Genomic DNA, 115,343 nt, shown 5'->3' on the forward strand with positions numbered 1-115,343 from the left:
TGACGCTGTTCACGGCGCTGGTCGCGGACTGGGAGCTGGAGGTCGCGCCCGAACCGGTCGCGTTCGACGACCTGATCGCGTTGACCGCCGCCGCCCCGTGCGGGTTCCTGAAGCTCACCCCGTCGCACGTGCGGGCGATGACCGCGCTCGGTGGCGTCGACGACGTCGCCCGCCAGGTGATGATCGGCAGCGAGCCGCTGTACCTGACCCCCGAGTTCGACGCGTGGATCAGCGGCAGCCCCAAGTCGGGCTTCGGCAACCACTACGGCATGAGCGAGACCGTCGGCGCGACCTGGTACTGGATCGGCGCGGACCGTACGGTCGGGCGGCGGCTGCCGGTCGGTGCCCCCATCCCCAACGCCGAGGTGCACATCCTCGACGAGCAGGGCCGGCCCGCACCGCCGGGGCAGACCGGCGAGATCTGCCTGGGTGGGGCGGTGATCGGCCGGGGCTACCACGGCCAGCCGGTGCTGACCGCCCAGCGGTGGATCCCGCACCCGGGTGGCGACGGGCGGCGGCTGCTGCGCACCGGGGACCTGGGCCGGCTGGACCCGGACGGGGTGCTGGACGTGCTCGGCCGCGCCGACCGGCAGGTGAAGATCCGGGGCCAGCGCGTCGAACCGCCCGCCGTCGAGGACGCGCTGCGCCGCTGCCCCGGCGTCGCCGAGGCGGTGGTGATCGCCGAACCCGACGGCCACGACCTGCACCTGGTCGCCTACCTGCGGTCTGAGGAGGGGCCCCGGCCGACCGAGGCGCAGCTACGCGCCCACGCCGCCGGTCTGCTGCCGGAGGCCTCCGTCCCGAGCCGGTTCCTGTACGTGGCGCAGTACCCGCTCACCCCGAACGGCAAGGTCGACACCCGTCGGCTGCCCACCACGCCGACGGTACGACCCGCGCTGAGCACCACGTACGTCCCGCCCTCGGGTGAGCTGGAGACGGCGGTGGCCGGGGTGGTCGGCGCGGTGCTTCGGGTGGACCGGCTCGGTGTCGACGACGACTTCTTCGAACTCGGCGGCGACTCCATGCAGGTGGTCGAGGTCGTCACCCGGCTGGACGAGGAGCTGGGTCTGCCGGTGGGCATCGCCGACCTGTTCGACAGGCGCACGGTGCGCGCCCTGGCCGCCGGGATGCCCGACCACCAACTGCCGACCCCCGTGGCCACGGCGACGCCCGCCGGGGAACAGCCGGGCCGGTCCCCGCACGCGGACACCGGCCAGCCGGCGGTCGGGGACGCGGCGGTCCAGGCCCGGTTCTCCGGGGGGTCCACCGGTTCCGCGCCGCTGACCTGGGGACAGCTGGCCATGTACCGGCCGATGCAGTGGTTCGGCGAGGCCAGCCGGGACTTCAACATCCGGCGGGTGCTGCGGCTGACCGCCCCGGTCACCATCGAGCGGGTCACCACGGCCTGGTCGGCGCTGGCGCTGCGGCACCAGGTGCTGCGGACCCTGATGACCGAGGACGCCGACGGGCCCCGCCAGCACCTGCTCGCCGACGGGTCGTACGCGCCACTGGTGCGGGACACCACCGCCGCCGACCTGCCGGAGGCGGCGGACGCCGCCGCCGCCGACCTGGCCGGCACCGCGTTCCGGCTGGACCGGGACTGGCCGGTCCGGTGGGCGCTGCTGCGCGTCGACGGGCTGGTCGAGGCGGTGGCCGTGGCCGCCTCGCACGTGTCGCTGGACGGCTGGTCGCTGGAGCTGCTGTTGGCGGAACTGCGCACCCTGATCGAGGGCGAACGGACCCTGCCCGCGCCGGGCTGGCAGCCGCTGGATCAGGCCGGCTACGAGGCGTCGCCGGCCGGGCAGCGCCGGGCCGCCCGGTCCCTGGCGTACTGGCGGGAGCGGCTGCCCCTGGTGCCGCAGCGGATCTTCGACGGGCCGGAGCAGGACGCCGGCCCGCTGCCGGTCGTCACCTGGCGGATGGAGTCCACCGCCGTGGCGGCGGCGGCCGGCGCGCTGGCCGAGCGGACGGGTGCGTCGTCGTCCACCGTGGTGCTGACCGCCGCGCTGCTGGTCCAGGCGGCGTTGACCGGCCGGGACCGGGCCGTGGTGAAGCTGATCGCCGGCAACCGGAACACCCCCCGCCAGCGGCAACTGGCCACCGGTATAGCCCAGAACGCGCTGCTGGTCTTCGAGATCGGCGACGGTGACGTCGACGACGCCGTGCGGCGCTGCTACCGCGACTCGACGGAGTCCTACTTCCACGCCACCTATCCGCCGGACGCCCTGGACGAGCTGATCGCGGCCGAGGGCGCGCAGGCCGACCTGTCGGTGTACTTCAACGACGCCCGCCTGGGTCGCGACTTCGACGTGCCGGCGGGGCCGCCCGACCGGGCCACGCTGACCGCCCTGGCGGCGCAGACCACCGTGCGGCAGGTCGCCGCCGTGGCCCGGCACGACATGACCTTCTTCCTGGCCATGCCCTACCTGGCAGGTGGCTGCGCGCTGCAGTTGCTGGCCGACACCCGGCGGGTGCCCGGCTCGGTCTGCGAGCGGGTGCTGCGGGGCGTCGAGACGCTGCTGTGCGAGGCCGCGCTGCGTCCGGTGGCCCTGCGGGACGTCGCCGCGCTGCTCGAACTCGGCCGCACCCGCCCCTCCGACCACCGGGAGTCCCGATGACCGATCCCTATCCGCTGCTGCGCCGGCTGGCCGCCACAGGCGACGACGCGCTCACCACCGTCGCGCTGCCGCCCGACGACCGCTACCAGGTCGTCACCACCACCGTCGACGAGGTGACCGCCCGGATCGTGGCCACCCTGCGGGACGGGTTCGCCGGTCGCAGCCCGGACGACTTTCCGCTGCTGGTGCTCGGCTGGGGACGCTGCCGGGTCGGCTCGACCGCCGTGACCAACCTGTTCGGCATGGCGCGGGCGGCGGCCTACTACCAGCCGGTCAAGACCATCGGCCGGTTCGTGCTCACCGGTGGCGAGGGTTCGCCGTGGAAGCTGCCCGACGGCGAGCCGGTGTTGTTCGCCAAGGAGATGGCCGGGCCGTACGTGCCGTTCGAGGCGCTGTTCAACCCGGCCCGCTGCCTCGTCGAGGCCGGCTGGCCGGTCGACCGGCTGCGCCTGCTGGTGCTGGACCGGCAGCCGCGCGCCTCGCTCGACTCGTGGATGGCCAAGTGGGAGGGCAAGATCGGGCGGGAGCGGGTGGTGGAGAACTTCGTGCTCAGCACGCTCAACTACGCGCGGATGCGGGCCTGGGCCGCCGCCGAGGGGCTGGCGGTGACGCACTTCCCGTACGAGTGCAGTCGCGCCCCGCAGGAGACGGTGTCCCGGTTGTTCGACCGCCTCGGCATCGGTCACCTGTACCGGCCGGAGATGCTCACCGGTTGGGGTGCGGCCGGTGACCTCAACTCCGACCAGTCAAAGATCCACAACCCGGTGGAGCCGGAGCCCTACGTCGTACCCGGTCTGCACGGCAACGCCGACGAGTACCGCTTCCGGGCCCGGTCGGTGACGGTGCTGACCGACGCGGAGCTGGCCGTGGCCGACAGCGCCGAGGTGGTGGAGTCGTACGAGGTCTCGGTGCGGTCCTGTGCGCAGGAGCTGGACCTGCCCGCGCCCCTGCGGGACGAGATCTTCGGCTGACCGTGATGACCGCCTCCCCCTCCGGCGTCGGGCCGTGGCGTGCGGCCGTCGCCGCCCGGCTGCGCATCGCCCGGCAGTGGCCCGCCGCCGGAGCCGGTTGGAGTGCCGTCGCGCTGGCGCTCAGCGTGACCCGGGGGGTGCTGCCGGTCGTCTTCGCGATCGCCGTCAGCACCACCGTCGGCCGGATCGGCCCGGTGCTGCACGGCACCGCCGGGGCGGCCGGGGTGTGGTGGCCGCTTGCGGTCGCCGGAGCGGCGCTGATCGTGGCGCAGTTGGCGGAGGCGGCGCAGAAGGCCGTCGCCGAGCAGCTCAGCCGCCGCGTCGACGGGCACATGTACCGGCGGCTCATCCAGGCGTCGCTGTCGACCCGGGAGATCACCCCGCTGGAGGACCCGGCGGTGCTGGACGAGCTGGGCGAGGCCGGGCACGAGCTGCGGTTCGCGTTCCGCACCCCGGGTGCCGCGTACGCCGGGTTGATCGCCCTCGTCGGGCCGTACACCCAGGTCGCCGGGTTCACGGTGGTGGTGGCGGTGGTGCTGGGGCCGTGGGCGGCGGCGGTCATGCTGGCGGTGGTGCTGCTGTTCCGGCACGGCCAGCGTGGCGGGTTGCGGCGTTACGCCCGGGTCATCCGCGACGTGGCGGCCCTGCGCCGGGAGAGCCGCTACCTGCGGGGGCTGGCGATGGGCCCGGCCGCCGCCAAGGAGCTGCGGGTCTTCGGGCTCACCGGCTGGCTGACCGAGCGCTACCGGCAGGTCTACCGCCGGGCCCTGGCTCCCGTCTGGGCCGAGCGCCGCCGGATCTACCTGCGGCCCTACCTGGCGTACACGGCGGTGGGGCTGGTCGGCGTGGCGGCGGTGCTGGCGCTGGCCGGGGTGCGTGCCGCCGACGGGGCGTACGACCTGGCCGCGCTGGCGCTGGTGTTGCAGGCGGTGCTGGCCCTGATCCGGCTGGGCGAGTTCTACCCGGACTCCGACACCCAGACCCAGTACGGCATGAACGCCGAGACCGCCATCACCGCGTTCGAGCAGGCCATGGCCCGCTACCCGGAACCCGCCGACCGGGGCCGTGCCGGGCCGCCCGCCACCGCCGCCCCGGCCATCGACTTCGCTGGGGTGCGCTTCGGCTATCCGGGTGCGGCCACTCCGGTGGTCGACGGTCTGGATCTGCACATCCCCGCCGGACGCTGCACCGCCCTGGTCGGGGTGAACGGCGCGGGCAAGACGACCCTGGTGAAACTGCTGGCCCGGCTCTACTCGCCGGACGCCGGTGCGGTGCGCGCCGACGGCGTCGACCTCGCCGACCTGCCGGCCCGGGACTGGCAGCGGCGGATCGCCGTGGTGTTCCAGGACTTCGTCCGCTACGAGCTGTCGGTGGCGGCCAACATCGGGTTCGGCGCGGTGGAGCATCTCGACGACCGGGCCGGGATCCGCCGTGCGGCGGAGGCGGCCGGGCTGCTCGACACCCTCGACGCGCTGCCGGACGGCCTGGACACGCTGCTGTCGCGCGCGTACGACGGCGGGGTCGACCTGTCCGGCGGGCAGTGGCAGCGCATCGCCATCGCCCGTGCCCTGTTCGCGCTCTACCACGGGAGCACGGTGCTGGTGTTGGACGAGCCCACGGCGGCGCTGGACGTGCGGGCCGAGGCCGAGTTCTTCGCCCGGTTCGCCGAGCTGACCCGGGGCCGCACGACGGTGCTCATCTCGCACCGGCTGTCCAGCGTCCGGCTGGCCGACCGGATCGTCCTGCTCGACGGGGGGCGGGTCGTCGAGCAGGGCAGCCACGACGAGCTGATGGCGGCGGGCGGCCGGTACGCGGCGATGTTCACCCTCCAGGCGGAGCGGTTCGCCGAGGACGACGCGGACCGGGACACCGGCGGGGCCGACCGGGAGACCGACGAGGGCGCCGGTCCGCTGGCGCAGCGGGTGGGCTGAGCGATGCTGCGGGCGATCACCGGGCTGCTGCGGCTGTCGTGGCGGCAGGACCGGCGCAAGATGGCCGTGGCGCTGGCGTTGATGGCGGGCAACGCGGTGGCGGTGCCGGCGAGCGCGGTGGCGCTCAAGCACCTCACGAACGCGGCGGCGGCCGGCCGGGCCGGGGCGGCGGCCTGGGCGGGGCTGGCCGTCGCGGTGGCCGCGATCGCGGCGCTGACCTGCGCGCACTTCGCCCACATCGGGTACTTCGAGGTGTCCGAGCTCAACGTGCTCAGCACCGACGAGCAGCTCATCGAGATCAGCAACGGCACCCCGTACCTCGACCACCACGAGCGGCCGGAGCACGCCGACCGGATGGCGTTGGCCCAGGACGAGCTGCAACGCATCGGCGAGGGCCTCCAGGCGCTGCTGACCGGCGGGTCGCTGGCGGTCGGCCTGCTGCTGACCACCGTGCTGCTCACCCTGACCCATCCGGCGCTGGTGCTGCTGCCGCTGCTGGCCGCGCTGCCGGTGCTGGCCGGTCGCCGGGCGCAGGCCGCCGCCGACCGGGCCCGCGCGGACAGCGTCGTCGACACCCGGCAGGCCCGGCACCTGTTCGAGCTGACCACCACCGCGGCCTCGGCCAAGGAGCTGCGCCTGTTGGGCCTGGAGGGGCATCTCCAGCAGCGCTACGCCACGCACTGGCAGCGCGCCACCGCCCGGCTGTGGCGCGGCGAGCTGACCGCCGGGCTGTGGCGGGCCGCCGGGCAGGCCGTGTTCGCCCTCGGCTACGTCGCCGCCCTGGTCCTGGTCGTCCGCGACGCCGTACGCGGCCGGGCGGACGTCGGCGACGTGGTGTTGGCGATCATGCTCGCCTCGCAGCTCAACCATCAGGTCGCCGCCGCCGTGACGATCACCCAGCAGTTGGCGCGCAGCGGCCGGTCCCTGCAACGCCTGGACGAGGTGCGTGAGCTGGTGCCGCAGCCGGTCACCCCGCCCGACGCGCCCGCCACGCCGCTGCTCCCGCCCGCGCGCCTGCTGGAGGGCATCCGGCTGCGGCAGGTCACCTTCAGCTACCCGGGCGCGGCGGAACCGGTGCTGCGCGACGTCGACCTGCTGCTGCCCGCCGGCAGCACGGTGGCGGTGGTGGGCGAGAACGGCGCGGGCAAGACCACGCTGGTCAAGCTGCTCAACCGGTTCTACGAGCCCGACCGGGGGGCGATCCTGGTCGACGGGGTCGACCTGCGGCACCTCGACCTGGCCGCCTGGCGGGCGCGGACCACCGCCGCGTTCCAGGACTACGCGCGGCCGGAGCTGACCGCCCGGCTGGCGGTCGGCATCGGGGACCTGCCCCGGGCCACCGACGACGACGCGGTCCGCACCGGCCTGGCCCGCGCGCACAGCGAGGTCGCCGACAAGCTGCCGTACGGGCTGGACACCCGGCTGGGGCGCAGTCACGCCGACGGCGGGGTGGACGCCTCCGGCGGGCAGTGGCAGCAGTTGGCGCTCGGCCGGGCGATGATGCGCGACGCCCCGCTGCTGATGGTGCTGGACGAGCCGGCGTCGGCGCTGGACGCCGAGGCCGAGCACCGGTTGTTCGCCAGGTACGCCGACGGGGCGGCCCGGGTCGCCGCCGACAGCGGCGGGGTGACGGTGTTCGTGTCGCACCGCTTCTCGACGGTCCGCACCGCCGACCTGATCATCGTGATCGGTGAGGGCGGGGTACGCGAGGTGGGCACCCACGACGAGCTGATCCGCCTCGACGGCGTGTACGCCACCCTCTACGGCACCCAGGCCGCCGCCTACCGCTGAGTTCGGGGCCGCACGGTCGAGCCGGACCGCCGCTGCTGCCCGACCGGAACGGGGGCGGTCCGTCGGTGGACGACCAACCCCGCCAGCTGCACGAAGATCGACCGTCGGGCCACCGCGTCGCCCCTGTCGTCCAGTTGGTAGACGTCGAGCCAGCACCAGCCGTCGTAGGTGATCCAGTCCAACACCCGGATGACCCGGCACCGGACGGGCTTGACGAACTGCACACTGGCAGCCCGGCCCACCTGGACCAGGTCACCCCGCGCGGAGTGTGGCCATCGCAGGTCCTCAGCTGCCCGGTCACGACTCACGCCCCGCCCAGATAGAGGGCGAGGGACCCCGGAGGGCCGTCGCAACACCGTTGCGCCAACCCCATGAGCGGCTGGCCAACCAGCGACAGGAAGGGTGGTCCCGCTTGGCGATCATGGAGTTGTGGTGCCGATTTTGGGGGTTTTACGGGCGTTTTGTTACCCACCACAACTCCATGATCGGCGAGGCAGCGCTGGTTGACGAACAGCGTGGATCGCCACGAACCGGCCCAGCCCCGCCGACGAGGACTGACCCCGCCGGGGCCACCACACGCCGACACCGGGCGACCGGGGTCGGGCGGGGTCGGGGAGGATGGCGGGGTGACGGTGGATGCGGTGGTGTTCGACCTGGACGGCGTGATCGTGGACTCGGAGCCGGTCTGGGAGGAGGTGCGCCGGGCGTACGTGGCGGCGCGGGGCGGCACCTGGCAGCCCGACACCCAGCGGCGGCTGATGGGGATGAGCACCGGTGAGTGGGCCGAGTACCTCAGCGGTGAGCTGGGCGTCGACCGCAGCGCCGAGCAGGTCGCCGTGGACGTCGTCGAGGAGATGGCCCGGCGGTACGCGGTGCGCGTACCGCTGATCGACGACGCCGACCTGGTGGTGCGCCGGTTGGCCGCGCGGTGGCCGCTGGGGTTGGCCAGTTCCTCGCCGACCCGGCTGATCGCGGCGGCACTGGCCGCCGCGGACCTCACCGCCGAGTTCCGGGTGACCCTGTCGACCGAGCGGACCGCCCGGGGCAAGCCCGCGCCCGACGTGTACCTGGCCGTCGCCGAACGGCTCGGGGTCGACCCGGCCCGGTGTGCCGCCGTGGAGGACTCCTCCAACGGGGTCCGCTCGGCCGCCGCCGCCGGGATGCGGGTGATCGCGGTGCCGCACGGGTCGTACCCGCTGGACCCGGACGCGGCGGAGCTGGCCGCGACGGTGCTCTCCTCGGTGCACGACCTCACCCCGGAGGTGGTGGACCGGCTCGACTGAAACCGCCCCCGTGACCCGGCCGGGCCGCCTAGCGTCGGGACCATGAGAGCTGTGGTGTACCAGGGGCCGCACGAGGTGGCGGTCAACGACGTCGAGGACCCGCGCATCGAGCACCCGGACGACGTCGTCGTGCAGATCACCACGACCGCGATCTGCGGCTCGGACCTGCACATGTACGAGGGGCGCACGCTCGCCGAACCGGGCATCGTCTTCGGCCACGAGAACATGGGCACGGTGGTCGAGGCCGGCACCGGGGTACGCGGGATCAGGGTCGGCGACCGGGTGTCGATGCCGTTCAACGTGGCGTGCGGGTTCTGCCGCAACTGCCGGGAACAGAAGACCGGCTTCTGCCTCACCGTCAACCCCGGCTTCGCCGGTGGCGCGTACGGCTACGTGGCGATGGGGCCGTACCGGGGTGGGCAGGCGGAGTACCTGCGGGTACCGTTCGCCGACTTCAACTGCCTGAAGCTGCCGCCCGGCACCGAGCACGAGAACGACTACGCGATGCTCGCCGACATCTTCCCCACCGGCTACCACGGGGTGGCGATGACCGGGCTACGGCCGGGCGAGAACATCACCGTGATGGGTGGTGGGCCGGTGGGGCTGATGGCCGCGTACTCGGCGGTCCTGATGGGTGCCGCCGAGGTGTTCCTGGTGGACAAGGTGCCGGACCGGCTGCGGCTGGCCGAGTCGATCGGGGTGACCCCGATCGACTTCTCGGCCGGGGACCCGGTCGCCCAGATCTTCGACCGGACCGACGGGGTGGGCACCGACCACGGGGTGGACGCGGTCGGCTACCAGGCCACCGGGGAGGGCGGTGTGGAGCATCCGGCCTCGGTGTTGAACAGCCTGGTCGAGGTGGTCCGGGCGACCGGCGCGATCGGCGTGGTCGGCCTCTATCTGGCCAACGACCCGGGTGCGCCGGACGAGCACTCCGGCAAGGGTGAGCTGCTGTTCAAGATGGGCAAGCTCTTCGAGAAGGGCCTGCGGATGGGGACCGGGCAGGCCAACGTGAAGACCTACAACGAGTACCTACGGAACCTGATCATGGCGGGGCGGGCCACGCCGAGTTTCGTGGTGAGCAAGGAGTTGCCGCTGGACGCGGCACCGGACGCGTACCAGCGTTTCGACCGCCGCGAGGCGGGCTACTCGAAGGTGGTGCTCAAACCGGCGGCCTGAGGAGACGGCATGCAGACGATCGTGTACGAACGCACCGGTGACCCGTCGGTGCTCCGGCTGGTCGACCGGCCGGTGCCGGAGCCGGGCCCGGGGGAGGTGCTGGTCCGGCTGGCGGTGGCCGGGGTGAACCCGACCGACTGGAAGAGCCGCCGGCAGCAGCCGCTGCCGGTCGGCTGGCAGACCCCGGGGCAGGACGGGGCGGGCGTGGTGGAGGCGGTCGGCGCGGGGGTCGACCAGGGCCTGGCCGGGGAACGGGTGTGGGTCTGGGAGGCGGCCTGGCAGCGCCCGTGGGGTACGGCCGCCGAGTACACGGTGGTGCCGGTCCGGCAGGTGGTGCCGCTCGGGGACGCCTCCTTCGAGCTGGGTGCCTGCCTGGGCATCCCGTTCCTCACCGCGCACCGCTGCCTGACCGTCGGGGAGTACATGCCGGACACCCTGCACGCGGGGGCGCTCAGTGACCACGTGGTGCTGGTGCAGGGCGGGGCGGGCGCGGTGGGCAACGCGGCGATCCAGTTGGCCCGCTGGGCCGACGCCTGCGTCATCGCGACGGTGAGCAGCCCGGAGAAGGCGCAGCTCGCGGCGGCGGCCGGAGCCTCCTTCGTGATCAATTACCGGGAGCAGAACGTGGTCGACGAGGTCCGCAAGGTCTCGCCCGACGGGGTGCACACGATCGTCGAGGTCTCCGCCGCCCGCAACGCCGCCGTCGACGTACAGGTGCTGCGGGCCGGCGGGGCGGTCTGCGTCTACGCCGACGACGGTGGTGGCGAGGTGACCCTGCCGATCCGGCCGTTGATGGCCCCGAACGCCCGCTGGCAGTTCGTGCTGGTCTACACCGCGCCGAAGGCGGCCAAGGCGCAGGCGGTGACCGACGTGGCGGCGGCGGTCGCCCAGGGGGCGGTACGGGTGGGCGGTGAGGCCGGCCTGCCGTTGCACCGTTTCCCGTTGGCGCAGGCCGCCGACGCGCACCGGGCGGTGGAGGACGCGGTGGTGGGGAAGGTGCTGCTGGACACCGCCGGGCAGTAGTTCCGAGGACATTTCGCAATCACCCGGACAGACGCGAGTAATTCTCGCAACAATGGCATGGCGGGTCACCCCGCAAGGAAGGGCGGCCCCGGCGCGGTGCGAACGCCGGGGCCGCCCCTGGGGAGGGATGTTTCAGGAGTGACGTCCCTACCCCATCGGCGACGAGTCGCCGAAAAGTGTTACGGCCCCGCCAGCTCCCGTACCTCCAGATCGCCGGCGGCGTACCGCGAACGCACCACCTTCTTGTCGAACTTGCCCACGCTGGTCCTGGGCACCGCGTCGATGACCGCCCACCGTTCCGGCAGCTGCCAGTGTGCCACCGAACCGGCGAGGAACGCACGGAGCTGCTCCACACTGGTCGACGCGCCCTCGCGGACCACCACGGTGGCCAGTGGACGCTCACCCCACCGCTGGTCGGGCACCCCCACCACGCAGGCCTCCTGCACGTCCGGGTGGGCCATCAGCGCGTTCTCCAGCTCCACCGAGGAGATCCACTCCCCACCGGACTTGATCACGTCCTTGGCCCGGTCGGTGAGGGTGAGGAACCCGTCCGGCGAGAGCATGCCCACGTCACCCGTACGCAGCCAGCCGTCGTGGAACTTCTCCGGGTCGGGGGCGTCGTCACCGAAGTACCGGGCGGTCACCCACGGGCCGCGTACCTCCAGCTCGCCCACGGACGTCCCGTCGGCGGGCAACGGCTCACCCAGCGGGCCGACGATCCGGGCCGCCACCCCGGCCGGAATCCGGCCCTGCGTGTAGCGGAACCGCCAGGCGTCCTCCCCGGTCACCTCGGCCGGGGCCCGGGACACCGACCCCAACGGGGACGTCTCGGTCATCCCCCAGGCGTGGATCACCTCGATGCCGTGCCGCTCGGAGAACGCGCGCATCAGCGTGGGCGGGCACGCCGAACCGCCGACGATCACCTCCTTCAGCGACGAGGTGTCCACGTCGTGGGTATCCAGGTAGGCCAGCAGGTCGTTCCAGATGGTCGGCACCGCACCGGCCAGGGTGGGCCGCTCGGCGGCGATCATCTCGGCGATCGGCGCGGCCTGGAGGAACCGGTCCGGCATGATCAGCGACGCGCCGGAGAGGAACGCCGCGTACGGCAACCCCCAGGACATCGCGTGGAACATCGGCACGATGGCCAGCTCCCGGTGGCCCGGCCCGAGCCCGAACCCCTCCGGCAGGCACACCTGCAACGAGTGCAGATAGATCGACCGGTGCGAGTACGCGACCCCCTTGGGGTTCCCGATGGTGCCGGAGGTGTAGCAGAGCGCGGCGGCGTCCCGCTCGTCGACCTCCGGCCAGTCGTAGTGCTCGGGCCGGCCGGCCAGCAGGTCGTCCCAGTGGTGGAAGGTGACCCGGTCACCGGCGACCGCCCGCAGCGGCTCGGGGTCACCCCCGCCGACCACCACCACGTGCCGCACCGTGGTCAGCTCGCCGAGCACCCGGGCCAGTAGCGGGATCAACGTCGAGTCGACGAGTACCACCCGGTCCTGCGCGTGGTTGGCGATGTAGGCGACCTGGCCGGGGAAGAGCCTGATGTTCAGGGTGTGCAGCACCGCGCCCATGCTCGGCACAGCGAAGTACGCCACCAGGTGCTCGGTGTTGTTCCACATGAAGGTGGCAACGCGCTCGTCGCCGGTAACCCCGCACTCGTCGCGCAACGCGTGGGCCAGCCGGGCCGCCGCCCGCCCCACCTCGGCGTACGATATCCGGCGCGGCTCGGCCCCCGTCCAGGTGACCACCTCGGCCGTGCCGTGCACGGTGGCACCGTATTCGAGGATCCGGGCGACCTGAAGCGGGGCGTCCATCATCGTGCTACGCATGGGTGACAAGCTAGTGTCGCCGGTCACACGTTGGGAACCCCCGGAACGTCCGACCGTTACCGAGATGCTGCGTAGATTGTCCGGGTGAGTATCTCCTGGGCCGACTCGTACGTGGGACAGCTACGCGCCCTGGCCGGTGACCGGACGCTGATGTTCGTCGGCGCCCGGGCCGTGGTGCGCGACGACGCCGGGCGGGTGCTGTTGATCCGCCGGTCGGACAACGGCCAGTGGGCGCTGCCGGCGGGCGCAATGGAACTCGGCGAGTCGATCGCCGACTGCGCGGTGCGTGAGGTCCGCGAGGAGACCGGATTACGCGCCCTGCGGGTCAGCGCCTTCGCCCTCTACACCGGCCCGGACCGCACCCACACCAACATGTACGGCCACACCTACCAGATCTTCACCACCGCGTTCCGGGTTGACGACTGGGACGGCGAGCTGGCCCGGGTCACCGACGAGACGACCGACGCCGCCTTCCTGCACCCGCACGAGTTCCCCGCCCCGCTCTCCCTGTCGGTCCCGGAAACCCTCGCCGACCTCGACGTCTTCACCCAGACCAACCGCCTGATCCTCAAGTAACCCCCTCCCGCCCACCCCCGCTCTCCTCCCGCCGCCCGCCCACCCCGCCGGCCCCGGCCCGCCCGCCCCGCCCGGCCCGTCCGTCCCGCCGCCTTCCCGGTGATCAAGAGGTTTGCGTCAGTTGATCAAGAGGTTTACGTCAACACATCCGCGATTCTTGACGTAAACCTCTTGATCACCGGGGCGAGGCGGGCGGGGCGCGGCGGGGCGGGGCGCGGGCAGGGCGCGGCGCGGACGGGGCAGGCGGGGTCGGGTCAGAGCATGGTTTGGGATTTGGCGTTGAGGTCGGCGGCGGCTTCCTCCTTGGACTCCCTGGTCAGGGGCTTGCCGCCGGGGGCGGGGGCGGTGCCGCCGAGCGGGTCGGTGCCACCGGTCGCGCCCTGCGGGCCGGCACCCCGGAGCTGGTCGTTCGGCAGGGCCAGGGTGACCAGCACGGCGAGCAGCGCGATCAGGCCGGTGGTCAGGAACACCAGGTGCAGCGACTCGACGAAGGACGCCTGGATGGCCGCCCGGACCGGACCGGGCAGGGCGAGGATCGTCGCCGGCTCGTTGATCGAGATGTTCGTGCCGCTGCCCGCCACCGCCGCCCGCTGCTCGGGCGGGAGCTGGGCGATCGCCCTGGGCAGCCGGTCGGCGAGCCCGCTGGCGAGCCGGGTGGAGAGCACCGCGCCCAGGATGGCCACCCCGAACGAGCCGCCCAGCGACCGGAAGAACGTCGCCGAGGAGGTCGCCGCGCCCAGGTTCCGGACGTCCACCGCGTTCTGCACGCCGAGGATGAGCGACTGCATGCACAGGCCCAGCCCGACGCCGATCACCACCATGTAGCCGAACGCCGCCCAGAGCGAGCTGTCCACCTGGAGCCTGGTGAACAGCAGCATGCCGACGACCAGCACCACCGAACCGGCCACCGGGAACCACTTGTACCTGCCGATCCGGCTCATCGCCCGGCCGGTCACGATCGAGGTGACGATGATGCCGGCCATCATCGGCAGCATCAGCAGACCGCTGCGGGTGGGCGAGGCGCCCTTGACGATCTGCAGGTAGAGCGGGATGAAGATGATCGACCCGAACATCACCAGACCGAGCACGAAGCCGGCCGAGTTGGCCAGCGCGAACGTCGCCGAGCGGAACAACCCCAGCGGCAGGATCGGCTCGGCGACCCGGGCCTCCTGGAGCACGAACGCGACCCCGAGCACCGCGCCCGCCACGAACAGCCCGATGATCGTCGCCGAGCCCCAGGCGTACGAGTTGCCGCCCCAGCTCAACGCCAGCAGCAGCGCGCTCACCCCCGCGACCAGCAGCGCCGCGCCCAGCCAGTCCACGGTGTGCTCCCGCCGCTCGAACGGGATCAGCCGCAGCACGTGGTAGCAGACCACGATCGCCAGCAGCGCCAACGGCACGTTCAGATAGAAGATCCACCGCCAGTTGGTCTCGGCGAAGTAGCCGCCGACCAGCGGCCCGGCCACCGAGGAGACGCCGAAGACCGCCCCGAACAGCCCCTGGTAGCGGCCACGGTCCCGGGGCGACACCACGTCGGAGATGATGGTGAACGCCAGCGTCATCAGGCCACCCGCGCCGATGCCCTGCACACCCCGGGTGACGATCAGCTGGGTCATGTCCTGCGACAGCCCGGCCAGCAGCGAGCCGAGCAGGAACGTGCCGATCGAGAAGAGGAAGACGGGGCGGCGGCCGTACAGGTCGGCCATCTTGCCGTAGAGCGGGGTGGAGGCGGTCGAGGCGAGCAGGTAGGCGGTCACCACCCACGAGTAGTGGTCGATCCCGCCCAGCTCGCCGACGATGGTGGGCAACGCCGTACCGACGATGGTCTGGTCCAGCGCGGCCAGCAGCATGCCGGTCATCAGGCCGAACATCAACAGGCGGAGCTGGCGGGCCTGGAGCACCGGCTGGCCGTGGGTCTGGGCGGTCATCCCGCCTTCTTTCCCGCTCCCCCGCGAACATGCCTGCGGGCCGGGGAAACCTGCCCCGGACCCACCGACGGGCACGCGGGCGGACCCCGCGTGCCCATCGCGGGACGGCTCAGTCGCCGGCGGCGAACCGGTCGACGATCGCGGCGCAGAACGCCGGCAGGTCGTCGGGCTTGCGGCTGCTGACCAGGTTGCCGTCGGTCACCACCTGTTCGTCGACCCAGGTCGCGCCGGCATTGGTCAGGTCGGTACGCAGGCTCGGCCAGCTGGTGATCCGGCGGCCCGCCACCACGCCCGCCTCGACCAGCGTCCACGGGCCGTGGCAGATCACCCCGACCGGCTTCCCGGCGGTGAAGAACGCCTGCACGAACCGGACCGCGTCCGGGTCGGTGCGCAGGAAGTCCGGGTTGGCCACCCCGCCGGGCAGCACCAGCGCGTCGTAGCCGTCGGCGTCCGCGTCGGCCGCCGTCACCGCCACGTCGTACGTCTTGGCCTGGTCGAGGTGGTTGAAGGCCTGGATGGTGCCGGGCTTGAGCGACACCAGCTCGGCGGTCGCACCCGCCTTCTCGACCGCCTCGCGCGGCTGCACGTACTCGACCTCCTCCACGCCGTCGGTGGCGAGGAACGCGATCCGCTTGCCCTGCAATGTCGTGGCTGCCATGTCGGTTTTCCCCTCTCCGGATACCTCTGGTCGGTTCCCGGGGCTCGGGGCCCGAAACGTGACCCCGGTCGCCGGCCAGGGCGGTGGGTTTGGCCTGGTCGGGGCGGGGGACCCCGGTGGGCATGGCAGGAGCAGCAGCGGAACAGCGCCGGCTCGCCACCGTCGTGGAGAGCTGGCGGGAACGCGCCGTCCTCGTCGTCGGCGACGCCATGCTCGACGAGTGGCGCTTCGCCGAGTCGGAGCGGCTGTGCCGGGAGGCCCCCGCGCCGATCCTCACCCTGCGCCGACGGATCACCGCCGCCGGCGGGGCCGCGAACACGGCGGTCAACATCGCCACCCTCGGCGGGCGGGCTCTGCTCGTCGCCCCGGTCGGCGCGGACGTGGCCGGCGACGAACTGCACGACTGCCTGGACCGGGCCGGCGTGTGGGACCGTACGGTCAGCGAACCGCACCGGCCGACGCCGGTGAAACGCCGGATGCTCGCCGGCAACCAGATCCTGCTCCGGGAGGACTCCGGTGACCCGGACGACCCGCTCGACGACGACGGCGTCGGCCGGCTGCTCACCGCCCTGAGCTGCGCCACCGAGGAGCTGCGGGCGGTGGCCGGCGGGGTCGCGCCCACGCTGGTGGTCTGCGACTACGGTCTCGGCGCGCTGCCCGCCCCGGTCCGCGCCTGGCTGGTCGCCCACCGGCACCGGTACGCCACCGTCGCCCTGGACGCCCACGACCTCGCCGACTGGCGGGGGCTGAACCCGACGGTGGTCACCCCCAGCTTCGCCGAGGCGACCCGGCTGCTGGCCCGCGCTGCCGCCGGCTTCGGCGCGCCGCCCGCCCCGACCCGTACCGGCGGCACCGGCCTGCACCTGGACCACCCGCCCAACGATCCGGCCGACGGGCCGTCGGAGCTGGTCGTGGGCACCGCCCCCGGCGGGGTCGGCCGGGCCACCGGCCCGACCGGGGAGCCGACCCCGGGTGAGGGGCGGGTCGCGATGACCGGGGACGGGTTGAGCGTGACCGGGGCCGGGGTGACCGTCAACGCCACCGTCGGCGAGGGGGTCGACCGGGCCGGGCTGGCCCAGGCGCGATTGGCCGAGCTGCGGGCGCACACCGGCGCGGACGTGGTCGCGGTGACCCTGGACACCGAGGGTGCCATCGTCGGCGGCCCGGACGGCGCACCCCGGCGCAGCCACAGCACACCCGTCCCGGCCAGTCACGCCGTCGGCGCGGGCGACGCCTACCTGGCGGCGATGACCCTCGCGCTGGCCGCCGAGGCGTCGCTGCCCACCGCCGCCCAGTTGGCCCAGCTCGCCGCGACCATCACCGTCTCGGACACCGGTACCTGCGTGTGCCGCCGGGAGGACCTGCTCGACGCGCTCGGCGGCGCACCCGACGGCACCGCCCACCCGACGCTGGTCGGCACCGGCGAACTGGACGCGATCGTCGCCGACCACCGACGGGCCGGCCGGTCGGTGGTGTTCACCAACGGCTGCTTCGACGTGCTGCACCCCGGCCACGTGCGCTACCTGGAGCAGGCCCGTGCGCTCGGCGACCTGCTGGTGGTGGCGGTCAACTCCGACTCCAGCGTCCGCCGGCTCAAGGGTGCCGACCGGCCGGTCAACCCGGTGGAGGACCGGATCGCCCTGCTCGCCGCGTTGTCCTGCGTGGACCACGTGGTGGTCTTCGAGGAGGACTCGCCGGCCGACCTGATCGAGGCGGTCCGCCCCGACGTGTACGTCAAGGGCGGCGACTATCCGCCGGAGATGGTCCCCGAGGCACCCCTGGTCCGCCGGCTCGGCGGTCAGGTACGCACCCTCGGCTACGTGCCGGACCGGTCCACCTCGGCGATCATCGACCGGATCCGCGCCCAGGCCGCCAGCAGCCTGGGCACCGCCACCGACCCGCCGACCGGTCCGGTACGACCCGCCGACGCGCCGGCCGACCGGGTACGACCCGCCGCCGGTACGTCTGCGGCACCCGGCCCGGAATCCACAGCGGTCGCCCCGACCCCGACCGCCGGACACCTGGGCAGGTCCACGTGAGCCGACCGCTCGACCTCGGCTCGGCCGGGGGGTTCCGCCGACCCCGTCGGCTCGACGTGCTGATCCCGACCCGCAACCGGCCCGCCGAACTGGCGGTCACCCTGGCCGGGCTGGCCGCCCAGGTCGAGGTCCCCGACTTCGGGGTGGTGGTCAGCGACCAGTCCGACCACGACCCGGCGTACGCGCACCCGGCGGCGGCCACCATGGTGCGGGCGTTGCGCCACCGGGGGCACCCGGTGCTGCTGACCCGTCGGCTGCCCCGGCGCGGGCTGGCCGAACACCGGGCGTACCTGCTGGACCGGTCGGTGGCCCGGTACGTGCTCTGCCTCGACGACGACGTCTGGCTCGAACCGGGCACCCTGGACCGGCTGGTCACCGCGATCGGGGAGCTGGGCTGCGGGTTCGTCGGCAACGCGGTGCACGGCCTGTCGTACGCCGACGACGTCCGCCCCGAGACGCACCGGCACTACGAGGAGTGGGCCGGGCCGGTGGTGCCGGAACGGGTCCGCCCCGACACCCCGCAGTGGCAGCGGGCCGCCATCCATCCGGCCGCGAACCTGCTGCACGTCCAGCAGAAGCTGGGCCTGCCGGCGGGGGCGTGGCGGGCGTACAAGGTCTCCTGGATCGGCGGTTGTGTGCTCTACGACCGGGCGGCACTGGTCGACGCGGGCGGCTTCGAGTTCTGGCGGCGGGTGCCGGCGAACCACCAGGGCGAGGACGTCGCCGCCCAGCTCGCGGTGCTGGCCCGGCACGGCGGCGCGGGTGTGCTGCCCAGCGGCGCCTACCACCTGGAGTCACCGACCACAGTGACCGAACGCGACGTCGAGGCATGGGAGGTCGTCGCCGCCGACTCCCCCCAGCCGGCCTGAGCCTTGCCGGCACCGGCCGGCGACCCGCCAGGGTCGTCCCGGCCCGGGGCCCGGTCGACCGGCGGCACCGCCCGGCCCCAGGCCCGGCGACCGGCGGCGCTGCCCTGCCCTCGGCCCGTCGACCGGCCGCACCGCCCGACCGGACCGTCAGCCGGCGGCGCTGCCCGGGTCGGGGCGGAGCAGGTCGGCGGCGGCTTCGAGCACCTCGGCCACCGGCACGTCGGCGACGAACGAGTCCCGGTGCGGGCAGTTGCCGTCGCCGGGCCGGTGCGGATAGATGCCCGGGGTGCAGTCGACCCCGCAGACCGGGCAGCGCGTCGTCCAGGCGGCGATCGGGCGGTGCCGGGCGCGCAACGGCGTCGCCCCGTTGATCATGTTGCCGACCCAGTAGACGCCCACCGTCGGGGTACCGACCGCGCCGGCCAGGTGCAACGGGCCGGTGTCGTTGGAGACCACCAGCGCGCAGCCCGCGTACGCGCCGACCAGCCCGCCGAGGCTGAGCGTGCCGACCTGGGGACGGACCGGCACCCCGGCCGCCGCGACCACCTCGTCCACCACCGCCCGCTCGGCGGGGGTGCCGGTGACCAGCACCTCGTACCCGTCGTCGTGCAGCACCCGGGCCACCTCGGCGAACCGCCGCGCGGGCCAGCGCCGCCGGGTGTCGCTCGCCCCGGGGTGCAGTGCCACCCGGGGCCGGTCCGGCTCGCCCAGCACCGCCCGTGCCTGCGCCCGGTCCGCGTCGGTCACCGCGAGCTTCGGTACGACGGTGACCGCGTCCGCCCCGACCAGGCCCACCACCTCCAGGTAGCGGATCACCTCGGGCTGGTAGTAGACGTAGCGCAGCCAGCGGTCCAGCGGCGGGGCGTCCTCGGCGCGCAGCCCGGCGGTGACCCGGGCCCCCAACCGGCTCATCACCGGATTCGAGTTGGCCCCGCCACCGTGCACCTGCAACGCCAGGTCGTAGCCCTCCCGGGCGGCCTCGGCCAGGAAGTCGTCGAGCGAACCGGGCGGCTCGTCGGGGCCTGGCTCACGGATGCCGGGGGCCGACGGAACGACCAGCACCCGGTCGACCGGGCCGGGTCGGTCCCGCCAGAACTCCGCGTGCCACGGCGCACCGAACAACACGATCTCCGCCGTCGGGTACGCGGCCCGCAGCGAGTCCAGGGCGGGCAGCAGGAAGACGAGGTCGCCGAGCGCGTTGGCCCGCAGCACGGCGATCCGGGCCACGTCGGGCACCCGCTCGCCCAGCGGGCCACCCAGGGTCGGGCTGTCCACCGGGGCCCTACGGCCGGTCGAGCGGGTCGACGGTGGTGTGCGGGTGGTGTAGTTCCCGGTCCGCCGCCGGGTCCACGCCGGTGGGCGTACCGCTGCGGGTGGGGCCGGGCGGGTAGCCGGCGCGGCCGACGGTGATGGTGCGCGGCGTGGGTCGCGCCGCCCGGGGCAGGTGCACCCGGAGCAGACCGTGGTCCATCACCGCGTCGATGGCGTCGGGGTCGACCCGGGACGGCAGGTCCACCCGGTACTCGAAGCCCCGGGTCTCCACCCCTCCGGGAATGCCCTGGTCGGCGTTGACCTCGGCCTCCGACCGGGCCCGGACGCAGAGTTCCCGGTCGTCGAGTTCGACGGCGACCTCCTCCGGTGCCACCCCGGGCAGCCGGACGACCACCTGCCAGCCGTCGGCGACCTCGGTCAGCTCGACGTCGGGCGACGCGCCCCGGCCGCCGACCAGCCGGCTCAGCTCGGCGCGCAGCGCCTGGAGTTCACCGGTCGGGTCCCCGCCCGGCTGAGGGCTGCCCCGGCCCGGCTGCTCGCTCACCGCACCTCCCCCACCGGTCGACTGGCCGCGGCGGGCCGCAGCGAGCTGGGGGCGTCCAGGCCGGCGTCGGAGTCGACACCCACCCCCAGCCGGTCGACCAGTTCCCCGCCGAGCCAGGCGCTGACACCGAGGATGGCCAGGCCGACCACCTCGATGGCGATCAGCGCGCCGCCGGCCGACCGTGACCCGGCGTTCAACCGGACCGCCCAGACGGCGGCGAAGAGCAGGATCACCGCGACGTTCGCCGCCGCGTGGGTGAGCGCCACCCGCTTGGCCCGGGTGCCGGCCGGGATGGCCAGCAGGTCGAACGCGCCGGCCACCGCGGCCAGCAGACCACCGACCAGGCCGACGGTGAGGTTCCAGTACGCGACCTCGGCGAGGAAGTCGGGCCCGCCGACCGTGTCCACGACGTCGAAGAGGGTGCCGGTGACCAGCAACGCGACCGGGAACATCACCAGCATCGGGTGCACCGGGTGCCCGAGCACCTTCAGTCGGCTCTCCATCGCGGTCCTCCACTGCGTCGTCGGGGCGGGGTGCGCCGGTACCCGCCGGGGGGACAAACCGGGCTCGCCACGCCCGCCTAGGCTGACGTACGGCGGCCGGTGCTCCACCGCCCGCCACCGGGACCAACGGACGGGGGAGGCGGACGTGACGGCGGAGATCACCTCACACGAGGAGCTACGCGCGCTGCTGGGGGCACCGATGCCCCGGGCGGCGGCCAAGGAACGCACGGTGCTGCACGAACGGGACCGGCAGTGGCTGGCCGCGTCGCCGTTCTGCCTGGTCGCCACGGCCGGCGCGGACGGCAGCTGCGACGTCTCCCCCAAGGGCGATCCGGCCGGCTTCGCGCTGGTGCTCGACGAGCGGACGATCGCCATCCCGGAGCGGCCCGGCAACCGGCGGGCCGACGGCTACCGCAACATCCTCGACAACCCGCACGTCGGGCTGATCTTCCTGATCCCCGGCCGGACGGACACCCTGCGGATCAACGGGCGGGCGAAGCTGGTCCGCGACGCGCCCTACTTCGACGACATGCTGGTCCAGGGGCACCGGCCGGTGCTCGCCGTCGAGGTGGCCGTCGAGCAGATCTTCTACCACTGCGCGAAGGCGTTCCTCCGTTCCGAGCTGTGGCAGCCGGAGACCTGGCAGCCGGACGCGCTGCCGTCCCGGGCCCGGCTGGTCAAGGAGGTGGAGACGCCGTCCGAGAGCCTGGCCGACCTGGAGCGCTACTACGGCCCGGCGTACGCGGAGAAGCTCTACCGGGGGTGACGGCGTCCCCCGGGCCGGCGGTGAGCCGGTGCCGCCGGGCCGGATCCCCGGCCCCGGTTCAGCGCTGCCAGGGCGGCGGGACCCGGACCGAGGCCATGCCCGCCGCCGTCGCCGCCGCGACCCCCAGGTCGGTGTCCTCAAACACCAGGCACTGCTCCGGCGGTACGTCGAGCAGCCGCGCCGCCATCAGGTAGCACTCCGGGTCCGGCTTGGCCCGCGTGTAGTCCTCCGCACACACCAGCACGTCGAACCGGTCGAGCAGGTCGAGCGCGGACAGCGAGGCGGTCACCGACTCCCGGGTGCTGCCGGAGACCACGGCGAACGGCACCCGCCGGTGTGCCCGTTCGATGTGCGCCAGCACCCCGGGAACGGCGGTGAGCTGCGGCAGGAAGCTCTGGTAGGCGTCCTCCCGGCGACGGGCCACCACCTCGACGGGCATGGTCAGCCCGTGCCGCTCGTTGAGGTCGACGACGATGTCGGCCACCGGCCGGCCACCCCAGGCGTAGAACAGGTCCTCCGGCAGGTCGCAGCCCCACTCGTCGAGCGCCGCCCGCCAGGCCAGGTGGTGCACGGGCATGGAGTCGACGATGGTGCCGTCGCAGTCGAACAGGTAGGCCCGGAAGTCGCCGGGCGGCAGGGGCAGCACGGGCCCAGGATAGTCACGGCGGGACCCGCCCCCTCGCCCGCGCCGGCTCCCGCCGGGCGGCGTGCTGGCCGGTCAGCGGTCCGGGTCGGTGCGGGTCAGGTCGCGCAGCGCGTCCTGCGGGGCGGCGCGGCGCAGATAGTCGCGGCGCATCCGGCGACGGTCACGCCGGCACCGGCCGCACGACCAGGGCAGCGGCCACCACCGGCCGCAGAAGGCACATCTCATCGAGGGGTCCCATCCTCGTATGCGTACGGTAGCCGACTGTTGACCTTAGCCGTACCGGACAACGGGCATCGACCGGTGCCGTTGCGGCGGTGGCGCCGCGTCCCGTCCCGGCGGCCGGTGGCGGTGGTGGCGTGTCCCGTCCCCGGTGCTCAGCGGCCGAGAAGGTCGTCGATCTCGTCGTCGAACAGCAGTGCCGGATCGAACCCCATGCCGGCGAAGTGGCCGGCGAGTTCGAGCGACAGGACGCCGTGCACCCGCGTCCAGAAGGCCAGCGCCTCCCTTAGCGTCGCGGCCGGCACGGTCGGGTCCGTGACCCAGCCGCGATGGTCGTCGAGGTGGGTCTCGATCCGTCGCCCCGAGGGCGGGACGTCGCGGCTGCGGTAGGCGTCGACGATGGTCGCCATGATCTCGGTCGAGATCGCGGTGGTGTCGTCGGGGGCGTGGTAGCCGGGCACGGGCGTACCCCAGATCAGCAGGTAGCGCTGCGGATCGTCGAGGGCCCAGGCGCGGACGGTGTTCGCCAGCCCGGCGACGTCCGCCCCGGCGTCGGCGGCGGCCCGGAGCGCGTCGGCGAGGCTTCGGTACGCGTCGCGGATCAGAGCGGTGATCAGCTCGTCCCGACTGGCGAAGTACCGGTAGAGCGCCGGGCCGCTCATGCCCAGCTGCTCGGCGATCGCCTTGAGCGACAGCGCCGACACCCCGGTCGTGGCGAGCTGTTCCCAGGCCCGCTGCTTGATCTCCGCCCGCACCTGGGCGCGGTACCGCTCACGCGGACCGGTCACGTCGGCACTCATGGACCACCCCTCCACCGCTGCTCTCACGTTAGTTACAGGCTATCACCATCGCTATTGACCGAAGCTCACGTTGGTTATAGCCTGTAACCACAGCGACACCAGGTCGCAGAAGTGAGATAGGTGGAGACAAATGGCAACGACCGCGAACCAGCCGGTGATCACCTGCGACGGACAGGGCGTCGACCCGGCGGCCCGGATCCGGTACCGCACCGAGACGCTCGTCGACGCGTCGCTGCACACCGTCTGGCACCTACAGACCGACGTCGGAAAATGGCCCTCCTGGCAGGTGCCGGTCACCTCCGTCACCCGCCTCGACGACGGCGAACTGCGCGCGGGGTCGGCGTTCCGGTGGACCACGCCCGTCCCGGAAACCCCGATGACCCCGGCCACGACGCTGACCATCACCTCGACCGTGACGCACCTGACGCCCTACCGGTGCGTCCGCTGGGCCGGCCCGGGAGTCGGCGACGGCCTGCACATCGACAACGGCGTTCACGTCTGGACCTTCACCGAGGTCACCGGCGGGGTGCTGGTCCGCACCGAGGAGACCTGGACCGGCGCCCAGGTGGAGGCCGACGTGGCGACCTCCACCGCCTACCTCGGCTACGGGCTGGAGGCGTGGCTGGCCGACCTCAAGGCCGCCGCCGAACGCACCGACCCGGCCGCCCGCCCCTGAACCCCGGCGGGGACCACCCGCCGCCCTCGTACCGGAAGGAACCGCCATGCCCCCCGCACCGACGACACCCACGCCCCCGGGCGTGCTGCCCCGCTCGCGGCCCCTCGTCAGCAGCGCCTGGGCAGCTGCCGCCCTCGTCGCCGGCCAGTTCGCCATGGTGGCCGTCGTCCCGGTGGCGATCACGCTGGTCACCGTGTTCCGCCACGATGCTCTGCGCCCGCTGCGGTGGTGGGCCGGCGCGCTCGGCGCGGCCTACGGGGCGGGACTGGCGCTCTGGGCGATCGGCCCAGACCGCGCCCCCAGCCTGTCGAAGAACCTCCACCCGGCGCACGAGGTCGTCATCGTCGTCCTCGGCATCGCCCTCGCAGTCGCCTACCACGCGCTACGCGGGCGCCCCGGCACCCGGTGACCGGGGCGGGCGGAGTCGCGCCCGCAACGACGGGGAAAGGCCGTCCCGGGGTGGCTCGTCAGGGGTCACAAACAGGAAAGCCCAGGTCGGTTGACCTGGGCTTTCTCACCGAGCCGCCTGACGGAATCGAACCGTCGACCTACGCATTACGAGTGCGTCGCTCTAGCCGACTGAGCTAAGGCGGCAACGACCGCCAAGTGTACGGCACGACCCCCGGCGGGACCGAGGGGGTTCCCCGCCGGCGGACCGGACATCAAGGGACATCCGTGTCGGGCGGGACGGCTAGGCTGCCCGGGTGAGCGACGACCCCGCCACCCCCGAGCGCCCCGCCACCTCCGGACGTCCCGCCGACCCGATCGGCCCCGTAACGGACCCGGACGCCGAGCACGCCCCCGGTGAGCGGGCCGTCCGCAGGCCACGCGGCACCGATCCGGTGGAGCTGGGTTTCACGCCCCGCAAACCGGTCCCCTGGCTCGCGCCGTTCCTGCTGATCAGCACCGGCATCCGTACCCTGCTGGCGATGCTGTTCGGGGCGTACCTGGACAAGCGGGAGTTGCAGAACGCACTCGACGCCAGGATCGGCACGCAGGTCGGCCCGGACGGGGGTCTCTGGCTCGACTACGTGGCCGACCTGGGCGACGGCTTCGACGCCACGTACTCGGTGGCGTACCTGCTGGCCCAGCCGGAGCTGACCGTGGACGGGCACCGGCTGCCCCGGGCACAGACCCTGGTGATGGGCGGCGACCAGGTCTACCCGTCGGCGGCCTACGAGGCGTACGAGGACCGGTGCAAGGGGCCGTACCAGGCGGCGCTGCCGGTGGCCCCGCCGCAGCGGCCGATGCTGTTCGCCGTGCCCGGCAACCATGACTGGTACGACGGGCTGACCGCGTTCCTGCGGCTGTTCGTCCGCTCCCGGGACCGCAACTTCGGCGGCTGGGGCACCGGCCAGTCCCGGTCGTACTTCGCGGTGGAACTGCCGGCCGGGTGGTGGCTGCTCGGCCTGGACGACCAGTCGGGGTCCTACCTGGACGACCCGCAGCTGTCGTACTTCGACGAGGTGGCCCGCCGGCTCGGCCCGGAGTCCCGGGTGATCCTGGCGGTGCCCGCGCCGACCTGGGTGAAGTCCGTCGACCATCCCACCGCGTACGACTCGATCGACTACTTCGTCCGGACGATCATCGCGCCCACCGGGGCGCACGTGCGGCTGCTGGTCTCCGGCGACCTGCACCACTACGCCAGGTACGCCGGCCCGGAACGGCAGTTGATCACCTGTGGCGGGGGCGGGGCGTACCTGTATCCGACGCACACCCTGCCCGAGCGGATCGAGGTGCCGCCGAAGGACACCCTGTCCCGCCGGGCCAGCCGCACCCGCGCGTACGACCTGGTGGCCCGATTCCCGGACGCGGCCCGCTCCCGGCGCTACGGCTGGGGGATCTTCCACCGGCTGCCCCGACGCAACCCGGGTTTCGGGACCCTGCTCGGCACCCTGCACACGCTGCTGATGCTCGCCATGGCCGGGGTCGCGGCCAACCGGACCGGCACCGAGCAGCGGCTGTTCAGCGTCCCGCTGGTGATCATGTTGGGGGTGACGCTGCTCGGCGCGGCCTTCTTCGCCAAGCCGCCCAGCGCCGGCGGGAAACGGCACGTCCGGCACTGGCTGCTCGGCATCGGTCACGGCCTGGCGCACGTGGGGCTCGCGGTCGCCGGCACCTGGGCCTGGCTGCACCTGCCGTTCTACCACTGGCCGTGGCCGCTGCCGGCGGTCGCCGCCGCCGTGGTCTACGGTCCGGTGATCGGGCTGGTCGCCACCCAACTCGTGGCCGGGTACCTGCTGGTCGCGGGGGCATTCGGGGTCAACGTCAACGAACTGTTCGCCGGGCAGGGCATCGAGGACTCGAAGTCGTTCCTGCGGATGCGGATCGACCCGGACGGCACGCTGACCGTCTATCCGATCGCCGTCGACCGGGTCTGCCACGACTGGCAGCTCAACCCCGACCAGTCCCCGACCGCCTCCTGGCTGACCCCCCGCACCCCGCTGACCCCCCGCCTCGCCGAACCCCCGGTAACCCTCACCTGAATTCCCGACCCCACCCGGACCACCCGGACCACCCGCCACCCACCACCCGCCGCCCGCCGCCCGCCGCCCGGCGAAGTTGACCAAGAAGTTCGCGTCACCCGCCGTGCCCACAATGACGCAAACCTCTTGATCAACCCCGGTCGTCGGCGGGGGGCGGCGGCGCAGGCGGGGAGGTCAGGGAGTGGATCATCGATTTGAGGGCGTGGAACGCGGCTGAGCGCTCGGGGCCGGTCATGCCGGAGAGCATTCTGACCTCGACGGAACGGACCGCCGCGCTCGCCCGCTCCAGGCTGCGTCGACCGCTCGGTGTGAGTCGCGTGGGCAGCGCCTTGCCGACGGGTGCCGCCGCCGGCCTGGTCACGTAGCCCTCCCGTTCCAGATTCTGGAGCAGCACGTTCATCGTCTGCCGGGTCACGAACGCGCCCCGCGCGAGTTCGGAGTTCGACATGCCCGGCCGCTGCGCCAGCAGTTCGAGGCAGGCGTAGTGCGTCACGCCCATCCCGAGTGGTCGCAGCACCTCCTCCATGGCCGCCCGCAGGGCGCTCGACGCCTCCTTCAGCAGGTAGCCCAGGGACGTCTCCAGGTCGATGCCGGCATCAACTTGACTCATGTCAGCATTCTGACATAGCTTGCTGATGTCAGGAACCTGACATGACTGAAGGAGTATCGCATGCCCGTCACCGGCCCCGACTTCATCTCGTTCCAGGCGCGCGACCTCGCCGCCTCCCAGGCGTTCTACGAGCGCTACCTCGGCCTCGTCCGCTCGCCGGCCGGGCCACCGCACGCCGTCGTCTTCGCCACCACACCGATCGCGTTCGCCCTGCGCGACGTCGTCCCCGGCACCGATCTCGCCTCCGCCGCCCGGCCCGGCATCGGTGCCGCGATCTGGCTTCACGCCACGGACGTGCAGGCCATCCACGACGCGCTCGTCACCGACGGGCACACCATCGTCTCCGCGCCGGTTGACGGGCCCTTCGGCCGGACGTTCACCTTCGCCGACCCCGACGGCTACCAGGTCACCCTGCACGACCGCGCCTGACGGGCCGTGCCCGACCGGGAAGCGTCGGTCAGCGCGCGGCCCCTCCGGGGCCGGCCGGGTCTCGGCTCTCGTAGGCGCTCCGGGAGCCACAGACGTCCGCGCGGGAGCACATGGAGCGCGAGCCGTCGGCATCCAGGCGGACGGTCACCGCGTCCCTCGGGACGCTGTGGCCGACCACCCGGCCGTCCCCCTCGGGCGTGCTGACGCGGCTGCCGATCGCCGGGGCGGACTCGGTGAACGCGGCGTACAGCGGGTGCTCGTACTTGAGGCAGCACATCAGCCGGCCGCAGGCGCCCGAGATCCGCAGCGGATTCAACGGGAGGTCCTGGTCCTTGGCCATCCGGATGGTCACCGGCTCGAAGTCGTTGAGGAAGGTGGCGCAGCACAGGTCCCGGCCGCAGGAACCGATGCCGCCCTGCACCCGGGCCGAATCCCGGGCGGAGAGCTGCCGCAGCTCCACCCGGCAGTGCAGGGTGGCGCCCAGGTCCCGCACCAGGGAGCGGAAGTCCACCCGGTGCGGGGCGGTGAAATAGACGGTCGTCCGGTCCCCGGCGCCCTCGGTGGCAGCCAGGACATGATCCACCGCCACCACCTTCATCGGCAGGCCGTGCTCCCGGATCAGCCGCTTCGCCGCCACCTTCGCCTCGGCCTTGCGCCGCCGCAGCACCTCGTCGCGGCGCAGGTCGTCGTCGCCGGCCAGCCCGGCCAGCTTCGGGAAACCATCGGTCTCCTCGGCAACCCACTGCGCCGCCCAGACGCACTCCGCCACCTCGGGACCGTCGTCGGTGGGGACGAGCACCCGGTCACCGACCTTCGGGCTGAACTCCCCCGGGTCGAGGTAGTAGAGCCGCCCGTACCGGTTGAAGCTGACCGCGCAGAGCATGCCCATGCCATCAGCCTACGACGGATCGACGGAACCGGTCCGGGTGCGACGGGCGGGCCCCCCGCCGGGTCGGCTCGTCCATCAGCCGATCCGCACCGGGCCGCCGTGGTACGACGGCCCGCCGCTCGGCCGCCAGGTCGACTCGGCGAGGCTGGGCGACCACTGGCGCAGCAGCGTCTCCGCCCCGTCGTAGGCCACCCCGAGCACCGAGAGCACCCGGGTGGCGATCTCGGCCGCCGCAGCCGCCCCGACGGGCCCGGCACCCGCACCGGCGACCATCCGGACCCGGACCGCCTCGGTGGAGCCGAGCACCTCGGCCAGCACCCGGGCCACCGCCAGCCGGCTGCCCTCCACCCAGTCGGCCAGCGCGTCGGCGTAACCGGCGGTGGATTCCAGCCGGCCCACCAGGCTCTCCGGGCCCTCGTCCAGGTGGCGCAGCAGGGCGGTACGGGCTTCGTCGTAGGACGCCCCGGCCGGGCCCGACCAGATGCCCGGATCGGTGAGGGCGGCGCACGCGTCGTCGTACCCCCGCACGAGCCGGCGCACGGCGTGGCCGGCGGTCGCCAGCGGCGCGGGATGCAGGTCGAGGAAGGCGCGCAGGGCCTCGCCGGGCAGCAGTTGCATCCGGCGCAGCAGCGGCCAGACCGGGTGCCCCTCGGGTGCGCCGGCGGCGAGCAGCGTGTCGACCCGGGTGAGCAGGTCCAGGCCCGGTTCGGCGAGCCGGTCCAGCGGATCCATCACGCCTCCCCGGCCAGCCGGCGGCGGGCGGCCTCGTCGGTGGAGGTGTAGCGGTCGGCGGCGCTGCGGACGGCCGACGCGGCGGCGGCCAGCCGGGCGGCGGCGGCACCCGCCTCGCGGGCCCGCCCGTCGGTGGCGGTCGTCCACTGTCGGTGCAGGGCCCGGCCGACCTCGCCGGGACGGCCGGCGGCGTGCGCGCCGAACGCCGGGTGCGGCGGGTCGGTGGCGGTGACCGTGCGGGACAGCGCGGCGAGGGTGGCGCTGGCCTCGTCGAGGCGGTCGGCGAGGGTACGCAGGGGATCCATCTCACGCCCCCGCGAGCGGACGGTAGGCGGTGAACGTCTCGTTGTGCAGCTTCTCCCGGGCCCACTGGGCGGCGTCGGCGGCGGCCGTGACGGCGGCCTGCACCGAGCCGGCCACGTCCCGCGGGTGGCGGTTGTGCAGCGGCCCGAGGAAGCGCACGTCGGTGATCCGCCCACCGGCGGTCACCACCACCTCGACCAGCCCGTCGGGCGAGCGGACGGTCACCTCGACGGTCTCCACCGCCCGGTCGAACTCGGCCTGGAGGGACTCGATCCGGCGGTACCGCCGCACCGCCTCCTCGATCCACGCCTCGTCGATCTCGCCGCGCGGCATCCGATCTCCCCCCAGGTCGACCTCACCCTGCGTGCCACCACGATCACCGCGGCCCACCGGGACCGTACCGCACCCCGTCAACACGTGTCGATGGGCGGCAACCGGGGGTCAGCCGCGCCAGAGGGAGAGCATCATCGCCTCCACGGCGATGCGGGGTTTGACGTTCGCCTCGATCGCGGCCCGACACTCCAGGACCGCCTCCAGCCGGCGCAGCGCCCCCTCCGGGGCCCACTTCTGCCCGCCCGCCTCGGCCAGCGTGGCGGTGTCGGTGTGTACCGGGGCGACCGGCGCGCGCAGCGCCGAGGTGAGCGCGTCCCGGTAGAAACCGGCCAGGTCCACCAGGGCCCGGTCCAGGGCGTCCCGCTGGGCCCGGGTGGCCCGCGACTTCTGCCGCTTCTCCAGGTCCTTCAGCTGGCCGGCGGAGCCCCGCGTCGCGCCCGCCGCGCCCCGGCCGGTGCCGCCCGCACCCAGCGCGGTCTGCAACGCGGCCCGCTCGGCCGCGTCGGACTCCGCGACCGAGGCCGCCGCCTCCGCCTCGGCCGCCTCGATCAGCGCCGACGCCGCGTCCAGCGCGGTGCCCACCCCGGTCAGCCGGCGCGGCACCGCCAGCACCGCGTCCCGGCGCTGACGCGCCTCAGGATCGCGGGCCAGCCGGCGGGCCCGGCCCACGTGCCCCTGCGCGGCGGCGGCCGCCCACTGCGCCACGTCGGGCGCGATGCCGTCCCGCCGGACCAGCACGTCGGCGACCGCCGCCGCCGAGGGCTGCCGCAGCGGTACGACCCGACACCGCGACCGGATCGTCACCGACACGTCCTCCGGGTGGGTGGACGGGGCGCAGAGCAGGAAGACCGTCCGCGGTGGCGGCTCCTCGACCGCCTTGAGCAGCGCGTTGCCGGCGGCCTCGGTGAGCCGGTCGGCGTCCTCGATGATCACCACCTGCCAGCGCCCGCCGGACGGGGTGCTCGCCGCCCGCAGCACCAGGGCGCGCATCTCGCCGACGCCGATGGAGAGCCCCTCGGGGGCCACCAGCCGGACGTCGGCGTGGGTGCCGGTGAGCGTGGTGTGGCAGCCGGGGCAGGTGCCGCAGCCGGTGCCGTGCACGCACTGGAGCGCGGCGGCGAAGGCGCGGGCGGCCACCGAACGGCCGGAACCGGGCGGACCGGTGAAGATCCAGGCGTGGGTCATCCCGGCCCCCGGGTCGACGGCCGGGGCGGTCGACCCGGCGGCGGCATCCTCGTCGGCCTCGGCCAGGGCGGCCAGGTCGTCGTCGTCCGGATCGTCGACGGTGCCGGCGGGTGCCGGAAGGTGGGCGGCGCGCAGCACGGCGGCGGCCGACGCGGCGGCCCGGCGCAGGGTGCCGACCGCGTCGTCCTGGCCGACCAGTTCGGCGAAGACGTCCGGCATCAGGTCCGGTGCTCCATCCCCACCAGCTCCGTGTCGGATAACTCGGGCTGGACCGAGGTGTCGGGCCCGTGTGCCGGGCGCGGGTGCACGATGCCGGCCGGGTCCACCAGGAACTCCTGCACCCGGCGGCCGACCTGGCCGGCGATCTCGTCGACCGGGCGGGCCGCGTCGAGCACCAGGTAACGCTTGGGGTCGTTGGCCGCGAGGTCGAGGAAGGCGTAGCGGACCCGCTCGTGGAAGGCCACGGACTCGGCCTCCAGCCGGTCGGCCCCCTGGTTGCGGGCGGCGGCCCGGGACAGGCCGGTCCGCGGGTCGACGTCGAGCAGCACCACCAGGTCGGGCTTGAGCCCGCCGGTGGCCCAGGAGGAGAGCCAGGAGACCTCGTCGACCGGCAGCGTACGACCGGCGCCCTGGTAGGCCAGGGACGAGTCGACGTACCTGTCGCTGATCACGACCGCGCCCCGGATCAGCGCCGGGCGGACCACGGTGGCGACGTGGTGAGCCCGGTCGGCGGCGTACAGCAGCGCCTCGGCGCGTGGGGAGGGGGCGTCCGCGCCGGAATCCTCAAGCACCAGGGCCCGGATCCGCTCGCCCACCGCTGTGGCACCCGGTTCCCGGGTCACCACCACGTCCCGGCCCTGCTCGCGCAGGCGGGTGGCGAGCTGCTCCAACTGGGTGGACTTGCCGGCCCCCTCGCCGCCCTCGAAGACCACGAAGAGACCGTTGGAGACGAACGGCTCGGCCGGCATCAGCGGCCGGCCGCGCATCGAGCCCCAGAGGTCGGCCAGGACCGGCACGCCCTTCTTGTCGTCCATCTGCCCGAACGCGCTGATCCCGGCGAAGATGCCGGCCAGGCCGGCGGCGAGCAGCAGCAGCCGGGTGGAGGAGACCGAGATGCCGAGGTCGGCGATGGTGAGCTGGCGTGAACCGCCGACCCCGACCAGCAGACTGCTCAGCGCGATCGCCAGGATCAGCACCAGCCGGGTGCCGATCTGCACGACGGCGAAGACCCGGCCGCGTACCTCGTCGGCGACCTCGCCGCCGAGCAGCGTGGTGCCGGCGAGGAAGGCCATGCCGGCACCCGCGCCGACCATGATCGCGCCGAGGATGGCCATCGACAGGTGGATGGCGAACGCCAGCACCAGCACGGAGGCGCTGGCCAGCACGATGCTCATGCCGAACCAGCGGCGGCGGGACATGTCCCGCACGATCATCGGGCCGAGCCCGATGCCGACCGCCAGCCCGATGAAGATCGCGCCGAACAGCATGTAGAACGCGGCGTCGCCGGCACCGAGCGAGGCGGCGAAGAACTTGGCGGTGCCGATCACGATGCCGCCACCGGCGAACGCGCCGAAGATGCCCAGCACCAGGCCCCGGACCAGCGGGGTCTGGCCGATGAACTTCCAGCCCTCGGTGAACTGGCTGAACATGCCCTGCTCGGCGCGTTCGCCCCGTTCCCGGGCCTGGGCCTGGCTGATCTCCTTGATGCCGAAGGCCACCACCAGCGCGGTGGCCAGCCGGGAGAGGGCGTTGAACCAGAGGGCGAGCTGGGCGGGCTCGGCCCAGCTCGGCATCTCGCCGCCGGTGACCCCGCGCACGCTGCGGTCCAGCACCGCCAGGGCGATCGCGGCGGCGACCGGGGTCAGGCCGTACGTGGTGATCAGGGTGAGCTGGTTGGCCGTCTCCAGCCGGGCGCGCGGGATGAGGTTGGGGACCGCGGCCTCCTTGGCCGGGATCCAGAGCAGGGTGATCGACTCGATCAGGAAGGTGGCGACCGCAGCCCAGGTGACCACCACGCCGCCCCGGACGCCCAGCAGCGCGACCAGCGGGATCGAGGCGAACAGCAGGAACCGCAGCAGGTCGCAGATGACCATCGTCCAGCGCCTGTCGAACCGGTCGGCGAGCACGCCGGCCACCGGCCCGAGCACCAGCGCCGGGAGCAGCCGGATCGCGATCACGCCACCGAACACCGCCCCCTGGGCGGTGCTGCCGGAGACCTGCGCGGCGGCGAAGACGGAGGTGGCGAGCAGGCCGAGCCAGTCACCGAAGGAGGCTGCGCCGAGCACGATCCAGAGCCGCCGGAACGGCCGGATGCGTAGTACCGACCGGATCGCCGCAGCTCCGGACCGGTCTGTCTGGGCGGCGGCTCCGGCGGGCCCGGGCGACGACGCGCCGGACGACTCGCCGTTCTGCTGGCTTTCGATGGCCGTACCTCCACGCGCCGGCCCAACACTGGGCAGTCCCGGTGCAACACTCTAGACCCGGTGGGAGCCTCCCCACCGGCGACATTCTCCTGCTCGCCGAGCCTAGGCCGCGGATGCCACCGACCGCAGCCCGGCAGGACGTGAGGGTATTTCGCATTGCCGTCCGGACAGTTAGCGTGCATTCGTGGCCATCGACAGCGACACCCTGCGCGAACGCCTCGACAAGGCGACCGCCCACCTCGACCCGCCCTACGCCGTGGTGGACCTCACCGCCTTCGACGCCAACGCCGCCGCGCTGGCCGCCCGCAGCAGCGGCAAGCCGGTCCGCGCCGCCAGCAAGTCGATCCGGTCCCGCGACCTGCTCGACCGGGCGCTCGGCCAGGCCGGCTGGGCCGGCGTGATGGCGTTCACCCTGACCGAGGCGAACTGGCTGGTCCGCTCCGGCGCGACAGACGACGCGCTGGTGGCGTACCCCACCGCCGACCGGGGCGCGCTCGCCGCCCTGGCCGGTGATCCGCAGCTCGCCGCGGCGGTCACCCTCATGATCGACAGCACCGAGCAGCTCGACCTGATCGACTCGGTGTGCGCCCCGGGTCGCCGGCCCGAGATCCGGGTCTGCCTCGACCTCGACGCCTCCTGGCGACCCCTGCGCGGGCGGGTGCACGTCGGGGTCCGCCGCTCGCCGGTGCACAGCGCCCGGGCGGCCGGCGCGCTCGCCGCCGCCGTCGCCCGCCGGGCCGGCTTCCGGCTGGTCGGCCTGATGTCGTACGAGGCACAGATCGCCGGGCTCGGGGACGCTCCACCCGGACAGGCCGCGCTCAGCGCCGCGATCCGGATCGCCCAGCGCGGGTCGTACCGGGAACTGCTGGCCCGCCGGGGTGCGGCGGTCGCCGCCGTCCGCGAACACGCCGACCTGGAGTTCGTCAACGGCGGCGGCACCGGCAGCGTGGCCGCCACCAGCGCCGACCCCTCGGTCACCGAGGTCACCGCCGGCTCGGGGCTGTACGGCCCGACGCTGTTCGACGCCTACCGCGCCTGGCGGCCGACCCCGGCGGCGTTCTTCGCCTGCTCGGTGGTCCGCCGCCCGACACCGGAGATCGCCACCGTGCTCGGCGGCGGTTGGATCGCCTCCGGACCGGCGGCGACGAGCCGGCTGCCGCGGCCGTGGCTGCCGGCCGGGCTGGAACTCGTCGGTACCGAGGGCGCGGGCGAGGTGCAGACCCCGCTCACCGGTGCCGCCGCAGCCGCCCTGCGGATCGGCGACCGGGTGTGGTTCCGGCACGCCAAGGCCGGCGAACTCTGCGAGCGGGTCAACGACCTGCACCTGGTCGACGGGGACAGCGTGGTCGCCACGGTGCCCACCTACCGGGGCGAGGGCCACGCGTTCCTCTGATTCACCCGGCGACAGGCGCGGGCGCTCCGGGGCGGGCCTGCCGGCCGGCTCCGGGGCGGGCCGGCCGGGTCAGGGTTGGGCGGCGGGTTCGGTCGGGGCCTCGACGTGGCGGTGCAGGTATTCCCTGATCAGCGCCTTGGCCTCGGCGAGGACCCGTTCGTCGCCCTCCTGCTTGCGGCGGAACGCCAGCTTGATCAGGGCGTCGGCGGCCTCGACGGCGATCTCCAGGCAGAACCGCAGGCGCGGCTCGTCGGCCATGCCGAACCGCTCGGTGAGCACCCGGGCCAACTGGTCGGCGATCACCCCGTTGTTGTCCCGCTGCTCGTCGAGCAGGTGCAGGTCGACGACGTCGCCGAAGTGCAGGGTCCGGAAGCCCGGGACCGTCCGGTGCATCGAGATGTACTCGTCGATGCCCGCGTCGACGCCGTCCCACCAGTGGCTCAGGTCGTCGGAGGCGAAGCGTTCGTCGAGCCGCTGGAGGTAGGACTCCATCGTGCGCAGCGTCAGCGCCTGCACTATCGCCCGCTTGTCCGGGAAGAACTGGTAGACCGACCCGATCGCCACCTCGGCCCGCTCGGCGAGCAACGTGGTGGTCAACCCCTCGTACCCCACCTCGTCGACGAGCTCGGCACAGGCGTCCAACATCCGTTGGACGCGCGCGACACTTCGACCCTGCACCGGAACGCGGCGCAGCGGCCCGGTCGTGGCGGCTGGTGTGGACACTCGACGCCACCCCCCTTCGACGGAAGAACATATCCACATGTCACGAGGCCGTGACTACCGGTACAACGAGCGGACCTCGATTGCGGTATTTACCAGGCACAACGTTCCTGATATGAAGTCAGTTCACGTTCATGTCGAGGAGCGCCGATGGCCGGTACCACCACCGCTTGGTCCAACTGGGCGGGCAACCAACGCAGCGTCGCCACCGCCATCCTGCGCCCTACCACCGTCGAGGACACAGCCGAGGCGGTCCTGGACGCGGCAGGCGCGGGTCAGCGGATCAGGGTGGTCGGCAGCGGCCACTCGTTCACCCCGATCGCCCTGGCGGACGGCCGGCGGATGGAATTGTCAGCCCTCGACACCGGTGTCCGGGTCGACCGGGACGCCCGGCTGGTCACCGTGCCTGCCGGGACGACCCTACGGGCGCTCAACGCGCTGCTCGCCGGGCACGGCCTGGCCATGCCCAACCTGGGCGACATCGACGCGCAGACCATCGCCGGAGCGATCTCCACCGGCACCCACGGCACCGGTGCCGCCTACGGCTGCCTGTCCACCTTCGTCGAGGCGCTCACCCTGGTCACCGGCACCGGCGAGGTGCTGCACTGCTCAGCCGAGGAACACCCGGACATCTTCGCCGCCGCCCGGGTCGGCCTGGGGGCGCTCGGCGTGCTCGTCGAGGTCACCCTGCGCTGCGTCGACGCGTTCACGCTGCGCGCACACGAACGCCCCGCCCCGCTCGACGAGGTGCTGGGCGACCTGTCCGGCCTCATCGGCCGGCACGACCACGTCGAGTTCTACTGGTTCCCGTACACCGACCGGGTGCAGCTCAAGACCAACGACCGGGTGCCCGCCGACGACCGGCCGCTGCCCCGCTGGCGCGGCTGGCTGGACGACGAACTCCTCGCCAACACCGTCTTCGCCGGGGCCTGCCGGCTGGGTCGGGCCGTACCGACGCTGGTGCCCACGATCAGCGCGGTCTCCGCCCGCGCGCTCACCGAACGCACCTACACCGGCCGCTCCGACACCGTCTTCTGCACCCCGCGCCGGGTCCGCTTCGTGGAGATGGAGTACGGCATCCCACGCGCCGCCCTCCCGCAGGCGCTGGCGGAACTGCGCCGCCTCGTCGACCGGCTGCCGTTCAAGGTGCTCTTCCCGGTCGAGGTGCGGTTCACCGCCGCCGACGACATCTGGCTGTCCCACGGCTACGGGCGCGACTCCGCCTACCTCGCCGTCCACCAGTACGTCGGCATGCCCTACGAGCCGTACTTCCGGGCCTTCGAGGAGGTGGCTGCCGGGCTGGGCGGCCGACCCCACTGGGGCAAGCTGCACTACCGGGACGCGGCCTCGCTGGCGACCGCGTACCCGAAGTTCGCCGACTTCCAGGACCTGCGGGCCCGCCTCGACCCCGGCCGGGTCCTCACCAACCCCCACCTCGACCACATCCTCGGCCCCTGACCCACCCGCCGCCGGGGTGACGACGACGGTGGGAACGGCGCGGTAGCCTGCCTGCGATGGCCCGAACCTCCACCCACCGCAACGGTCTCCTGGCGTGCTGTGCGGCCCTGTCGCTGTGGCTCGTCGCGTGCGGCGAGCCACCCGACGGGCCCACCGCCGCCCCGCCCGCCCCGGTGGCCCCGGACACGGTGCTGACCGACTTCGTCAGCCGACTCAAGCCGACCGATCCCTACCGCGACCCGGATCCGACGGAACGGCAGACGGCCCGTCGGGCGGTCACCCTGTTGGTGACCGGGGACCACTCGGGGCTGCCGGAGGCGAGCGGGCTGCTGGCCGGGCTGGGCTTCGCCGCGAGCAGGGGCCGGGACCCGCAGACCGGACGCGACTACGCGCTGTTCGTCACCGAGGCCGGCGCGGCACGGCCCTGGGGCCTGATCCTGGTGGACCTCTCCCAGCCGGTACGACTCGCCGTCGAGGTGCCCCACCCCAACTCGGACCTGCACACGGAGGACATCGGGCTACGGCTGTTCCGGGCGACGCCGGGCAGCATCATGCTGGTCGCCGGCGCACACCGCCGGGCCGGCGACGGGCGGGCGGACGCGGCGCACAACTCCCAGGGCCTGTTCCAGCTGGCCAGCGACCGGTTCGCCCGCAACCGGATCAACCAGATCCAACTGCACGGTTTCGCCGAGCAGAGCCTCCCCGGCGCGGAGATGGTGGTCTCCGACGGGCAGAAGCGCTCCACCCCCGCCCTGCGCCGCACGGCCGACGCGCTGGACGCCGCCGGCTTCGTCGCCTGCCGGGCCTGGACCAGCAGGTGCGGCGAGTTGGAGGGCACCACCAACACCCAGGCCGAGGCGGCCCGCAAGCAGGACGCGGTCTTCGTCCATCTGGAGGTCACCTGGACGGTGCGCCGGGTCGAGGACCGCCGGGCGGAACTGGTGGCGGCACTGGTGGCCGCCGACCTTCCCGGTCGCTGACACCGGCCGGCAAGCGGTCCCGACGTCCGACCACGCACCCGCGCGTCGCCGCCCCGGCCGGTGTCAGACCCGGCGCGCGGACAGGAACCGGCCCGACCAGTAGCCCGGCCCGTCCAGCAGCGACTCGCCGCCGAAGTCACCGAACGTCGGACCGTCCGCCTTGACCCGGCTGGAGAAGAACCGGTGGTGGCCGGCGTCGTCGACGCCGAGATAGATGCCGGAGTGTTCGATGCTCGGGCCGGCGTTCGCACCGTGGTTGAAGAAGACCAGGTCGCCCTCCTGGAGCACGCCGTAGTCCCGGGCCGCCCGGCCGGTGTTCGGGATCAGCAACGCGCCCGGGCCGAAGCCGGCCATCGCGTACGCCCGGCGGGGCAGTCCGGCGCCCTTGGTGTTGGTGCCCCGCAACGGGTACTTCATCCGGTAGCCGTAGACCATCCGGATGAAACCCGAGCAGTCCAGGCTGCGGAAGTGGTCCTTGGCCGGCCGCTCGTGCTTGCCGTCCGGGAAGTCCCACTCCACGCCGAGGTAGTCGTAGAAGTCGGAGTTCTCGGCGCGACCGTCCGGGTCGGCTGCCGAGAGCGGGCCGAAGGAGGCGTCGCCGGCGAACTGGCGGCCCTCGGCATCCTTGCGGGCGGGCGCGTCGTCCAGGTAGTCCATCGCGATGGCGAGGGCGTCCGGGCTGTCGTCCCCGACCGCCTTGTCCAGCCAGGGCCGGAACCAGGCCGCCTTCTCCTCACCGGCCTTCCACGGGGTCGGGGCGAGCCGGATCCAGGCGTCGGTGGTCACCGACGACGTGGTGAAGCGGGGCTCGGTGAAGGTCCGTTCCGGGCCGGAGACGCGTACCGTGCGGGCCTTGTCGGTGAACACCGCCAACACCCGCCCGGCCGCGTCGCGGACCTGGGTCCGTGACGGTTTGCCCAGCCGGGCGAAGGTCAGCTCGGCGGACCCGACCGACGCCGCGCCCGGGGCGGCCACGCCGCCCGGCGGGGCGGTCGACGCGGACCGGTCGGGGCGGAGCGCCACGACGACGATCACACCCGCGGCGATCAGGACGACGGCCAGCGTCGCCCAGATCCCGTTCCTGCTCTGTGACACGGGGGATGCCTGCTTCCGTAGTCTCGGCTCAACTCACCGGCACCAGGCCGGCCAGGATGCCACTGAAGATGATCAGATACGAACCCACGGAGACCGCCCCGGTGGCCAGGATCGTCGCCAGCGGTGGTTGACGAACCAACTGGTAGGCGATCAGGCCGGGCGCCACGAAGCCGAGGGTCTGGTGCGAGAACAGCAGTGGGAAGTCCTGCTGGATGATCAGGAAGAGGGTGGTCTGGAGCAGCACGCTGAGCAGCACGATCGCCGCGAACAGCCGCTTGCCGTAGAGGATGACCACCCGCTGCATGAGCCGGGTGAGCCCCCAGGTCACCCCGGTCATCGCGACGATCACCAACACCTGGCGGTACTCCTCGACCAGGGCCAGTGCCAACCAACCCGGCGTGATCATGCCGCCGGGGGAGAGATTGGTGGTGAGGTAGCAGGCCAGCGCGAGCACCAGCCCGACGCCCAGGCAGAGCGTGGACAGCTCGGGCGTCAGCTCTCCGTTGATCATGAGGAACTCCGGTAGACGGACGGCCGCCGATGCGACGACTGCGGATCGGGATCGGGGTGCGTCGGCGCGGTGCCGTCGGCCGGCGACCGGCGGATCCGGCCCCGGTGCGGATCGGGCTCCACCGGGGCCCGCTCCGGGGGCCCGCCCACCGCTCGGCCGCGCCGGGCCGGCGGCTCCTGCTCCGCCGGGCCGAACAGGTCCGGCTGGCCCGGGGACCCGGCGTGGTACCGGTCCAACTGCTCGGGAGCGAGGGCGGCGTACCGGTCCAGCTGCTCGGGGGCGAGCGCGGCGTACCGGTCCGGACGCCCGGGGGCGGGCACGCCGGGGCGCTCCGGCCCGTCGTACGGCCGGGGTCGGGGTGTCGGGGTGCCGGGCCACGCCGCCGGGGGCGCGGCGGGCACGGGCGGGTCGCCGTACGTCGTCGCCTGCCGCCGGGAGCCGCCGGAGGCCGGCCCCGGCCCCGCCGGTACGCCGTTCCGACCGACAGTTGCCCCGCCGACAGGCCGGGCAGGCGGACCAGCCGGCACGGAACGGGCAGGCGGACCCGGCGGCACGGCATGAGCAGGCGGACCCGGCGGCACGGCATGAGCAGGCGGACCCGGCGGCACGGCATGAGCAGGCGGAGCCGGCGGCACGGCACGCACAGCCGGACGCGGGACGGCACGAGCAGGCGGGTCCTGGGATACCGGGCGGTCCAGACGGCCCAGCTGCGCGAGCAGGATCTCGCCCTGACCGTGGATGTTGCCGATCGCCAGCACCGAGGCGAACCCGTCGATGCTGCCGAGCACCCCGTCGAGCAGTTCCCCGGCCCCGATCCGGCCGCCCAGGTCGACCACCCGGTCCTGCCACTTCTCCTCGATCTTGACGCGGGCACTCCGGGTCGGCTCACCGATCAGGATGACCCTGTCCGGGTCGATCCGGGAGACCAGCGCACCCATCTGGCCGTTCCGCTCCACCCGGTCCGGCCGGCAGTTGATCAGCACGTGCAGCGGTCGGGGGATCGAACCCTGTTCCTGCAACTGCTTGATGTTCATGAACGTCGACTCGGGGTCGTTGGCGGCGAAGATGTTCGCGAACCGCAGCGACGTGTCGCCCCGGCGGTACTCCTCGACGCTGAGCACCCCCGGATCGGGGGGCGCCGTCCACATTCCGGTCAGGGCGGCCTGCCGGGACACCCCGAGCAGTTCGGCCACCTTGAGGGCGATGGCCACGTTCTCCTTGAACGTGGTCCAGGTGAAGCCCGCCATCTCGTCGTCGGTGACCGACTCCGGGTCGACCGGGATCAGCTTGCAGGACCGCTTGTCCGCCTCCGCCTGCAGGATGTGCAGCCGGTCGGACTCGGCGGTGACGCAGATCCCGCCCACCGGCATGGACCGGCTCAGCGAACGGGCCACGTCGTCCAGGGTCGGCCCCATCTCGGCGAGATGGTCCTCCCGGACGTTGCAGAGGATGCCGATGGTCGACTGGATCAGCTTGGTCTGGTTCAGCTCCTGTAGCGGTGGCATGACCGCCATGCACTCGATCACCAGCGCGTCCGGGTAGTAGGCGGCGGCCCGGCGGACGATGCCGATCTGCTCCACCACGTTGGCGATACCGAACTTGCGGTAGACCGGTTCCTCGCTGGCGTCCGGGAAGATGAACCGGGCCGCCGTGCCGGTCGTCTTGGCCACCACGACCAACCGGCCACCGCGCAGCGCACCGGCGGTGAGCCGGGTGATCGAACTCTTGCCCCGGATGCCGTTGACGAGCACCCGCTGCGGGATGCGGTGCAGGCTGCGGTGATGGTTGCGCTGCTCGATGATGCCGCCGGCCAGCAGCCCGAGGCACGCGAGGAGGAACACCAGATAGAGGAAGAGCATCTCAGTCACCCCTGCGGGACGACCGGACACCACGGCTACCCGCCTTCCGCCGTGGCGGGATCTTCGTCATGATCGCCGTGGGCATGCCCTCGGTGCCACGTAGTCGCGCCGCACCGCCGAGCCGCTGCTCGCCGTGGACCGCCGCCTGACGACACACCTCCAGGCAGACCGCCACCGCGCCGATGTCGTCGTGCCAGCGCGGTGAGATCACCCGGCTGCTGTCCCCGCCGGCGAGGGTCGCCGCCTCCCGGGACAGGTTGCGCAACGGCCGGAGTTGGAAGAAGTAGTACCAGCTGAACAGCAGCAGACCGATGCCCGCCGCGACGACCGCCACCAGGAGCGCACCCTGACGCATCTCGTTGCCGGGCAGCGCGTAGTCGGTGACCGGGCGCTCGGCCACCACCGTCCACTCCAGGTGCGCCGCCGAACCCTCCAGCGCGACCGGCGCGGCGATCAACAACTCACGGTCACCGTCGACCTCCGCCACCCGGGCGTACGGCCTGCCGCTGAGCGCCTCCGCCGCCGCGGTCCGCACCTGCCCGCTGGAAACCTGCTCGAAGGCGAGGTAGCCGGCCGAATCCAGGATGTCCCGCTGATCCACGTCGACCACCCGCAGTCGCCCGTCGACCCGTTCCAACAGCCGGGTCAGGTAGCGCACGTCGAACTCGGCGACCAGCGACCGCCCGTCCGCCAACTGCGTGTACGCGTAGACGATCGGCAGTCGGCCCTGCACGTCGTGCAGCACCACACCGCCCTCGCCCGGCAACGGACCACCGGGCCGCAGTGGGGCCCGGCCCACGCTGGTGATCACACTGCCGTTCGCCGACGCGAGGTAGCCGCTGCGGAACCTGCGGTTGTCGTCGAGCAGGCGGTCGAGCACCCGGCGCAGCTGGGCGGTGCCGGCGGTACGGTTGTCCGCGCCGATCAGGGCGAGCTTGGTGTAGCCACCGTCCAGGGTGTCGTCGACCGCGCCGGCCACGGCCGCGACCTGGTTCTCCGAGTCCCGCACCACCTGGGCCGGGAGGTCGTCCTCGTGGGGGGCGAGGGTGGCCAGGATCCCGCCTGCGGCCAACAGCACCGCGACGACCGCCGTGACGACGACCAGACCTGCCGGGACACCGCCTGCCGGATCGTCCGGGCCGCGCTGCGCCGGGGTTGTCCGCTGCTGGGCGGCGAGCCTGCCGAACGCCGAGGCGATCCGGTTGACCTGGGCGTTCGCCGTCCTCGGCCACCCCTGCACGGGGTTGCCCGAGGCCACCGCCTTGGCGTGGACGAGGAGCAGCCGCATCGGCCGGACCAGTCCGAACTGGAGGGTGAGCAGCACCGCACCCGCACCCACCAGCAGGGCGAGCGCGGCCAGCAGGGGCTCCCGGGTGACCGCAGCGGCGGTGACCGGGACGTACACCAGGGAGACCACCACGACACCGACCTTGCCGACGGCGTCGGCGGTGGCCACCGGGGCGACCGGCACGGTCGGGTCCCGGTCGGCCGGGCCGGCGGCCGGTACGCCGGTGCGGGTGGCGGTGGGTACGCCTGACGTCGCACCCACCGCCCCGGCGATCAGCGCGTCCAGCGCGGGATCCGCCGGCACGGGCGCCCCCTGGACGAGGGACCGTCCCCCTCCGGGGACGGCGATCAGCACGGCCTGCCTCGCCTTCGGGTCCAGCCGCAGGGTGCGGATGTGCAGGTTCAGCTCGGCGACGAGCAGCCGGCCATCGGACAGCGGCTCGACCAGGAGCAGCCGGGGGTCGTTGCCCTCGACCACCGGCACGGCGATCCGGCCGGTGGCAGCGCCGGGGGGCGGCGTCACCGGTCGACCGACTGCGGCCACAGTGGACTTTCCGCCCGCGTCGAGGATGCCGACGCCCCGCCACTTCGGCTGGTCCGTGGTGAGCGCGGCGAGTTGGGTGGCCGCCCCGGCCGGCCGCGCGTCGTAGGCGGCGGCCGTACGGGTCAACTCCTCCCGGCTACGGGCGACCGAGCTGTCGAGGCCACGGGCGACCGCACCGACAAAGTCCCGCTGCGAATCGGTCACGGCCCGGGGCACGCCGGTCTCGTTGTCGCGGCCCAGGTAGCCGAAGGCGAAGACGGCGAGCAGGGTGAGCAGCAGGGCGGCCACCAGTGCCGGCGTACCGACCCCGGTCAGCAGACGGGGCTGCGGAAGCTGCTTCTCCAGGCTGATCAGACGCCAACGGGCCAGCTCTCCCGGCCCGTCCTCGGGGTGGTGGAGTCCCGCCCGCCCCGGCGGCGGCGGTGGCGGATGGTTCATCCACGCACCCGCAGCAGACAGTCCTCACCCATGAAACCGTTCCTCCCCGTGGACCAGCCGGCGTGCGAGGCTAACAGCGCTCACCGCCCGCCGGATGGCGCGATTCGCCAACTATCGAGCGAATCGGATATTCAACCGTGTGATTTACCCGTTCGGCGTGGCCGAACTACCGGGCGGGCCAAGAACCTCAAGACCATCCGCTGCTCCGCCACGGGCCAACAGGTAGCCCCGGATGCGGGCGGCAGCAGCCCGGTAGACCTCCCGGCGGTGCGCCGGGGTCGTCGGATCCGCCAGCGCGGTGGACAGGTCCACCAACCGGATGTCCGGATTCAGATTGATCCAGGTGGGAATGGCCTCGGCCCGGGTCACCCGCCACTTCCCCTTGGCCGTCTCGGTGAAGGTGAACCGCCCCATCACCCCCTCCCGGTTGGCGGGGATCGGCTCGGCGTGCCGGGCGACCTGGTTGCCCATCCCGTAGACGACCCACTTCTGGCCGATCTTCTCCATCGGCTGCACCACGTGCGCATGGTGACCCAGGATCAGATCGATGTCCGGGGACGCGATCAACACCTTCGACCACTCCTCCTGCCTGGCGTCCGGCAGGTTCTCGTACTCGGTGCCCCAGTGCAGGCTCAGCACCACGATCTCCGCGCCCGCCGTACGCAGCTTGCGTGCCGCCGCGAGGATCCTGGGTGGCTCGATGAGGTTGGCGATCCAGTCCTTGCCCGCCGGCCGTCGCAGCCCGTTGAAGTGCAGGCTGTAGGCCAGGTGCCCGACCCGCACCCCGTTCTTGGTGTAGATCCGTGGGGTGAGCGATTCCTTCTTGGTCCGTGCGCTGCCGGTGTGCCCGATCTTCGCGGCGTCCAACGCGTCCAGGGTGCGGACGACCCCCGCCTCGCCCTGGTCGATGGTGTGGTTGGACGCCGTCGAGCAGGCATCGAAGCCGGTGCCCCGGATCGCGTCCACCACCTGCGGGGGGACGCTGAACTTCGGGAAGCCGACGAACGGCCCGTCCGGCTTGGCCAGCGGGGTCTCCAGGTGGCAGATCGCCAGGTCCGCACCCTCGACCGCCGGGCGGGCGTGCCGGAACAACGGGTTGAAGTCGAGCGCACCGGGACGTCCTGCGCGCTTGGCGTCCCGACCTGCCTGATGGGTCAGCTCGGGGTGCACCAGCACGTCGCCGGCACCCAGGATGGTGAACAGCCGGCGGCCGGAGGAGTCCTGGCGTACGGCCGGGTCGGGCGGGGTGGTCACCGGCCCGACCTCGGCGACCGGCGCACCGACGCCGACGCCCGGCGGGTCAGCCGGCGAATCGCCACGCGTCCCGCTGGTACGCCAGACGATCAGCCCCGCTCCGGCCAGCACCGTGCCGACGAGGGCGACGATGCCCGCCACCTTCAGCGGCCGGCCGCCACCCGCACTCTCCGATTTGGACACCGCGACAGAGTAGGCCATCGCGCACCGAACGTGAGGCCCATTTCAGCGGCTCACTCGCCGTCGGCAGCCACCGTGGCCTTGCGGGGAGCAGCCTTGCGGGCCGGCGTCTTCGTGGCCGCCGTGGCCTTCTTGGTCGCGGTGGCCTTCGCCGTGGTGGCCTTGGTCGCGGTGGCCTTCGCCGTGGTGGCCTTGGCCGCCGCCGTCGTCTTCCTGGCCGCCGCCGTCTTCTTGGCGGGCGCCTTCTTGGCCGGGGCCTTCTTCGCCGCCGCCTTCTTCGGGGCCGGGCCCTTCGCCCGCTTCTCGGCCAGCATCTCCGACGCCTGCTCGATGGTCAGTTCCTCCGGGGTCTGCCCGCGCCGCAGCGACGCGTTGAACTCCCCGTCGGTGACGTACGGCCCGAACCGGCCGTCTTTGATCACCAGTGGCTTCTCGGTCAGCGGGTCGACACCCATCTCGCGCAGCGGGGGCGCGGCGGCCCGACGCTGACGGGTCTTCGGGGCGGCCAGCAGCGCCAGCGCCTCGTCGAGGGTGACGGTGAACATCTTGTCTTCCGAGTCCAGCGAGCGGAACTCGTCACCACGCTTGACGTACGGGCCGTAGCGGCCGTTGTTGGCGACGACCTCCGCGCCATCCGGGGCGACCCCGATCACCCGGGGCAGGCTGAGCAGCTTCAACGCCTCGTCGAGGGTGAGCGAGTCGGGCGTCTGCGTGCGCAGCAGCGACGACTTGCGCTCGCCGCTGGCCACGTACGGGCCGAACCGGCCGGACTTGAGCAGGATCGGTTCCCCGGTGGCCGGGTCGTCGCCGAGCTTGCGTTCGCCGCCCCCGCCGAGGAACAGCTCGTGCACCTTCTCCGGGGTCAGCTCGTCGGGGGCCAGCCCCTCCGGGATCGGCGCCCGGTCGCCCTGGCCGCCGCCCTCCTCACCGTCGGCCTTCGGTGCCGGCTGCTCGCCGGGCAGGGCCCGTTGCAGGTACGGCCCGAACCGGCCGACCCGGACGACGACCTCGCGCCCCTCGTCGTCGGTGTGCAACGGGATCGAGTTGACGCTGCGCGCGTCGATCTCGCTGAGGTTCTCGGTGACCAGCTTCTTCAACCCGCCCGCGTGGGCGATGGCCTGGTCACCGGTGCCGTTGCTGCTGCCGAAGTAGAACGCGGTGAGGAAGTCGACGGCGGCGTGGTCGCCCCCGGCGATCTCGTCCAGCTCGTTCTCCATGCTGGCGGTGAAGTCGTAGTCGATCAGGCGCGGGTAGTGCCGTTCCATCAGCCCGATCACCGCGAACGCCAGGAAGGTCGGGATCATCGCCTGGCCGCGCTTGGTGACGTAGCCCCGGTCCTGGATCGTCTGCATGATCGACGCGTATGTCGAGGGACGCCCGATGCCCAGCTCCTCCAGCGCCTTCACCAGCGACGCCTCGGTGTAGCGCGACGGCGGCTGGGTGTGGTGGCCCTGCGCGGCCAACTCGTCGGCGGTCAACGGCTGGTCCTTGACCAGGGTGGGCAGCCGGCGCTCGGCGTCCTCGGCCTCGGCGTTCTCGTCGTCGCTGGACTCGACATACGCGCGCAGGAAGCCCGGGTCGGTGATGGTCTTGCCGGTGGCGCCGAAGTCGGCCTCCTCCTGGGCGACGGAGACCGCCCGGATACGCACCGAGACACTGGAGCCGACCGCGTCGGTCATCTGCGAGGCGATGGTACGCCGCCAGATCAGCTCGTAGAGCTTGAACTCCTCGCCGGACAGCTCCTTGGCCACGTCGCCCGGGGTGCGGAAGTTGTCCCCCGCCGGGCGGATCGCCTCGTGCGCCTCCTGGGCGTTCTTGACCTTGCCGGTGTAGCGGCGCGGCTCCGGTGGCACGCTGCGCTCGCCGTACAGCTCGACGATCTGCCGGCGGGCCGCCGTGATGGCCGTCTCGGAGAGGTTCACCGAGTCGGTACGCATGTAGGTGATGTAGCCGTTCTCGTAGAGCCGCTGCGCGGTGCGCATCGTCTGCTGCGACGAGAACCGCAGCTTGCGGGCCGCCTCCTGCTGGAGGGTGGAGGTGATGAACGGCGCGTAGGGGCGACGACGGTAGGGCTTCTCCTCGACCCGGGTGACGGTGAACGGCCGCCCGTCGAGCCGGGCCGCCAGCCCACGGGCCCCGCTCTCGTCGAGGTGCACCACGCCCGCGCCGGGCCGCACCCGGCCGGTGGTCGGCTCGAAGTCCTTGCCGGTGGCGACCCGGTCGCCGTTGAGCGCGACCAGTGTGGCGTTGAAGGTGCGCGGGCCCTCGCCCGGCTTCGCCACCGCGAGGGTGGCGAGGATGTCCCAGTACTCCGCGGTGCGGAAGGCCATCCGCTGGCGTTCCCGCTCGACCACGATCCGGGTCGCCACGGACTGCACCCGGCCCGCCGAGAGCCTTGGCATGACCTTCTTCCACAGCACCGGGGATACCTCGTAGCCGTAGAGCCGGTCGAGGATGCGGCGGGCCTCCTGGGCGTCGACCAGGTCCCGGTCGATCTCCCGGGGGTTGGCCACCGCGGCCTGGATGGCCGGCTTGGTGATCTCGTGGAAGACCATCCGCTTGACCGGCACCTTGGGCTTGAGGGTCTCCACCAGGTGCCAGGCGATGGCCTCGCCCTCGCGGTCCTCGTCCGTGGCCAGGAAGATCTCGTCGACCTCCTTGGCCAGCTTCACCAGCTTGCTGATCTGCTGCTTACGGTCGGCCGAGACCACGTAGAGGGCGTGGAAGCCGTTGTCGACGTCCACCCCGAGGCGGGCCCACGGCTCGCCCTTGTACTTGGCCGGCACGTCGGCGGCGTTGCGGGGCAGGTCCCGGACGTGGCCGAAGCTGGCCTCCACGACGTACCCCGGGCCGAGGTAGCCCGAGATCGTCTTGGCCTTCGCCGGTGACTCGACGATGACCAGACGGGTGGTTCCAGCTCTGCTCGGCACGTCTCTCCCCGACCTCGCTCCTGCTCCAGGCCCGTTTCGGGCCGTGTTGCGCCCGCCGGACCACGGTTGGTCCGGATGTCCAACGTAACGCGCCGCCCAGGTTCCGGGTCCCGGGGGCGGCAAACAGCGTCCGCGCGGCGGCACCGCCGACGCCGCACGGCCTCAGTGACCGGACGGCGCCACCGTACACCGTGGGTAGGCCCCGAAGTGGGCCACGGTGACGACGTCGGCCCTCCGACCTGGGCGAATCCCGGTGTTCACGGAGTGAGACGACCAGCATACTGTCCGCGATCCCGTCCATGATCGGACACCCCGCCCCGTCTCGACTGATCGACTCCGCACCCGGTCGCTCCGATACCGCAATGCGGCCCCGTCGAGTCGATCACCACCCGGCCCACGGGTCGCGGCGGGCAGCGGCGGGCCCGGGCGGGACGGTCACGGCCAGAGGCCCGGGCAGGGGGGTCACGGCCAGAGGTCGGCGGGGGCGGCCGGCGGGCGGTCACCGACCAGCTCGGCCAGCCGGGCCAGCCGTCGCCCACCGATCCGGTACGCCGGACCACCCGCCTCCACCTCCACCAGCGCCGCCGGCAGACCCACCACCGCGAGCGCCGCCCGCACCACCGGCCACCACGGCTCGTCCCGCCGGTCGAGGCGCAGCAGCAGCCCGGCGTCGTCGGCCGCCCCGGCGGCGGCCAGCCACAGCCGCAGCCGCCGCCCGTGCAGGTGGAACCGGGGCGGTGGTCGCTTGACCCCACCGGGCAGCCAGGCCGTCGCCAACGGCGCCAACGTGGTCAGGTACGGGGTGCGCACGACATAGCGCTGCTCCCCGGTCGACTCCCAGCCCGCCGCGAGCCCCCGCCGGGCCAACTCGTCGACGAGCACGTGCACCCGCCAGGCCGCGTCCACCCCGACGGACAACCGGGCGGTACGACCCATCCGGTGCACCTCCCCCGGGCCGGCGAGCAGCCCGGCCAGGTCGGCGACGGACGGATCAGCCGCCTCGGTGCCGAACAGCGAGAGCTGACGCCCCGGTTCCCCGGGCGGGTCGGCACGCCTCAGCGACACTCCGGAACCTCGTCGAAGGCCTGTTTGAGCTCTGTCGAGTTGAGTCGCCCGGTGTCCAGCGCGCTCGCGTCGTACTCCTGGTTGAGCGTGTCGACCGCGGCCTGGACGCCGTCGTAGAAGGCGGCGGCCCGGGTGGTGTCCAGGGCGTCGATGGTGTCCCCGGCGCGGCCGTAGGCGTCCCTGATCTTCGCCAGGGAGGTGCGGAACCCCTTCGACACCTCGTCGCCGTGGTCGGTCTCCGGGATGCCGGCGTCGGCGATCCGGCGGCGGGCCGTCTCGCTCGCCTGCTCGGCGCCGCCGAAGAGCCGCACCAGGTTCTCCTTCGCCTGCGCCGGGGTGGTCTGCGCGGTCATCTGCTGGTGGGTGCTGCTGGTGAGCTTGCTGATCTCGGCCCGCCAGGGGGTGAGCGCCTCGCAGACCGACGCCGCCCAGGCCCGGGGGCTGGGCCCGCCACCACACCCGGCCACGACGAGTACGACCGCGACGAGGACCACCGTGAGCTTCCCGGCGTCACCCGCCCGACACGTACGCATGCGTTGCAGCGTACGGCCTCCGGGCGATTGCGCCAGCGGTCAGGTTTCACGGCGCAGCGGGCCCCCGCAGGACCGGGGACCCGCCGCGTCGTGACTCAGGCGTTGGCGGCTTCGACCCGCTTCGGGTCGTTGCCCGTGCCGGTGCCGCCACCGTCCGGGGTGGAGTCCATGGCGACGCCCTTGCGCTTGCTGAACACCACCGCCGCGACCACGATCAGGGTGGCGACCACCGCGACCGTCAGGCGCAGCGGGGTGTTCCGGTCGTCGCCGACGCTCCAGGCCACCACGGCCGGCGCGATCAGCAGCGAGACCAGGTTCATCACCTTGATCAGCGGGTTGATCGCCGGGCCGGCGGTGTCCTTGAACGGGTCGCCGACGGTGTCGCCGATGACCGTCGCCGAGTGCGACTCGGAACCCTTGCCGCCGTAGGAGCCGTCCTCGACGAGCTTCTTGGCGTTGTCCCACGCGCCACCGGAGTTGGACAGGAAGACCGCCATCAGGGTGCCCGCCCCGATCGCCCCGGCCAGGTAGGAGGCCAGCGCGCCGGGGCCGAGGCCGAAGCCGACCGCGATCGGGGCGAGGATGGCCAGCAGGCCGGGGGTCATCAGCTCGCGCTGCGCGTCCCGGGTGCAGATGTCGACGACCTTGCCGTACTCGGGACGCTGGGTGCGGTCCATGATGCCGGGCAGCTCACGGAACTGCCGGCGGACCTCCATCACCACCGCGCCGGCCGAGCGGGACACCGCGTTGATGGCCAGCCCGGAGAAGAGGAAGACCACCGCCGCACCGATGATCAGACCGACCAGGTTGCGCGGGTTGGCGACGTTGAGCGCGTTGAGGATCTCGCTGGCGACGTCCCCGACGCCCGCGTCGGAGTACGCGGTGCTCAGCGTGTCGGTGTACGAGCCGAACAGCGCGGTGGCCGCGAGCACGGCGGTGGCGATCGCGATGCCCTTGGTGATCGCCTTGGTGGTGTTGCCGACCGCGTCGAGCTCGGTGAGGATCCGCGCGCCGTTCTCGTCGATGTCGCCGGACATCTCGGCCACGCCCTGCGCGTTGTCGGAGATCGGGCCGAAGGTGTCCATCGCGACGATCACGCCGACCGTGGTGAGCAGGCCGGTGCCGGCCAGCGCGACCGCGAACAGCGACAGGGTGATGGAGCTGCCGCCGAGCAGGAACGCGCCGAAGACCCCGGCACCGATCAGCAGGGCCGAGTAGACCGCCGACTCCAGGCCGACGCTGATGCCGGCGAGGATGACGGTGGCCGGGCCGGTCTGCGAACTCTTGCCGATGTCCTGCACCGGACGCCTGTTGGTCTCGGTGAAGTAGCCGGTCAGCGCCTGGATGGCGGCGGCCAGCACGATGCCGATGACGACCGCGCCGATGGCGACCACGCGGGGGTTCTGGTCGACGTCGGTGAGCCCGCCCTCCAGCTCGCCGAAGCTGGCCGGCAGGTAGAGGAAGGCGGCGACCGCGACCAGCACCGCGGAGATGACGGCGGAGAGGTAGAAGGCCCGGTTGATGGCGGTCAGGCCGTTGCGGTCGGAGGGGCGCAGCCGGGTGATGAAGACGCCGACGATGGCGATCAGCACCCCGATGGTGGAGATGATCAGCGGGAAGACCAGCCCGTCCTCGCCGAACGCGGCGCGGCCGAGGATCAGCGCGGCGACCAGCGTCACCGCGTACGACTCGAAGAGGTCGGCGGCCATGCCGGCGCAGTCGCCGACGTTGTCGCCCACGTTGTCGGCGATGGTGGCGGCGTTGCGCGGGTCGTCCTCGGGGATACCCTGCTCGACCTTGCCGACGAGGTCGGCCCCGACGTCGGCGGCCTTGGTGAAGATGCCGCCGCCGACCCGCATGAACATGGCGAGCAGGGCGGCACCGAAGCCGAAGCCCTCCAGCACGGTCGGCGCGTCGCCCTTGAACAGCATGACCACGAGCGCCGCGCCGAACAGGCCGAGGCCGACGGTGAGGAAGCCGACCACGCCACCGGTACGGAAGGCGATCTTCATGGCGGCTTCCCGGCCACCGGCCGCCTCCCGGGCGGCGGCGGCGACCCGCAGGTTGGCCCGGGTGGCCAGCCACATCCCGGCCCCGCCGATGAACGCGCTGAACAGGGCGCCGACCACGAAGAACGCGGACCGGCCGATCTTGACCGCCAGTTCGCTGCCGTCGGTGTCGTGCACCGGTAGCAGGAAGAGCAGTACGACGGCGACGACCACGAAGATCGCCAACGTCCTGAACTGCCGGAGCAGATAGGCGGAGGCGCCCTCCTGCACCGCGCCGGAGATCTCCTGCATGTTGGTGGTGCCCTTACCGGCTGCCAGCACGGCCTTGGTCAAGGCGGCGGCGAAGACGAGTGCCACCAGCGCGATGACCGCGGCGATGACGACGTACGTCACGTTCTCTCCGGTGAGGGACAGCGCGCCGCCTTCGGCGGCCAAGGTCCCGGACATCTATGTCCTCCTGTACCGAACACTGTCGCGCCGGCCAGTGGACGTATGACCGACGCCTGGATGCGGTGGCGCACGTGCTCCGACCCGCCGCCACGGAAGATGATCAACATCCATATCCGCTGGCTGCGGGAACGATCACGTACTGACAACCCACAGACTGTAGCCCCGGCCAGTGTTGGAGGTCACACCTGGGGGACGCCGTGTCCGGATGATCTCTGTAACTGTGTTATGAGGAAAAATCTGATATAGGAGGCCATCGACGCCGCGAGGCCGCGACCCACCAAGGGTCACGGCCTCACATACGTACAGTGACGATCAGCGACCGACCGGCCACACCATCCGGACCTCGGTCCCGATCCCCTCGGCCACCGGCCGCACCTGGAGGTCCTCCACGAAACCGGCGAGCAGCGCGAAGCCCACGCCGGTGGTCAGCGCCTCGTCGGTCAACGCCTCGTTGGCCAACTCGTCGGCGTTCAACGCGGCCAGGCCCAACCCCGCCTCGATCGGCGCCCGGTCCACCACCCGCACCGAATACGCTCCGGAGTCGGACATCTCCACCAGCACCGGGTCCGCCAGCCCGTACTGGTGGTGCAGGGCGACCGCCCGGGTGCACGCCTCACCGATGGCCAGCCGTACCTCGTCGAGCAGATCCTCCCGGACCCCGGCCCGACGGGCCACCGCCACACCGACCAGGCGGGCGGTACGCACGTGCACCGGCGCCGGCGAGAAGGAGAGCCGGACCGTCGCCATCACGCGCCGGAGCCGGTGGGGTCGGCGGCGATCGCCGCGTCCACCGTCGGGTGCAGGGGGAAGACCTGGTCCAGGGCGGTGATCCGGAAGATCTTCAGCAGCGGCTCCTTGTCACAGACCAGGGCGAACGAACCCCCGGCCGACCGCAGCCGCTTCAGGGCGCCGACCAGCACCCCCAGGCCGGTGGAGTCGAGGAAGTCCACCCGCCCCAGGTCGACGACCACCCGCCGGGCCCCGCCGTCGATCAACTCCAGGAGCCGTTCGCGCAGTCGGGGTGCGGTGTAGACGTCCACCTCACCGCCGACCTCGAGCACCGTGTGCTCCCCCACGGTGCGGGTCGCCAGCGACAGCTCCATCAGTCCTCCTCCGAGAGCCGTAAACTCTCCTGGGCATCTAACCATCCCCGCCGGACGGCCCGGCGAGGTCACCGGCGGCGGCTCCTCCATACCCACCGGCCCGGTTGTTCAGCACCGAACACCAGTGCGAGAGTGCAGGACGTGAACCCCGCAGCCACCGCGACCGCAGGCCCCGGCACCGGGCGGGGCCCGGCCGAGCTGCTGCACCGGCTACGGACCCGCCATCCGGTCGACCCGGTCACCCACGTCGAGCGGGTACCGGCCCGCGCCGGGCAGCAGGCCCCCTGGCCGCAGTGGGCCCCCGAGGAGCTCCGGGCGGCGTTCGCCCGACGCGGCGTCACCGCCCCCTGGCGGCACCAGGCCCAGGCCGCCGAGCTGGCGTACGCCGGGCAGCACGTCGTCGTGGCCACCGGCACCGCGTCCGGCAAGTCCCTGGCGTACCAGCTCCCGACCCTGGCCGCGTTGCTGGCCGACCCCCGGGCCACGGTGCTCTACCTGGCCCCCACCAAGGCCCTCGCCGCCGACCAGCTGCGCGCCGTCGCCGGCCTCGACCTCGACGGGGTACGCCCCGCCACCTATGACGGGGACACCCCGCGCGCCGAACGGGAGTGGATCCGCCGGCACTCCCGGTTCGTGCTGACCAACCCGGACATGCTGCACCACGGCCTGCTGCCCGGCCACACCCACTGGTCGGGGTTCCTGCGCCGGCTGACGTACGTGGTCGTCGACGAGTGCCACACCTACCGGGGCGTGTTCGGCTCGCACGTGGCGCACGTACTGCGCCGGCTGCGTCGCCGGTGCGCGCAGTTCGGCCGTACCCCCGTGTTCCTGCTCGCGTCGGCGACGTCGGGTGACCCGGCGGCGACCGCCGGGCGGCTCACCGGCCTGCCCGTCACCGCCGTCACCGAGGACACCTCGCCACGCGGCGGGGTCACCTTCGCGCTCTGGGAACCGCCGCTGCTGCCGCCGCCCGCCGACGTCGGGGCCGTCGCCGACGACCTGATCCAGGTCCGCCGGTCGGCGCTGCGGGAGACCGCCGACCTGCTCGCCGACACCGTCGCCGAGGGGGTACGCACGCTCGCCTTCGTCCGGTCCCGGCGCGGCGCGGAGGTGGTCGCCGCGAACGCCCGCCGGGCGCTGGACGAGGCGGTGCCCGGCCTCGGCGAACGGGTGGCCGCCTACCGGGCCGGTTACCTGAAGGAGGAACGCCGGAAACTGGAACGGGCCCTGCTCCACGGCGACCTGCTCGGGCTGGCCTCGACCAACGCGCTGGAACTCGGCGTCGACCTGGTCGGGCTGGACGCGGTGCTGATCTGCGGCTGGCCGGGCACCCGGGCGTCGCTGTGGCAGCAGGCCGGCCGGGCCGGGCGCTCCGGCGACGAGGCGCTCGCCGTGCTGGTGGCCCGGGACGACCCGCTCGACACCTACCTGGTGCACCATCCGGAGGCGCTGTTCGGCCGCCCGGTCGAGGCGACGGTGCTCGACCCGGCCAACCCGTACGTGCTCACCCCGCAGCTCGCCTGCGCCGCCGCCGAGTCCCCGCTCACCCCGGCCGACCTGGAGCTGTTCGGTGACGGGGCGAAGGAGGCCGTCGACGAGCTGGTGCAGGCCGGTGACCTGCGGCAGCGGCCCACCGGGTGGTACTGGCGGCACCGGGAACGCCCCGAGATCGACCTGCGTGGCCAGGGCGGGACGCCGGTCTGCGTGGTGGAGGAGTCCACCGGACGCCTGCTCGGCACCGTCGACGGCGGCTCGGCGCACTTCCTCGTCCACCCGGGGGCGGTCTACCTGCACCAGGGCGTCTCGTACGTGGTCGACGCGCTGGACCTTGACGACGGGTGCGCGCTGGTGCACGCCGAGGAGCCGGACTGGTCCACCCACGCCCGGGACGTCACCTCGCTCTCCGTGGTGTCGGTCCGCTCGTACCGGGACGCCGGCCCGGTCGGGCTCTTCCTCGGCGAGGTGGACGTCACCAGTCAGGTGGTCTCCTACCAGCGTCGCCGGATCGCCTCCGGCGAGGTGATCGACACCCGCCCGCTGGACCTGCCGGCCCGGGAACTGCGCACCGTCGCGGTCTGGTTCACGCTCTCCCCGCAGTCGCTGGCGGCGGCCGGGGTCGAGCCGGCGGACGTGCCGGGGGCGCTGCACGCCGCCGAGCACGCCGCGATCGGGTTGCTGCCGCTGATGGCCACCTGCGACAGGTGGGACATCGGCGGGCTCTCCACCGCCCTGCACCCGGACACCGAGGCACCCACCGTGTTCGTCTACGACGGCCACCCCGGCGGGGCCGGCTTCGCCGAGCGGGCCTACCGGACGGCGGCGGCCTGGCTGGGTGCCACCCGGGACGCCGTCGTCGAGTGCGGCTGCGAGTCGGGCTGCCCGTCCTGCGTCCAGTCCCCGAAGTGCGGCAACGGCAACAACCCGCTGTCCAAGTCGGGCGCGGTCCGGGTCCTCGACGTGGTCCTGGCCAACCTGTCCGCCATCGCCGCCGCGCCCGCCCAGCCGGGCCCGGCCGACCGGTGACGGGGACCCGGCCGGCGGTCGTGCCGTGGGTGGTCGCCATTGACTCCCGGGATCGCGCTTGAGCGCAACGACATCTGGGCATTGATGCATGGGAGCGCTTCCATCGATAATCGGAAGTGCCCTCCCAGCGCCGACCCCGCCGTTCATGCCGACCCGGAGGAGAAGCCGTGGCCGACACCATCGCCGAGACCGTCGACCTGCTCTACACGATCGACCAGGACAATCTCACCCCCGACCAGCTGATCGCGCTGGGTGCCGCCCTGGCCAGCCTGGCCCAGGCGGAACGTCTGGACCAGATCAACGAGCGGCTGCGGGGCATCCACCAGGTGCTCAACACCTGGGCGCTCAAGGCGACCGCCGACGGACGCTGACGGCGGCGACCGACCGGCGACGGCGGGCGTCGACGGGGGTCGGCCGCCGGCCGACGGCGGGCGTCGACGGGGGTCGGCCGCCGGCCGACGGCGGGCGCTGACCGAGTTGGCCGCCGGCCGGCGGCGGGCATCGACAGGGGTGGCCGCCGGGCGCTGACGGGCGCTGGTCGGAGGGTTGTGCGAGACTCCGGCGCACCCTTCGGAGGAGTTCTCATGCAGTTGGACAGTTTGCAGGCACAGCACCAGTTCCACGTCCGGCAGCGGATCCGGATGATGGTCAACCAGTACGAGGTCCGGGCCGTGGCGGCGGACGGCACCGAGGGCGAGTTGCTGGCGTTCGCGCAGCAGAAGCGACTCGCCTTCAAGGAGCAGGTCACCATCTACACCGACGACTCCAAGCAGCACCCGCTGCTCGGGTTCAAGGCCCGGCAGCGGCTCGACCTCGGTGCCACATACGACGTGACCGACCACGCCGGCACACCGATCGGGCTGTTCCGCAAGGACTTCGCCCAGTCGCTGCTCCGCTCGACCTGGCACGTCGAGCAGGCCGGCCTGCCGGCGGTCACCGGCCAGGAGCGCAGCATGCCGGTGGCACTGCTGCGCCGGTTCGTCGACTCGTTGTCCTGGCTGCCGTACCACTTCGACTTCACCGCCGGTGGTCAGCCGGTGTTCTCGGTGATCAAGAAGTGGGGCCTGCGGGACCGCTACGTCGTCGAGGTGCCGCATCCGCAGATCGACAGGCGACTGGTGATCGCCATGGCCATCGGCCTGGACGCGCTCCAGGGCCGCTGAGCCACCCGGTTCGGGGTCGGGCCGGCCCGCCCTGTTCCGGGGTGGGCCGGCCTTGATCCAGGGCGGGCCTGCCTGTTCCAGGCGGTCCCGTCCGGGGCCGGCGCTCCGGCGGGTCAACCCCGGACCGGTCACCGCCGAACCGGTCGGCCCCGAACCGGTCGGCCCCGAACCGGTCGGCCCCGGATCGGTCGGCCCCGGATCGGTCAGCCTCGGACCGGGCCGGCGCGGGCGGTGGCGGTGGCGTGCCGCCGCAGCCCCGGCAGCGGAGTGACCGCCACCTCGACCGTCACCACCACGTCGAGCCCGTCAGCGCGGCAGGTGACCAGCCGGGCGGCATTGGCACGGACGAACCCGTCGGCGGTCGCACAGGCCACGCCGGCACCCTGCCGCGCCGCACCGGCCCCCGCTAGGGCACCGAAGTCGGCAGCGACCCGGGCCTGGTGTCGCGCCAGCCGGGCCGCGCCGATCGCCGCCCCGAACAGCCCGACCAGCACGAAGACCAGACCGACGGCGAGCAACAGCACGGTGGCCCCACCCCGCTCGGCGACGTCACCGCGCCCCTTCCTCCCGGGGCCCGTCACCCCGGCGCGGCGAGTGGCACGCTCGGGCCGGCATCCGCAGCTCACGAGTGTCCTTCCGGCGTGTCCGCCCCGGGTCCACGCGCAGCGGACGCCTCCGGCATTGGTGCGTCCACGGTTGGTGCGTCCGGTTCCGGTACGCCAGGTTGCCGCATGTCTGGCTGTGGTGCCTCCGGTTGCGGTGTGGCCAGTTCCGGTGCGCTTGGCTGCGGTGCGGGTTGCGGCGTGCCCGGCTGTGGTGCGCCCGGTTCGACGGCGGCGACCGTGCCGGCCTCGACGGTGAGTCGGGGCAGCCGGGCACCGAGCGCTCGGACGGGCGCGCGGACCGTCGCGATGACCCGGCCCTCGTCCACTACGATCGACACGACCGCCGCCTCCGGTGCGATCCGGGTGCCCGCACTGGTCCCGTCCTCGCCCCGGGAGGCAGCGAGCGCCGCCTCCCGGGCCGCGTCCAGGCAGGCCGCCTTCGTGGTGACCGCGTCGACGGCGGTGATTCCGGCGAACAGGAGCAGGAGCAGCGCCGGCAGGCCGGTCGCCAGTTCGGCGGTGAACGAGCCCCGATCCCGACCGGCCGGCCGGCGCGGTCTCACTTCAACGCCCGATCGATGACGGCCGTCAGCGCGGACTGCACGTTGCCCGAGGTGAGCACCTTGAGCAGGATGCCGGCGAAGGCGACTGCGGCGAGGGTGCCCACGGCGTACTCGGCGGTGTTCATCCCCGCGTCCCCGCGCAGCCGGGTGAGGAGTTTGCGCATCGCTCGTTCCCTTTCTCGATGTTGGGTCACAGCACGTCGCCGAGGACGGCGACGATCACCGGCACCAGGCCGGCGAGAATGAAGGCCGGTAGGAAACACAGGCCCAGCGGCAACACGATCAGTACGCCGGCCCGCCGGGCGGACGCCTCCGCAGCCGTGGAGCGGTCGGCCCGCAGGTCGTCGGCGACACGGCCGAGGGCACCGGCCAACGCCGCCCCGCTGCGCGACGAACGCAGTGCCGCGGCTACCACCCGGTCCGCCCCGGGCACCGGTGCCAGGTGGGCCCACGCCTCCGACGGCTCGCCGCCGAGCAGCAGCGTCCGCCCGATCCGGGCGAGTCGGGCGGCCAGTGGGCCGTCCACCGCGTCGGCCACCGCGAGCACCGACCGGTCCACCGGTGCGCCGGCCCGCATCGCCGCCGCCAGCAGGTCAGCGGCGAGCGGCAGGTCGGCGGCCTCCCGCAACCGGCGTTCCCGTACCGCAGGCGGGGTGATCCGGCGCAGCAACCGGTCCGCCACCGGGGCGGTCAACGCCCCGCCCAGCGCCCCGGGCCAACCGCCCACCAGCAGCAGGACCGCCACACCCGCCAGGACGGCCCCGAGTCGTGTCCGGTCCGGCCACCAGCCCGGTCGGCTCCGGCCCGCGCGCCGGCCGGTCAGGACGTTCCACCGCCGGCCGGCCCGGTTGCCGCGCACCGCGACCAGCAGCGCGGCCAGGACCAGGCAGCCGGCCGACAACTGCGCCGGGGACATCACCCACCCCCGCCAGGCACGACGCCCAGCCGCTCGGCCCAGAGCAACCCGCCGGCCTGAAGGCCCATCGCGGCGAGGGCACACCCGGCACCGATCGGGGTGTGCAGCAGCACTGCCAGCGGGTCGACGCCGATGCCGTAGCCGAGGGCGATGCCGCCGAGCGGGAGCGCGGCAAGCAGCAGCGCGGTGGCATTGGCCCCGGCCGCCTGGGCGGCGGCACCGGCCAGTCCCCGGTCGAACGCCCGCGCGTCGGCCTCGACGCGTTCCAGGAGTTCGGCCAGGGGCGCTCCGGTCCGGTCGGCGAGCCGGACCGCCGATCGGGTCAGCCGGGCGAGCCGGTCCACTCCGGCCGGGTCGTCGCCCGGTCGCGCTGCGCCGGGTTCCTGGTTCGGCGCGGCGTCAGCGGGGACGGGCAGGCCGGCCCGCAGGTCGGCGGCGAGCGCCCCGAGCCGGTCCAGGTGGCGACGACGTTCCCGGCCGACCTGCCCGGCGAGCCGCCGCCGGTGCACGGCACGCGCCCCGAGCATCCCGTAACCGGCCAGGAGGAGTGCGGCAACCGGTCCGGCGGCGAGGCCACCCGTACCGGCACCGACGAGACCGGCCAACAGCAGGACCCGCCTCGGCGGGCCGGACACCAACCGACGCACCAGCCGGCGACCGGGCGTCGACCGGTGGGGGTCGCCGGGTTCCGGTCCGGGACGTGGCGGTGCGGGGAGCACGCTGCGGCGTCGGCGTCGACTGCTGCGTACCGGCCAGGCGACCGCCAGGGCCGCGCCGGTCAGCAGGACCGCGACCAGCCACAACGGCGACGTCATGCCCGCCCCGTCGCGTCGGGTCGGGGTGCCCGCAACAGAGGCGGCACCGGCACTCCCCGGTCGCGGAGCAGGATCGCGAGACCGGGCCCGGCCGGTCCGACGCCCTGCCCACGTACCCAGGCGGGCACCACCGTCACCAGCCGGTCGGGGCCGTCGGCCAGCAGCAGGCAGATCGACTCCACCAGTCGGCCGTCGGGGCTCCGACGTACCTGGACCAACACCTGGAGCGCGGCGGTGACCTGCGCGTGCAGCGCCGCCCGGGGCAGGCCGCCGAGCAGCCCGAGCGCCTCCAGCCGAGCCGGCACGTCGGCCGGGGTGTTGGCGTGCAGGGTTCCCGCCCCTCCGTCGTGGCCGGTGTTGAGCGCGGCCAGCAGATCGACCACCTCGGCGCCCCGGCACTCGCCGACGACCAGCCGGTCGGGACGCATCCGCAGCGCCTGCCGGACCAGTTCGCTCAGCCCGATCACGCCCGCGCCCTCCACGTTGGCCGTCCGGGCCTGGAGACCGACCACGTGCGGGTGCACCGGGTGCAGTTCGGCGGCGTCCTCGACCAGCACGATGCGTTCCGTCGTCGGCACCAGGCCGAGCATCGTGTTGAGCAGGGTCGTCTTGCCCGAGCCGGTGCCGCCGGTGACCAGGTAGGCCAGACGGGCGGCCACCACCGCGGCGAGCACCGGGGCGACCGACTGCGGCACGGTGCCCTGCTGGACCAGCTCGTCGAGGGTGAACGGCCGGTGCCGGAAGGTGCGCAGCGACAGGTAGGGCCCGTCGGTCGCCACCGGAGGCAGCACGGCGTGCAACCGGGTGCCGTCGGGCAGTCGGGCGTCCGCGCAGGGTGAGCCGTCGTCGAGCCGACGACCGGCGGCGGCGGTGAGCCGTTGGGCGAGCCGGCGTACGTCGTCGACCGTGCCGAGCGGCACCGCCACCTGGTGCAGCCCGGTGCCCCGGTCGACCCAGACCCGCAGCCCGTTCACGAGCACGTCGGTCACCTCGGGATCAGCGAGCAGCGGGGCGAGCGGCCCGGCACCCACCAGGTCGTCGTGCACCCGGTCGGCGATCCGCAGCACGGCGGTGTCACCGAGGACGGCGGCGGACGGTTCGGCGCGTACGGCGGAGACGATCGCCGCCGGGGTGACCGGCGTGGTGGTGTCGGCCATCCGCTGCCGGACCCGGGCAGCGAACTCCTCGGGTCGCCCGGTCACGCCGCACCCGGCACGGGCAGCCCGGTCAGGTCGGTGACCAGTTGCCGGCAGAGCGCGGCCAGCGGTCCCCGGCCGGCGGCGGCCGGTGCCTCACCGCGTTCCAGCCCCCGGCTCAGGGCAGGTTCGGGGCGTAGCGTGCCGGCGAGCGGCAGTCCGAGGGCACGGGCCACCTCGGCCGCGCGCAGCCGGCCCGGGGCGGGCCCCCGGACGATCACCCCCAGTGCGGCGCAGTGCGGAGCCGTCGCCGCGACCACCCGGGCCGCCGCAGCGGTCGCCCGCAGTTCGGCGGGCACCACCACGTACGCCTGGTCGGCGGCCTGGAGGGCCAGTACGGCCGCGTCGTCGAGCTGGCGCGGCAGGTCGACGACGACGAAGTCCCGGCCCCGGCGGGCGGCGTCGAGGGTGGCGGCCATCGCCGGGGCGGGCAGGGCCAGCGGCTCGCCCCGGTCCCAGGAGAGGACGACCAGGTCGCCCCGGTGCGGCAGGGCGCGGACCAGGGCGGGCGCGTCGACCCGGCCGTCGGCGTCGGTGAGCGACGGCCAGCGCAGCCCGTCCAGGTCCTCCCAGCCGAGCACCAGGTCGAGCCCGCCGCCGAGCGGGTCCGCGTCGACCAGGAGGGTGCGCAGGTGGGCGCGGGCGGCGGTGACGGCCAGGCCACCCGCGAGGACGCTCGCCCCGGCCCCTCCCCGACCGCCGAGCACGGCGACCGTCCGGGCCGGTGCCGCCGGTTCGCCGCCGGGCGCGCACGCGGCGAACCGGTCGACCAGCCATGGTTCGGCAGCGGGCAGGGTGGCGACGTGCTCGGCCCCGATCAACTCGGCGATCTCCCAGCTCGGGTCGAGTTCCCCCGACCGTCCGACCAGCACCGTCCGGGGCCGCCTGGGCAACCGGGCCCGCAGGCAGGCTTGGGCCTGGTCACTGCCGATGAGGACCAGGGGCGCGGGAAGCCAGCGGGACCGGGCGGCGGCCGGATCGGCGGCCACCTCCACCTCGGTGCCGCCCGCTGCGGCGAGCCGCAGCAACTCGTCGAGGAGGTCGCCGTCGGAGGTGACCAGCAGCGGCAGTCGTCGGTACGGCGGAAGGGAGGTACGGGGTGGCATCACGGCCTCCAGCGCTCGGGGTTGCTGGGACAGACCCTGCGCCGTCGTGTCCGGTCCGTGCCGTCCGCGCCGCCGCCCCTGTGGACAACGGGACGACCTGTGGACAACCCCCGCCACGGCCGGTGATCTGTTATGCCGCTTCGGTGGTGGGATCACGACCGGGCTGGCCGTCAAGGTCTTCCCGGTCGGCCCTTCGACGCCTCCGTCGACCCGGTAGGGGGCACTGACCAGCAGCGGGGCATCTCCGGCACACCGCACGGAGGGCCGGGACGACCGAACGACGCCGGCCGCAGCGGTGCCGTCCCGATGAAGAACGCGAAAAAACGTCCTGTTCACCCCGCCCGAGTGATTGACGGCATACCACCTCGTACGCAGATAATCGTGACCGCCACCGCGAAGGTGGCATCCGCCGCTCTCGGAAACGGGGCCATGGCCGACTCACCCGACGACACACCCCCCACCCTGCGCATCGGTGGCTGGCTTCCGGCACCCCGGTACCGCCAGACGCTGCCGCCGTACCTCGTCCCCCCGACCGGCCGGCACCTGATCGACATCCCGGCGTCCGGGTCACCGAGCGACCCGCTGCCGTCCCCCGTGCACGCCGTCGAACCCGTCGGCATCGGACGGACGCTGCTGTTGGCCACCGTGGCGTTCGGCCTGGTGACCAGCCTCGTCCTGGCCCTGTCACCGTTGTGGTCCGGACCCAAGCGCGACGGTGCCGCCCTCCCGGCGACACCCTCCTGGATCGCCGATCGCCCGGATCTCGCGGCCGTGGAGAGCCCCACGCCGGTCGCCGACTACTCGCCCGCCCCGGCTTCGATGGCCACCCGCGCCGCGACCCCGGTCGCGCCACCCCCGGCACCGCCCCGCCAGCCCCACCGACCCGCTACGGGTACGACGTCCCGCCCCACCCCAACCACCACGCCGCCCCGGCCGGCGCCGACGACCACCGCGCCCCGCCCCACGCCGAAGCCGCCGACGAACCCGCCCGGACCGGCCGAGTTGACCGCGCTGCCGGGCTGGCAGGAACACTCGCTTCGGTCCAGTTCGAACGGCCCCTCGACGTACGTCGAGTTCATAAACGCCCGCAGTTCACGGGTCGTCGTCTACTGGCTCGACTACCAGGGGCAGCGCCGGCAGTACAAGGTGCTCGACGCCGGCCGGTCCTACCGCCAGCAGACGTACGTGGGGCACCCGTGGGTGGTCACCGACCGGCACGGCCGGGCCCTGGCCTGCTTCCTTCCCGCCCGTACGACGATGCGGGCGGTCGTACGGTAGCTTCCGCATCTTCTGCGGACGGCCATTGAGCAGGGCACTCTTAGTGGACTATCTGTCAGCGACCCGACGGACGAATCGCGGGCCTGTGCTATGACGCCACACGCGGGATGCGTGACAGTCGATCGGCGCAGCGCCGCCACAGCACAGCGGCACCCGGCTGCAACCGGACGCCGCATTCGACTCGACCGTGTGCAACGGGAGCGCTTTTATGGGAAAAGGAAGACCCCCGTCGGGGGAAAGTGACCTGACGTAGCAGCGAGTGTGATCGAGTGCCGTTCCGCGTGGGTCAGACGCACCGGTCGTGTCGTCGAGCATGATCGAGTCGAGCTGCGCGGTACGGCGTTCGCTGACGATCCGCTGACTTTTTGCGCTTTGCGCCGTAGCGCCGAACCGCGTTGCTCAACCGTCACGGGCGCTACCGGTCGCCCGACGCCGCTCTCGGCGAAGTAGCCAGCTCGGCTTCAACCCCCCGGGCCTGCCAATGTGCTCGCACAGCTGGCGTGGACGGTAGCCACCAGGAGTGCCGCGCCCAACAGCCATCCAGAACACCTTGGCCTCGCCCAAATGCCCGCTGCCGGTGTACCAGTGCAGTCCTGGATTCTCCTCACGGAGCGCCCACAGGGCCACCGAAGCAAGGCCCTGACGCTGGTACTTCTCAGCGGTGTATGGCTTGTCGACCCAGGCTGTCTTGCAGTGCGGGCACACGATGTACTCGACGGCAAAGGCAAAATCCCCGTTGAGGGTCGCCTGCCGGCACCGCCAACCGAAGTACCTGCCCGACGTAGTGTCCTGCCAGGGCGTGTCAAGGGTCGGGAGCTGGCCGACAGAGTAGCGTGGGCGCTTGTCGATACGCCCCCGTGTCGCGTGGTATAGGGCATCGCGAAGTGGAGCCCGCCCAGACCATCGACCAACGCCAGTGAGCGCTTGGTCGCAAAGCCGCCGAACGGCTCGTCGAACCTCCTCCGTCACACACGCAACGCTATCGGCAGCGTGACGGGCGCGACAGGTACCGAAGCGTTCCGCCTTCGTCCCGCCGAAAGATCAGTCCGGCGGCCAGTGTGCGATCCCTACGCCGCGCGGGCTCGTGGCCGCGCGGCCCGGCCCGCTCCCGGCCCACCCCTTCGATGCTCATCGGTCTGTCGTTCTGCGGCAGCCCTTGGCTTTACGCTTCCGCGCCAGCCACCGGGAGGCGCCGGAGCGCCAGCGGAGCGACGGACGCGCGCCTAGGGCGTGTCCTGTCGATCTTGTAGCGGTTGGTCGTTGACGATGTGCCGGTGGTACGTCGTGGTGAGCTGACCGATGAGGCGTGGGCGGTGATCGCCCCGCTGCTTCCCGAGCCGGGCGGTGCGCGGGGGCGGTGGCGGGATCATCGCCAGGTCATCAACGGGATCTTGTGGAAGCTGCGTACGGGTGCGCCGTGGCGTGACCTGCCGGAACGCTTCGGGCCGTGGAAGACCTGCCACGAACGGCTGCGCCGGTGGAGCGCTGACGGAACGTGGGATCGGATTCTCGCGGCGGCGCAGGTCCACGACGATGGCACACCGGTGCAGTGGACGATCAGCATCGACTCGTCGATCGTGCGGGCGCACCAGCATGCCGCTGGCGCCCGTAAAAAAGGGGCTCCACGGCAAGTCCGGCGGCACCTGGTACGCAAGATGGCGAGGCCATCGGCCGATCCCGCGGCGGACTGAGCACGAAAATCCACCTGGCTGTCGACGGACGCGGTCGGCCGTTGTCGATCCTGCTCACCCCGGGCCAGGCCGGTGACAACCCGCAGCTGTTGGCGCTGCTGGATGCGATCCGGATCAACGAGCCCGGGCCGGGTCGGCCCCGCAAGCGACCGGAGGTGCTGATCGCGGACAAGGGCTATGCGCATGACTCGACCCGTCGAGCCCTGCGACAACGCGGGATCCGGCACGTCATCCCGGAACGCTCGGACCAGGTCGCCCGCCGGGCCGCCAAGGGCAGCCACGGCGGGCGACCACCGGCCTTCGACAAGGCGATCTACCGCAAGCGCAACGTCGTGGAGCGCTGCTTCAACCGGCTAAAGCAGTGGCGTGACCTGGCCACCCGCTACGCCAAGCGCGCATCCCTCTACCGGTCCGGCCTGGTCCTCATCGCCGCCATCATCTGGCTTCCATGATCGGCAGGACAGGCCCTAGGCGGTGTCGGCGACGCGTGCGGCCCGTTGCGGACTGCCTTGATCGGCCAACAGGCACAGATTCTGATCGGCGCGAGCAGACTCCTGCTGACGATGGGCGGGGCAGCCGAGGACGTACGGCATGGTCAACCGGGCACCTGAGATTCGCGACGGCAATCTGGCCGGGAGCGCTTCCATGGGAAAGGGACGACCCCCGTCGGGGGGAAAGTGACCTGACGTGGCAGCGAGTGCGATCAGGTGCCGTACCGCGTGGTCAGACGTACCGGTCGTGCCGTCGAGCACGATCGAGCGTGGCCGCGTGGTACGGCGTTCGCTGACGATCCGCTGACTGGGAATGACGCGCTGCGGGCGCCCGAGGACGGCCGGAGGCCGCCCGCAGGGCAGTCCGCAAGCGCAGATCACTACTTGGACGGACTGGGTGCCGACTCGTTGATCAGCGCCGGATCGTCACCCCGACGACAATCGACACGAGGATCAGCACGGGAGCGGCATACCCTGCGGCAATCAGAACCCTCTCCCTCACGGGGCGCGGCTCAAGATACTCGTCCGGTCCGAGGACGTTGGGCCACCCGTCGCGGTACTCCACTCGGTGCCCGTCAGGGACCTCTACCTGCACAGTAGGCCGGGTGGTAGCGGAGATGAGGGCGTGGATGCCGTAGATGGGCAGCCACCAGCCGAGCGTGAGCATCGACAGGAGGATGTGCGCGATGTGCCAGGAGCGGCCAAGACTGCCCGCTCTGAGGGTGAGGATCTGCATGGGTCAGTGCCAGACTGTCTTGCAGGGCAGCGGCGAGCGTAGTCGGCTTGGTGCGGTCACCCGGGCAACCTAGCGCCACCGCTGCGGCAGGCCGGGCAAGCGTCGGGTACCCGACGAAAGCGATCGCGCCCCTGCCTTGCTCTCGGCGGACGCGAACAGAAACCGCCTCCGCTTTGCAAAGATCAAGACTCTTTTCGGTTGATGTCGGTCCGTCGTTGGCCTGCTCGCTACGTTGCCCATCGTCGGCCCCGGCCCAGCTCCGTCGACAGGCGTGGCCGTAGGAATTGCTGTACAGACACCCTCTAATCCGTAGCTCCGGGCGATGCGGTGTCCCGCAGCCGTCCCCGACGTCGACCAGCTCCTGGTAGCCGCGTGGCAGCTCTTGCGGGTCGGTCGGTTGCTGTACATCGCTGCGGTACTGCTCGGTTCCGCTCGCGGGTCCGGCCGGCCAGAACCTGCGGCCTTGGGGGTTAGTTCCCGGCCCGGCTTGCAGAGTGGTCGCTATCCTCACAGCCGCACCAGTGGCATCACTCAGAAGAGTTCGATTCAGTGGGCGGCTCGCCTGCAACGAAACGCATCAAAAAAGATTCTCCAGCAGACGGCGTCAGGCGGTACTCAACCTTGCCATCGTCCCGACTGGTCCGGGTCGTCTTGACCTCATGAGCGAAGAATCTCCTCCAGCCAAGTTGAACGGGCTGCTGATTCAACAGCAGGACAAGAGGTTCCACCCCGGTAATTCCAGCGTGGTCACCGTCCTCCAGCTGAGCATCTTGGTCAAATACGAGCGAATACCCACGGTATTGAACGTGCACTTCCTCGCCTCGCAAGATGGCGGCAGCACGGATAATCCGCAGCGCATCCAATCTAGAGAGCTCAGACAACGAGGGCACGGCTACCTGAACAACGGTATGCTGCTGCAACTCCTGCAATGCCTCGACAAGCCGGAGAATTCCGTTCTCTTGTTCTTCACGAGGAGCAGCTATCTCGATGACGCTGTTACCAGGAGGGCCGTATTGGTTAGCCAGTCGAACTCGATTCGGTTCATGCATCGCGTCGACGACCCGCAAGGCCGGCAAGATCGCCGAGGGATGGAGCCCCGACGCGTCCCCTAACTCCAAATCGAACTTGCCGGCTCTCGTTTCAAGATCCACTTGGAATCTGAGCATAAGAAACCCACTGGCGTCGGCGGCTTGCACACTCATCCCCTGCCCTCCAAGCCCATAGGTTGGCTTCTTGAGGAATACTTCAACCTCCGCCAAAACAACATCCGCAGGATCTATTACCTGTAGCCGGATGGGACGAGGTGGGACTGCCAAGTCTTCCACGGTCGGACCCACGGTGAACGTACCCGCATCCAGCTCCCCTCCTAGCCCGCCGGGCGCCGAGATGACGAACCCAGATCCGAGATCAAGCCTAGAGAAATGCGCGCCATATCGATGGAATTCCTCTAAAGCTTTCGCCTCATCGGTCCCAGCGGGAGCACTCAAGACACCCTGGATAGTAATAGGCGAATCCCTCACCGCTTCCGCATACCGCGCATAAACATCAAAGGTTACGAAACATCCCTCTTTACCCTCTGCGTGAGTAAATACCAATCCGGGCTTGTACGACCCGGGGAACTCCGGCAGGGAGGGAGAAACAGAGAAGGCATACCGATAATGCGGGTCGAACTTGTTAAGAGCTTCGTACAATTGGGATAGTCCGCTGCGCACTCCGTCCGCGGTAATTGGAGCAGACGAGCTGGCACGCTCGGCAGCGACAAGCGTTCCAGTTGCGGCTGCTACTTGCCGCACCGTCTCAGCCAGGCGCTCGGCACCATCGCCAAAGTAGTACTCGATCACGTCTGGAAACTCCGCAGCGAGTCCATCCAAGTATGCACGCCCTTTCCAGCCGCAGGCAAAGGGCGCACCTTTCGTCAGTTCCTCGAACCAAACAAGGTTTTCCTTCGTGGGATCGATCGGGACCAGGAGATTCCATTCGGCAATCTTCATGCCAACCTCAGCCGCATACTCCTGGACGCGCTTGAAGGAGTGCTCCACTTTACTTTTTCGGGAAGCCGTCATATTCCCGGTGTAGCCTTTAACTTGAAAGACTGTCCACCCGTCCCCATTTCGGACTCGAATGTCGATTCCGCCATCACCGACCGATGCTCGAACCCGCTCGGCGCTGGGATGACGACGGCACACCGTCACCGCCGCCACAGTCTCGATGAGATCGCCGGACTTCTCGGTCCACACCACAGCCGTCATGAAGTCAGTGTGGTGCATGCCCAAGTGGTCAGCGACCCTGGTTACCGACGGTCTGGACAGCCGCCGACGGGGATACGGCTCAGTGCTCCTAGACGCCTCCAGCGATCGACCGCTGGTAGCAAACCTTCGACTCCGAGGAGCGTCAGCGCCTCACCCCGAGCCCGCCGAAGATGACGAAGGCCCGAGGGCTCCGGACCAGGACAGGACTACCAGCCTCGGCATTGCAAAGATCAAGCCCGCTGTCAGCCAACGTCGGTGACTGCTGCTGACCTGCTCGCCGCGTCGTCCACTGTCGCCCGCAGACCGGGTGCGTCGGCGGGCTTGGCTGTACGGATGGCTGTACCTCATGTTGGACCTCGCCCTCTCTGCGCCCCAGCGACAGCGACAGCGACATAGATCAGCGAGAGTATTTGCAGCTCATCGACTATGTAGAAGTTCTGCTATCGTGGACCCCATGAAAGTCACAGTTGTCGTTGCGACGGTCTTGAGTGTCTTCTTGAGCGATCCCGACCACGAGTGGTACGGGTTAGAGCTCATGCGGGAGACCGATTTGCCGTCCGGGACGCTCTACCCGGTGCTCGCTCGGATGGAGGCCGAGGGGTGGTTGGTCTCGGAGCGTGAGCCTGCGAAGGCCCACGGAGAGGGGAGGCCGCGTCGCCGGTACTACACGTTGACCGAACTCGGACGATCCACGGGGGCCGGTCAGCTCGCCCAGGTGATGCAGCGTCTACAACCTAAGCCCGCATCCGCTCGCTTCAGACCCGCCCTGGCGCCCATAGCTGGCTTGACCGCTGGACGGCTCGCGTGACTGTGGAGGAAGTGCTGTTGACCGGCGGTTCGGCCCTGCTGGTCTTCTTGGGCAGCGTTCTTGTCAGACTCATGGGCAAGGAGGTTGAGAGTCTCCTTGGCGCGTTCCCTGTGTTGCTGCTACGACTTGCCCGCCGTCGAGTACCGCATGGGATCCGCGATGATCTTTACGAGGAGTGGCTCGCGGAACTGGCAGAGGCGCTGCATGGCAAGAGTGAACGTCCCCTGACTCGACTGTGGCTTGGTCTGCGTTTCTCGTCCGGGTTGCTCCGGTCTGCCGGCGAAGTTGGCCGCGCTCTTAACCTGATCCGCAACCGGTCAGACGAGGCGGCGTCGGAGGCTGCGCCCGTTCCTGTTCCTGCTGCTGGTGATCTCTCAGAAATTGATGAGCACCTCGCCCAAGGGGTGTGGAACGCCACACTGATCACGCCGACGACATACCGTGCGGCGCGGGAGATCGGGCAGGCTTTCAGGGACGGTAATCGCGTGGTAATTGACCTGACCAAGATCGAGGAATACCAGGCGCGGAGGCTCGTTGACTTCTCGGCAGGCCTCTGCTTCGCCCAGCGTGGAACGATCGAGCGCGTCACGAATCGGGTTTTCCTCCTCGCCCCTCCGCCTGATCAGCCTGAGCAGCCGCTCTTGAGCGCCTAACGCGCCTTCTGCCATCCCGTCTGCCGCCGACCCACACACCGTGGAGCGGGCCAGGGCCAGGGTGACAAGGTGGAGCGCCCTACCGGACGTACGACCTTGTCACCCTGGCCCTGGCCCGCTCGGCTTGCCTGGGTCGGTGGCTGGCGGGATGGCATCCCACCTCAACCACCCACGACCGGAACCGTTCGGCAACTCCATCTCGGAGTCGTCTGGCCCCCGCCGGAGGCACAGCTCTAACCCGTACCTCTTCCTCACCCCACCACCCCCACACCCACCTCCACCCCTTCCCCACACTGGGCCTGAGCGACCGTGCGGAACCGTTCGGCAACTTCGTCCGCCGCGGTTGGCCTGCCGGATCTCGTGCTGCTTCGGGGTCACCGGCATCCAGGTGGAAGGTGTCCGCCTGGCCCTGGTCGTCCTTCGAGACTCGTCACCGGGTCACTTCACTGACCCAGGTGTGACGCGCGGGGCGGGGCGTGGGGTTCGGGCCGGTTGATTTTCCGCCCCGGCGCCGTAGGCGGCCGGGGCGGCGGCTCCGCAGGAGCCGTTTGCCGCGCCCCGGCCCGCGCCGCGCGGAGCGCGCTTGATCCCTACTGAGATTGTTTCGGCAACGTGGTGTCTAGCGGCGCAGTGCCGTGCTCCGCATAGGTGGGGTTGCTGCCGTTGCGCGCTGCGATCGCTGTACGGAGCCTGCGGGCCAGTCGCGGCGGCCCGTGCCGGTCCAAGTCCTCCGGTGTCACGTAGCGCCACTCGGTGAGTTCTCCGTCGACGAAGCGGATGGCCTGTTCCTGCTTCGTGGTGAGAGGTCCGGCGTCGAAAATGAAGAGGAGCTTGTCTCCTTCGCCCTCGGCGGGTGCCCAGTCGACGACGAGCATGGGGCCGACGGCGATGGTGAGGCCGAGTTCTTCCTCGATCTCCCGTACGCACGCGGTGCGCGGGGACTCGCCGGGTTCGACGTAGCCGCCGGGGATGTCCCAGTGGTCCTTGTAGCTGGGGCGTACGAGGAGCACGCGGCCCTCAGCGTCGAAGAAGAGGGCGCCTGCGGCGACGCGTGGGGTTGCCACGGGTGGCATCTCGTTGGTCGTCACCTGGGCAGCGTAGACGGGGCTGCGGTCAGTCGAGCACCTTGAGTCGCTGGGCCAGTCCGACGAGTTCGGCGGTGGGCTTGCCGCGCTGGCGGCGTATCCAGGTGAGGGCGAGTTGGCGGCTGAGGAAGTGGTGGCGGACCTGTTCGGGTGCCATCTGTTCGGCGTCGAGTAGGGCGGCTTGGGCGTCGTCGAGGCGGTTCCAGGAGCTGTAGGCGCGGGCGACTTCGAGGGCGTGGCGTACCCGGCGTTCCATGGGTAGGCCGGTGGTGTCGACGCGGGGGCCGAGGTCGATGGCGACTTGGAGGTCGCCCAGTTCGGCGGCGGTGGCGACGCGGTGGATGGCGACGTTGGTGGGGCCGAACGCGGTCCACAGGTGGTTGGCGTCGGCTCCGAGCTGGTTCGCGGCGTGGTCGGCGGCGGCGAGGAAGGTGCGGGTGGTGGCGGCGTCGTTGGCGCGGGCGGCGGCCATGGAGCCGGACAGGAACAGGGTGCCGTGGACGGAGAGCAGTTCCGGCGTGGCCTGCGTGAGGTGGGGCTCCAGGTAGCCGGCGGCGTCCTCGGTGAGGCGGACAGCTTCGACGTATCGGCCGGTGGCGTGCAGGGCGTGGCCGACGGAGCGGAACAGGCTGCCGGTGATGAGCGGGTCGCCGGTGGGTCGGACGGCGGCCAAACCTCGGTCGGCGGCGATCCAGGCGAGGTCGCTCTCGCCGAGCTTGGTGAGCTGGGTGGCGGCGAGTTGGTACGTCAGACCGAGGAGTCGGCGGGCGTGGTCCTGGTCGTCGCCGTGGTGGTGGTCGGCGGCGGCCCGGGCGCGGTGGAGCAGGTCGGGCAGGCGGCTGGTGACGTACCCGAAGCGGGAGTCCTGGTAGGCGTCCCAGAGTGCGCCGACGTCCTTCTTGAGTGCGGCGACGCTCGGGGGTTCCTGGTCCGGGCCGTTGGTGAAGGGGCCGAGGGCGCGGTAGTTCATCAGGGCGGCGCGGAGTGCGGGGACGGTGGCGGTGCCGCTGTCGCTGGTCCAGTCGAGCAGGGCGGGTTCGCCGAGCAGGTCACCGAGGGGCACGTCCAGGACTTCGGCGAGGGCCTTGATGACGGAGAGCCGGTCCAGCTCGATGCGGTTGTTCTCGACCTTGCCCAGCCAGTCGGCGGTACGGCCGATGAGTCCGGCCAGGACTTCTTGGGACAGGCCGCGTCGGTAGCGGTACCAGGCGACGCGTTCGCCGATGGTCAGGTTGTTCGTTCTCCCGCGCATCGGTCCACTGTCTCCCCTCAGTCTGCCGTGACCCCGGAAGGATTTTCCGGGTCGGTGGGTGGTTCGTGCCACAACCTGTCTGCATGACGGGGCTGAACGCATCGACCAACTGCCGATCCTGCTCGGACGTGGGCTGGAAGTACACCCTTGCCCGCACCGCCCTCCGGGGCGTGGCGCGGGGGGCTGAGCGGACGCGTTCCCTGGCCCGGCGGTCCTGCCTGGACTGTTCGGGTTCCGGTCGTACGGCGTCGTGCTGAGGCTGGCCCGGGGTGGGTGCTGGTGTGGGGCGGCGGCCCGAACGCCGTCCCGTGAATGGCCCGCCTACCCCGGTGCCTCGCGCCCCGCTGCCGCATCGGCTGGGTGTGCCCGCGCCGGGTGACCTGGTGTTGATCGACCGCCGGGCGTCGGTGCAGTTCATCGGCGACCGGGCGTTGTGGTTGCGGGTGACGTCGGTCGACGACAGACCCACCTATGACGGGTGGGTGTGGCTCACCGGCTACTCGATCAACCGGGCCACCGGAGAGGCGTTGGCACGGCGTGAGGTCTTCGTGCGGATCGCCGGCCTTCAACTTCTGCCACGGACGACAGCGAGCACGCCGCCGCGTAGGAACGCGGGACCGGTCAGGAGGGGACGCGGTGTTTGATGTTCGGGTTCGGCTCGGTGCGGTGTTGGAGATCAGTGCGGCGGAGCGGTTGATGCCGTCGGACGGGCCGGTCACGTTGTGGGTGACCGGGGTCCGGCTGGTGGCCCACCGCCCTCCCCATGACGAGTGGATCTGGGTGGAGGGGCTCAGGCTCGACCGGACCGGTCGGCGGGGCCAACAGGCGCAGATCCTGGTCCGCGCGAGCAGACTCCTGCTGACGATGGGCGGGGCAGCCGAGGACGTACGGCATGGTCAACCGGGCACCTGAGATTCGCGACGGCAATCTGCCCGGGAGCGCTTCCATGGGAAAGGGACGACCCCCGTCGGGGGGAGACGGGGGTCGTCGAATGGTTCGGCTCCGGGGGGGTTGAGCCGAACCGGCCCGGCGGTCACGGGGGGTGCGACCGCCGAGGGTCTCTCAGCTTTCCGGCACATGAATCGTTGTCGTGAGGACAAGTCTGCCCGAGCGGACTGTTCACGTCGAGTGTTGTCGACCCCACTCATTGCGAAATTATGTTCGGAGCGTGTGACTGCGATCACGTTGAGCATTCGTGGCCGGAGTGCTCGCGCAGGTCGAGTGGCGTATGGACCCAGGGTGCCCGCCGACCCCACCGCATCGGACTAGACTTGCGCGCCGTGGGCCGAAGTGCCGCTTTCTTCGATCTGGACAAGACCGTCATCGCCAAGTCGAGCGCCTTGGCATTCGGTCGGCCGTTCTACCGGGACGGGCTGATCACACGACGGGACGTCGTGAAGTCGGCGTACGCGCAGCTGATGTTTCGGCTGGGCGGCACCGACGAGCAGACCATGGCCAGGACCAGGGATTATCTCGCCGCGCTCTGCAAGGGTTGGCGGGTGGAACAGGTCCGTCAGATCGTCGCGGAGACGCTCCACGAGCTGATCAACCCCTACGTGTACGCCGAGGCCGCCGCGCTGATCGAGGAGCACCAGGCGGCCGGCCGGGACGTCGTGCTGGTCTCCGCCTCCGGCGAGGAGATGGTCCGGCCGATCGGCGCACTGCTCGGGGTGACCGACGTGATCGCCACCCGGATGAGCGTGCAGGACGGCCGCTACAGCGGCGAGGTGGAGTTCTACGCGGCCGGTCCGAGCAAGGTCGAGGCGGTCAACGAGCTGGCCGCCGCCCGGGACTACGACCTGGCCGACTCGTACGCCTATTCCGACTCGTACAGTGACCGGCCGTTGCTGGAGTGCGTGGGGCATCCCAGCGTGGTCAATCCGGACCGGGCGCTGCGCCGGCTCGCGGTGGAGAACGCCTGGCCGGTGCTGGAGTTCCGGCATCCGATCCCGCTGGGCCGGCGGCTGCGGGAGCGGCCGGCCGTCCCGGTGGCCGCGGCGGCGCTGGGCGTCGGTGTCGGGGTGGCGATCGGTATCGCCTGGTACGGGCGGCACCGCCGTACCCGCGCCGTACAGGCCGCCTGACGAACCTGGCCACCGGGCGACCTGACCGGCCCCACCTGACCAGCCCCGGTCACCCGGCCGGACAGCCCACCTCACCGTCGAGGCACACCGGCCGGTCCCACCGTCGCCGACCGCACCCGCCGTCGCCGACCGCACCGCCCGCCGGGTCGACCGCCGGGACATCTGCACCGCAGCCGCACCCGAAGTGACGACCGGCACCCACCACGCAGCACTTTCCCTGCCTACCCCCGATTGAGCGATCGCTCAAACACGCCTATGCTCGATTTTGAGCAGATGCTCAAAACTGGGAGGCATGGATGAACGAGCAGGACCGACCGCCCCGACGGACCGCCGCGAACTGGGTGCTCGCCGGCCTGATCTCGGTCTTCGGGCTGCTGGTCTTCATCGCCACCGTGCGCGACGGGCGGGCCGACAGCGCCCTGCTCTTCGTGCTGCTCCCGACGACCCTCGCCGCCGCGCTCGCCCTGCTGCCCGGCCGTACCGCGCACGGCCGGGTCTTCGTGATCACCACGGTCGCCCTGCTGCTGGCGGCGGTCGCGCTGCACGAGGGAGCGATCTGCGTCATCCTCGCCGCCCCACTTGTCTACGCGGTATCCCACGGAACCACCGCCCTGATCCGCGCGCTGCGCGACGCTTCCCGCCCGTACGCCGTCATCGCGGTGCCGTTGCTGCTCCTGCCGGGACTGGAGGGCAGCGGACCGGCACCTCGGATCGCACCCGACCAGTCCGTCCAGGTGGTCCAGGTGGTGGAGCTGCCGGCCGACCAGGTGGCCGCCCGGCTCGCCGCCGGCCCCCGCCCCGTACCGGTGCGCTCGGTGCCGCTGCGGCTGCTCGGCGTGCCCACCCCAGGCCAGGTCAGCGGGGACGGGCTCGACCCGGGTGACAGGTGGATGTTCGGCTACCACGGCAGCGCGCACGGCCCCGGCGGCCACCTGCTCGCCGAGGTGGAGACGGTGGGGGCGCAGCGGGTCGGATTCCGGTTCGTCGAGGACAGCTCGATCACCGCGCGCTGGTTCCGGTGGCGGCACGCCACGCTGAGCTGGCGGGCCGTCGACCAGCGGCACACCGAGGTGCGCATCCGGGTGGACTACACCCGGGGGCTCGACCCCTCCTGGTACTTCGGGCCGATCCAGCAGGTCCTGCTCGGGGCGGGAACGGGACACCTGCTGGACATGATGGCGCTGCGATGATCGCCGCCCGTTACCTCAGCCTGGCGGTGCCGCTGCTGGCCGTGCTCGCCGCCGCCCGGGTCGACCGGAGCCGCGCCGGTCGGGCCGCGGCGCTGCTGGCCTTCCTGGCCGCCGGCATCGGCATCGCCGCCCTCGACGAGCTGGCCCGGCGCACCGGTTGGTACACGTTCGCCCCGGTCCGGGGGAGCTACCGGGGGATGCCTGTCGACCTGTGGATCGGCTGGGCCGTGCTCTGGGGTCCGCTGCCCGTGCTGCTGCGCCGGGCCCTCCCGGTGCCGCTGGCGCTGGGCCTGCTGCTCTGGGTCGACGCGGTGGCCATGCCGGCGCTGCACCCACTGGTCCGGCTCGGCCCGCACTGGCTGGTCGGCGAGTTGGTCGGCCTGCTCGTGGTGGCCCTGCCGGCGCAACTGCTCGGTCGCTGGTGTGCCGACCGGCGGCGCCTGGCGGCACGCGCGCTGCTCCAGGTCGGGGTCTTCGCCGCCCTGCTGCTGTGGTTCGTCCCCGGCCTGGCCTTCGAGGTAGGCGACGGGTCATGGGCGGCGGTCACCGGGCTGCCCCGGCCCGTCCTGCTGCTCCTCGCCCAGGTGGCGCTGGTACTGGCCGCCCCGGCGCTGGCCGCGGTCCGCGAGTTCGTCACCCACGGCGGGGGCACGCCGTACCCGTGGGACCCGCCCGTGCGGCTGGTCACCACCGGGCCGTACGCCTACCTGGCCAACCCGATGCAGGCCGCCGCCGTGGCCCTGCTGCTGCTCACCGCCGCGCTCACCCGCAGCTCCGCGCTGGTGCTGGCGGCGGTGGTGGCGGTCGCCTTCAGCGTGGCGGTGGCCCGCCCGCACGAGGAACACGACCTGGCCGACCGGCACGGCGGGGCGTGGCACGCGTACCGGAGGCAGGTCAGGGACTGGTGGCCGCGTCGGCGGCCCTACCACGCGGGGCCGCCGGCGGTCCTGTTCCTCGACGACGCCTGCGGTCCGTGCGCGGCGACCTGGCGGTTCGTCGCCCGTCGCCGCCCGGTGGGGCTGCTGGTCCGGCCCGCCGCCGACGCCGAGGGGGTGTTGTGGCGGGCGGCGTACGTCGACGGCGACGGCCCGGCGGAACGGGGGGTGGCCGCCGTCGCCCGCGCCCTCGGGCACCTGCACCTCGGCTGGGCGGTGGTCGGCTGGACCCTGCGGCTGCCCGGGGTCGGCTGGCTGGCGCAGCTGGTGACCGATGCGATGATCGCACCACCGCATCCGGCGGGCCCACGAGGAGGACGATGTCCGGCACCAAGCAGCGCCTCCTGGACGGCGCCATCACCGCCATCCGTACGCACGGCATCGCCGGCGTGTCCGCCCGCACCATCGCCGCCGCCGCCGGGGTGAACCAGGCGCTGGTCTTCTACCACTTCGGCACGGTCGACGAGCTGCTGACGGCGGCCTGCCGGGCCAGCACCGCCGACCGGCTCGCGCACTGGTCGGCCCGGCTGGCCGGGGTGGGCTCGCTACGGGAACTGCTCGCCGTCGGGCAGGAGCTGCACGAGCAGGAACGCGAGCTGGGCAACGTCTCCTTCCTGGCCCAGATGCTGGCCGGGGCGCAGACCGACGAGCGGCTCGCCGCGCCCACCGCCGCCGCGCTCCAACTCTGGGTGGACGAGATCGAGTCGGTGCTGCGACGGCTGCTCGCCGGTTCCCCGTTCGCCGAGATCGCCGACGTTCCCGGCCTGGCCCGGGCCGTCTGCGCCGCGTTCGTCGGGCTGGAACTCTATGACGGGGTGGACCGGGCGGGCGTGCAGCGGGCGATGGCGGCGCTCGACCAGCTCGCCGTGCTCATCGAGATCGTCGACGACCTCGGGCCGATCGCCAGGCGGGCGCTGCGTTCCCGGGTGAACCGGGCCACCCGCCGGGACTGACCGCGCACCCGGCACCGGTCGGGGTCGGGTACGCAGACGGCACCGGTCAGGCGGCGGCGATGATCTCGTCGCCGACGACGGTGAGCTGGTCCGCGCCCACCTCGACGGCGCTCAGGTAGTGCCGCAGCCAGGAGCGCAGGCCGTCGGGGGTGCCGGTGGCGAAGGCCCCGGCCGCGCCGACGTACTCGGGTTGCCGTTCCCGGTGACCGACGTCGACGGCGACCAGGCCGCGCGGGTCGAACCCCCGGGACATCAGCACCAGCCGGGCGGCGGCGCGGGCCACCACCCCGGACGGGCCGGCGAAGGGCCGCAGGTTGAGCAGCTCGCCGTGCACCACGGCGGCGAGGAGCAGCGGGGAGACCGTCGTCCCGCCGGCGACCAGCCCGGCCAGCCCGTCGAGCCGGGCGGCCACCACCGGGTCGGTGACCGGCCGCCCCAGCTCCGCCTCGGTGACGACGTCCCGGGCGGCGAGCACGTGCAACCGGGCCAGCGCCTGCCGGGGGGCCTTCGGCCACAGCTCGGTCAACCCGGGCAGTGCCCCGGCCACCCGTAGCGCCCCCTGGAGCACCGGTTCGGTGACGGTGCCGGCGCGGACGGCCTCGCGCTCGTGGTCGTACCCCTCCAGGGCGGCGCTGGCCACCGCGCTGCGCAGGCCGACCTCGGCCGCGACCTGGCCACCGTGGCGGCGCAGCGCGCGGTGCCGCATCGCCTGGTCGACCCGCTCGCGGGCCCGCTCGACGGCGGGGGCGATGTCGGCGAGCGCGAGCAGCGGGGCGAGCGGATCGGTGGTCACCCCGCCACGCTAGCGACCGGGTGACTCCGGGGCGGATGCCACCCGCCGGGCCGGCCTCGGGTCCGATCCTGATCAGGGTGGGAGGGGCGGGCCGTCGAGCGCGCCGGGACGGCCGCTGAGCGCGCCGGCCGGCATCGGGGGTGTCGCGGTCCCGAGCTGCCCGGACTAACCTCGGCCGGGTAGAGACGCAGGTCACCCGACGAAGGAGTCACCGCATGAGCGAGGCCTTGGCCAACCTGCTGAACGAGACGCGCCAGTTCCCGCCGCCGGCCGCACTCGCCGCCCAGGCCAACGTCACCGCCGGCGCGTACGACGAGGCCGGCGCGGACCGGCTCGCCTTCTGGGAGCGGCAGGCCGGCCGGCTGGCCTGGGCCAGGCCGTGGGACGAGGTGCTCGACTGGTCGAACCCGCCGTTCGCGAAGTGGTTCGTCGGCGGCCAGCTCAACGTGGCGTACAACTGCCTGGACCGGCACCTGGAGGCCGGCAACGGCGACCGGGTGGCGATCCACTGGGAGGGCGAGCCGGGTGACACCCGCACCCTCACCTACGCCGACCTGCACCGGCTGACCTGCCAGGCGGCGAACGCGCTGACCGACCTGGGCGTGGTCGCCGGTGACCGGGTGGCGATCTACCTCCCGATGATCCCCGAGGCGGCGGTGGCGATGCTGGCCTGCGCCCGGATCGGCGCGACCCACAGCGTGGTCTTCGGCGGCTTCTCCGCCGACGCGCTGAGCAACCGGATCCAGGACGCGAGCGCCAAGGTGGTGATCACCGCCGACGGCGGCTACCGGCGGGGCAAGCCGTCGGCGCTGAAGCCGACCGTGGACGAGGCGGTGGCGAACTGCCCGTCGATCGAGCACGTGCTGGTGGTCAGGCGCACCGGCGAGGAGGTCGCCTGGTCGGCGAAGGACCACTGGTGGCACGAGACGGTCGAGACGGCGTCGGCGGAACACGTCGCGCAGCCGTTCGACGCCGAGCACCCGCTGTTCATCCTCTACACCAGCGGCACCACGGCCCGCCCGAAGGGCATCCTGCACACCACCGGCGGCTACCTCACCCAGGCCGCGTGGACGGCGCACGCGGTGTTCGACCTGAAGCCTGCGACCGACGTCTACTGGTGCACCGCCGACATCGGCTGGGTCACCGGGCACTCCTACATCGTGTACGGGCCGCTGGCCAACGGCGCGACCCAGGTGATGTACGAGGGCACCCCGGACACCCCGCACAAGGGCCGGTTCTGGGAGATCGTCGACAAGTACAAGGTCAGCATCCTCTACACCGCGCCGACGCTGATCCGCACCATGATGAAGTGGGGCGAGGACATCCCGGCGGGCTTCGACCTGTCGTCGCTGCGCCTGCTGGGCAGCGTCGGCGAGCCGATCAACCCGGAGGCGTGGATGTGGTACCGGCAGCACGTCGGCCGGGACGAACTGCCGATCGTGGACACCTGGTGGCAGACCGAGACCGGCGCGATCATGATCTCCCCGCTGCCCGGGGTGACCGCGGCCAAGCCGGGTTCGGCGATGACCCCGCTGCCCGGCGTCGTCGCCGACGTGGTGGACGACCAGGGCCAGTCGGTGCCCAACGGCGGGGGCGGCTACCTGGTGCTGCGCGAGCCGTGGCCGTCGATGCTGCGCACCATCTGGGGCGACGACAGCCGGTTCATCGAGACGTACTGGTCCCGGTTCGAGGGGATGTACTTCGCCGGTGACGGGGCGAAGAAGGACGACGACGGGCACATCTGGCTGCTCGGCCGGGTCGACGACGTGATGCTGGTGTCCGGGCACAACATCTCCACCACCGAGGTGGAGTCGGCGCTGGTGTCGCACCCGGCGGTGGCCGAGGCGGCGGTGGTCGGCGCGACCGACCCGACCACCGGGCAGGCGATCGTCGCGTTCGCCATCCCGCGCGGCACCGCCGACACCTCGGGCGAGGCGGGTGAGCAGCTCATCGCCGAGCTGCGCAACCACGTGGCGAAGACGCTCGGCCCGATCGCCAAGCCCCGGCAGATCATGCTGGTGCCGGAGCTGCCGAAGACCCGCTCCGGCAAGATCATGCGCCGGTTGCTGCGGGACGTGGCGGAGAACCGGTCGCTGGGTGACGTCACCACGCTCCAGGACTCCTCGGTGATGGAGCTGATCTCCTCCGGGCTCAGCGGCGGGAAGTCCGACGAGGACTGACGACAGCCGTACCCGACGGTGGGTGCCGGTCCGCGAGGGCCGGCACCCACCGTCTTTTTAGGGGTACGAATCGGTCGGTAGGCCGAGCCGACTCGGGCTGAACGGGCAGAGGCACCGTCGCCCCCTTCCGGGTGAGAACCCTTCTCATTTAGGTTCAGCGATATCGACTGGGCTCGACAGAGGTCTCACCGGCGATCCCTTTCCCATGCCCGAGAAACGGAGTGGCATGAACATTCTCCCGTCCACCAGGGCACGTCGACGAATCCTCGTCGCGTTGCCCGCCCTCGCTCTCGTCGCCTCGTCACTGACCGTGACCGGCAGTGCGGCGGCCCAACCTGCCGGGCCGGCCACACCGACCCGGATCGGGGCCGACGAGCACTACCTCAACTACGCCGAGCCGGAGGTGCAGCCGGACACCGCGGGTAAGGAGGTCCGGGGCGCCGACGGGATCCGCACCCCGGCGGCGGACGAGGCCCGCGCGTACGACCGCAAGTTCGCCGGCGGCAACCCGCTGGCCGCCCGGGAACTGGCCCGTAACGAGGCGCGGGCGATCCGGACCGGGCAGAGCCCGCGCGCGTTCAAGAAGGCCAAGAGCACCCAGACGGCCAAGCTGCTCACCCTGCTGGTCGAGTTCAACGACCAGGCCAACGACGACTTCACCGGGGTGATGGTCCCCAAGACGGTGTTCGAGGACCGCACCTGCGTGCCCGGCACCGTCCAGAACGGACCAAAGCACAACAACATCCCCAACCCGGCGACCCTGCCGCACGAGGACAACAACTCGATGTGGGTGCCGGACTTCTCGCCGGCCCACTTCGACAAGATGCTCTACACCAAGCAGGGCATCACCGAGCGGGTCCGTAAGGACCTCAAGGGACCGGACGGCAAGAAGGGCATCGACCTGTCCGGCCGCACCATGCACAACATGTACCTGGAGATGTCCAAGGGCGCGTACACGGTGGACGGGCAGGCCAGCCCGTGGATCACCGTGCCGCACTCGGAGGGCTGGTACGCGGCCTCGCGCTGCTTCCAGGACGAGACCGGCGCCTGGGTCGCCGGCCGGCAGCAGGCGATGAACGGCCACCCGGACAACCCGCAGGGCGCGGGGCGGCTCGCCACCGACGCGATCGACGCGCTGGCCGCGAGCGACCCCGACTTCCCGTGGGCCGACTACGACATCGAGGACCAGGGTGACCGGGACGGCGACGGCAACGTCAACGAGCCGGACGGCGTGATCGACCACCTGGTCCTGGTGCACGCCGGTCAGGGCAAGTCCCGCGGCGGCGGCGACCAGGGTGTGTACGCGGTCTGGGCGCACTCCTCCACGGTCGCCGGCGGCTACACCATCCCCGGCACCAACCTGAAGGTGTCCAACTACATCGTGCAGCCGGAGGACGCCGGGGTCGGGGTCTTCGCCCACGAGTTCGGTCACGACCTGGGCCTGCCGGACCTCTACGACACCTCGGGCAACGCCGACTCGGACGTCGACTTCTGGGACCTGATGGCGTCCGGCTCGCACACCGGTGAGATCTTCCAGGCCCTGCCCACCCACATGGGCATCTGGGACAAGTGGGTGCTGGGCTGGGCCGATCCGCTGACCATCGCCCCTGGCACCCGGAACCGGACGGCGACGCTCGGGCAGACCTCGCGGACCCCGGTGGGCACCCAGGACGGCATCAAGATCGACCTGCCGGACAAGGTGGTCACCCTCGCCCAGCCGCACAGCGGCACCGGGATGTGGTACAGCGGCGCCGACCAGGCCTGGGCCGACGTCAAGCTCAGCCGGCAGGTGGCCGTCCCGGCCGCCGCCGACGCGAAGTTCTGGATGTGGAACAACTACGTCATCGAGGACGACTGGGACTACGGCTTCGTCGAGGTCTCCACCGACGGCGGGGCCACCTGGACCGAGCAGAAGGTCTACGACGAGGCCGGCGCACTGGTCTCCACCAACGACGGTTACGCCGACCCGAACGGCCGCATGGTCGACTTCGGCAACAAGAAGTACGGCCTGACCGGCAGCACCGCCGGTTGGCGGCACGACTGGGTCGACCTGTCGGCGTACGCCGGGACGACCGTGCAGGTGCGGCTGCGGTACGCCACCGACGAGGCGTTCCAGGAGCGGGGCTGGTTCGTCGACGACCTCTCGGTCACCGGCGGCGGGGCCACCACGTTCAGCGACAACGTGGAGAGCGGCACGAACGGCTGGACGCTGACCGGTGGCACCTTCACCGACACCACCGGCGCGGGCTGGCACATCGACCCGGGCACCCAGGTCAAGGCGCAGTACTACCTGGCGGAGTGGCGCAACTTCGACGGCTTCGACATGGGCCTGAAGTACGCCTACGACACCATCTACTCGCACGAGGCGTGGAAGGTCGACCGGATCTCGTACAACGCGCCGGGCATGCTGGTCTGGTACCGGGACACGATGCTGGGCGACGTCAACCACGTCACCGGGCAGATGACCGCGCTGCCCAGCTACGGGGCCAAGGGTGGGTTGCTGATTGTGGACTCGCACTACGACCCGCTGCGGCGTACCGGTGAGGCGGCGGCGAAGGACCCGTCGGTGCTGGACAACCTGCCGAGCCGGCCGCAGTCGGCGAACGCGGCGTTCTCGCTGAACCCGACCTACCCGTTCACCGAGTGCCTGGAGGCGGCAGACGAGCCGTACAGCGCGTACTGCACCAAGTTCCCGCGGCAGCACCCGGTGTCGGGCTTCAGTGACGCCAAGGGCTGGTACCCGGGCATCGAGATGCGCGACGGTTCGCCGTACGCCCGGGACAACGACGCCTCGGTGGTCGTCCCGTCGCGGGGCAACAAGCCGTACACCACCCGGGTGGTGAACCCGGACGGCACGCCGGCCACCGAGTTCTACGGCGTGACGCTGGGCGGTGGGGCGATCGTGCTCGGCACCGGCAACCCCTCGGACTCGAAGGTCCGCAACGGGGTCTCCATCAAGATCGAGTCGGCCGCGCCGGACAACTCCTACGCGGTTGTCCGGATCACTCCGGCGAAGTACTGAAGTCACGCGTCGGGTACGCCCGGCGATGCGGTGGTAAGGGTCAGTAACTGACTGATTCGGTGAACGGTGGGCCGTCGGCGGACATGCCGGCGGCCCACCGTTTCCTGCATCTCGGCAACGGAATCGAAATACGTCACTACGATTCTCGACGGGGCCGTCCGCGCTGCTCATGACCGTTGGTGAACATCCGGTGTGTGACGGTGAAAAGCGTTCCCATCAAAATCTTGCAACAAATCGACGCGCACGTCTTCCCACCCGTCCCGGCAGTGTCTATGTTCACCATGGGTCCCACTAGTGGGACGTCCCATGCCGGCCCGTACCCCCGTTGGGCCGGTTCCCTCACACCGGAGGTACCACGTGCGCAAAGTCGCAGTGGGTCTGCTCGGGCTCTCGCTGACGGCGACAGGTCTGGTGACGGGTACGTCCGCCAGCGCTGCGCCGACGCCGAAGCTCCCGACGGCCGCCCCGTCGATCGCTGAGCCCGCCAACGCGGACCACGATCTGCCCAACCCGCTCGAAACCAAGCGGCGGGCACTGCGCCAGGAGGGCCTCAGCGAGGTCCTTTCCGGCAAGGCGAAGGCGCAGAAGATCAACGGCAGCACGGTCGTCAAGGTGGGCAAGACCCAGGCTGCGGGGCGGAGCAACGCCCGGACGACGGCCTCGGGCGTCGCCCAGACGCAGGACCAGTACGTCGAGCTCGGCCGCGAGCAGACCGACAAGATCTTTGTGATCCTCGCGGAGTTCGGCAACGAGCGGCACCCGAGCTACCCGGACCAGGACACGGCCCCGGCCGTCCCCGGCCCGACCCGGTTCGACGGGCCGCTGCACAACGAGATCCCGGCCCCCAACCGGGCGGTGGACAACTCCACCGTCTGGCAGGCCGACTACAACGCCGACTACTACCGGAAGCTGTACTTCGGCACCGGGCAGGGCGACGAGTCGCTGAAGCAGTACTACGAGGCCCAGTCCTCGGGTCGCTACAGCGTCGACGGCGAGGTCACCGACTGGGTCAAGGTGAAGTACAACGAGGCCCGGTACGGCCGCTCCAACGGCTACCCGTGCGCCTCGAACGTCTGCAACAACACCTGGGCCCTGGTCCGGGACGCCGCCAACCAGTGGGTCGCCGACCAGAAGGCGGCCGGCCGCACCGACGCCCAGATCGCCGCCGACGTCAAGTCGATGGACCAGTGGGACCGGTACGACTTCGACGGTGACGGCGACTTCAACGAGCCGGACGGCTACATCGACCACTTCCAGATCGTCCACTCCGGCGGCGACCAGGCCGACGGTGACCCGATCCAGGGTGAGGACGCCATCTGGAGCCACCGGTGGTACGCCTTCGCCAGCGACCAGGGCAACACCGGCCCGGCGAACTTCCCGGCCGGCGGCACCCAGATCGGCAACACCGGCGTCTGGATCGGCGACTACACGATCCAGCCGGAGAACGGTGGCCGGAGCGTCTTCTACCACGAGTACGGTCACGACCTCGGTCTGCCGGACGACTACAACGTCATCAACAGCGGTGACAACAACAACGAGCACTGGACCCTGATGGCCCAGAGCCGGCTCGGTGCCAAGAACGACGGTGGCATCGGCGAGCGCGGCGGCGACCTCGGCGCGTGGAACAAGCTCCAGCTCGGCTGGCTCGACTACGAGGTCGTGGTGGCCGGTCAGCAGAAGACCCTCAACCTGGGCCCGCAGGAGTACAACTCCGACAAGGCGCAGGGTGCCGTGGTCGTGCTGCCGCAGCGGGAGTACAGCTTCCAGAACGGCAAGCCGTTCGAGGGGACGAAGCAGTTCTTCTCCGGCAACGACGACGACCTGAACACCACGATGACGCGGACGATCGACCTCACCGGGAAGACCAGCGCCGCGCTCACCATGAAGGGTCGTTACGCGATCGAGGCGGACTACGACTACCTCTTCTTCGAGGCCAGCACCGACGGCGGCCAGACCTGGTCCACCCTGCCGGGTACCGCCAACGGCAAGGCCCTCAAGGAGATCTCCCCCGGGCGCTTCGCCCTGGATGGCTCCAGCAACGGCCAGTGGGTCGACGTCAACATCCCGATGAACGCCGCGGCCGGCAAGGTGGTGCAGTTCCGGCTGCGTTACCAGACCGACGGTGGTGTCTCTGAGGGCGGCTTCTACGGTGACGCGATCACCATCACCGCCGACGGGCAGACCGTGCTCACCGACGGTGCGGAGGCCGGTGCCGCCGGTTGGACCCTGAACGGGTTCAGCATCGTGGCCGAGACCTACATCCGCAAGTTCGACAACTACTACATCGCCGGCAACCGGTCGTACGTGTCGTACGACCAGTACCTCAAGACCGGCCCGTACTACTTCGGTTACGCGAACAGCCGCCCGGACTACGTGGACCACTACGCGTACCAGGAGGGTCTGCTGATCTCCTACTGGAACCTCCGGTGGGCCGACAACGACACCTTCGACCACCCGGGCGAGGGTCGGAACATGATCATCGACGCGCACCCGGAGCCGCTGTACAACCTGACCGGTGCCCCGTGGCGGGCCCGCGTCCAGGTGTACGACGCGCCGTTCAGCCTGAAGAAGGCGGACTCGTTCACGCTGCACATCAACAGCGTGCCGCAGTACGTCCGCGGCCAGGCCGCGCAGCCGCTGTTCGACGACACCAAGCAGTACTGGTACCCGGAGCTGCCGAACCACGGCGTCAAGCTCCCGGCCACCGGCACCAAGATCAAGGTTGTGGAGCAGAACGGCACCTCGCTGAAGGTCCGCTTCTCCTGATCCGCTGATCAGCGCACCACCTGCTGTACCCGATGCCCGGGCAGGACTCCTGCCCGGGCATCGGCCCGTCCGGGGCCGGCCGGATGCCGCTGCGCCGCCGCCGTGGCAGGCTGGCTCTGCGCGTACCCGTGGCGGGTGCGCCGGGAGCGGAGGCGACCGTGACCGACGACCGGACCCCGACCACCGACCCGCCGGCCGACCACCGGTCCCCGGCCGACCTGCCGGCACCGCCCGCCGACCCCCGACCGCCCGCCGGCCGCGCGGCGACGCCCGCCGGCCCCCGACCGCCGGCCGGCCGCGCGGCGACGCCCGCCGAACGCGTGGCGACGCCGGGCCCGCCCGCCGACCGGCCGACGGCACCGCTCTCCGCCGACCCGCCGCCCACCCTGCGCCGGCCCACCGCGCCCCCACGACACCCCACCGACCGACGCCGGCCGGACCGGCTCGCCGGAAGGATCACCCGGGGCGGCGACGGCCCGTGCTACGGCCTGGTCACCGACGACGGCCACGAGTACGCGCTGCACGGCCCCGGCCTCGGCACCGTCGCCGCCGGCAGCACCGTCGTGGTCACCGTCGACCCGGCCGTGCCCCCCGCCGCCTGCGGGCCCGGCACCCCGGTCGGCGTCGTCCGGATCAGCGTCGTCCGCTGAGTCCACTCAGCCCGCCGGGACCGGACCGGGTCGCGGGCCGCAGCCCGGTCCGGGTCGGCTGGGCGATCGACAGGCACCGAGGTCCTAGGCTGTGCCCATGACCGAGCAGCGTGGCGGGCCCACCGACGAGTCCTGCGTCCTCACCGAGGGGCCGTGGACGCACCGGTTCGTCGGCGCGAACGGCAGCCGGTTCCACGTCGTCGAGGCGGGCACCGGGCCGATGGTGCTCTTCCTGCACGGCTTCCCCGAGCACTGGTGGGCCTGGCACACGATGCTCCCCGCCATCGCCGACGCCGGCTTCCGGGCCGTCGCGGTGGACCTGCGCGGCTACGGCGCCAGCGACAAACCACCCCGGGGGTACGACGGCTACACCCTCGCCGCCGACGTCGCCGGCCTGATCCGTGCCCTCGGGGAACGCTCGGCCACCGTGGTCGGTGCCGGCTCCGGCGGGCTGATCGGCTGGACAGCCGCCTCGTTCCACCCCACCCTGGTCCGCCGGCTGGTGGTGCTCGGCGCGCCCCACCCGCTGCGGTTGCGCGCGGCCATCTTCGCCGACCCGCGCGGCCAGTTCGCCGCCTCCACCCCGGCGCTGAAGTTCCAGTTCCCCCGGTACGAGCACGTGCTCACCCGCAACGACGCCGCCGAGGTGCAGCAGATGCTGAGCCGTTGGGGCGGCCCCCGCTGGGTCGCCGGCCCCGACTTCGCCGGGTACGCGCAGCGCTGCCGGGAGGCGATGCTCATCCCGCAGGCCGCCTTCTGCGCGCTGGAGGGCTACCGGTGGGCCTTCCGCTCGGTGCTGCGGCTGCACGGCTACCGGTTCGTCCGGCTGATGCAGAAGCCCCTGGTCACCCCCACCCTCCAGCTACACGGGGCGGTCGACGTCGCGTCCCTGCCGCGCACCGCGCAGGGCTCCGGCCGGTACGTCAGCGCCCCCTACGAGTGGCGGCTGCTCGACGGGGTGGGCCACTTCCCCCACGTGGAGGCCGGCGACCTGGTGCTCGGCGAGATCCTGCGCTGGACCAAGTCCTGACCGTCCCGTGCCCACCTCGACGGTCCCCCGTCGGCTGTCCCGTCCGGGCCGTGGCCGGCGGTCAGACCCGCTGTTCGCGCAGGTCGGCGACCTCGGCGGCAGGTGCCCAACCCTGGTAGACGCCGAAGTCGAAGACCTCCAGCCCCATCGCCTGCGCCACCGGCCAGCGACCACCCGTGTACTCGACCCGCAGCCACCCGTCGTGCTCGCCGAGCACGATGAACGGCTGCCCCTGCCAGGTGCAGGTGGTCCGCACGTATGCGAGGTCCTCGACCTCACCGGCCGGCACGACCCGCACGTACCGGCCGGGGCGTACCTCCTCGAAGCCGTCGGCGGGTTCCGGCTGGTAGATGCGTACGTGGTCGCCGTCCGGGCTGACCTGGTACTCGCGCCCCTGCCAGCGGGCCACGTAGCCGTCGCGCATCACTCCTGCCCCACCTGTCGCCAGACCAGCGCGTCGGTGTCCAGGACGGCGATCACCCGTTCGGTGCCCTCCGTGCCGATCCGCCAGAGCTGTGCACCGTGCGGCAGCCGGGCGCTGTCCACCTTGAACTCGGCCACCACGTCGCTGCTCTCCCCGGGGGCGAACCCGTTGCCCCGGAACGGCGCTCGTTCGATCACCCAGCCCTCCATGGCCCGCATCGCCGCCTCGTTCTGCCCGCCGTACGGGATGCGGTAGAGACTCGGCCGGTACGCGGGCCAGCGCAGCACGTAGGTGGCCTCGGCGTCGCGGGCGAACGGCGAGTCCGGGTAGCCCAGCCCCAGGGCGTCGTGCAGTTCCGCCGGGGTGGTCAGGTGGGCCAGTTCGCCGGCCCGGTGCACGAAACCGGAGACCCGGTCGTAGCCGCGTTCCAGGTAGTAGGCGAGTTGGCTCGGGGCGACCGCCTTCTGCATCACCACCGGACGGGACGGGTCGGTGACCGGCGGGGCGTACCGGGTGCGTTCGGCAGGTGCCTCGGCGGCGGCCACCGGTTCCACGTCCGCCTCGTCACCGAGCCCGACCTCGGCCGCCCAGCTGGCCAGGGCCACGATCTGCTCACCGGGCAGCTTGGCCCCGACCGGGGTGCCCGGGTTGACGGCGAACGCCCAGCTCGGGTCCGGCCACCGCCGGATCAACTGTACGAAGCGCACCTCGATCGTCTCGACCGGCAGCACGTCGTGCTCGGCCAGCCGCTCCGGTGAGGTGTAGACCACGACGTACGTCTCACCGTCGGTCGTCCCGGTACGCCACTGGAAACCGGGCTCGCCGGGGCGGCTGCCGGCCACCGAGTCGGGGTTGACCGGAAGCAGCACCCGGGCCAGCAGCAGGGTGGACAGGAAACCGTCGGTGCTGCCGACGCCGACCGCGTCCAGCAGGTTCTCCTCGACCTCGTTGGCCGGCAGGAACGCCTCGTCGACCGGCGGCGCGACATCCGCACCGGCGGTCGACGACGGGCTCCCGGGCGGCGCGCTGCCGAACGGAGCCGGATCGCCGGCCGGGCCCGGTGCCGCCGGGGAGGTCGGCACGGCAGAAGCTGTCGGCACGGCGGTGGCGGTAGGCCCGGCAGGGGCGCTCGGCCCCGCGGTGGCGGCCGGCACGGTAGTGGTCGGCAGCTCGGTGACGGGTGCCGCCGGGGAGGTCTGCGCGGCCCGCTCGGCGGCGGGGGTCCACAGGTCGACCGGGGTGGAACGTGGGTCGGCACGGTCCGCTCCCGGCGCGGTGGCCGTCGGGGCCGTCCCGGCGGCGGTCCGGACCGGGCCACCGGCCGTGGGGGTAGGGGCAGCGTCCCCGGTCGGGGTCGGGGCGGCGGGCGCGCTGTCCGCCGGTACGGCGTCACCCGGCGGAGCGGTCCACGCCTGCGCTCCCCCAGCCGGCCGGGTGACCGGCGCGTCCGCTGCCGGCGCGGGCGGGTGGACGGTCGGCGCGCTGGCCGGCGGGGGTGCCACGTCCGGTGGGGCCGCCGCGACCTCCGGCCGGGCCTTCGAGGCGGCCCGCTCGGCGGCCGGGGTCCACAGGTCATCCGGGGCGGGACGGGGCCGGGCGGCAGGCGGCGGGGCGGCAGGCGACGGGCTGGCGGGCGGCGGGTGGACCGGCCCGGATGCGGGCGGGCGGGCGGGAGCGCCGAACGGACCACCGGTCCCGTTCACGTTGACCGTGTCCCCGGCACCCGGCCCCCCGGCCGGCGGCACCGGGGTCGCCGTGGGCGCGGCTGCCGACGGCGGCACCGGCGGTGGCACGGGGGCGGCGGGGGGAACGAACGGCGCGGCGGCCGGCGGCGGGACGACCGGCGGCGCGGACGCCGCCGGGGGGACGAACAGCGAGCCCTGGGCGGCGGACGGGGCGGGCGCGGGGGCGACCGGGAGGTCGCGGGACTCCAGGATCACACCCTCTATCACGATGGGCATGAACCCCCGGCGGGACACCGGCGGCGCGGAGACCGGCTCGGCGACGGAGGGCGGCACCTCCTCCGCCTCGCCCCGGGCGGGGCCGGCCGGAGCGGTCGGCGCGGCAGGTGGGACGGCGAACGGGTCGGTCGGCGCGGCAGGTGGGACGGCGAACGGGTCGGTCGGCGGGCGGGGCTGGCGTGCCCCGGGCGACCCGTCCGGGGTGGGCTGCCGGCGGGGCAACGCCTGGGTGGCCTCCGCCGCCGGTGGTGGCGTACGGAAGGCCCGGGTCGCCTCGTCCGCCACCGGGCCGACGTGGAAGGCCCGGGTCGGCTCCCCACCCGGCGGCTCCACCCGGAAGGCCCGGGTCGGCTCCTCGGCCAGCGGGTCCGGGGAACGGCCTGCCGGTGACGCCCCGTTGCCGGGGCCGGACCGGGCCGGCGGATCAGTCATCCGGAACGCGCGGGTGGCCTCGTCCTCGCCCGGCTGGTTGGGTGCCGGGCGGCGGCGGGGAAAGGGCTGACCACCCATCCCGGGTCGGGTCGGTGGGGCCGCCCGCTCACCCGAACGCAGCGGATTGTCCCGGGGCGACCGGGTGGCACCCCGGGCACTGGACGGCTCGAAGAACGAGGTACGCCCGTTGGCCGGGCCGGCGGACTCCTCGCCCAGCAGCCGGCGACGGGGAACCGCCGGCCAGCCGCCATTGGTCGCCGCCGGCACGGTGCCGGGCTCGGGGAAGGCGGGGCGGCCCTGCTCGGGCGGGCCGGCGGTGGTGATGCGCGGGCCACCACCGGGCGGGACGACCGGACGCCCCCGCTCATCGGTCAGCGATGCGCCCGTCGCCGGGCGGATACCACCCCCGGCGGGTGGAGCGGTGACGGACGACGCCGGCCGGGGCTGGGACCAGCCGGCGGAGAGGTCGGCGGTCGGCTCGACATCGGCCGGTCCGCCGGGCGCGCCACGGACCGGAGGTTGGTCGGACTCCCGCTGGGACCGCACCACCGGGGCGCGGCCGGGCAGCCGGACGTCCCCCCGGGAGAGCTGCGAGACGAACCAGGCGGGCAGGTAACCCTCGACCGGCAGACCGGGGTTCACCGCCAGCCACCACTCATGGTTGGGCCACTCGACGGCCAGGTCGGCGTAGCGGCTGCGCCGGTAGGGGCCGGCGGAGGACCCGAGGCAGGCGTGCATCGCGGCGGCCGAGGTGAAGGCCAGCACGTGGGTGCGGCCACCGGTCGTCCAGGTGCCCCAGCCCATCGGTGTCGCACCGGCGAGGGCCTGGCCGGAGACCGGGAGGAAAAGCTCCGTACCAGCCAGGATGCGGAAGTAGAGCTCCTGGTCACCGGCGTGCAGCGCGTCCCGCATCGCCGTCTCGGCCTCGGTAGCCGGCTCCCAGTCGGTCACGGCCACCTCTCCTCCCGGATCAGGCCACAGGCGTCGCGTACAACCTACAAGGTGAAAACAAGATCACGATAAGTCGGTCAGCGGCCGGCCTGGGAGCGGACCGGGCGCTAACATCCCGTTGCGGAGTCGACACGATACGGAGGCGGTCGATGACCCGATCCGGCAGCCGACGAGCGTTCGTCACTCTGGCAGCGGCCCTGCTCGCCGCACCCCCGACGGCCGTCGTGGCGTCGGTCACCCCGGCCAGCGCCGCCCCCTCCTGCGTCACGTCGCCCGCGCCGGCCCGACCGGTCGCCGCCACCCCGTGGCCCCAGCGACGGTACGCCCCGCAGCGGCTCGCCCCGCTGGCCACCGGTGCCGGCGTCGTCGTGGCGGTGGTCGACTCCGGTGTCGACAGGCGGCACCCCCAACTGCGGGGGCGGGTGCTCGACGGGGCGGACTTCCTCGACCCGGGCGGCGACGGCACCCGGGACTGCGCCGGCCACGGCACCGGGGTGGCCAGCATCATCGCCGCCGGGGAGGCCAACGGGGTGGCCTTCCGGGGGCTCGCACCCGGTGCCCGCATCCTGCCGGTACGGGTCAGCGAACAGCAGGTCGTCGAGGGTCGGGAGTCGGGGCGTACGGTCAGCGCCGCCGGTTTCGCCCAGGCCGTCCGGTGGGCGGTGGACCACGACGCCGACGTGCTCAACCTCTCCGTCGTCCTGTACGCCGACAACCCGGCCGTTCGCGACGCGGTCGACTACGCGCTGCGGCGGGACGTGGTCGTGGTGGCCGCTGCCGGCAACCTGCACGACGGCGGGGACCCGCTGCCCTATCCGGCGGCGTACGACGGGGTGCTCGGCGTCGGCGCGGTCACCCCGACCGGCGTGCGCGCCCCGTTCTCCCAGGTCGGCCCGTACGTCGACCTGGTCGCGCCGGGCGGCGAGGTGCTGATGGCCGCGCCGGGGCAGGGTCACCAGCGGGCCGAGGGCACCAGTTACGCCGCCCCGTTCGTGGCGGGCACTGCCGCCCTGCTGCGGCAGTACCGGCCGGACCTCGACGCCGCCGGGGTGGCCCGCCGGATCGTCGGCACCACCGATCCGGCACCGGGTGGCCGGGAGGGCGGCTACGGTGCCGGCGTGCTCAACCCGTACCGGGCGGTGGTGGAGACCGGTGGTGCTCCCCGGCCGGCCGCCCGCCCGACGACGGTCCTGCCGACGCCGCAGGCGGACCCGGCGCTGCTGGCGCAGACGCACCGGCGGGCGGCGGCCCGGCAGCGGGCGCTGCTGGTCGCCTCGTCCGTCGGCGGGACGGTGGTGGTGACGGTGCTGTTGGCCGTGGTGCTCCCCCGGGGCGTCCGCCGCCGCTGGCACCCGGCCGGCCCGGCCTGACGGCGACGCCCGACCGTCGACCGGCCGGGCGTCGCCGTCGGAGCACCACCGGCCGCGTCACCATCGGGGAGCCCGCCCGGCGGACCGGGCTTCGCGGCCCGCCGCAGAACCGCCGGGCGGCCGGGTCAGTGGAACAGGCCGGTGTTGCGCTTCTCGGTGTCGAGGTAGTCGGCTGCGGAGTCGTCCACGGCGAGTTTGATGTCCCGCAGCATCGCCTGGAGATCCTGCGACGCGGAGCGCCACCGCGACTGCCGCTGCTCGTACGCCCGGCGGGCCTCGCCGTCCCAGCCGGCGACCAGTGGGGCGGCGTCCCGTTCCAGCTGGCCGAGCTGCGCGTCGAGGGTGTTCAGTGCCTTCTGGATGTCCGCGCCGGCCTGGTGCAGCGCGGCGAAGTTGACGACCAGCACGCCATGGTCCATCGGATCGTTCCTCCCCGGGATGTGGATGTGGCTAGAGCGGCAGTTGGATGCCGCGACTGGTGCCGGCGACCCGGCCGGCGGCCTCGGTGTCCGAGACGTCGTACTGGCGGCCGGCGGTACGCAGGGCCGTGGCGGTTTCCCGCAGGGCCCGTTGCAGCGCGGCCTGGTCCCGCCCCCACTGCTGCTTGACCTGCTCGAAGGAACGCCCACCGGCGCCCCGCCAGGCCTGCTGCAACACCTCCAGCTCGGCCATCAGGCCGGTCAGCATGGCCTGCAACGACTGGTCCACCTGCTCGAACCTGGTGGCGGTGTGGTGCATCACCGCCGCTTCTGCCTGGGTCTGGGACACCCGGACGTCACCTCGTCTCCCCGGTCGGGGCCGACCGTTGGCCGTCCTGTGCGGACGGACCGTCCGTCGGCAGGGGACCGGACGGACCTGGTCGGCGAATCAGTCGCTGACGGTAGTCGCACCGTCGCCGATGTGCTACCCCGTCCACCTCCCCTGTGGACAACGTGCCCCGACCCCGGAACGGCAGGACCCCACCGCACGGACGGGAACACTACGATGGGTCACACTCCCGTCGCGTTCCGGTCCCGGCCGGGCGTTCGCGGCGGGACGCCCGGGGGCAGCCGGGACGACCGACCCGGCGGGCACACGGAGGAGATGTGGTGACGGCGAGCACGACCGACCGCCCGCTCCGGCGGACCGCCGAGGGCCCGCCCCGACCCCGCACCGGCACCGCCGTACACCCCGGTCAGGTCGTCGCCACGCAGGTCGCGCTGGCGCTGCCGGTGGCCGCCTACGGTCGCGGGCCGGTGCCGGCGGTGCTCGCCGCGATCGGTGCGGTGGTGCTGGCCGGTCTCGGCTGGGGGCGCTGGCGCGGGCGGTGGCTGTTCGACTGGTGGGGCACCACCGCCGGGTTCCTCACCCGCCGGCACGGCCTGGCCGCCGACACCGTCCCGGAGGCCCTGCTGGACCTGCTGCTTCCCGATGCCGTACTGGCCGGGGTGGAGTTGACCGACGGGCCGGCGGGGGTGGTCGACGACGCCACCGGGCTGACCGTCCTGCTCGACCTGGGCGATCCGGGCGACCTGCTCGGTGACCGGTCCCACCCGCTGCCGGCACCCGGCACGCTGCTGCCCCCGGCCGGACCGGAGCAACCACCGGTACGGGTGCAGGTGTTGCTGCACGTCGTGCCGGCCCCGGCGGCGGAGGTCGGCGGCGCGGCCGGCACGTCGTACCGCCAGTTGACCGAGGGACGGCTGCCGGGCCAGGAGCGGGCCCTGCTCGCCGTCCGGGTGATGCGGGCGTCCGGCTGGTCCGACGCGGACCTGCGCCGGGCGCTGGCCGGCACGGTGCGTCGGATCGTCCGCCGGGTGGGGCCGCTGCCGGCCCGTCCGCTGGGCGGGCCGGCAGCGCTGCGGGTGCTTGCCGAACTCGCCCACCACGACCCCGGCCGGCCGGTGCGCGAGAGCTGGTCGACGGTGTGCGCCGGCGACCAGCACCAGGCAACCTTCCGGCTGGTCCGTTGGCCGGACGCCCGGGTCGATCCGGGTCGCCGGTTGGTGTCCCGGCTGTTGGCCCTGCCGGCGACCGCCACCACCGTCTCACTCGGTGCCGGTCCGCAGGCCGGCGACACCGCACCACCGACGTGCCTGACGGTACGGTTGGCCGCCGCCACACCGGCCGCACTGCAACACGCTGCCGAGGGGTTGTGCCGGATCGTCGCCGACGCCGGTAGTGAGCTGCACCGGCTCGACGGCGCGCAGTTGCCCGGCCTGGCCGCCACGTTGCCGTTGGCGGTGCCCGGGGTGGTCACGCCGGCTGTCGAGCCGCCGGAGCTGACCCTCGGCGGGGCGGGGCTGATGGTGGGGGCCAACCGGCACGGCGGTGCGGTGACCGTCCGGCTGTTCCGCGCCGAGGGCACCCGGCTGGTGCTGGTCGGCGGGCTGGCGGCGGCTCAGTTGCTGGTGCTGCGGGCGTTGGCGCTCGGGGCCGGGGTACTGGTGCAGACCGGCCGGCCACGGGCCTGGGAGCCGTTCGTCCGCGGGGTCGGCGGGCAGCAGGGCGGGGTGGTGGTGGTCCCCACCGGGCGGGCGGTCGGCGTCACCGGTTCCCCGCTGCGTCCGCTGCTGGTGGTGGCCGACGCGGGTACGGCGGCCGGCGAACCGCCACCCGGGGCGGGATGGGTCTCCACCCTGGTGGTCCGGGACGGGTTGACCCCGGCGGACGTCGACACCCTCGGCCGGGCCGACCTGGCGGTGCTGCAACCCCTCGACCCGTCGGAGGCCGCCCTGGCCGGCACCGCGCTGGGGTTGGGTGGCGCGGCGGAGTGGTTGACCCGCATCCGGGACGACATGGTCGCGGTGGTCAACCGTCGGGCGCTGCGGTGGGCGCTGCTCTCGCCCACCCCGATCGAGTCGCAACTGGTCGGTCGGCCCGGTCGGCGCTGACCGCAGGAGCCACGGTGGTTTCCCTGGCTGGACCGCACGTGACACGATCCCGGCCATGGATTTTCTGAAGGGCCTTCTGATCCGGCTGGGTTCCACGGTGGTCGCCTTCTGGCTGGCGACGCTGCTCATCCCCGGTATCACGCTCGACACCGGCTCGGCCGGCGAGGCGGTCGTCACCCTGGTGCTGGTCTCGGTGATCTTCGGTGTGGTGAACGCGGTGCTCCAGCCGATCATCAAGACCGTCGGCTGCGGCTTCTACCTGCTCACCCTCGGGCTGATCGCCCTGGTCGTCAACGGGCTGCTGTTCCTGCTCACCAGCTGGATCGCCGGCCAGGCGGACCTGCCGTTCCACGTGGACGGGTTCTGGCCCGAGGCGGTGCTGGGCGCGCTCCTGGTCGGCATCGTGACCTGGATCCTCGGGGCGATCCTCGACCGCGACTGACCCGGGGGCCGGCCGCCGCTCCAGCGGGGCGGTGGCCGGCCGATGTCGCCCCGCCAGGCCGGCCACCGGACGGACATTGGCTGGCGGCGCGGCCAGCGGACGGGAATTGGCTGGCGGGACAGCCCTCGGGCGGGGTTAGCGTGGCGGGGTGTTCTCGTTGACCCACCCCGACGGCTGGCAGCTCGACACCGACCCGGAGCGCATCGACCGGGCCACCTTCGGCTGGCTCTGCGACCTCTACGTCGACCCGCAGGCGCGGGGGCGCGGCCTGGGCACCTGGCTGGCCGGCTCGATCCGCGACCACCTCGCCGGGTACGGCGTACGCCGGATCGCGTTGTCGACCGCCGACGCCCACGGGGTGTACGCGAAGCTGGGCTTCACCCCCGCGCCCCCGGACGGGTGGATGGAGTGGGTGAACGAGCGGTGACCCCGCTCACCGGAAAGGAGCCTGATCCGGCCTTACCCCTTACGGTGGGATCGTGACTCCGCTGCGGCTCGGCTACCTCTACGGCTTTGGTGCGTACCTGATCTGGGGTTTCATCCCGATCTACCTGAAGTTGCTCCAGCCGGCCGGGCCGATGGAGATCCTCGCCCACCGGATCATCTGGTCGGTGGTGTTCGTCGCGCTGCTGCTCGCCGCCCTGCGCAACGTCGGCTTCCTGCGGTCGCTGGCCCGCCGCCCCCGGACGCTTGCCGGGATCGTCGTCGCGGCGGCGCTGATCGCGGTGAACTGGGGCACCTACATCTACGGGGTGAACTCCGCCCGGGTGGTGGAGACCGCCCTCGGCTACTTCATCAACCCGCTGGTGTCGGTGCTGCTCGGGGTGCTGGTGCTGCGGGAGCGGCTGCGCCCGGCGCAGTGGGTGGCGCTCGGGGTGGGCGCGGCGGCGGTCGCGGTGCTCACCGTCGACTACGGCCGGCTGCCCTACCTGGCGTTGATCCTGGCGGCCAGCTTCGCCGGCTACGGGTTGGCCAAGAAGCGGCTCGGGCTGCCGGCGGCGGAGGGGCTGTTCGTCGAGTCGGCGGTGCTGGCGCTGCCCGCCCTGGGCTACCTGGGCTGGTTGGCGAGCCGGGGCGGGTCGACGTTCGGCGGGGTCTCGGCCGGGCACACCGCGCTGCTGGTGGCGGCCGGGGCGGTGACGGCCGTCCCGCTGCTGCTGTTCGCGGGCGCGGCCAACCGGCTGCCGCTGACCGCGCTCGGCATGCTCCAGTACGTGGCCCCGGTCCTCCAGCTCGGCTGCGGCGTGCTGATCTTCCACGAGCCGATGCCGCCGGCCCGGCTGGCCGGTTTCGCCCTGGTCTGGCTGGCCCTGGTGATCTTCAGTCTGGACGCGCTGCGCAACGGCCGACGCACCCGGGCCGCCGCCCGCGCCGCCGCGCCGCTACCCGCCACCGCCCACTGAGCCTCCCGGCCGCCGCGCGGCCCCCGGGGCTCAGCGGACGTCGTAGCTGAGCACCAGCGTCCCGTCGGCGCGTAGCAGTTCGAGGCGGACCAGTTCGGCGTCGGTGAACCGGGTCGCCCCGCGCAGGTTCACGTCGTCGCCGGGGGCGGCCAGCCAGGAGGCGATCTGCTCGGTCGCGTCGTCCGGCCCCCGGGCCACCAGCCGGAACGTGTACGCCTTGCCGTAGCCCGCCGTCGCGTCGTACCCGCAGTGCATGGTGACCTCGGTGCCCCACTTGGTGCCGCTCAGCCCGATCTCGGCGTGCACCGCCGGGGTCTTGGCCGCGACCGGCGCCATCGACACCATCCGTACCGCCTGGGTGGTCGGCGCGGGCGTCGGGGCCGGCCGCAGGGCGGACGCCCCGGCGACGCCCAGCACCAGGGCGAACCCGGCGGCGACGAGGGCGGTCACCGCGTACCGGCGGCGGTTGCGGGTCCGCTCGCGGCGGCGGCGGTCCCGGGCGGTGGCGATCAGGTCGGGCACCCGGCTGACCTCGGGCGGTGGCGGGAGGAACTCCTCCAGCGTGGTCGGGTCGAGCCGGCCCAGCAGGCCCGGCAGCACGGCGATCTCGGCCACTGCGTCCCGGCACGCCGCGCACCCGGCCAGGTGCCGCTCGTAGGCGGCCCGGTCGGCGGGGGCGAGCGCACCCAGCACGTACGCGCCGTCGTCGTGTGCGAACTCGCAGCGGGTCATCCGGTCACCCCCATCTCGGCCAGCGCCAACCGTAGTGAACGCAGCGCGTAGTGGGTGCGGGACTTGACCGTTCCCGGTGGCACCCCCAGCCGGGCCGCCGCCTCGGCCACCGAACGGCCCTGGTAGAAGCACTCGACCAGCACCTCCCGGTGGGTGGGGCTGAGCCGGTTCAGCGCCTCGGCGATGGTCCAGGCCTCGACCGCGCGCTCCGCCTCGTCGACCGTCTCGGGTGGCTCGGGCAGGTCGTCGGTGAACACCTCGCCGACCCGGGTCGACCGGCGCCGCCAGGCGTCGATCGCCAGGTTGCGGGCGGTGGTGAAAAGCCACGCGCGGACCGAGCCGCGACGCGGGTCCAGCGCCTCGGGATGCCGCCAGGCCCGCAGCAGGGTCTCCTGCACCAGGTCCTCGGCCCGGGTGCGGTCCCCGTTGACCAGCCGCAGCGCGTGCGCGTAGAGCGCCTCGGCGTGCTCGTCGTGCAGGGCGCGCAGCAGTTGGGCGTCGTGGTCGCTGATGGTGATCCCCTCGCTTCCCGCCCGACAGGTCCGGCGAACGTGTCCGCCGGTTATTACGCGCCGTGACCCCGATCGGTTCAGCGGTGACTGCTGTTCACATCCGGTTCACACCGCGTCCGGTGGCCGCTCACCCCGTCCTGGCAGCGTCCGCCCGGTACGCACGTCGCGCAGGTAAAAACGGCGTGCCACCGACCTGCTTCCAGGAGGCTCCCTTCCATGAGCGACCGTCCCCGGCTGCTCCCGCTGCTCGGCACCACCCGGCACGGCAGCCGCGATGCGATGACCTGCCTGTACCGCTGCGGCAACGCCTGTGACCACCCGGTACCCAACACCTCCGACAACACCTACTTCGGCGACCTGGTCGAGGGGGAGGTGACCCGGCGGGGTGTGGTCCGGGCGGGTGCGGTGGGCGCGCTGGTGCTCGGCTTCGGCGGTGCCGCCGCCGGTGCGCTGGCCGGGGCCGCCCCGGCCGGTGCCGCACCGGCCACCCCGGTGGTGCCGGAGGTGGCCGATCCGACCGCGCCGCAGCGCGGCGTCGGCAGCGGCGCGCTGACCTTCAAGCCGATCCCGCCGAACCAGCTCGACACCCTGGTCGTCCCCAACGGGTACGACCACCACGTGGTCATCCGCTGGGGCGACCCGGTGCTGCCCGGTGCGCCCCGGTTCGACCTGCACGGGCAGACCGCCGCCGCTCAGGCCAAGCAGTTCGGCTACAACAACGACTTCGTCGGGGTGCTGCCGCTGGACCGGCGGGGCAGGCGGGCGCTGCTCGTGGTCAACCACGAGTACACCAACGAGGACCTGATGTTCCCCGGCTTCACCGGCCTGGACAACCTCACCGTCGAGCAGCTGCGCACCGCGATGGCCGCGCACGGCATGTCCGTGGTGGAACTGGAGCGGGTCGACGGCACCGGGCAGTGGCGGCCGGTGGGTCAGGGCCGGCGGCCGTACAACCGGCGGGTCACCGCGCTGGCCACGAAGTTCGAGCTGACCGGCCCGGCCGCCGGCTCGGCGTGGCTGCGGACCGCCGCCGACCCGAAGGGCCGCACGGTGGTCGGCACCCTGAACAACTGCGCCGGTGGGGTCACCCCCTGGGGGACGGTGCTCTCCGGCGAGGAGAACTTCAACCAGTACTTCGTCGGGGCCGACGCCGCGCCCGCCGAGCTGAAGCCGAAGTTCGACAGGTACGGCATCACCACGACCGCCCGCTACCCGAGCGGCAGCCGCAAATGGGAGCGGGCCGACGAGCGGTTCGACCTGGCCAAGAACCCCAACGAGGCGCACCGGTTCGGGTGGATCGTCGAGATCGACCCGTTCGACCCGGAGAGCCGCCCGCGTAAGCACACCGCGCTGGGCCGGTTCAAGCACGAGGGCGCCAACGTGATCGTGGCCCGCGACAAGCGGGTGGTCGCGTACATGGGCGACGACGAGCGCTTCGACTACCTCTACAAGTTCGTCTCCGACAAGAAGTTCATGCCCGGGGACTCCTGGGTGGCCCGCAAGAACAACCTGACCCTGCTGGAGTCGGGCACCCTGTACGTGGCGCAGTTCAACCAGACCAGCGCCGCCGAGATCGACGGCTCGGGCAAGCTACCCGCCGACGGCGCGTTCAACGGCACCGGCCGGTGGATCAGGCTGGTCAGCGGCAACCGCAGTTTCGTCGACGGGATGACCGCCGCCGACGTGCTCACCTTCACCCGGCTCGCCGGGGACAAGGTCGGCGCGACGAAGATGGACCGGCCGGAGGACGTCGAGCCGAGCCTGCTCACCGGCAAGGTGTACGTGGCACTGACCAACAATTCCGACCGGGGCAAGGCGGGCAAGCCGGCAGCCGACGAGATCAACCCGCGCAACCTCAACAAGCACGGGCAGATCCTGGAGCTGGTCGAGGACCGGGGCGACAACACGGCGGAGTCCTTCACCTGGTCGCTGCCGATCGTCGCCGGTGACCCGGCCGACCCGTCGACCTACTTCGCCGGGTACGACAAGACGAAGGTCTCGCCGATCTCCTGCCCGGACAACGTCGCCTTCGACGCCACCGGCAACCTCTGGATCTCGACCGATGGCAACGCGTTGGGCAGCAACGACGGCCTGTTCGCCACCGCCGTCGAGGGGCCGGAGCGGGGGCACCTGAAGCAGTTCCTCACCGTGCCGCTGGGTGCGGAGACCTGCGGGCCGTTCATCACCGGCGACAACCGGTCGGTGTTCGTGGCCGTGCAGCACCCCGGTGAGATCACCGGCGCGTCGGTGGAGAAGCCGGCGTCGACCTGGCCGGACGGCGACTACGCCAAGCCAGGCGTGGTGGTCACCTGGCGGCTCGACGGCGGCCCGATCGGCAGCTGACGCGCGTCCAGGGTCGGCCCCGCCGGGCCGGCCGCGAAGGCCCTCTTCCGCTGCGGTCCGGGAGGGGGCCTTCGCCCGTACGCCGGGCCGGGGCCTCCGCCTGCGCGCCGCCGGACGGGGTCAGAGGTCGGCGGCGATGCCGTCGGCGACCGCACGGGCGGCGGTGAGCAGCTTGGCGCGCACCACCCGGGCGGAGGTCATCATCTCGCTGGCCGGCAGGGCGCAGGCCAGCACCACCCGTCGTTCCATGTCCTTGTCCGGGGTGACCAGGACGGCGGCGCACGCCACCCCCTGCCGGAACTGCCCCAGCTCCAACTGCATGCCCCGCCGGTCACCGGCGGCCAGATCCGCCTCGAACGCCTCGGGACTGGTGAGGGTGGCGGTGGTGAACGGCCGCATGCCGTAGTCGCGCAGGTAGCGCAGGCGCTGCTCGGTGGTGAGGGTGGCCAGCAGCGCCTTGCCCAGGGCGGTGGCGTGCGCACCCTCGTCGAAGCCGGGGACCATGTCCTCCAGGTACGGCGAGCGGGCCCCCTCGGCGACGGCGGTGACCGCCACCTGACCGCCGACGAACCGGCCCAGGTAGTGACTCCACCCGGTGTCGACGGCGGCCCGCCGCAGCGACTCGCCGACCGCCGCCGGGCCCCGGAACGCGGTGACCAGTTCCCGGTACCGGTCGGCGATCTCCAGGCCGACGATGTAGGTGCCGTCCTCCCGCCGGATCACGTAACCCTCGTAGGCCAGGGTGCGCACCAGGTGGTAGGTGGTGGCGACGGTCAGCTCGCACCGCCGGGCGATCTGCTTGACGGTCAGGCCCTTCGGGGCACGACCGACCGACTCGAGCACGCGTAGCGCGCGGGACACACTTCGGATCAGATCCGAAGGTTCCGCCAGGGGGTCACGCACAACCACCTCCGCAGCCGGGGACTTACACCATATGAAAAACCCGGCCGAGACGGAACGCCCGTTCGGGTGGTGGATGCCAGATCAGGCGGTATACGGCGGGTTCCCAGGCGACACGCCGAGCGTTGTCAGGAACACGACTCGCGTAGGTTGGGCCCACGATGACCCACACCGCCCCCAGCCGTACGCCGGCCGTACGCCCCCTGCGGGCCGGCAGCGGGGCGGTCGCCACCACCATCGCCAGCGTCCTGCCGGTCTTCCTGGTCGGCGGGCTCGCCGTGCAGATGGGCGACGATCTGGGCTTCTCCCCCGCCGGGCTGGGGCTGGCCGTATCGGTCTACTTCGGCGTCAGCGCGCTCGCCGCAGTGCCGTCGGGCCGGCTGGTGGAGCGGGTCGGCCCGGCCGTGGTGGCCCGCGCCGCCGTCGGACTCGCCGCCGGCTGCCTGCTCGCCATCGCCGGGCTGGCCCGCTCGTACCCGGTGCTGCTCGGCCTGCTCGCGCTCAGCGCCGCCGCCAACGCGCTCGGTCAACTCGCCAGCAACGCCGCGCTGGCCCGGCACGTGCCCGCCCGGCGGCAGGGCCTGTCGTTCGGGGTGAAGCAGGCCGCCATCCCCGCCTCCACCCTGCTGGCCGGTGCGGCGGTGCCGGCGATCGCCCTCACCGCCGGCTGGCGCTGGGCGTTCGTGGCCGCCGCCGGGGCCGCGTTGGCCGCGCTGCCGGCCGTACCCCCGCAGCCGGCCGGACCGGTACGGGAACGTGCGGCGGAACGCGGCGGCGGGGCCACCACGGCGCTGGTGGTGGTCGGCGTGGCGGCCACCCTCGCGGCGGGGGCCGCCAACGCGCTGGGCACGTTCGTGGTCGACTCGTCGGTGCACCGGGGCCTCGCCCCCGGCCCGGCCGGACTGGTGCTCACCCTGGGCGGCGCGGTCTGCGTGGCGGCCCGGATCGGCGTCGGCTGGCTGGCCGACCGGCGGGACACCGGTCACGTCGCGTTGATCGCCGCGATGCTGGTGGTCGGGGCCGTCGGGTTGGGGCTGCTGGCGGTGGCCGGGGCGGTGCCGCTGACCGTCGGGGTGGTGCTCGGCTTCGGGTTGGGCTGGGCGTGGCCCGGCCTGCTGAACTTCGCGGTGGTCCGGCTGCACCCGCAGGCCCCGGCCGCCGCCACCTCGATCACCCAGACCGGGGTGTACGCCGGCGGCTGCCTCGGCCCGCTCGGGCTCGGTGCGCTCGCCGGGACCGGCGGCTACCCGGTGATGTGGCTGACCGCCGGGGTCGCCATGCTCCTCGCCGCCGTCCTCATGCTCACCGGCAGCCGGTTGCTGCGCCGCTCCGCGACGCCCTGAGCGGGCCGGAGCCGGGTGGCGCGGGGTTCAGCTGGTGCGGTCGGCGATGTAATCGCAGAGCGACTCCAGCGCCTGCCGGGCCGGAATCCGGGGCAGCGGTGTCAACTGGGCGCGGGCGTCCTCGGCGTAGCTGCGGACGGTCTCCCGGGCCCGCTTGAGCGCCGGGGACTCCCGGAGCAGGCCGAGCGCCTCGGCGTGCAGCGCGTCGTCGACCAGCGGGCCGGTGGCCAGGATCTCCCGCAGCCGCACCGACGCCGCGTCGGAGTCGTCACCGGCCAGCGCGTAGAGCACCGGCAGGGTCGGCACCCCCTCCCGCAGGTCGGTGCCAGGTGTCTTGCCCGACTGCACCGACTCGGAGGCGATGTCGAGCAGGTCGTCGGAGAGCTGGAAGGCGACCCCGATGGTCTCGCCGTAGCCGGCCAGGGCCTCGGTGTGTTCCCCGGTCGCCCCGCCGAACATGCCGCCGAACCGGGCCGAGGTGGCGATCAGCGAACCCGTCTTGTCGGCGATCACCCGGAGGTAGTGGTCGACCGGGTCCTGCGTGCGGGGGCCGACGGTCTCGGCGATCTGCCCGTGCACGAGCCGGGCGAAGGTGCGCGCCTGGAGGCGTACCGCCTCGGGGCCGAGGTCGGCAGCGATGTCGGCGGCCCGCGCGAAGAGGTAGTCGCCGACCAGGATGGCCACCGAGTTGGTCCAGCGGGAGTTCGCGCTGGGCGCGCCCCGCCGCACGGCGGCCTCGTCCATCACGTCGTCGTGGTAGAGGGTGGCCAGGTGGGTGAGCTCCATCACCACGGCCGCCGGCACCACCTGCGGGCCCGCCGGGTCGCCGAACTGCGCGCCCAGTGCAACCAGCAACGGCCGGAACCGCTTGCCGCCCGCCTCGACCAGGTGCCGGGCCGCCTCGGTGACGAGCGGGTCGGCGCTGGACACGTTGGCCCGCAACTCCACCTCGACGTCGTCCAGCAGGCCCAGCACGGACGCCTCGACCCGTGGATCGGCCAGGTGCACGCCGAGTGCGCCGACCTGACCCGTGCCCGCCCGGCCCCGACGACCACCGGAGCCGACGGCACCTGAACGCTCCCCCGCCGGATTCACCACGCCATCAACCATGCCACACCCGTTCGACCTGCTCCGGACGGGGGATACGGCCGTGGGGCCGGCACGCCTGCGCGTACCGGCCCCACGGGCGTACCGGACGGATCACCTGACGAATGCCGCCGCGTCCGTCGCCAGATCGAGCAGAGGCGCCGGCAGCACGCCGAGGATCAGGGTGGCGGCCACCCCGATCATCAGCGCGGTGGCGGTCAGGCCGCCCGGCACCGCGACGGTCGGGGTGCTCTCGCCCGGCTCGGAGAGCCACATCATCACCACGACCCGCAGGTACGGGAAGGCCAGCACCATGCTGGTCAGCACACCGGCCACCACCAGCCAGGCGTGCCCGCTCTCCAGAGCCGGGCCGAAGACCGCGAACTTGCTCATGAAGCCGCTGGTCAACGGGATACCGGCGAAGGCCAGCAGGATGAAGGTGAAGACCCCGGCGTAGAACGGCGAACGGCGGCCCAGCCCGGCCCAGCGGGACAGGTGGGTGGCCTCCCCGTCGGCGTCCCGGACCAGGGTCACCACGGCGAACGCGGCGAGCACCGAGAAGCCGTACGCGGCCAGGTAGAACATCGTGCCGGAGACGCCCGCGCCGGTCGGGGCGAGCACCCCGACGAGCAGGTACCCGGCGTTGGCGATCGACGAGTACGCCAGCAGCCGCTTGATGTCGGTCTGGGTGACCGCCAGCACCGCGCCGATCAGCATGGTGAGCACCGCCACCACCCCGAGGACCGGGGTGAAGTCCCAGGCCGCCTGGTCGAACGCCACGTGGAAGACCCGCAGCAGGGCACCGAACGCGGCCACCTTCGTGCAGGCCGCCATGAAGCCGGTGACCGGGGTGGGCGCGCCCTGGTAGACGTCCGGGGTCCAGACGTGGAACGGGGCGGCGGCGGCCTTGAACAGCAGGCCGATGGCGATCAGCGCCATCCCGGCGAACAGCAGCACCTCGCTGGACGGGGACTCCTTCACCGCGGCGTGCACGGTGGCGAAGTCGACGCCTGCGGACCGGCCCGGGATGCCGGCGGTGAAGCCGTACACCAGCGCCACGCCGAACAGGAAGAACGCCGAGGCGTACGCGCCGAGCAGGAAGTACTTCATGGCCGCTTCCTGGCTCAGCAGCCGCCGGCGACGGGCCAACGCGCAGAGCAGGTAGAGCGGCAGGGAGAAGACCTCCAGCGCGATGAACATGGTCAGCAGGTCGTTCGCCGCCACGAAGATCAGCATGCCGCCGATCGCGAAGCTGGTCAGCGGGTAGACCTCGGTCGCCCCGTTGCGTCCCTCGGCCTGCTTCCGGTCGTCGGCCGACTCGGCGGTCACCGCCGCCTGGGCGACGAACGCGCCGCCGCGCTCCACCGACCGCTCGCCGATCAGCAGCAACGCCATCGCGGCGAGCACCAGGATGGTGCCCTGCAGGAACAGGGTGGGGCCGTCCACCGCCAGTGCCCCGCCCGCCGTCACCAGCCGGGCGTCGGCGCTGAGCACCACCATCACCAACGCGGCGAGCACCGCCACCAGGGACAGCGTCAGCTGCACCAGGTGCCGGCGGCGGCGCGGTACGAACGCCTCCACCAGGACACCGAGCAGGGCGACCCCCAGCATGATCAGGATCGGGGCGATCGCCGCGTAGTCGATCGACGGCAACTTGAGTTCGGTCATCGCAGATGCTGCCTTTCGCCCGCGACTGCGGGGCTCACTCGCTGCGCCCGTTCGCTCCTCGCGCTCACTGTGCAGCCTCCTGGACGCTGCCGACCTCGGGGGCGGGATCGGTCTTGCCGACGTCCTGCATGGTCGCCTGGACGGCGGGGTTGATCACATCGGTGACCGGCTTCGGATAGAAGCCGAGCAGCACGATCAGGGCGATCAGCGGAGCGACCACGGCCTTCTCGCGCAGGGTGAGGTCGCGGTGCATCGCCTTGACCTCGGTCAACTCCGGGTTGAGCGTGCCCTGGGTGGTGCGCTGCACCATCCACAGCACGTACGCGGCGGCCAGGATGATGCCCAGCGTGGCGATCACCGCGACCGGCTTGTTGACCGTGAACGTGCCGATCAGCACCAGGAACTCGGAGACGAACGGCGCGGTGCCGGGCAACGCCAGCGAGGCCAGACCGGCGAAGAAGAGCACCCCGGCCAGCAGCGGGACCAGCTTGCCCGCCCCGCCGAAGTCGGAGATCAGCGACGATCCCCGGCGGGCGATGAGCATCCCGACGACCAGGAACAGCAGGCCGGTGGCGAGCCCGTGGTTGAGCATGTAGAGCACCGCGCCGGTGCCCGCCTGGGTGGTGAAGGCGAAGATGCCGACCCCGATGAACCCGAAGTGCGCGATCGAGGTGTACGACACCAGCCGCTTCAGGTCGGACTGGCCGACGGCGAGCAACGCGGCGTAGAGGATGCCGATCAGGCCCAGCGCCAGCGCCCACGGCGCGAACCACTTCGACGCCTCCGGGAACAGCGGCAGGCAGTACCGCAGGATGCCGAACGTGCCGACCTTGTCCAGCACGCCGACCAGCAGCGCGGCGGCACCCGCCGGGGCGGCCCGACCGGCGTCCGGCAGCCAGGTGTGGAACGGGAAGAACGGCGCCTTGATCGCGAAGGCGAGGAAGAAGCCGAGGAACAGCCAGCGCTCGGTGCCGGTGGAGATGTCCACCTGGGTCAGCGCCTGCCAGTCGAAGGTCTTGCCGCCGACCACCCACAGGCCGATCACCGCGGCCAGCATGAACAGCCCGCCGACCAGCGAGTAGAGGAAGAACTTCACCGCCGCGTACTGCCGCTGGTGGCCGCCGTAGCTGCCGATCAGGAAGTACATCGGCACCAGCATGACCTCGAAGAACACATAGAACAGGAAGACGTCGGCGGCGGCGAAGACACCGATCATCGTGGATTCGAGGACGAGCAGCAGGGCGAAGTAGGCAGGCACCGACCGCTTCGAGGCGTCGGCGTCGTGCCAGGAGGCCAGGATCACCAGCGGCACCAGCACCGCGATCAGCATCAGCATGACCAGCGCGATGCCGTCGACCGCGAAGGTGAAGTTGACGTCCCAGGTGGGGATCCACGGGTACGACTCGTGGAACTGGAGCCGGTCACCGTCGGCGGAGAAGGTGACCCACATCACCACCGACAGCGCCAGCACCAGCAGCGACCAGCCGAACGCCACCTGCTTGGCCAGGTCGGGCCGGCGACGCGGCAGGAAGGCCACGACCAGGGCACCGACCAGCGGTGCCACCGTCAGCACCGAGAGGAACGGGAAGTTGGACATTATGCGGCCTTACCTCCGTCGTGGATGCGGGGCCCGCCGGCGGGGGCGGTCGCATTGAGGTCGATCACGCCAGCCACCCCGCCTGCACCGCCAGGAACGCCGCCACCACGAGCAGCGCGCCGGTCAGGATCGAGGTGGCGTACGACCGGACGAAACCGGTCTGCCACCGCCGGAGCCGACCCGAACCGCCCCCGACCCCGGCGGCCAGGCCGTTGACCAGCCCGTCGACGCCCCGGTTGTCGAGGAAGACCAGCGCCCGGGTGAGGAAGATGCCCGGCTTCTCGAAGACCACCTCGTTGAAGGCGTCCGTGTAGAGGTTGCGTCGGGCGGCGGTGACCAGCACCCCGGCCGGCTGCGGCGCGGTGGCCGTGCCGTTGCGGAACAGCGCCCAGGCCAGCCCGGCACCGAGCACCGTCACCACCAGCGACAGCGTGGTCAGCAGCCAGTGCGGCAGGACCGCTGCGTGCTCGGCGTGCTCGCCGCCCAGCCCGGCGGTGGCGGTCAGCCAGTCCGGTACGGAGGTGGCGAGCAGGAAACCGGCACCGACCGAGCCGATCGCCAGCAGGATCAGCGGGATGGTCATCAGCTTCGGCGACTCGTGCGGGTGCTCGATGTCCTCGGTCCACCGCTTCGGGCCGTGGAAGGTCAGCACGAACAACCGGGTCATGTAGAACGCGGTCAGCCCCGCGCCGAGCAGCGCCGCCCCGCCGAACAGCCAGGCCGTCCAGCCCTCCCGCTCGAACGCGGCCACGATGATCGGCTCCTTGGAGAAGAAGCCGGAGAACGGGAACATGCCGATGATGGCGAGCCAGCCCATCATGAAGGTGATCCAGGTGGTCTTCATGTACTTCGACAGCCCGCCGAAGCGGCGGATGTCCACCTGGTCGTGCATGCCGTGCATCACCGAGCCGGCACCGAGGAACATGTTGGCCTTGAAGAAGCCGTGCGCCAGCAGGTGCACGATGGCCAGCGCGTACGCCGCGCCGCCGAGGCCCACGCCGAGGAACATGTAGCCGATCTGGCTGACCGTCGACCAGGCCAGCACCCGCTTGATGTCGTCCTTGGCCGCGCCGATGACGCAGCCCATCAGCAGGGTCAACGCGCCGACGCTGACCACCACGAGCTGGAGCGTCTCGTTGGCCGAGAAGATCGGGTTGGAGCGGGCGATCAGGTAGACGCCGGCGGTGACCATGGTGGCCGCGTGGATCAGCGCCGACACCGGGGTCGGGCCCTCCATCGCGTCCGGCAGCCACGCCTGGAGCGGGAACTGGCCGGACTTGCCGGCCGCACCGAGCAGCAGCAGCAGGCCCAGCACCAGCACCGTGCCGCTGGCCAGCCCGCCCACGGAGGAGAAGACCTCGTCGTACTGGGTGGTGCCGAGGGTGGCGAACAGGATGAAGATGCCGATCGCCAGGCCGGCGTCGCCGACCCGGTTCATCAGGAACGCCTTCTTGCCGGCGGTGGCCGCGCTCGGCCGGCCGTACCAGAAGGAGATCAGCAGGTACGACGCCAGACCGACGCCCTCCCAGCCGAAGTAGAGCATCACGTAGTTGTTGCCGAGCACCAGCAGCAGCATCGCGGCGACGAACAGGTTGAAGTACGCGAAGAACCGTCGCCGGCCCTCGTCGTGCGCCATGTACTCGACCGCGTAGAGGTGGATCAGGAAACCCACCCCGGTGATCAGCAGGACGAAGACCGCGGCCAGCGGGTCGAAGAGCAGACCGAAGTCCACCCGCAGGTTGCCGACCGTGATGAAGTCCCAGAGGCTCAGCTCGACGGACTTGTTCTCCAGCCCGCGCAGCTGGAAGAACGAGGTGAGCCCCAGCACGAACGCGGCACCGATCGCCGCCACGCCCAGCCAGTGCCCCCAGCGGTCGGCCCGCCGGCCGAGCAGCAGCAGGATCGCCGCGCTGGCCAACGGGATCGCCACCAGCAGCCAGACGCTGCTCAGCAGGCCGTCCGCCGCCGCGTAGGTGACGGCGCCGGTCGGCTCTGCCTGGGCGTACGTCAGAATCTCATCCACCGCAGGGCCCCTTTAGTACTTCAGCAGGTTGGCGTCGTCGACGCTCGCGGAGCGTCGGGTCCGGAAGATCGACATGATGATCGCGAGCCCGACCACGACCTCGGCCGCCGCCACCACCATCACGAAGAACGCCATGATCTGTCCGTTGAGGTCACCGTTGATCCGGCTGAAGGTGACCAGCGTCAGGTTGGCCGCGTTGAGCATCAGCTCGACGCACATGAACAGCACGATCGCGTTACGCCGCACCAGCACGCCGACCGCGCCGACGGTGAACAGCACCGCGGCCAGGATCAGGTAGTAGTCGGGGGTCACCGGACCGACCTTTCGTTCGCGACTGCGGGGCTCCGCTTCGCTGCACTCCTCGCGCTCACCGTTCCGTCCCCTTCAGGGTGGTTTCCTCGGCGGTCAGCTCCCGCTGCGGCAGGATCGCCGGGGTGCTGCGGTCGGTCAGCCGACCGTCGGGCAGCCGGGCCGGGGTGGCCACCGAGGAGGAGGTGGCGAAGACGCCCGGACCGGGCTTCGGGCCGGGGTAGTTGCCGGGGCGGAACCGGGCCTTCATCGTGGCGACCTGGTCCATCTTGTCTTCCTTGCGCCGCTCGATGTGCGCCAGCACCATCGCCCCGATCGCCGCCGTGATCAGCAGCGCGGAGGTCAGCTCGAAGGCGAAGACGTACTTGGTGAACAGCAGCCGGGCGATTCCCTGCACGTTGCCCTCCGCGTTGGCCTGCTCCAGACCGACGGCGGTGACCCCGTCCAGCGCCCGGTACAGGCCGGTGCCGACCAGCCCGGCGAAGCCGAGCCCGAGCACCACCGCGGCGACCCGCTGGCCGCGCAGCGTCTCGATCAGCGAGTCGGAGGCGTCCCGACCGACCAGCATCAGCACGAACAGGAACAGCATCATGATCGCGCCGGTGTAGACGATGATCTGCACCATGCCGATGAACGGCCCCGCCTGGAGCACGTAGAACACGCCCAGGCAGAGCATGGTGAGCACCAGGAACAGCGCCGAGTGCACGGCGTTGCGCGCCCAGACCATGCCGATCGCGCCGATCAGCGCCAGCGGGGCGAGGATCCAGAAGGTGACCTCCTCACCCCCGGACACCTGGCCCGCCGCGGCGAGCACCGTGGACGTGTTCATGCTCCGGCTCCCTTGCCCGCCGCCCGCTGAGCCGCCTGCTCGGCACCCGGGAAGGTCACCCCGGGGTGCTCCTCGACCCGGTAGCGGCCGGGCCCCATCGGCGACTGCTCGGCACCGGCCGAGGTGCCCGGGTTGGTCAGCGCGCCGACGTAGTAGTCCTTCTCGCTGTCACCGAGCCGCATCGGGTGCGGCGGCTGCTCCATGCCTTCGAGCAGCGGAGCGAGCAACTGCTCCTTGGTGAAGATCAGGTCCTGCCGGTTGTCCCGGGCCAGCTCGTACTCGTTGCTCATGGTCAGCGAACGGGTCGGGCAGGCCTCGATGCAGAGCCCGCAGAAGATGCACCGGGCGTAGTTGATCTGGTAGACGCTGGCGTACCGCTCGCCCGGCGAGAAGCGCTGCTCGTCGGTGTTGTCGCCACCCTCGACGTAGATCGCGTCCGCCGGGCAGGCCCAGGCGCACAGCTCGCAGCCGATGCACTTCTCCAGGCCGTCCGGGTGCCGGTTGAGGATGTGCCGCCCGTGGTAGCGCGGCGCCGAAACCGGCGGCTTGAACGGGTAGTCGGTGGTGACGACCTTCCTGAACATGTGCGAGAAGGTGACCCCGAAGCCCTTGAACGTTCCGGTGATCGCGCCCACGTCACACCTCCCTGGAGTCCGAGCCGGTGGCGATGTTGGCCGGCTCCCGCTCGGCGACCACGCGCTTGGTGCGCGGGCTCGGTGGTACCTGTAGATCCAGCGGGGGCAGCGGGAAGCTGCCGTACGGCCGGCTGTCGGCCTGTTCCTGCGGGGTCGGCTTCGGGGCCGGCTTGCGGCTCGGCCACAGCAGCGTCGCGAGCAGCAGCACACCCGCACCGATGGCGGTGGCGAGCAGCCGGTCCCGCGACTGCCAGTCCTCGATGGAGCGCAGCCCGGCCAGGACGAGGATCCAGACCAGGTTGATCGGCAGCAGCACCTTCCAGCCGAAGCGCATGAACTGGTCGTAGCGCAGCCGGGGCAGGGTGCCCCGCAGCCAGACGAAGACGAAGACCAGCATCAGCACCTTGCCGAAGAACCAGAGCATCGGCCACCAGCCGGTGTTGGCGTCGGCCCACAGGGTGATCGGCCAGGGGGCCCGCCAGCCGCCGAGGAACAGCGTCGTGGTCACCGCGGACATGGTCACCATGGCTACGTACTCGGAGAGCATGAACAGCGCGAACTTCAGCGAGCTGTACTCGGTCATGAAGCCGGCGACCAGCTCCGACTCCGCCTCGGGCAGGTCGAACGGCGCCCGGTTGGTCTCCCCGACGGTGGCGATGAAGAAGATGATGAAGCTGGGCAGCAGCAGGATCGCGTACCAGCCCGGCGCGGGGATCTCGGTGCCGGCGATGGTGAGCCGGGTGGCGTCCCCCTGGGCGGCGACGATCCCGCTGGTGGACATGGTGCCGGCGGTCATGAACACCGCCACGATGCTCAGCCCCATCGCGACCTCGTACGAGATCATCTGGGCGCTGGAGCGCAGGCCGCCGAGCAGCGGGTACGTCGAGCCGGAGGCCCAACCACCGAGCACGATGCCGTAGACGGCCAGCGACGAGCAGGCCAGCAGCACCAGCACCGCCACCGGCACGTCGGTGACCTGCAACGGGGTCCGGTGGCCGAAGATGCTCACCATCGGGCCGAACGGGATCACCGACAGCGCGGTGACCGCGCAGACCACCGAGATGACCGGGGCGAAGAAGTAGACCACCTTGTCGGCGGCCTTCGGGAGGATGTCCTCCTTGAAGGCCATCTTGAGGCCGTCGGCGAGGGTCTGCAGCAGGCCGAACGGGCCGACCTGGTTGGGGCCGGGCCGGACCTGCATGTAGCCGACGACCCGCCGCTCGAACCAGACGCCGAGCAGGGTGGCGAGCAGACCGAAGACGAAGGCAAAGACGATCTTGATAAGGACCAGCCACCACGGGTCCCTGCCGAAGTCCGCCAGTGTCGGGTCCTGCGCCAGGAGGGTGTTCACTGTGCACCTCCGGAGATCCGGACCACCGTGCCGGACGCGACGCCGAGGCTGCGCCGTACGGTCGAACCGGGCGAGTTGGTCGGCAGCCAGACGACACCGTCGGGCATCTCGGTGATGGCCGCCGGCAGGGTGACCGCACCCCGGTCGGTGCCCACCGTGACCGGGTCACCGTCGGCCACGCCGAGCGTCTCGGCGGTGCCCTTGCCCAGCCGGACCACCGGCGGACGGGCGGTGCCGGCGAGGTGCTCGTCGCCGTCGGTGAGGCTGCCCAGGTCGATCAGCTGGTGCCAGGTCGCCAGCACCGCCTCGCCCGCACCCGGCTGGGGCACGGTCGCCGGGGCCACCGACGGGCTGACCGGCCGGTCCGCCCGGGTCGGCGGCAGCGCGCCCAGCTCCCGGCGGATGCTCGACACGTCGCCGGTGCCGAGCCGGACGTCGAGCTGCGCGGCGATCGCGTCCAACACCCGGGCGTCGGTCATCGCGGTGGTGTGCAGCACCGCCTCGAAGGTGCGCAGCCGGCCCTCCCAGTCGAGGAAGCTGCCGGCCTTCTCGACCACCGGGGCCACCGGCAGCACCACGTCGGCCCGGCGGGCCACCGCCGAGTTGCGCAGCTCCAGGCTGACCAGGAAGGGCACCGCGTCGAGCGCCTGCTCGGCCAGCCTCGGGTCGGCCAGGTCGGCCGGGTCCACCCCGGCCACCACCAGGGCGCCGAGCTGACCGTTCGCGGCGGCGGCCAGGATCTGGTCGGTGTCCCGACCGGCCTGGCTGGGGATCACCCCGGCCGGAATGTCCCACGCCTCACCCAGTTCGGCACGGGCCGACGGCTCGGTCACCGGACGTCCACCGGGCAGCAGGTTGGGCAGGCAACCCGCGTCGACCGCACCCCGGTCACCCGCGCGCCGCGGCACCCAGGCCAGCTTCGCACCGGTACGCCTGGCGACGTCCGCGGCGGCGGAGAGGCCACCCGGCACGCCGGCCAGCCGCTCGCCGACGAACAGGATCGCGCCCTCGGCGCTCAGCGCCTCGGCCACCGTGTCGTGCTCGGCGAGCACGCTCGCCTCCTCGCCCGGCACCACCCGGGCCAGCTTGGCCCCGAGCTTCTCCAGGCCGCGGGTGGCGAACGGGGCGATCGCGTAGACCGTCAGCTTCTTCTTCAGGTACGCCTTGCGCAGCCGCAGGAAGAGGATCGGGCACTCCTCCTCCGGCTCCAGCCCGACCAGCACCACCGTGGACGCCTTCTCCACGTCGGCGTAGGTCACGTCGGTGACCCCGGCGACGGTGCTGGCCAGGAAGTCGGACTCCTCGCGGGAGACCGGCCGGGCCCGGAAGTCGATGTCGTTGGTGTTGAGGGCGACCCGGGCGAACTTCGCGTACGCATAGGCGTCCTCGACGGTCAGCCGGCCGCCGGTGAGCACCGCCGTGCCGCGACCCTCGTCGCGGGCGGCCCGCAGCCCGTCGGCGGCCCGGGTCAGCGCCTCGCTCCAGGACGCCTCCCGCAGCTCACCTGACTTCTCGTCACGCACCAGCGGGGTGGTGAGCCGGTCGAAGGCGCGGGTGTACTGGAAGCCCCACCGCCCCTTGTCGCAGTTCCACTCCTCGTTGACCTGCGGGTCGTCCCCGGCGAGGCGGCGCAGCACCTTGCCCCGTCGCCAGTCGGTGCGCTGCGCGCAGCCGGCCGAGCAGTGCTCGCAGACGCTCGGGCTGGAGACCAGGTCGAACGGGCGGGCCCGGAACCGGTACTGCGCCCCGGTGAGCGCGCCGACCGGGCAGATCTGCACGGTGTTACCGGAGAAGTACGAGTTGAAGGGGACGTCGCCGGAGTCGCCCTCGGCACCGTAGGCGTCGTCCCGGTAGATGTTGATCTCCTCGGCGGACGACCGGCCCATCAGGTCGATGAACTTGTCGCCGGCGATCTCCTCGGAGAACCGGGTGCAGCGCTGGCAGAGCACGCAGCGCTCCCGGTCGAGCAGCACCTGGGTGCTGATCTCCATCGGCTTGACGTACTCCCGCTTGTGCTCGTGGAAGCGGGAGTCGGTACGGCCGGTGGACATCGCCTGGTTCTGCAGCGGGCACTCACCGCCCTTGTCGCACATCGGGCAGTCCAGC

99 protein-coding genes, 1 tRNA gene and 1 pseudogene (2 of these 101 running past the window's edge) are annotated in these 115,343 nt (G+C 72.4%); 43 read left to right on the plus strand and 58 right to left on the minus strand.

Translation table 11 applies throughout. From position 1 onward, the window contains the following. The 4 genes in view from ACN267_RS22440 to ACN267_RS22455 are tightly spaced (at most 5 nt apart) and all read left to right on the plus strand, a layout consistent with a single transcriptional unit that may run on beyond the window. On the plus strand, positions 1 to 2,618 hold the 3' portion of the coding sequence (locus ACN267_RS22440) for an AMP-binding protein (RefSeq protein WP_421489584.1). 865 nt of this gene lie to the left of the window's left edge; 2,618 of the gene's 3,483 nt are visible here — the last part of the coding sequence; its start codon lies beyond the left edge, outside the window; it ends in the stop codon at positions 2,616 to 2,618. Further along, a complete protein-coding gene (locus tag ACN267_RS22445) occupies positions 2,615 to 3,589 on the plus strand; it encodes a hypothetical protein (protein WP_281901037.1) in 975 nt (324 codons plus the stop codon). The genes ACN267_RS22440 and ACN267_RS22445 overlap by 4 nt, the downstream gene beginning before the upstream one ends. 5 nt (positions 3,590 to 3,594) lie before the next feature. After that, the gene (locus tag ACN267_RS22450; RefSeq protein WP_421489585.1) at positions 3,595 to 5,520 is read left to right on the plus strand and encodes an ABC transporter ATP-binding protein; all 1,926 of its coding nucleotides are present in this window, start codon (positions 3,595 to 3,597) and stop codon (positions 5,518 to 5,520) included. 3 nt (positions 5,521 to 5,523) lie between these two features. Continuing rightward, on the plus strand, positions 5,524 to 7,311 hold the full coding sequence (locus tag ACN267_RS22455; protein ID WP_204958789.1) for an ABC transporter ATP-binding protein: 1,788 nt from the start codon (positions 5,524 to 5,526) through the stop codon (positions 7,309 to 7,311). On the opposite strand, the gene ACN267_RS22460 is transcribed toward ACN267_RS22455, so the two are convergent. Beyond that, complete coding sequence (locus ACN267_RS22460; RefSeq protein WP_421490479.1) at positions 7,302 to 7,592, minus strand: hypothetical protein; 291 nt, start codon at positions 7,590 to 7,592, stop codon at positions 7,302 to 7,304. The genes ACN267_RS22455 and ACN267_RS22460 overlap by 10 nt on opposite strands. Positions 7,593 to 7,937: 345 nt before the next feature. On the opposite strand from ACN267_RS22460, the gene ACN267_RS22465 reads away from it, so the two are divergent. The 3 genes from ACN267_RS22465 to ACN267_RS22475 are packed head-to-tail and all read left to right on the plus strand — an operon-like array spanning position 7,938 to position 10,796. Then, positions 7,938 to 8,594: an HAD family hydrolase gene (locus tag ACN267_RS22465; protein WP_204958788.1), complete on the plus strand. Its 657-nt coding sequence runs from the start codon at positions 7,938 to 7,940 to the stop codon at positions 8,592 to 8,594. Between the two features lie 42 nt (positions 8,595 to 8,636). Continuing rightward, the gene (locus tag ACN267_RS22470) at positions 8,637 to 9,773 is read left to right on the plus strand and encodes a glutathione-independent formaldehyde dehydrogenase (RefSeq protein WP_421489586.1); all 1,137 of its coding nucleotides are present in this window, start codon (positions 8,637 to 8,639) and stop codon (positions 9,771 to 9,773) included. 9 nt (positions 9,774 to 9,782) lie between these two features. Next, positions 9,783 to 10,796, plus strand: a complete 1,014-nt coding sequence (locus ACN267_RS22475) for an NADPH:quinone reductase (RefSeq protein WP_204958786.1) — start codon at positions 9,783 to 9,785, stop codon at positions 10,794 to 10,796. A gap of 179 nt (positions 10,797 to 10,975) precedes the next feature. Here ACN267_RS22475 and ACN267_RS22480 read toward each other — a convergent pair whose 3' ends face one another. Beyond that, positions 10,976 to 12,625, minus strand: a complete 1,650-nt coding sequence (locus ACN267_RS22480; protein ID WP_421489587.1) for a fatty acid--CoA ligase — start codon at positions 12,623 to 12,625, stop codon at positions 10,976 to 10,978. A gap of 84 nt (positions 12,626 to 12,709) precedes the next feature. Here ACN267_RS22480 and ACN267_RS22485 point away from each other — a divergent pair, with 84 nt between their 5' ends. Continuing rightward, positions 12,710 to 13,201: an NUDIX domain-containing protein gene (locus ACN267_RS22485; protein ID WP_204958784.1), complete on the plus strand. Its 492-nt coding sequence runs from the start codon at positions 12,710 to 12,712 to the stop codon at positions 13,199 to 13,201. A gap of 254 nt (positions 13,202 to 13,455) precedes the next feature. On the opposite strand, the gene ACN267_RS22490 is transcribed toward ACN267_RS22485, so the two are convergent. Together ACN267_RS22490 and ACN267_RS22495 are read right to left on the minus strand one after the other, a co-directional pair. Next, positions 13,456 to 15,129 (minus strand): MDR family MFS transporter, encoded by a 1,674-nt coding sequence (locus tag ACN267_RS22490; RefSeq protein ID WP_421489588.1) that lies wholly within the window; start codon positions 15,127 to 15,129, stop codon positions 13,456 to 13,458. 109 nt (positions 15,130 to 15,238) lie between these two features. After that, positions 15,239 to 15,787, minus strand: coding sequence for a type 1 glutamine amidotransferase domain-containing protein (locus tag ACN267_RS22495; protein WP_204958782.1), 549 nt, complete (start codon positions 15,785 to 15,787; stop codon positions 15,239 to 15,241). A 122-nt stretch (positions 15,788 to 15,909) separates the two neighbouring features. Between ACN267_RS22495 and rfaE2 the strand changes: the two genes are divergently transcribed. Next, positions 15,910 to 17,826 carry a D-glycero-beta-D-manno-heptose 1-phosphate adenylyltransferase gene (gene rfaE2, locus ACN267_RS22500; RefSeq protein WP_421489589.1) on the plus strand — a complete coding sequence of 639 codons (1,917 nt, stop codon included), beginning with the start codon at positions 15,910 to 15,912 and terminating at the stop codon, positions 17,824 to 17,826. After that, positions 17,823 to 18,695, plus strand: a complete 873-nt coding sequence (locus ACN267_RS22505; protein ID WP_421489590.1) for a glycosyltransferase family 2 protein — start codon at positions 17,823 to 17,825, stop codon at positions 18,693 to 18,695. The genes rfaE2 and ACN267_RS22505 overlap by 4 nt, the downstream gene beginning before the upstream one ends. 147 nt (positions 18,696 to 18,842) lie before the next feature. Here the strand turns inward: ACN267_RS22505 and ACN267_RS22510 are convergent, their stop codons facing one another. The 3 genes from ACN267_RS22510 to ACN267_RS22520 are packed head-to-tail and all read right to left on the minus strand — an operon-like array spanning position 18,843 to position 21,014. After that, positions 18,843 to 19,970, minus strand: a complete 1,128-nt coding sequence (locus tag ACN267_RS22510) for a glycosyltransferase family 9 protein (protein WP_204958779.1) — start codon at positions 19,968 to 19,970, stop codon at positions 18,843 to 18,845. Between the two features lie 7 nt (positions 19,971 to 19,977). Next, entirely contained in the window at positions 19,978 to 20,511 is a 534-nt protein-coding gene (locus tag ACN267_RS22515) for an Hsp20/alpha crystallin family protein (RefSeq protein WP_204958778.1), read from the minus strand. Beyond that, positions 20,508 to 21,014 (minus strand): DUF2231 domain-containing protein, encoded by a 507-nt coding sequence (locus tag ACN267_RS22520; protein ID WP_421489591.1) that lies wholly within the window; start codon positions 21,012 to 21,014, stop codon positions 20,508 to 20,510. The genes ACN267_RS22515 and ACN267_RS22520 overlap by 4 nt, the downstream gene beginning before the upstream one ends. A 145-nt stretch (positions 21,015 to 21,159) precedes the next feature. On the opposite strand from ACN267_RS22520, the gene ACN267_RS22525 reads away from it, so the two are divergent. Next, positions 21,160 to 21,780 (plus strand): pyridoxamine 5'-phosphate oxidase family protein, encoded by a 621-nt coding sequence (locus ACN267_RS22525; protein WP_421489592.1) that lies wholly within the window; start codon positions 21,160 to 21,162, stop codon positions 21,778 to 21,780. Between the two features lie 58 nt (positions 21,781 to 21,838). Here ACN267_RS22525 and ACN267_RS22530 read toward each other — a convergent pair whose 3' ends face one another. From ACN267_RS22530 to ACN267_RS22540, 3 genes are all read right to left on the minus strand, one after another. Then, positions 21,839 to 22,426: an HAD family hydrolase gene (locus tag ACN267_RS22530; protein ID WP_421489593.1), complete on the minus strand. Its 588-nt coding sequence runs from the start codon at positions 22,424 to 22,426 to the stop codon at positions 21,839 to 21,841. Between the two features lie 72 nt (positions 22,427 to 22,498). After that, positions 22,499 to 22,651, minus strand: coding sequence for a hypothetical protein (locus ACN267_RS22535; protein ID WP_204958775.1), 153 nt, complete (start codon positions 22,649 to 22,651; stop codon positions 22,499 to 22,501). 149 nt (positions 22,652 to 22,800) lie between these two features. After that, positions 22,801 to 23,445 (minus strand): TetR/AcrR family transcriptional regulator, encoded by a 645-nt coding sequence (locus tag ACN267_RS22540; RefSeq protein ID WP_204958774.1) that lies wholly within the window; start codon positions 23,443 to 23,445, stop codon positions 22,801 to 22,803. Positions 23,446 to 23,575: 130 nt separating this feature from the next. On the opposite strand from ACN267_RS22540, the gene ACN267_RS22545 reads away from it, so the two are divergent. Beyond that, positions 23,576 to 24,121 (plus strand): SRPBCC family protein, encoded by a 546-nt coding sequence (locus ACN267_RS22545; protein WP_421489594.1) that lies wholly within the window; start codon positions 23,576 to 23,578, stop codon positions 24,119 to 24,121. Positions 24,122 to 24,167: 46 nt separating this feature from the next. Further along, a complete protein-coding gene (locus ACN267_RS22550) occupies positions 24,168 to 24,530 on the plus strand; it encodes a hypothetical protein (protein WP_281901064.1) in 363 nt (120 codons plus the stop codon). A 111-nt stretch (positions 24,531 to 24,641) separates the two neighbouring features. Here the strand turns inward: ACN267_RS22550 and ACN267_RS22555 are convergent. Beyond that, positions 24,642 to 24,715 (minus strand) — tRNA-Thr (locus tag ACN267_RS22555). Positions 24,716 to 24,885: 170 nt separating this feature from the next. On the opposite strand from ACN267_RS22555, the gene ACN267_RS22560 reads away from it, so the two are divergent. Beyond that, the gene (locus ACN267_RS22560) at positions 24,886 to 26,607 is read left to right on the plus strand and encodes a metallophosphoesterase family protein (protein WP_421490480.1); all 1,722 of its coding nucleotides are present in this window, start codon (positions 24,886 to 24,888) and stop codon (positions 26,605 to 26,607) included. Between the two features lie 130 nt (positions 26,608 to 26,737). Here the strand turns inward: ACN267_RS22560 and ACN267_RS22565 are convergent, their stop codons facing one another. Further along, positions 26,738 to 27,217 carry a MarR family winged helix-turn-helix transcriptional regulator gene (locus ACN267_RS22565; protein WP_204958727.1) on the minus strand — a complete coding sequence of 160 codons (480 nt, stop codon included), beginning with the start codon at positions 27,215 to 27,217 and terminating at the stop codon, positions 26,738 to 26,740. Between the two features lie 60 nt (positions 27,218 to 27,277). Here ACN267_RS22565 and ACN267_RS22570 point away from each other — a divergent pair, with 60 nt between their 5' ends. Next, entirely contained in the window at positions 27,278 to 27,646 is a 369-nt protein-coding gene (locus tag ACN267_RS22570; RefSeq protein ID WP_204958726.1) for a VOC family protein, read from the plus strand. 28 nt (positions 27,647 to 27,674) lie between these two features. Here the strand turns inward: ACN267_RS22570 and ACN267_RS22575 are convergent, their stop codons facing one another. From ACN267_RS22575 to tmk, 6 genes are all read right to left on the minus strand, one after another. Further along, positions 27,675 to 28,535 (minus strand): PSP1 domain-containing protein, encoded by an 861-nt coding sequence (locus ACN267_RS22575; protein WP_421489595.1) that lies wholly within the window; start codon positions 28,533 to 28,535, stop codon positions 27,675 to 27,677. A 75-nt stretch (positions 28,536 to 28,610) separates the two neighbouring features. After that, positions 28,611 to 29,267 (minus strand): hypothetical protein, encoded by a 657-nt coding sequence (locus ACN267_RS22580; protein WP_204958724.1) that lies wholly within the window; start codon positions 29,265 to 29,267, stop codon positions 28,611 to 28,613. Then, positions 29,267 to 29,572: a hypothetical protein gene (locus ACN267_RS22585; RefSeq protein WP_204958723.1), complete on the minus strand. Its 306-nt coding sequence runs from the start codon at positions 29,570 to 29,572 to the stop codon at positions 29,267 to 29,269. The genes ACN267_RS22580 and ACN267_RS22585 overlap by 1 nt, the downstream gene beginning before the upstream one ends. A gap of 1 nt (position 29,573) precedes the next feature. Beyond that, positions 29,574 to 29,903 carry a YbaB/EbfC family nucleoid-associated protein gene (locus ACN267_RS22590; RefSeq protein WP_088643476.1) on the minus strand — a complete coding sequence of 110 codons (330 nt, stop codon included), beginning with the start codon at positions 29,901 to 29,903 and terminating at the stop codon, positions 29,574 to 29,576. A 108-nt stretch (positions 29,904 to 30,011) separates the two neighbouring features. Next, complete coding sequence (locus ACN267_RS22595) at positions 30,012 to 31,307, minus strand: DNA polymerase III subunit delta' (protein WP_421489596.1); 1,296 nt, start codon at positions 31,305 to 31,307, stop codon at positions 30,012 to 30,014. Continuing rightward, positions 31,307 to 33,418 carry a dTMP kinase gene (gene tmk, locus ACN267_RS22600; RefSeq protein WP_372445984.1) on the minus strand — a complete coding sequence of 704 codons (2,112 nt, stop codon included), beginning with the start codon at positions 33,416 to 33,418 and terminating at the stop codon, positions 31,307 to 31,309. The genes ACN267_RS22595 and tmk overlap by 1 nt, the downstream gene beginning before the upstream one ends. Positions 33,419 to 33,695: 277 nt before the next feature. Between tmk and ACN267_RS22605 the strand changes: the two genes are divergently transcribed. Continuing rightward, positions 33,696 to 34,904 carry an amino acid deaminase/aldolase gene (locus tag ACN267_RS22605; RefSeq protein ID WP_421489597.1) on the plus strand — a complete coding sequence of 403 codons (1,209 nt, stop codon included), beginning with the start codon at positions 33,696 to 33,698 and terminating at the stop codon, positions 34,902 to 34,904. A 69-nt stretch (positions 34,905 to 34,973) separates the two neighbouring features. Here the strand turns inward: ACN267_RS22605 and ACN267_RS22610 are convergent, their stop codons facing one another. Continuing rightward, complete coding sequence (locus ACN267_RS22610) at positions 34,974 to 35,549, minus strand: TetR/AcrR family transcriptional regulator (protein WP_204958720.1); 576 nt, start codon at positions 35,547 to 35,549, stop codon at positions 34,974 to 34,976. A 225-nt stretch (positions 35,550 to 35,774) separates the two neighbouring features. On the opposite strand from ACN267_RS22610, the gene ACN267_RS22615 reads away from it, so the two are divergent. Together ACN267_RS22615 and ACN267_RS22620 are read left to right on the plus strand one after the other, a co-directional pair. Beyond that, on the plus strand, positions 35,775 to 37,082 hold the full coding sequence (locus ACN267_RS22615; protein ID WP_204958719.1) for a D-arabinono-1,4-lactone oxidase: 1,308 nt from the start codon (positions 35,775 to 35,777) through the stop codon (positions 37,080 to 37,082). Between the two features lie 56 nt (positions 37,083 to 37,138). Continuing rightward, entirely contained in the window at positions 37,139 to 38,062 is a 924-nt protein-coding gene (locus ACN267_RS22620) for a hypothetical protein (protein WP_421489598.1), read from the plus strand. A 63-nt stretch (positions 38,063 to 38,125) separates the two neighbouring features. On the opposite strand, the gene ACN267_RS22625 is transcribed toward ACN267_RS22620, so the two are convergent. The 11 genes from ACN267_RS22625 to ACN267_RS22675 all read right to left on the minus strand — a co-directional run bounded on the left by ACN267_RS22625 (position 38,126) and on the right by ACN267_RS22675 (position 53,320). Beyond that, a complete protein-coding gene (locus tag ACN267_RS22625) occupies positions 38,126 to 39,157 on the minus strand; it encodes an NlpC/P60 family protein (RefSeq protein WP_281901082.1) in 1,032 nt (343 codons plus the stop codon). A 28-nt stretch (positions 39,158 to 39,185) separates the two neighbouring features. Beyond that, the gene (locus ACN267_RS22630; RefSeq protein ID WP_204958716.1) at positions 39,186 to 39,668 is read right to left on the minus strand and encodes a poly-gamma-glutamate biosynthesis protein PgsC/CapC; all 483 of its coding nucleotides are present in this window, start codon (positions 39,666 to 39,668) and stop codon (positions 39,186 to 39,188) included. After that, the gene (gene pgsB, locus ACN267_RS22635; RefSeq protein ID WP_421489599.1) at positions 39,665 to 41,527 is read right to left on the minus strand and encodes a poly-gamma-glutamate synthase PgsB; all 1,863 of its coding nucleotides are present in this window, start codon (positions 41,525 to 41,527) and stop codon (positions 39,665 to 39,667) included. The genes ACN267_RS22630 and pgsB overlap by 4 nt, the downstream gene beginning before the upstream one ends. 1 nt (position 41,528) lies before the next feature. Next, entirely contained in the window at positions 41,529 to 43,796 is a 2,268-nt protein-coding gene (locus ACN267_RS22640) for a cache domain-containing protein (protein ID WP_204958714.1), read from the minus strand. Between the two features lie 144 nt (positions 43,797 to 43,940). Then, positions 43,941 to 45,233: a CapA family protein gene (locus ACN267_RS22645; RefSeq protein WP_307821205.1), complete on the minus strand. Its 1,293-nt coding sequence runs from the start codon at positions 45,231 to 45,233 to the stop codon at positions 43,941 to 43,943. 50 nt (positions 45,234 to 45,283) lie between these two features. Beyond that, positions 45,284 to 48,160: a type I DNA topoisomerase gene (topA, locus tag ACN267_RS22650; protein WP_421489600.1), complete on the minus strand. Its 2,877-nt coding sequence runs from the start codon at positions 48,158 to 48,160 to the stop codon at positions 45,284 to 45,286. Positions 48,161 to 48,622: 462 nt separating this feature from the next. Further along, a complete protein-coding gene (locus ACN267_RS22655) occupies positions 48,623 to 49,225 on the minus strand; it encodes a hypothetical protein (RefSeq protein WP_372445975.1) in 603 nt (200 codons plus the stop codon). Then, on the minus strand, positions 49,216 to 49,758 hold the full coding sequence (locus tag ACN267_RS22660; RefSeq protein ID WP_204958711.1) for a hypothetical protein: 543 nt from the start codon (positions 49,756 to 49,758) through the stop codon (positions 49,216 to 49,218). The genes ACN267_RS22655 and ACN267_RS22660 overlap by 10 nt, the downstream gene beginning before the upstream one ends. A 95-nt stretch (positions 49,759 to 49,853) precedes the next feature. Beyond that, positions 49,854 to 52,214, minus strand: a complete 2,361-nt coding sequence (locus ACN267_RS22665) for a sodium-translocating pyrophosphatase (RefSeq protein ID WP_204958710.1) — start codon at positions 52,212 to 52,214, stop codon at positions 49,854 to 49,856. A gap of 315 nt (positions 52,215 to 52,529) precedes the next feature. Beyond that, a complete protein-coding gene (locus ACN267_RS22670) occupies positions 52,530 to 52,964 on the minus strand; it encodes an ATP-binding protein (RefSeq protein ID WP_204925977.1) in 435 nt (144 codons plus the stop codon). Continuing rightward, complete coding sequence (locus tag ACN267_RS22675) at positions 52,964 to 53,320, minus strand: STAS domain-containing protein (protein WP_145917498.1); 357 nt, start codon at positions 53,318 to 53,320, stop codon at positions 52,964 to 52,966. Before ACN267_RS22675 ends, ACN267_RS22670 begins: the two co-directional genes overlap by 1 nt. A 132-nt stretch (positions 53,321 to 53,452) precedes the next feature. Between ACN267_RS22675 and ACN267_RS22680 the strand changes: the two genes are divergently transcribed. The 3 genes from ACN267_RS22680 to ACN267_RS22690 all read left to right on the plus strand — a co-directional run bounded on the left by ACN267_RS22680 (position 53,453) and on the right by ACN267_RS22690 (position 57,006). Next, complete coding sequence (locus tag ACN267_RS22680) at positions 53,453 to 55,843, plus strand: DEAD/DEAH box helicase (RefSeq protein ID WP_421489601.1); 2,391 nt, start codon at positions 53,453 to 53,455, stop codon at positions 55,841 to 55,843. Between the two features lie 167 nt (positions 55,844 to 56,010). Beyond that, complete coding sequence (locus ACN267_RS22685; RefSeq protein WP_088643464.1) at positions 56,011 to 56,214, plus strand: hypothetical protein; 204 nt, start codon at positions 56,011 to 56,013, stop codon at positions 56,212 to 56,214. 213 nt (positions 56,215 to 56,427) lie between these two features. Continuing rightward, positions 56,428 to 57,006 carry a hypothetical protein gene (locus ACN267_RS22690; protein WP_204958708.1) on the plus strand — a complete coding sequence of 193 codons (579 nt, stop codon included), beginning with the start codon at positions 56,428 to 56,430 and terminating at the stop codon, positions 57,004 to 57,006. Positions 57,007 to 57,209: 203 nt separating this feature from the next. Here ACN267_RS22690 and ACN267_RS22695 read toward each other — a convergent pair whose 3' ends face one another. The 7 genes and pseudogenes from ACN267_RS22695 to ssd form a co-directional block, all read right to left on the minus strand. Continuing rightward, positions 57,210 to 57,587 carry an Rv3654c family TadE-like protein gene (locus ACN267_RS22695; RefSeq protein ID WP_281901100.1) on the minus strand — a complete coding sequence of 126 codons (378 nt, stop codon included), beginning with the start codon at positions 57,585 to 57,587 and terminating at the stop codon, positions 57,210 to 57,212. A gap of 242 nt (positions 57,588 to 57,829) precedes the next feature. Then, positions 57,830 to 58,174: pseudogene (locus ACN267_RS22700) on the minus strand (TadE family type IV pilus minor pilin); the annotation flags it as partial. Then, complete coding sequence (locus ACN267_RS22705; protein ID WP_013283643.1) at positions 58,171 to 58,338, minus strand: DUF4244 domain-containing protein; 168 nt, start codon at positions 58,336 to 58,338, stop codon at positions 58,171 to 58,173. The gene ACN267_RS22705 and the pseudogene ACN267_RS22700, both read right to left, overlap by 4 nt. Before the next feature lie 26 nt (positions 58,339 to 58,364). Then, entirely contained in the window at positions 58,365 to 59,090 is a 726-nt protein-coding gene (locus ACN267_RS22710; protein ID WP_421489602.1) for a type II secretion system F family protein, read from the minus strand. Beyond that, on the minus strand, positions 59,090 to 59,905 hold the full coding sequence (locus ACN267_RS22715; RefSeq protein ID WP_281901103.1) for a hypothetical protein: 816 nt from the start codon (positions 59,903 to 59,905) through the stop codon (positions 59,090 to 59,092). Before ACN267_RS22715 ends, ACN267_RS22710 begins: the two co-directional genes overlap by 1 nt. Then, on the minus strand, positions 59,902 to 61,107 hold the full coding sequence (locus tag ACN267_RS22720) for a TadA family conjugal transfer-associated ATPase (protein WP_421489603.1): 1,206 nt from the start codon (positions 61,105 to 61,107) through the stop codon (positions 59,902 to 59,904). The genes ACN267_RS22715 and ACN267_RS22720 overlap by 4 nt, the downstream gene beginning before the upstream one ends. Then, entirely contained in the window at positions 61,104 to 62,207 is a 1,104-nt protein-coding gene (ssd, locus tag ACN267_RS22725) for a septum site-determining protein Ssd (RefSeq protein ID WP_421489604.1), read from the minus strand. The genes ACN267_RS22720 and ssd overlap by 4 nt, the downstream gene beginning before the upstream one ends. Before the next feature lie 381 nt (positions 62,208 to 62,588). Here ssd and ACN267_RS22730 point away from each other — a divergent pair, with 381 nt between their 5' ends. Then, complete coding sequence (locus ACN267_RS22730; RefSeq protein ID WP_421489605.1) at positions 62,589 to 63,485, plus strand: hypothetical protein; 897 nt, start codon at positions 62,589 to 62,591, stop codon at positions 63,483 to 63,485. A gap of 1,274 nt (positions 63,486 to 64,759) precedes the next feature. After that, a protein-coding gene (locus ACN267_RS22735; RefSeq protein ID WP_282273828.1) for an IS5 family transposase occupies positions 64,760 to 65,628 on the plus strand; the annotation gives its coding sequence in 2 pieces (ribosomal slippage) (positions 64,760 to 65,102 and positions 65,102 to 65,628; 870 coding nt in all). 451 nt (positions 65,629 to 66,079) lie between these two features. Here the strand turns inward: ACN267_RS22735 and ACN267_RS22740 are convergent. Both ACN267_RS22740 and ACN267_RS22745 read right to left on the minus strand, forming a co-directional pair. Next, positions 66,080 to 66,403 carry a hypothetical protein gene (locus ACN267_RS22740; protein WP_421489606.1) on the minus strand — a complete coding sequence of 108 codons (324 nt, stop codon included), beginning with the start codon at positions 66,401 to 66,403 and terminating at the stop codon, positions 66,080 to 66,082. Positions 66,404 to 66,930: 527 nt separating this feature from the next. Further along, positions 66,931 to 68,652, minus strand: a complete 1,722-nt coding sequence (locus tag ACN267_RS22745; protein WP_421489607.1) for a hypothetical protein — start codon at positions 68,650 to 68,652, stop codon at positions 66,931 to 66,933. 535 nt (positions 68,653 to 69,187) lie between these two features. Here ACN267_RS22745 and ACN267_RS22750 point away from each other — a divergent pair. Together ACN267_RS22750 and ACN267_RS22755 are read left to right on the plus strand one after the other, a co-directional pair. Further along, positions 69,188 to 69,460 (plus strand): PadR family transcriptional regulator, encoded by a 273-nt coding sequence (locus ACN267_RS22750; RefSeq protein ID WP_421490481.1) that lies wholly within the window; start codon positions 69,188 to 69,190, stop codon positions 69,458 to 69,460. Next, the gene (locus ACN267_RS22755; protein ID WP_421489608.1) at positions 69,457 to 70,113 is read left to right on the plus strand and encodes a cell division protein SepF; all 657 of its coding nucleotides are present in this window, start codon (positions 69,457 to 69,459) and stop codon (positions 70,111 to 70,113) included. Before ACN267_RS22750 ends, ACN267_RS22755 begins: the two co-directional genes overlap by 4 nt. 590 nt (positions 70,114 to 70,703) lie before the next feature. Here ACN267_RS22755 and ACN267_RS22760 read toward each other — a convergent pair. Together ACN267_RS22760 and ACN267_RS22765 are read right to left on the minus strand one after the other, a co-directional pair. Next, the gene (locus tag ACN267_RS22760) at positions 70,704 to 71,201 is read right to left on the minus strand and encodes an NUDIX domain-containing protein (protein ID WP_281901113.1); all 498 of its coding nucleotides are present in this window, start codon (positions 71,199 to 71,201) and stop codon (positions 70,704 to 70,706) included. Positions 71,202 to 71,226: 25 nt separating this feature from the next. Next, positions 71,227 to 72,450 carry a helix-turn-helix domain-containing protein gene (locus tag ACN267_RS22765; RefSeq protein WP_421489609.1) on the minus strand — a complete coding sequence of 408 codons (1,224 nt, stop codon included), beginning with the start codon at positions 72,448 to 72,450 and terminating at the stop codon, positions 71,227 to 71,229. A gap of 383 nt (positions 72,451 to 72,833) precedes the next feature. Between ACN267_RS22765 and ACN267_RS22770 the strand changes: the two genes are divergently transcribed. The 6 genes from ACN267_RS22770 (at position 72,834) to ACN267_RS22795 (ending at position 77,612) form a co-directional block, all read left to right on the plus strand. Beyond that, positions 72,834 to 73,094, plus strand: a complete 261-nt coding sequence (locus ACN267_RS22770) for a hypothetical protein (protein ID WP_281901116.1) — start codon at positions 72,834 to 72,836, stop codon at positions 73,092 to 73,094. 22 nt (positions 73,095 to 73,116) lie between these two features. Next, positions 73,117 to 73,362: a hypothetical protein gene (locus tag ACN267_RS22775; protein WP_281901118.1), complete on the plus strand. Its 246-nt coding sequence runs from the start codon at positions 73,117 to 73,119 to the stop codon at positions 73,360 to 73,362. A 359-nt stretch (positions 73,363 to 73,721) separates the two neighbouring features. Continuing rightward, positions 73,722 to 74,534 carry an HAD family hydrolase gene (locus ACN267_RS22780; RefSeq protein ID WP_421489610.1) on the plus strand — a complete coding sequence of 271 codons (813 nt, stop codon included), beginning with the start codon at positions 73,722 to 73,724 and terminating at the stop codon, positions 74,532 to 74,534. A 296-nt stretch (positions 74,535 to 74,830) separates the two neighbouring features. Next, a complete protein-coding gene (locus ACN267_RS22785) occupies positions 74,831 to 75,724 on the plus strand; it encodes a hypothetical protein (RefSeq protein WP_421489611.1) in 894 nt (297 codons plus the stop codon). After that, positions 75,721 to 77,085, plus strand: coding sequence for a methyltransferase (locus ACN267_RS22790; protein ID WP_281901154.1), 1,365 nt, complete (start codon positions 75,721 to 75,723; stop codon positions 77,083 to 77,085). The genes ACN267_RS22785 and ACN267_RS22790 overlap by 4 nt, the downstream gene beginning before the upstream one ends. Then, a complete protein-coding gene (locus ACN267_RS22795) occupies positions 76,980 to 77,612 on the plus strand; it encodes a TetR/AcrR family transcriptional regulator (RefSeq protein ID WP_421489612.1) in 633 nt (210 codons plus the stop codon). The genes ACN267_RS22790 and ACN267_RS22795 overlap by 106 nt, the downstream gene beginning before the upstream one ends. 46 nt (positions 77,613 to 77,658) lie before the next feature. On the opposite strand, the gene ACN267_RS22800 is transcribed toward ACN267_RS22795, so the two are convergent. Further along, complete coding sequence (locus ACN267_RS22800) at positions 77,659 to 78,405, minus strand: oxidoreductase (protein WP_421489613.1); 747 nt, start codon at positions 78,403 to 78,405, stop codon at positions 77,659 to 77,661. A 215-nt stretch (positions 78,406 to 78,620) separates the two neighbouring features. Between ACN267_RS22800 and acs the strand changes: the two genes are divergently transcribed. From acs to ACN267_RS22825, 5 genes are all read left to right on the plus strand, one after another. Further along, a complete protein-coding gene (gene acs, locus ACN267_RS22805) occupies positions 78,621 to 80,585 on the plus strand; it encodes an acetate--CoA ligase (RefSeq protein WP_421489614.1) in 1,965 nt (654 codons plus the stop codon). Positions 80,586 to 80,811: 226 nt separating this feature from the next. Further along, a complete protein-coding gene (locus ACN267_RS22810; RefSeq protein WP_239485283.1) occupies positions 80,812 to 83,607 on the plus strand; it encodes an immune inhibitor A domain-containing protein in 2,796 nt (931 codons plus the stop codon). Positions 83,608 to 83,979: 372 nt separating this feature from the next. Beyond that, entirely contained in the window at positions 83,980 to 86,373 is a 2,394-nt protein-coding gene (locus ACN267_RS22815) for an immune inhibitor A domain-containing protein (RefSeq protein WP_204958962.1), read from the plus strand. A gap of 158 nt (positions 86,374 to 86,531) precedes the next feature. Beyond that, the gene (locus tag ACN267_RS22820) at positions 86,532 to 87,023 is read left to right on the plus strand and encodes a hypothetical protein (protein ID WP_204958688.1); all 492 of its coding nucleotides are present in this window, start codon (positions 86,532 to 86,534) and stop codon (positions 87,021 to 87,023) included. 97 nt (positions 87,024 to 87,120) lie between these two features. Next, positions 87,121 to 88,053: an alpha/beta fold hydrolase gene (locus ACN267_RS22825; protein WP_204958687.1), complete on the plus strand. Its 933-nt coding sequence runs from the start codon at positions 87,121 to 87,123 to the stop codon at positions 88,051 to 88,053. A 61-nt stretch (positions 88,054 to 88,114) separates the two neighbouring features. Here ACN267_RS22825 and ACN267_RS22830 read toward each other — a convergent pair whose 3' ends face one another. Together ACN267_RS22830 and ACN267_RS22835 are read right to left on the minus strand one after the other, a co-directional pair. After that, the gene (locus ACN267_RS22830; protein WP_204958686.1) at positions 88,115 to 88,480 is read right to left on the minus strand and encodes a hypothetical protein; all 366 of its coding nucleotides are present in this window, start codon (positions 88,478 to 88,480) and stop codon (positions 88,115 to 88,117) included. Continuing rightward, the gene (locus tag ACN267_RS22835; protein WP_421489615.1) at positions 88,477 to 91,821 is read right to left on the minus strand and encodes an SseB family protein; all 3,345 of its coding nucleotides are present in this window, start codon (positions 91,819 to 91,821) and stop codon (positions 88,477 to 88,479) included. The genes ACN267_RS22830 and ACN267_RS22835 overlap by 4 nt, the downstream gene beginning before the upstream one ends. Positions 91,822 to 91,970: 149 nt before the next feature. On the opposite strand from ACN267_RS22835, the gene mycP reads away from it, so the two are divergent. Further along, a complete protein-coding gene (gene mycP, locus ACN267_RS22840; RefSeq protein ID WP_421489616.1) occupies positions 91,971 to 93,191 on the plus strand; it encodes a type VII secretion-associated serine protease mycosin in 1,221 nt (406 codons plus the stop codon). 125 nt (positions 93,192 to 93,316) lie between these two features. On the opposite strand, the gene ACN267_RS22845 is transcribed toward mycP, so the two are convergent. Both ACN267_RS22845 and ACN267_RS22850 read right to left on the minus strand, forming a co-directional pair. Beyond that, entirely contained in the window at positions 93,317 to 93,610 is a 294-nt protein-coding gene (locus ACN267_RS22845; RefSeq protein ID WP_204958684.1) for a WXG100 family type VII secretion target, read from the minus strand. 31 nt (positions 93,611 to 93,641) lie between these two features. Next, complete coding sequence (locus ACN267_RS22850; protein ID WP_204958683.1) at positions 93,642 to 93,959, minus strand: WXG100 family type VII secretion target; 318 nt, start codon at positions 93,957 to 93,959, stop codon at positions 93,642 to 93,644. Between the two features lie 320 nt (positions 93,960 to 94,279). Between ACN267_RS22850 and eccE the strand changes: the two genes are divergently transcribed. The 4 genes from eccE to rarD all read left to right on the plus strand — a co-directional run bounded on the left by eccE (position 94,280) and on the right by rarD (position 97,909). Beyond that, complete coding sequence (gene eccE, locus ACN267_RS22855; protein ID WP_421489617.1) at positions 94,280 to 96,064, plus strand: type VII secretion protein EccE; 1,785 nt, start codon at positions 94,280 to 94,282, stop codon at positions 96,062 to 96,064. 55 nt (positions 96,065 to 96,119) lie between these two features. Next, on the plus strand, positions 96,120 to 96,506 hold the full coding sequence (locus ACN267_RS22860; protein ID WP_204958681.1) for a phage holin family protein: 387 nt from the start codon (positions 96,120 to 96,122) through the stop codon (positions 96,504 to 96,506). Between the two features lie 148 nt (positions 96,507 to 96,654). Beyond that, a complete protein-coding gene (locus ACN267_RS22865; protein WP_421489618.1) occupies positions 96,655 to 96,933 on the plus strand; it encodes a GNAT family N-acetyltransferase in 279 nt (92 codons plus the stop codon). Positions 96,934 to 96,985: 52 nt separating this feature from the next. Next, the gene (gene rarD, locus ACN267_RS22870) at positions 96,986 to 97,909 is read left to right on the plus strand and encodes an EamA family transporter RarD (protein ID WP_088646140.1); all 924 of its coding nucleotides are present in this window, start codon (positions 96,986 to 96,988) and stop codon (positions 97,907 to 97,909) included. 30 nt (positions 97,910 to 97,939) lie between these two features. On the opposite strand, the gene ACN267_RS22875 is transcribed toward rarD, so the two are convergent. Together ACN267_RS22875 and ACN267_RS22880 are read right to left on the minus strand one after the other, a co-directional pair. Next, positions 97,940 to 98,641: an anti-sigma factor family protein gene (locus ACN267_RS22875; RefSeq protein ID WP_204958678.1), complete on the minus strand. Its 702-nt coding sequence runs from the start codon at positions 98,639 to 98,641 to the stop codon at positions 97,940 to 97,942. Then, the gene (locus tag ACN267_RS22880) at positions 98,638 to 99,132 is read right to left on the minus strand and encodes a sigma-70 family RNA polymerase sigma factor (protein WP_239485433.1); all 495 of its coding nucleotides are present in this window, start codon (positions 99,130 to 99,132) and stop codon (positions 98,638 to 98,640) included. Before ACN267_RS22880 ends, ACN267_RS22875 begins: the two co-directional genes overlap by 4 nt. 237 nt (positions 99,133 to 99,369) lie before the next feature. Here ACN267_RS22880 and ACN267_RS22885 point away from each other — a divergent pair, with 237 nt between their 5' ends. Beyond that, positions 99,370 to 101,496, plus strand: a complete 2,127-nt coding sequence (locus ACN267_RS22885; protein ID WP_421489619.1) for a PhoX family protein — start codon at positions 99,370 to 99,372, stop codon at positions 101,494 to 101,496. A gap of 120 nt (positions 101,497 to 101,616) precedes the next feature. Here ACN267_RS22885 and ACN267_RS22890 read toward each other — a convergent pair whose 3' ends face one another. Further along, entirely contained in the window at positions 101,617 to 102,399 is a 783-nt protein-coding gene (locus ACN267_RS22890) for an IclR family transcriptional regulator (protein ID WP_088646144.1), read from the minus strand. Between the two features lie 158 nt (positions 102,400 to 102,557). Between ACN267_RS22890 and ACN267_RS22895 the strand changes: the two genes are divergently transcribed. Then, the gene (locus ACN267_RS22895) at positions 102,558 to 103,739 is read left to right on the plus strand and encodes an MFS transporter (RefSeq protein WP_421489620.1); all 1,182 of its coding nucleotides are present in this window, start codon (positions 102,558 to 102,560) and stop codon (positions 103,737 to 103,739) included. A gap of 27 nt (positions 103,740 to 103,766) precedes the next feature. On the opposite strand, the gene ACN267_RS22900 is transcribed toward ACN267_RS22895, so the two are convergent. The 9 genes from ACN267_RS22900 to ACN267_RS22940 form a co-directional block, all read right to left on the minus strand. Then, entirely contained in the window at positions 103,767 to 104,849 is a 1,083-nt protein-coding gene (locus ACN267_RS22900; protein ID WP_204958675.1) for a polyprenyl synthetase family protein, read from the minus strand. 90 nt (positions 104,850 to 104,939) lie between these two features. Beyond that, positions 104,940 to 106,493 (minus strand): NADH-quinone oxidoreductase subunit NuoN, encoded by a 1,554-nt coding sequence (gene nuoN / locus ACN267_RS22905; RefSeq protein WP_204958674.1) that lies wholly within the window; start codon positions 106,491 to 106,493, stop codon positions 104,940 to 104,942. 64 nt (positions 106,494 to 106,557) lie between these two features. Continuing rightward, positions 106,558 to 108,090, minus strand: coding sequence for an NADH-quinone oxidoreductase subunit M (locus ACN267_RS22910; RefSeq protein ID WP_421489621.1), 1,533 nt, complete (start codon positions 108,088 to 108,090; stop codon positions 106,558 to 106,560). Between the two features lie 64 nt (positions 108,091 to 108,154). Beyond that, the gene (gene nuoL / locus ACN267_RS22915) at positions 108,155 to 110,113 is read right to left on the minus strand and encodes an NADH-quinone oxidoreductase subunit L (RefSeq protein WP_421489622.1); all 1,959 of its coding nucleotides are present in this window, start codon (positions 110,111 to 110,113) and stop codon (positions 108,155 to 108,157) included. A gap of 12 nt (positions 110,114 to 110,125) precedes the next feature. Then, entirely contained in the window at positions 110,126 to 110,425 is a 300-nt protein-coding gene (gene nuoK, locus ACN267_RS22920) for an NADH-quinone oxidoreductase subunit NuoK (RefSeq protein ID WP_067300503.1), read from the minus strand. Between the two features lie 55 nt (positions 110,426 to 110,480). Continuing rightward, the gene (locus ACN267_RS22925) at positions 110,481 to 111,251 is read right to left on the minus strand and encodes an NADH-quinone oxidoreductase subunit J (protein ID WP_204958671.1); all 771 of its coding nucleotides are present in this window, start codon (positions 111,249 to 111,251) and stop codon (positions 110,481 to 110,483) included. Then, a complete protein-coding gene (gene nuoI / locus ACN267_RS22930) occupies positions 111,248 to 111,886 on the minus strand; it encodes an NADH-quinone oxidoreductase subunit NuoI (protein ID WP_067300509.1) in 639 nt (212 codons plus the stop codon). The genes ACN267_RS22925 and nuoI overlap by 4 nt, the downstream gene beginning before the upstream one ends. 1 nt (position 111,887) lies before the next feature. Beyond that, positions 111,888 to 113,237 carry an NADH-quinone oxidoreductase subunit NuoH gene (gene nuoH, locus ACN267_RS22935; protein WP_204958669.1) on the minus strand — a complete coding sequence of 450 codons (1,350 nt, stop codon included), beginning with the start codon at positions 113,235 to 113,237 and terminating at the stop codon, positions 111,888 to 111,890. Next, positions 113,234 to 115,343, minus strand: the 3' portion of a protein-coding gene (locus ACN267_RS22940) for an NADH-quinone oxidoreductase subunit G (protein ID WP_204958668.1). 317 nt of this gene lie beyond the right edge of the window; 2,110 of the gene's 2,427 nt are visible here — the last part of the coding sequence; the start codon falls outside the window, past its right edge; it ends in the stop codon at positions 113,234 to 113,236. Before ACN267_RS22940 ends, nuoH begins: the two co-directional genes overlap by 4 nt.

This window comes from Micromonospora sp. WMMD734 (assembly GCF_049178975.1).
In the GTDB taxonomy this organism is placed as follows: domain Bacteria; phylum Actinomycetota; class Actinomycetes; order Mycobacteriales; family Micromonosporaceae; genus Micromonospora; species Micromonospora wenchangensis.

What these genes read in the sequence shown, in the direction of transcription:
- ACN267_RS22705 (WP_013283643.1), bottom strand. Translation starts at nt 58,338, where the DNA reads ATGCGCAAACTCCTCACCCGGCTGCGCGGGGACGCGGGGATGAACACC.
- ACN267_RS22885 (WP_421489619.1), top strand. Translation starts at nt 99,370, where the DNA reads ATGAGCGACCGTCCCCGGCTGCTCCCGCTGCTCGGCACCACCCGGCAC.
- ACN267_RS22470 (WP_421489586.1), top strand. Translation starts at nt 8,637, where the DNA reads ATGAGAGCTGTGGTGTACCAGGGGCCGCACGAGGTGGCGGTCAACGAC.
- pgsB (WP_421489599.1), bottom strand. Translation starts at nt 41,527, where the DNA reads ATGCTCTTCCTCTATCTGGTGTTCCTCCTCGCGTGCCTCGGGCTGCTG.
- ACN267_RS22925 (WP_204958671.1), bottom strand. Translation starts at nt 111,251, where the DNA reads ATGAACACGTCCACGGTGCTCGCCGCGGCGGGCCAGGTGTCCGGGGGT.
- ACN267_RS22875 (WP_204958678.1), bottom strand. Translation starts at nt 98,641, where the DNA reads ATGACCCGCTGCGAGTTCGCACACGACGACGGCGCGTACGTGCTGGGT.
- ACN267_RS22610 (WP_204958720.1), bottom strand. Translation starts at nt 35,549, where the DNA reads ATGTTGGACGCCTGTGCCGAGCTCGTCGACGAGGTGGGGTACGAGGGG.
- ACN267_RS22690 (WP_204958708.1), top strand. Translation starts at nt 56,428, where the DNA reads ATGCAGTTGGACAGTTTGCAGGCACAGCACCAGTTCCACGTCCGGCAG.
- ACN267_RS22620 (WP_421489598.1), top strand. Translation starts at nt 37,139, where the DNA reads ATGGCCCGAACCTCCACCCACCGCAACGGTCTCCTGGCGTGCTGTGCG.
- ACN267_RS22550 (WP_281901064.1), top strand. Translation starts at nt 24,168, where the DNA reads ATGCCCCCCGCACCGACGACACCCACGCCCCCGGGCGTGCTGCCCCGC.
- ACN267_RS22910 (WP_421489621.1), bottom strand. Translation starts at nt 108,090, where the DNA reads ATGTCCAACTTCCCGTTCCTCTCGGTGCTGACGGTGGCACCGCTGGTC.
- ACN267_RS22790 (WP_281901154.1), top strand. Translation starts at nt 75,721, where the DNA reads ATGATCGCCGCCCGTTACCTCAGCCTGGCGGTGCCGCTGCTGGCCGTG.
- ACN267_RS22535 (WP_204958775.1), bottom strand. Translation starts at nt 22,651, where the DNA reads ATGAGATGTGCCTTCTGCGGCCGGTGGTGGCCGCTGCCCTGGTCGTGC.
- ACN267_RS22595 (WP_421489596.1), bottom strand. Translation starts at nt 31,307, where the DNA reads ATGCCGGACGTCTTCGCCGAACTGGTCGGCCAGGACGACGCGGTCGGC.
- ACN267_RS22475 (WP_204958786.1), top strand. Translation starts at nt 9,783, where the DNA reads ATGCAGACGATCGTGTACGAACGCACCGGTGACCCGTCGGTGCTCCGG.
- ACN267_RS22785 (WP_421489611.1), top strand. Translation starts at nt 74,831, where the DNA reads ATGAACGAGCAGGACCGACCGCCCCGACGGACCGCCGCGAACTGGGTG.
- nuoN (WP_204958674.1), bottom strand. Translation starts at nt 106,493, where the DNA reads ATGACCGAACTCAAGTTGCCGTCGATCGACTACGCGGCGATCGCCCCG.
- ACN267_RS22480 (WP_421489587.1), bottom strand. Translation starts at nt 12,625, where the DNA reads ATGCGTAGCACGATGATGGACGCCCCGCTTCAGGTCGCCCGGATCCTC.
- ACN267_RS22745 (WP_421489607.1), bottom strand. Translation starts at nt 68,652, where the DNA reads ATGACGGCTGTGGTGTGGACCGAGAAGTCCGGCGATCTCATCGAGACT.
- ACN267_RS22750 (WP_421490481.1), top strand. Translation starts at nt 69,188, where the DNA reads ATGCGGGAGACCGATTTGCCGTCCGGGACGCTCTACCCGGTGCTCGCT.
- ACN267_RS22520 (WP_421489591.1), bottom strand. Translation starts at nt 21,014, where the DNA reads ATGGAGAGCCGACTGAAGGTGCTCGGGCACCCGGTGCACCCGATGCTG.
- ACN267_RS22630 (WP_204958716.1), bottom strand. Translation starts at nt 39,668, where the DNA reads ATGATCAACGGAGAGCTGACGCCCGAGCTGTCCACGCTCTGCCTGGGC.
- ssd (WP_421489604.1), bottom strand. Translation starts at nt 62,207, where the DNA reads ATGCCACCCCGTACCTCCCTTCCGCCGTACCGACGACTGCCGCTGCTG.
- ACN267_RS22590 (WP_088643476.1), bottom strand. Translation starts at nt 29,903, where the DNA reads ATGCCGCGCGGCGAGATCGACGAGGCGTGGATCGAGGAGGCGGTGCGG.
- ACN267_RS22540 (WP_204958774.1), bottom strand. Translation starts at nt 23,445, where the DNA reads ATGAGTGCCGACGTGACCGGTCCGCGTGAGCGGTACCGCGCCCAGGTG.
- ACN267_RS22860 (WP_204958681.1), top strand. Translation starts at nt 96,120, where the DNA reads ATGGATTTTCTGAAGGGCCTTCTGATCCGGCTGGGTTCCACGGTGGTC.
- ACN267_RS22665 (WP_204958710.1), bottom strand. Translation starts at nt 52,214, where the DNA reads ATGTCCGGGACCTTGGCCGCCGAAGGCGGCGCGCTGTCCCTCACCGGA.
- mycP (WP_421489616.1), top strand. Translation starts at nt 91,971, where the DNA reads ATGACCCGATCCGGCAGCCGACGAGCGTTCGTCACTCTGGCAGCGGCC.
- ACN267_RS22495 (WP_204958782.1), bottom strand. Translation starts at nt 15,787, where the DNA reads ATGGCAGCCACGACATTGCAGGGCAAGCGGATCGCGTTCCTCGCCACC.
- ACN267_RS22795 (WP_421489612.1), top strand. Translation starts at nt 76,980, where the DNA reads ATGTCCGGCACCAAGCAGCGCCTCCTGGACGGCGCCATCACCGCCATC.
- ACN267_RS22575 (WP_421489595.1), bottom strand. Translation starts at nt 28,535, where the DNA reads ATGGGCATGCTCTGCGCGGTCAGCTTCAACCGGTACGGGCGGCTCTAC.
- ACN267_RS22565 (WP_204958727.1), bottom strand. Translation starts at nt 27,217, where the DNA reads ATGAGTCAAGTTGATGCCGGCATCGACCTGGAGACGTCCCTGGGCTAC.
- ACN267_RS22660 (WP_204958711.1), bottom strand. Translation starts at nt 49,758, where the DNA reads ATGCGTACGTGTCGGGCGGGTGACGCCGGGAAGCTCACGGTGGTCCTC.
- ACN267_RS22580 (WP_204958724.1), bottom strand. Translation starts at nt 29,267, where the DNA reads ATGGATCCGCTGGACCGGCTCGCCGAACCGGGCCTGGACCTGCTCACC.
- ACN267_RS22810 (WP_239485283.1), top strand. Translation starts at nt 80,812, where the DNA reads ATGAACATTCTCCCGTCCACCAGGGCACGTCGACGAATCCTCGTCGCG.
- ACN267_RS22900 (WP_204958675.1), bottom strand. Translation starts at nt 104,849, where the DNA reads ATGGTTGATGGCGTGGTGAATCCGGCGGGGGAGCGTTCAGGTGCCGTC.
- ACN267_RS22675 (WP_145917498.1), bottom strand. Translation starts at nt 53,320, where the DNA reads ATGGAGCTGTCGCTGGCGACCCGCACCGTGGGGGAGCACACGGTGCTC.
- ACN267_RS22670 (WP_204925977.1), bottom strand. Translation starts at nt 52,964, where the DNA reads ATGGCGACGGTCCGGCTCTCCTTCTCGCCGGCGCCGGTGCACGTGCGT.
- ACN267_RS22615 (WP_204958719.1), top strand. Translation starts at nt 35,775, where the DNA reads ATGGCCGGTACCACCACCGCTTGGTCCAACTGGGCGGGCAACCAACGC.
- ACN267_RS22845 (WP_204958684.1), bottom strand. Translation starts at nt 93,610, where the DNA reads ATGGACCATGGCGTGCTGGTCGTCAACTTCGCCGCGCTGCACCAGGCC.
- ACN267_RS22640 (WP_204958714.1), bottom strand. Translation starts at nt 43,796, where the DNA reads ATGAACCATCCGCCACCGCCGCCGCCGGGGCGGGCGGGACTCCACCAC.
- ACN267_RS22765 (WP_421489609.1), bottom strand. Translation starts at nt 72,450, where the DNA reads ATGCGCGGGAGAACGAACAACCTGACCATCGGCGAACGCGTCGCCTGG.
- ACN267_RS22895 (WP_421489620.1), top strand. Translation starts at nt 102,558, where the DNA reads ATGACCCACACCGCCCCCAGCCGTACGCCGGCCGTACGCCCCCTGCGG.
- ACN267_RS22710 (WP_421489602.1), bottom strand. Translation starts at nt 59,090, where the DNA reads ATGTCCCCGGCGCAGTTGTCGGCCGGCTGCCTGGTCCTGGCCGCGCTG.
- ACN267_RS22455 (WP_204958789.1), top strand. Translation starts at nt 5,524, where the DNA reads ATGCTGCGGGCGATCACCGGGCTGCTGCGGCTGTCGTGGCGGCAGGAC.
- rfaE2 (WP_421489589.1), top strand. Translation starts at nt 15,910, where the DNA reads ATGGCAGGAGCAGCAGCGGAACAGCGCCGGCTCGCCACCGTCGTGGAG.
- ACN267_RS22825 (WP_204958687.1), top strand. Translation starts at nt 87,121, where the DNA reads ATGACCGAGCAGCGTGGCGGGCCCACCGACGAGTCCTGCGTCCTCACC.
- acs (WP_421489614.1), top strand. Translation starts at nt 78,621, where the DNA reads ATGAGCGAGGCCTTGGCCAACCTGCTGAACGAGACGCGCCAGTTCCCG.
- ACN267_RS22450 (WP_421489585.1), top strand. Translation starts at nt 3,595, where the DNA reads ATGACCGCCTCCCCCTCCGGCGTCGGGCCGTGGCGTGCGGCCGTCGCC.
- ACN267_RS22570 (WP_204958726.1), top strand. Translation starts at nt 27,278, where the DNA reads ATGCCCGTCACCGGCCCCGACTTCATCTCGTTCCAGGCGCGCGACCTC.
- ACN267_RS22740 (WP_421489606.1), bottom strand. Translation starts at nt 66,403, where the DNA reads ATGCAGATCCTCACCCTCAGAGCGGGCAGTCTTGGCCGCTCCTGGCAC.
- ACN267_RS22490 (WP_421489588.1), bottom strand. Translation starts at nt 15,129, where the DNA reads ATGACCGCCCAGACCCACGGCCAGCCGGTGCTCCAGGCCCGCCAGCTC.
- ACN267_RS22545 (WP_421489594.1), top strand. Translation starts at nt 23,576, where the DNA reads ATGGCAACGACCGCGAACCAGCCGGTGATCACCTGCGACGGACAGGGC.
- ACN267_RS22585 (WP_204958723.1), bottom strand. Translation starts at nt 29,572, where the DNA reads ATGGATCCCCTGCGTACCCTCGCCGACCGCCTCGACGAGGCCAGCGCC.
- ACN267_RS22445 (WP_281901037.1), top strand. Translation starts at nt 2,615, where the DNA reads ATGACCGATCCCTATCCGCTGCTGCGCCGGCTGGCCGCCACAGGCGAC.
- ACN267_RS22715 (WP_281901103.1), bottom strand. Translation starts at nt 59,905, where the DNA reads ATGACGTCGCCGTTGTGGCTGGTCGCGGTCCTGCTGACCGGCGCGGCC.